A 115343-nucleotide genomic window follows, 5' to 3' on the forward strand; every position below is an offset into this window, starting at 1 on the left:
GACCTCAGTTGAGGTGGTTAATCAGATATTACTTCAAGCGTCGATGCAGGGTGCTTTAAAAGGACTATTGGGCTATACCGAAGAGCCCCATGCATCGGTAGACTTCAATCGTGATGCTCGATCTGCTGTTGTGGATGGTACTCAAACTAAAGTATCTGAAGGGCATTTAGTTAAAGTGGTTTGTTGGTTTGATAATGAATGGGGCTTTGCCAATCGAATGCTAGATGTAGCTAAACATTGGTTACAATTGGCTTGATTGTAGAAAGTAAAATTTCAATTGAGCCTGATAGATAAGATCTACAGGTTCGAGTAGCGACAATTTTTCAATCTTAATTTTTAAATATAATTAGGGCACGTCATGAGCGTACTAAAAATGAGTGAACTGGATCTAAACGGCAAGCGCGTTTTGATCCGTGAAGACCTAAATGTTCCAGTAAAAAATGGTGAAGTAACATCAGATGCACGTATTCGTGCAGCGCTTCCTACAATTGAGCTGGCGCTAGAAGCAGGTGCTAAGGTGATGATCATGTCTCACCTAGGTCGTCCAACGGAAGGCGAATATAACGAAGCGTTCTCTCTGCAACCCGTTGCTAACCATTTAGCTAAATTATTGGGGCGTGATGTTCCATTAATTAAAGATTGGTTAGATGGTGGTTTTGACGTTAAAGAGGGTGGCTTAGCCCTTCTTGAAAATGTGCGTTTTAATGTTGGCGAAAAGAAAGACGATGAGTTGCTAGCTAAAAAGATGGCAGCCTTGTGCGATGTATATGTGATGGATGCATTTGGTACGGCTCATCGTGCACAGGCTTCTACTCATGGTGTGGCTCAGTTTGCACAAGTTGCGTGTGCTGGACCTTTACTGGCAGGAGAGCTTGAGGCTTTAGGTAAAGCGCTAGACAAACCGACGCCTCCGCTTGCAGCAATAGTTGGTGGTTCTAAAGTTTCAACCAAATTAGAAGTCTTAAATGCGCTGTCGGCTAATGTAGATCAGCTGATTGTCGGTGGGGGTATTGCGAATACTTTCCTTGCCGCTGCAGGTAAGCCCGTAGGTAAATCTTTGTGTGAGCATGATTTAATTCCGGTTGCGCAAGCACTCATGGAAAAGACAAATATTCCTCTGCCGGTCGATGTCGTGGTTGCTAAAGATTTTTCTGAAACAGCTGAAGCAACGGTTAAGCTGGTTGATGATGTGGCCGAAGATGACATGATCTTAGATATAGGTCCACAATCGGCTAAGCAGTTAGCTGAGCTATTAAAAACTGCAGGTACGATTATTTGGAATGGCCCTGTGGGCGTTTTTGAGTTTGATCAGTTTGGTGAAGGTACCAAAGCTTTATCTTTAGCAATTGCTGAAAACCAAGGTTTTTCCATTGCGGGTGGTGGTGACACCCTTGCGGCTGTTGATAAGTATGATATCGCTGATAAAGTATCTTATATCTCTACAGGTGGTGGTGCGTTCCTTGAGTTCGTAGAAGGGAAAATATTGCCTGCTGTGGCAGCCTTAGAAACGAAGAATTCATAATTTTAATAAGTGATGGGTGTTACACTGCGCCTATCTTATTGCCTGACGGCAATATTAACGGACATAAAAGGGTGACAAAATGGCTTTAATTTCCATGCGTCAGCTGCTGGATCATGCTGCTGAGTACAACTATGGCATTCCAGCATTTAACGTGAACAACCTGGAACAGATGCGCGCGATTATGGAAGCCGCAAATAAAACAAATTCTCCAGTGATTGTTCAGGCATCAGCCGGTGCGCGTAAATATGCAGGCTCCAATTTCTTGCGTCATATGATTGAAGCAGCTATCGCTGAGTTTCCTCATATCCCTGTATGTATGCACCAAGATCACGGTACGTCGCCTGCTATCTGCCAACGTTCAATAGCAATGGGTTTCTCATCCGTAATGATGGATGGTTCTCTTATGTCTGATGGTAAAACGCCATCAAGCTATGAGTATAATGTTGATGTTACTCGCCGTACGGTTGAGATGGCACATGCGTGTGGTGTTTCTGTCGAGGGGGAACTAGGTTGCCTAGGGTCACTAGAGACAGGACAAGCGGGTGAAGAAGATGGTGTTGGTGCTGAAGGTACGCTTTCGCAAGAGCAGATGTTGACTGATCCTGATGAAGCTGCTGATTTTGTGAATAAAACAGGCGTAGATGCATTGGCAATTGCTTGCGGCACTTCCCATGGCGCTTATAAATTCACTCGCCCACCTACTGGCGATATTTTAGCTATTGACCGCATTAAAGCGATTCACGATCGTATCCCTGGTACTCATCTTGTTATGCATGGTTCATCTTCTGTTCCTCAAGAATGGTTGGCTGTCATTAATGAGTTCGGTGGAGAGATTCCTGAAACCTATGGTGTGCCCGTTGAGCAGATTGTTGAGGGTATCAAATATGGCGTGCGTAAAGTCAATATAGATACTGATTTGCGCTTGGCATCTACTGGCGCAATCCGTAAATTTATGGCGGAAAATCCAACTGAGTTTGATCCGCGTAAATATTTGAAGAAGACAATGGATGCGATGACTGATATTTGTATTGCGCGTTATGAAGCGTTTGGTACGGCGGGTAATGCATCTAAAATGACTGCGATCTCTCTAGAAGATATGGCTGAGCAATATGAGGCTGGCGTGTTAAATCCAAAGATCGTTTAGTTGTCGTTATTGGTTGATAAAAAACCGCTAATAATAGCGGTTTTTTTGTTTGTGTATAGTATGTAGCTGGGAGGCTAGTCTAACCAGTCTCTTGCTGAGGTGGTGATCTTCTCGACGGCGGTATGAGATATTTTTCGTTCGATCGAAATGGCATAAAAGTTATTCACAATTTCATCTGTCTCTCCTAGGCTGATTAATCCCAGTTGAGCAGTGACCTCGTCTTTGATCGGTGTAGGTACGACCATAATACCCTTGCCAGCATTTGCGAATGCTTTAATGAGAGCGCTATCGTCAAATTCGCCGATGACTCTCGGGTGGATTCGGTTTTTGCTGAACCATTGTAAAAGCTGACTGCGTACAATAGTGGTTTCTCCTGGAAGCAGCATAGGACTACCATTCAGGTTGTTTGGAAAGTCATCGCTAAGTTGAGCTGCTACGTCTGGATGTGCCATAAAACTGCTACCGCATCGCCCCAAACTGTGGCTAAAGCCGTTAATACTAACGTCGGTAGGGATCGGAGATTCGGAAATAACAAGATCGAGGCGATGGAGTGCGAGTTGTGCGAGCAGTTCGTTAGCATCGCCTTCGTGGCAGATCATGCGTATATTTTTTATATCATCTATAGCTGGAGAAAGCAGAAGGTAGGCAATAGACTTCGGAACGACATCAACGACACCAACTTTAAAGACCAGTGGGCGATTTTTATCTAAATTGCGTACGCGCTCTTCTAGTTCACCACCTAATGAAAATATATCAGTGGCATAACTTAGTACCATATGACCTGTTTCTGTGAGCTCTAATTGTCGGCCAACTTTGGTAAATAGGGAGCAGCCTAAATAATCATCTAATAAGCCTAGTTGCGCGCTAATGGTATGTGGTGTGACGTTCAGGCGCTCAGCTGCTGCAACTATGCTTCCCTCTTTAGCCACCATCCAAAAATAGTGAAGATGTTTGTAATTAATCATAAGTACTCGTAAAAAACGATTATTTATTTAAGAATAATCGACTTTAGTTGAATTTGGAAGCCGTTTAGTTTGTTAAGGTTGGTGCCGGAAGGCCTTTATAGGCTTTTGGTTAATTTTTTTTAGGAGGGGTGTTATGAAAACATCTATGAGTTCTTCCGCGACTTATTCGCAATCATCTGCGATTGAGACGAATAAGGTACTGCGCAATACATATGCATTGTTGTCCCTTACGCTGCTATTTAGTGCGATTATGGCGGGTGGTTCTTTATTGCTGCAACTTCCCCACCCCGGCATCATTATCTCTTTAGTAGGCTTTTTAGGGTTGTTTTTCTTAACCGCTAAATTAAGCAATAGTATTTGGGGGCTTCCCTCCGTTTTTGCGCTGACGGGGTTCATGGGATATACCTTAGGGCCTATCGTTGGGCACTATCTTTCTATGCCTGGTGGCGGCGCTATAGTTATGAATGCTATGGGGATGACGGGGATTATATTTTTGGCTTTGTCGGCTTATGTCTTAACTACCAAGAAGAATTTTAGCTTCATGGGTGGTTTCTTGATGGTCGGGATGATTTTAGGTGTCGTTGCGAGCTTAGCGGCCTTCTTTTTCCAGATGCCTGCTTTATCTTTAGCAGTTTCCGCCATGTTCGTGTTGTTAATGTCCGGTTTTATTCTCTATGAAACAAGTAATATCCTTCATGGCGGTGAGACAAACTACATTATGGCGACCGTTTCTTTGTACCTTTCAATATACAATTTGTTCACTAGTTTGTTACACCTTTTAGGTTTTTTGGGTGGAGATGAGTAAATTAGCTATGTAATAAACCCTGTTAGGGATTTTATAGGCGGCTCTTCCAAAGAGCCGCCTTTTTTCTTTTAGGGCCTGCCAACCTGTCAGTCACGACTTAATATAGGTCGCTGAGTGTTCTGATATCTAAATAACTAATGCCTATTTTGGGAAAGCTAAGGTATAGAAACCTGCTACTTCAACTGTTTTTTTGTTCTTGTTTATGTAACCTAAGCAATTCATGGGCAAGTGTTTTCCCTTCGTTTTCCCCAGCCGATAGCTGAAGTCAAAATCTAGTATGGTTATATGGGTTGTTAGGTTTACATTGAGTTCATTAAATTACGCTGGCGGAATAATGATATTACTTGCATGGTCGCTGCCTGTAGCTTGGCGGCAACGGGAGTAATAGCAATATTGGAAGGTTGAGTAAGGTGGTGTTATCTCATAGTGAACCTGACCACATAGGTAACTTCACTTATAGTGCTCGGTAGGTATACATATCCTCTTTACTGTTTAGGCGCAGAGATTGTGGCGTTAAATGGTTGGCTCTCTTTGTGGGTTACCATCGTTTAATTATTTAATTTCAACGACAATTTTTTTGTAGTATTGGAAGTACATGGCAACTTGTTGTTGCTTGTAGTGTCTAAGCCGAGCGCGTTAACTATCGTTGTATAACCTTATTTAAAACTATGCATTAATCCTAAGTCCTTAGTCGTTTTATTCAAGAGTGTGGCTTGTGCTTTATGGGTTTTGCGTATTGTTTAGTATCTTGGTTATTTTTTGTGAAAAAATATAAAAGGAGAATTCATGTCATTTTGCTTAGCGTTTAAAGTTCGAGATTATGAGTGTGATCTGCAAGGTATTGTAAATAATGGTGTTTATTTTAATTATTTAGAACATGCTCGACATGAATTTTTACTTGCTAAAGGGATTAACTTTGCAGCGTTAACGGCCCAAAAAATACACTTGGTTGTTGTTCGTTCTGAAATGGATTACAAACGCTCGCTGACCAGTGGTGATTGTTTTGAGGTGCGTGTGAATGTGGAGCGCATTAGTAAAGTAAAGTTTGGGTTTCGTCAGCAGGTTATTTGTTCGGATGGAGCCATCGTGCTTGAGGCTCTTGTTATCGGCGTTGCGTTAAATCAACGTGGTAGGCCTTGTGTATTGCCAGAAATAGAAGCTTTAATCGAGCTGGCGGAGTGATGGAAAGCTGGTTGTTAACTAATGAACTGTATCTGCGTCTAGGCGCCTTTTTTGGGGTGTTTTTGATTATGGCTCTGTGGGAGAGAGTTAGGCCTTGTCGTCCACTTAATTTTACTCGATGGTATAGGTGGAGCAATAACCTTGCATTGGTTTTTCTGAATAGTTTGATACTTAGGATATTGTTTCCAGTTGCTGCCGTTGGGGTTGCGCTTCTAGTTGAGCAGAAGGGATACGGGTTACTGAATTTACTGGGGGTACCGCTATTTTTAAGTACGTTTATAGCGGTTGTGACTTTAGATATGCTGATCTACTGGCAGCATGTTTTATTTCATAAAATACCGATGTTATGGGCTTTACATAAAGTGCATCATGCTGATCTTGACTATGATGTCACTACCGGTGCGAGGTTCCATCCACTAGAGATTTTGTTATCAATGTTAGTCAAAATGGCGGCTATTGTTTTGTTGGGAGCACCTGCTGTTGCGGTACTTGTTTTTGAAATCCTTTTGAATGCATCGGCCATGTTCAATCATAGTAATATTCAACTTCCTCGTACTGTGGATAAGTTCGTAAGGATGTTTTTGGTAACGCCGGATATGCATCGAGTGCATCACTCGCAGATTCAACAAGAAACGGATAGTAATTATGGATTCTCTCTTTCTTGCTGGGATCGCTTGTTTTCAACTTACACGGCGCAGCCACAAAAAGGTCATTTAGGTATGGATATAGGTTTATCTGAACTTAAAGAACCGAGCTTGGTATGCTCTCTTAAAGGAATGATTTCGCTTCCGTTTCGCCGTTAATGAGCTCTTTAGAGGCTAGATTTTAGTTGCGCCCAGAATGCGCTAACTAAAGGATTTTTGAGCTTTTTTTCTAAAGTGATGATCCCTACTTCGTAAGCTTTCAGTTTTGGGGAGATGTCTAGAATATCGACAGTATTAGCTAGAGGGCTATTGTCTAGCACTATTTGCGGAACAACCCCAACGCCAAAGCCTAGGCTTACCATGCTGACAATCGCTTCATTACCCGCAACTTGGGCATAAATAAGTGGTTTTATTGTTTGTTCTTTTAGCCAGCGATCTATGCGCTTTCGGGCAATGCCTTCCTCAGACAGTATCATAGGTACTGTTTCATCGAGTTTATTAATTGATCTAGGTTTGCCTTCAATCCCTTGTTTGGGGGCAATGAATAATAAGGGAGATAGCGCAATCGGTTTAAATGCTAGACCGGTCGGTAGAGAGTCAGGCTTGGCTGTGATAGCAAAATCTTCATTACCTGAAAGAACTTGATTGATGGCATGTTCAGGATCGCCGGTGTGTAGTTTTATTTCAATTTTAGGGTAGTTACTTCTAAATTCGCTGAGGATGGCAAATAAAAAACTATAGCTAGCGGTAACGGAGCAGTACATACTGATTTGGCCCTGTAATTCTCCTGTACGTTCCATTAGTTGAGTTTTTAGGGTATTCCACTGGGTTAGGGACTCCCGAGCATAGCTAAGAAATATATTTCCTTCTGCGGTTAAAGCAACACTTCTATTATCCCGATCAAAAAGGGACACACCGACTTCGTCTTCGAGTTGTTTTATGCTTCTACTCAAGGCAGAAGGGCTAATGTGAGATGCTTCACTCGCGCGGCCAAAATGTAGGCTGTCTGCTAAGTGAATAAATTGTCGTAGCTGTTTTATATCCATATGTACTTTGTTGCAAATATTGAAATATTTGCCATTAGTTTATGCTATTTAGTGGGATTTGGAACTAGTGATCTTAGTTTTTAGGCTTATTTGCTTTCGGTAGTGTTTAATATTTATGCTACTATTGTGCGGTGCACAATAAAACCGGAGGCTCATTATGACAAAGATATTGAATCTGGCCTTACAGGGTGGCGGAGCGCATGGTGCTTTTGCTTGGGGGGTTCTTGATCGCTTGTTAGAGGAGGATTTTAAGCCAAAGGCTGTAACGGGTACGAGTGCGGGGGCTATGAATGCCATATTGCTTGCGCATGGTTGGCAGGAAGGTAAAGCTCAAGGTGCAAGAGCCTTATTAGATAAGTTTTGGACACAGGTTTCGTTGAATTCTCCAGGGGAGCTTTTAGGTTCTCAATTACATGATACGCAAATGACGTCCATGGCGGGTTGGGTGATGGATCTGTTGCGTTATATTTCCCCATACGATCTTAATCCGCTAGATATTAATCCTTTGCGATATTTACTAGAGGATCTTGTTGATTTTGAAAAATTGAAAGAAGCGTCGCCAATTAAGCTGTTTATTGCTGCTACGGACGTCAGTAGCGGGAAGATCAAGCTGTTTAGAGAAAATGAGTTGACGGTAGAGCATGCTCTAGCATCGGCTTGTTTGCCAACATTGCATAAAGCAATCGAAATTGATGGGAGCTACTATTGGGACGGAGGCTTCTCAGGTAACCCTGCGGTATATCCATTGATATTTGATTGTAAAGAAGATGACATATTGCTGGTTTTGTTACAGCCCCTTCAGGGCGGGGAGGTGCCCACTACGTCGCAAGCAATTAATCAAAGAGTAACAGAGCTTGGTTTTCAGAGCACTTTTTTACGAGAGATGCGTGCGATCAGTTATACCTTGCAGCAAGCAAAAGGTTGCTATTTTAGTCTTAATGGATTGGAGCGTCGTTTTAGGAATCTACGCTTTCATTTAATTGAATCAGGAGAGGTTTTCTCATCTTTAGAGCAAGCGAGTAAGTACGATACTCGGCAGACATTTCTACAGGAGTTAAAAGAAAAAGGGCGTTTAACCGCAGATCGATGGATTGTAGAAAACTGGGACAAGATTGGTAATAAACCTAGCTGTGATCTAGAACCTCTATTTTTATAATAAGAGTTTTTGATAGAGGTTGGTTGTCAGCAATTAGCGTGAACTTACCAGCAGGTCTGAGAGTAGAGTGATTTGTAGAAGGTTTTTTTGTCGATCAACAACAATGGAAAAATTGATTTATTTGATAACATGGCTTCCTAACCTCTAGCGCAGTAGAATGTGTTTTTGCATGCTTAATTAGGTGATTTGAAGAGCAATGACAGACTTTCAGAATGAAGATAAACCGGAATCAGTTAAGCCGCGTAGTCGAGGTATTTACCTTTTACCAAATCTCTTTACAACGGGTGCGCTTTTTTCGGGGTTTTATGCCGTAGTTGCTAGTATGAACGGGCATTTTGAAAATGCTGCAGTTGCTATCTTTGTTGCTATGGTACTTGATGGTTTGGATGGGCGGGTTGCTCGTATGACCAATACCTCCAGTGCATTTGGTGCAGAATATGATTCATTGGCAGATATGGTTTCTTTTGGGGTTGCGCCATCTTTAGTGGTATTTAATTGGGTCTTGGATGATATAGGTAAGTTGGGCTGGTTTGCTGCGTTTGTGTATGTGGCTGGTGCGGCATTAAGACTTGCACGTTTTAATACCCAGATAGGTTCTACAGATAAACGCTATTTTATCGGTTTGCCTAGCCCAGCCGCCGCCGCGGCCGTAGCAGGTCTTGTCTGGGCTGCGACTGAATATGATATAGACGGTGGTCCTTATGTTTATCTTATCGCTGCTTATGTTGCTATCGTAGGTGTTTTGATGGTGAGTAATGTTCTTTATTACAGCTTTAAAGATGTAAACCTAAAAGAGAAGGTGCCCTTTCTTATCCTTGCAGGCATTGTGTTGGCTGTAGGTGTAATATCTATTAGTCCTGCAATATTTCTGTGGATACTCTTTTTGGCGTATGCGATCTCTGGGCCATTGCTCTGGGCTTGGCGAAAGAGTAAACACAAATCTAGTATGTAAGTTTAAGCGGCCTTCTATTATGAAGGCCGCTTTTGTATCCGTTCGTTACTTTCTATTTACAAATAATAACCTAATGAGTACTAGTCTTATTTTAGTTAATAAAACATATATGTGTATTACTAGGGGTTTATCTCTGTTTAATAAGGGAGAGGGTTTGGTTTGATCGTAAAACAACCAGTTTCGCCCCGATTTCCGCTTAATCTCACTTTTTTGCCTTTATTTCACAGTTTTTTAGTTTTGCCTGTTGACGTTGTTTGGGAAGTGTCTATAATTCGCCGTCCTTGCTAAGGGAGGCCTGCAAAGCAGCGCTGAATGACCTAAGTAAAGGTTAAATTAACTCCTTGAAAACCTTTGGTTTTGTTGGGTTTGGTTTGAAAGTTTCAAGGTTGGTTGTTGTGTTGGAATTGATTGAGAATTAATTCAGAAAAACACAAAATAACGGTTGACTTTAAGGCGGCGCAAGGTAGAATATGCGCCTCGCTTGAGACGAAACGCTTCGCAGCGTTAGGTTGGTTCCAAGCAACGCTCTTTAACAATTTGATCAGATAATTCGTGTGGGCGCTTGTTGAGATGAAGCAAATAGCTTTATTTTCTAGACAAGCAACCAAGTGAATTCATTTAAAACGATTTACAATAGGTTTTGCATTTTCGAATGCAATCCGGTTGTTTAGTGCTAGAGCCGTCACCACATTCCTGGTGACACTATATGATTTAAACTGAAGAGTTTGATCATGGCTCAGATTGAACGCTGGCGGCAGGCCTAACACATGCAAGTCGAGCGGTAACAGATCTAGCTTGCTAGATGCTGACGAGCGGCGGACGGGTGAGTAACGCGTAGGAATCTACCCAGTAGCGGGGGATAAGCCAGAGAAATTTGGTCTAATACCGCATACGCCCTTCGGGGGAAAGCAGGGGCTCTTCGGACCTTGCACTATTGGATGAGCCTGCGTGAGATTAGCTAGTTGGTGAGGTAAGAGCTCACCAAGGCGACGATCTCTAGCTGGTCTGAGAGGATGATCAGCCACACTGGAACTGAGACACGGTCCAGACTCCTACGGGAGGCAGCAGTGGGGAATATTGCACAATGGGGGAAACCCTGATGCAGCCATGCCGCGTGTGTGAAGAAGGCCCTAGGGTTGTAAAGCACTTTCAGTCGTGAGGAAAGGTGTGTACTTAATACGTGCATACTGTGACGTTAGCGACAGAAGAAGGACCGGCTAACTCCGTGCCAGCAGCCGCGGTAATACGGAGGGTCCGAGCGTTAATCGGAATTACTGGGCGTAAAGCGCGCGTAGGTGGATTGGTCAGTCAGATGTGAAAGCCCAGGGCTCAACCTTGGAACTGCACCTGATACTGCCAGTCTAGAATACGGTAGAGGGTAGTGGAATTTCCTGTGTAGCGGTGAAATGCGTAGATATAGGAAGGAACACCAGTGGCGAAGGCGACTACCTGGACCGATATTGACACTGAGGTGCGAAAGCGTGGGGAGCAAACAGGATTAGATACCCTGGTAGTCCACGCCGTAAACGATGTCTACTAGCCGTTGGAAGACTTGATCTTTTAGTGGCGAAGCTAACGCGATAAGTAGACCGCCTGGGGAGTACGGCCGCAAGGTTAAAACTCAAATGAATTGACGGGGGCCCGCACAAGCGGTGGAGCATGTGGTTTAATTCGACGCAACGCGAAGAACCTTACCAACTCTTGACATCCAGAGAAGTTACTAGAGATAGTTTCGTGCCTTCGGGAACTCTGAGACAGGTGCTGCATGGCTGTCGTCAGCTCGTGTTGTGAAATGTTGGGTTAAGTCCCGTAACGAGCGCAACCCTTGTCCTTATTTGCCAGCACATAATGGTGGGAACTCTAAGGAGACTGCCGGTGACAAACCGGAGGAAGGTGGGGACGACGTCAAGTCATCATGGCCCTTACGAGTTGGGCTACACACGTGCTACAATGGCCGGTACAGAGGGCTGCGAACCTGCGAAGGTAAGCTAATCTCATAAAACCGGTCGTAGTCCGGATTGGAGTCTGCAACTCGACTCCATGAAGTCGGAATCGCTAGTAATCGTGGATCAGAATGCCACGGTGAATACGTTCCCGGGCCTTGTACACACCGCCCGTCACACCATGGGAGTGGATTGCACCAGAAGTAGCTAGCTTAACCTTCGGGAGGGCGGTTACCACGGTGTGGTTCATGACTGGGGTGAAGTCGTAACAAGGTAGCCCTAGGGGAACCTGGGGCTGGATCACCTCCTTAAACGAAAGCCGAATCTTGGCAAGCGTTCACACGAATTATCTGATCAGAAAGTGAAGAGAGCGAATTAGTTCTAACCGATTGAAGGCTTGTAGCTCAGCTGGTTAGAGCGCACCCCTGATAAGGGTGAGGTCGGTGGTTCAAGTCCACTCAGGCCTACCACTTTTACTGGCAAAATCTTAAGTAAGTGGTCAGTTAGAACTGAGAGTAAAGACGCTCAGCTGGTTAGAGCGCACCCCACTCTTTATAAAAGAAAGGGGGGTGAGGTCAGTGATTCAAGTCCACTCAGGCCGATCCATATTGCATCACTCTACAACCTGCTAGGCAGAATACTTACGCAGTCATTTTTGCTTTAGACAAGGCGCACGCTGGAGCGAGCGAAGACGTTACCCTCAATGGGTAATAACTGAGCGAGCGACGAGTGCAACGCCGTATAAAGTGAAAAGGACAAGTAAGGGGCTATAGCTCAGCTGGGAGAGCGCCTGCTTTGCACGCAGGAGGTCTGCGGTTCGATCCCGCATAGCTCCACCATAACTCTTCAGTCTAAGGATTAAGAGTTTTAAAACATAGCTCAATTAGTGAAGATTGTTTACTAAGTGACTTATCTTTTAAAGCTTTTTTGCTTTAAACGCTCTTTAACAATTTGGATTTAGATTCATTGATTTAGATTGACTTGTATTTTTCATACAAGCGCCAATTCGGCGAAATCTATCGTTACTGTACTAATCAGTTACTATGATTCCAGACGCCTTCGGGTTATATGGTCAAGTGACTAAGCGTGCACGGTGGATGCCTTGGCAGTCAGAGGCGATGAAGGACGTTGTAACCTGCGATAAGGTTCGGGGAGCTGGTAAACAAGCTTTGATCCGGACATTTCCGAATGGGGAAACCCACCTATTTATAGGTATCTTTTACGCGAATACATAGCGTATTAGAGGCGAACCCGGGGAACTGAAACATCTAAGTACCCGGAGGAAAAGAAATCAACCGAGATTCCCTAAGTAGCGGCGAGCGAACGGGGATTAGCCCTTAAGCAATAATGTAGTTAGAAGAAGGCGCTGGAAAGCGCCGCCATAGTGGGTGATAGCCCCGTATTCAAAAACTTATTTATTGTGAAATCGAGTAGGACGGGACACGTGATATCCTGTCTGAACATGGGGGGACCATCCTCCAAGGCTAAATACTCCTGACTGACCGATAGTGAACCAGTACCGTGAGGGAAAGGCGAAAAGAACCCCTGTGAGGGGAGTGAAATAGATCCTGAAACCGTGTACGTACAAGCAGTGGGAGCCGTTTTAGGACGGTGACTGCGTACCTTTTGTATAATGGGTCAGCGACTTACTTTTAGTGGCAAGGTTAAGCAATTGCGGAGCCGTAGGGAAACCGAGTCTTAATAGGGCGTCCAGTCGCTAGGAGTAGACCCGAAACCGAGTGATCTATCCATGGGCAGGTTGAAGATGCAGTAACATGCATTGGAGGACCGAACCGACTGTCGTTGAAAAGCCAGCGGATGACTTGTGGATAGGAGTGAAAGGCTAATCAAACTCGGAGATAGCTGGTTCTCCTCGAAAACTATTTAGGTAGTGCCTCGTGTCTAACCATGGGGGGTAGAGCACTGTTTCGGCTAGGGGGTCATCCCGACTTACCAACCCGATGCAAACTCCGAATACCCATGAGTTCAATCACGGGAGACACACGGCGGGTGCTAACGTCCGTCGTGGAAAGGGAAACAACCCAGACCGTCAGCTAAGGTCCCAAAGTTTATGCTAAGTGGGAAACGATGTGGGAAGGCTTAGACAGCTAGGAGGTTGGCTTAGAAGCAGCCACCCTTTAAAGAAAGCGTAATAGCTCACTAGTCGAGTCGGCCCGCGCGGAAGATATAACGGGGCTAAGCATAACACCGAAGCTACGGATGCACTTAGTGCATGGTAGAGGAGCGTTCTGTAAGTGGTTGAAGCGGAAGCCGTAAGGCACCGTGGACATATCAGAAGTGCGAATGCTGACATGAGTAACGATAAGGGAGGTGAAAACCCTCCCCGCCGGAAGACCAAGGGTTCCTGTCCAACGCTTTTCGTGGCAGGGTGAGTCGGCCCCTAAGGAGAGGCTGAAGAGCGTATCCGATGGGAAACAGGTTAATATTCCTGTACTGATTATAACTGCGATGGGGTGACGGAGTAGGCTAGGCTAGCGCGGCGTTGGTTGTCCGCGTTTAAGGTAGTAGGCTAAGGACTTAGGTAAATCCGGGTCCTTGTTAGGCTGAGAACCGATGACGAGTTCCTATATGGAACGAAGTAGTTGATGCCATGCTTCCAGGAAAAACCTCTAAGCTTCAGGTTATAACTAACCGTACCCCAAACCGACACAGGTGGTCAGGTAGAGAATACTAAGGCGTATGAGAAAACTCGGGTGAAGGAACTAGGCAAAATGGCACCGTAACTTCGGGAGAAGGTGCGCCGGTTTTAGTGATGGGACTTGCTCCCTAAGCTGAGGCCGGTCGAAGATACCAGGTGGCTGCGACTGTTTATTAAAAACATAGCACTCTGCAAACTCGAAAGAGGACGTATAGGGTGTGACGCCTGCCCGGTGCCGGAAGGTTAATTGATGGGGTTAGGATTCGTCCGAAGCTCTTGATCGAAGCCCCGGTAAACGGCGGCCGTAACTATAACGGTCCTAAGGTAGCGAAATTCCTTGTCGGGTAAGTTCCGACCTGCACGAATGGCGTAACGATGGCCACACTGTCTCCACCCGAGACTCAGTGAAATTGAAATAGCGGTTAAGATGCCGTTTACCCGCGGCTAGACGGAAAGACCCCGTGAACCTTTACTACAGCTTCACAGTGGACTTTGATATTACTTGTGTAGGATAGCTGGGAGGCTTTGAAACTTTATCGCCAGATAGAGTGGAGCCAATCTTGAAATACCAGCCTGGTAATATTGAGGTTCTAACCTAGGTCCCTAAGCGGGATCAGGGACATTGTGTGGTGGGTAGTTTGACTGGGGCGGTCTCCTCCCAAAGAGTAACGGAGGAGCACGAAGGTACCCTCAGCATGGTCGGAAATCATGCAATGAGCGCAAGAGTAGAAGGGTGCTTGACTGCGAGATAGACACATCGAGCAGGTACGAAAGTAGGTTCTAGTGATCCGGTGGTTCTGTATGGAAGGGCCATCGCTCAACGGATAAAAGGTACTCCGGGGATAACAGGCTGATACCGCCCAAGAGTTCACATCGACGGCGGTGTTTGGCACCTCGATGTCGGCTCATCACATCCTGGGGCTGAAGCCGGTCCCAAGGGTATGGCTGTTCGCCATTTAAAGTGGTACGCGAGCTGGGTTTAGAACGTCGTGAGACAGTTCGGTCCCTATCTGCCGTGGGCGTTTGAGATTTGAGAAGAGTTGCTCCTAGTACGAGAGGACCGGAGTGAACGAACCTCTGGTGTACCGGTTGTGATGCCAATTGCATTGCCGGGTAGCTACGTTCGGACGGGATAACCGCTGAAAGCATCTAAGCGGGAAGCCTCCTTCAAGATGAGATCTCACTGGGAACTTGATTCCCCTAAAGGGCCGTTGAAGACTACGACGTTGATAGGTTGGGTGTGGAAGCGCTGTGAGGCGTTGAGCTAACCAATACTAATTGCCCGTGAGGCTTGACCATATAACGCCTAAGGCGTTTGGCAAGTGATTGATTAAGTAGAGAATAAACACGATAGAGAGTAACGAATTAGCGTGTGTAGAAAGTACAAGGTTGAGACAACAGACTCCCTTCTAAATCAAAATGAATTTGAATCTTAATTGTGACAGTTTTGCTTGGCGACCATAGAGTTGTGGAACCACCTGAATCCATCCCGAACTCAGACGTGAAACGCAATATCGCCGATGGTAGTGTGGGGTTTCCTCATGTGAGAGTAGGTCATCGCCAAGCATTTATTTAGAGAAACCCCGGTTACTATGTAGCCGGGGTTTTTTGCGTCTGGGGCTTGGGACGACTTTGTGGGGCTTTGGTTAGGGCTTAGGAAGTACTGCTACCTTTTAGTAGTTGTGAGTGTTTGCTGTTGCTGCTTATACTCAATTATAAATTGCTTAGTTTTGAGGTTATCAGTTTGAGTCGCTGTTTTGTGCTTTTATCTCTTTGTCTTTTATTGTTGCCTTTGTCTGCTCTAAGGGCGAATGAATGCACTGTTTTAACCGCAGCAGGTAATGTGGAGTATTCTCCTTATTTATGGCGCCAACACGAACCTAGCGAAGAAGTTGTTGGCGCTAATCGTCTGGTGATGGATGAAATAGCTAGACGCTTAGATATTACTATTCAGGTATTAGATGTTGGGTCTTGGGCGCGTGCGCAGGAGATGCTGAAGCGCGGGAGGGTGGATCTGATGGCGGGTATTTTCTATACAGAGTCTCGGGCTATATATATGAATTATATTTCTCCTGCTTTCTTTAAGACAGCCAGTGTGGTTTGGCGGAAATCGAATACACAAGGCTCCTATGATTCTCGTGATGATTTGATTGGTTTGCATGGTGTGACTGTCATCAACAATAGTTTTGGCCAGGATTTTGATGAATATGCTAAAGAGAAGCTTGACCTAACTTATGTCCCCTCTTTAGCGCAGGCATTTTTAATGCTTGATCGAGGTCGCGCTGATTATGTTCTTTATGAGAAGAACCCCGGTCTAGCTTATGCCGAGTTGCTCGGTTATAAGGGGCGCTTTGATATTCTGGATCCGTCACTTAGTACCGAGGGTCTTTATTTAGCCGTATCCAAAAAATCAAAATGTAATACGCTTGCCCTGAGAAATCGCTTGGCTGTGGTGATAGCCGATATGCAAGCTGAGGGTTTTATGGATCAGGCGTTATCTGAAGGTTTTGAAAGTTGGCGTATCTTTTTGGATTAATTTTGTTTAATTATAGTCTTTTCGCAATTGCGGAATAGACAGAAAGCGCCTTTATAGCATAAAATACAGCCGGTTTGCCTGTAGCAAACCTTTTGTACAAGTTTCTTAACAAGGAAGCGAGGCTGAATTTCGGTTTGCCTCGCTTTTTTGCACGTATCGTTTCTGATTTTGTTGTGCACATTTTGCGAGGAGGTTCAATTGGCGAGACCAGCCATTCTTGCTCTTGAAGACGGAAGTATATTCAAGGGCGTAGCCATTGGCGCAGACGGGCAGTCTAGCGGCGAGGTTGTATTTAATACCTCTATGACGGGTTATCAGGAAATTCTGACAGACCCTTCTTATTGTCGTCAGATAGTAACCCTTACTTATCCTCACATAGGTAACACTGGTACCAATACTGAGGATGAAGAGTCGTCTCGTACTTGGGCTGCGGGTTTAGTTATCCGCGATATCCCTTTGGTTGCGAGTAACTTTCGTAACGAAAAAAACCTAGATGATTATCTGAAAGATAACAATATTGTAGGTATTGCAGACATTGATACGCGTCGCTTAACTCGAATACTTCGTGAGAAAGGTTCGTTAAGTGGTTGTATTATGGCAGGTGATATTGATGAAGCTAAGGCGCTTTCTGATGCTAAATCTTTTCCTGGCTTAAAGGGGATGGATCTTGCTCAGGCTGTTACGACTGAAAAAGCTTATGAGTGGAACTCGTCAACTTGGAAGCTAGGTTCTGGTCATGCTGATCTTGATCCAAAGTCTCAGCCTTTTCATGTTGTTGCTTATGATTACGGGGTCAAACGTAATATTTTGCGTATGTTGGTCGAGCGTGGTTGTCGTTTAACCGTAGTGCCAGCAAAAACTCCAGCTGCTGATGTCTTAGCGATGAAACCTGATGGTGTTTTTTTGTCAAATGGTCCGGGCGATCCAGAGCCATGTGACTACGCTATTGCTGCAATTTCCGAGATCTGCAAAACAGACCTACCTGTTTTTGGGATCTGCTTAGGTCATCAGCTGCTAGCGTTGGCATCTGGCGCTAAAACGGTGAAAATGAAATTTGGTCATCATGGCGCTAACCATCCAGTCCAAGATTTGGATGGTAAGCAGGTAATGATCACTTCTCAGAATCATGGTTTTGCGGTTGATGAGGATGCTCTACCTGCGACGTTACGTGCAACGCATAAGTCACTGTTTGATGGCTCATTGCAAGGTATTGAACGTACTGACCGTGCAGCTTTTAGTTTTCAGGGGCACCCTGAGGCGAGCCCAGGTCCGCATGATGTAGCACCTCTGTTTGATCGCTTCATTGCTGATATGAAAGCAGCTAAAGCGTAAGTCATCTATAACCTAAAAATTAGGTTGTTTGAAACGATACAGGGAGGGTGTGAATTGTCCACCTTCCTCAGCTTCTAACTGATACGACTGGTTTAATACCGATGCCAAAACGTACTGATATAAAAAGTATTTTGATTCTTGGTGCAGGTCCGATTGTAATTGGGCAAGCATGTGAATTTGATTATTCTGGCGCGCAAGCGTGTAAAGCGCTACGTGAAGAGGGTTATCGAGTTATTCTTGTTAACTCTAATCCCGCTACTATTATGACTGACCCTGCGATGGCTGATTCTACTTATATCGAGCCTATCAATTGGAAAACAGTTGAAAAAATCATAGCGAAAGAACGCCCTGAAGCACTGTTGCCTACAATGGGTGGGCAGACGGCTCTGAACTGTGCGCTTGATCTTGAGCGTGAAGGGGTATTGGAAAAATATGGCGTTGAGATGATCGGCGCTAATGCAGATACTATCGATAAAGCTGAAGACCGCAACCGCTTTGATAAAGCGATGAAAGCTATAGGTCTTGAGTGTCCTCGTGCAGCTATTGCTCATAGCATGGAAGAAGCGCTTCAGGTTCAGGCCCAGCTTGGTTTTCCATGTATTATTCGACCTTCTTTACGATGGGGGGTACCGGTGGCGGTATCGCTTATAATAAAGAAGAGTTTATTGAAATCTGTGAGCGAGGCTTAGATCTATCTCCAACAACAGAGCTATTGATCGATGAGTCTCTGATTGGTTGGAAAGAATATGAGATGGAAGTTGTTCGTGATAAAAACGACAACTGCATTATTGTTTGTGCAATTGAAAACTTCGATGCAATGGGTGTACATACAGGTGACTCTATCACCGTTGCGCCAGCACAAACATTGACGGATAAAGAATACCAAATCATGCGTAACGCTTCTTTGGCGGTATTGCGTGAAATTGGTGTTGAGACGGGTGGTTCTAACGTTCAGTTCGGGGTAAACCCAGTTGATGGCCGTATGGTCGTTATAGAGATGAATCCGCGTGTTTCTCGTTCATCAGCTTTAGCGTCTAAAGCAACCGGCTTCCCAATTGCAAAAGTGGCCGCGAAGCTGGCTATTGGTTACACATTGGATGAACTACAGAATGATATTACCGGTGGTCGTACACCTGCATCTTTCGAACCTTCGATTGATTATGTTGTTACTAAGATACCGCGTTTTACCTTTGAAAAATTCCCACAAGCTAATGATCGCCTAACGACTCAAATGAAGTCGGTAGGTGAAGTTATGGCGATTGGCCGTACACTGCAGGAATCACTGCAGAAAGCGTTGCGTGGCTTAGAGGTTGGTGCGACTGGTTTCGACTCTATTATTGATATTGAAGGCGATGATGCTCGCGCTGCAATTGTGCGTGAGATGAAAGAGCCCGGCGCTGAGCGTATTTGGTATCTAGGCGATGCTTTCCGCTCAGGGATGACCGTCGAAGAATTGTATGAAATTAGCGGTATTGATCCGTGGTTCCTAGTTCAAGTCGAAGATATTATCAAAGATGAGCTACGTGTATCTGAAATCGCGATGACTGATCTAGATAAAGATGCGGTCTTTAAACTGAAGCGTAAAGGTTTCTCTGATGAGCGTTTGGCTAAGCTGCTTGGCGTATCAGAAAAGCAGTTCCGTAAACATCGTCATAATCTAGATGTGCGTCCTGTTTATAAACGTGTAGATACTTGTGCTGCTGAGTTTGCATCCGATACTGCCTATATGTATTCCTCATATGAGGAAGAGTGCGAAGCTAACCCGACAGATCGTGAGAAAATCATGGTTATCGGTGGCGGCCCTAACCGTATAGGTCAAGGTATCGAGTTCGATTACTGCTGTGTTCACGCTGCGCTTGCTGCTCGTGATGATGGCTTTGAAACAATTATGGTTAATTGTAACCCTGAGACTGTTTCAACGGATTATGATACATCTGATCGCCTGTTCTTTGAGCCAATCACACTTGAAGATGTTTTGGAAATTGTGCACGTTGAGAAACCTAAAGGTGTAATTGTTCAGTATGGCGGTCAAACACCATTGAAACTCGCTGTTGCTCTTGAGCAGGCTGGTGTGCCAGTTATTGGTACGTCACCAGAAGCGATTGACCGTGCAGAAGACCGTGAACAGTTCCAACAGATGCTTAAGCGTTTGGGGCTTAAACAGCCTGAAAACGCGACAGTTCGCTCTTTAGAAGAAGCCATTATCGAAGCGGGTAAACTAGGTTATCCTCTGGTTGTTCGTCCATCTTATGTTTTAGGTGGTCGTGCAATGGAAATAGTATACAAAGAGGAAGAGCTGCGCCGTTATATGACAACTGCGGTTCAGGTTTCTAATGACGCGCCTGTACTATTGGATCATTTCCTTAATGCGGCTATCGAAATTGATATTGATGCTGTATGTGATGGTGAAACTGTCGTTATTGGCGCTATCATGCAGCATATAGAGCAAGCGGGTGTTCACTCAGGGGATTCTGCATGTTCTTTCCCTCCATACAGTCTTCCGGCTGATGTGCAGGATGAGATGCGTGAGATGATGCGCAAGATGGCATTAGAACTGGGTGTTGTTGGCTTGATGAATGCGCAGTTAGCTTACCAAGATGGCGAAATTTATGTGATTGAGGTTAACCCTCGTGCATCGCGGACTGTGCCATTTGTGTCTAAATGTATTGGTGTATCGTTAGCTAAAATTGGCGCACAAGTGATGACCGGTAAACCGCTGAAAGAGCTTGGTTTTACTGAAGAGATCGTGCCTAAACTATTTAATGTCAAGGAAGCTGTTTTTCCCTTCAATAAATTCCAGGGCGTTGACCCCATTTTATCTCCAGAGATGAAGTCTACGGGTGAAGTGATGGGTGTAGGTGGTACCTTTGGTGAGGCTTTCATGAAGGCTCAGATTGGTGCCGGTGAAACTATGCCGCAAGCGGGTCAGGCATTTATCTCTGTACGTGAAGTCGATAAAGAAGCATCTATGCAGGTTGCCAAAGACCTTGTTGAGCTTGGCTTTTCGCTTGTAGCTACACGAGGTACTGCAGCATTAATAGAAAAACATGGTTTAGAGGCGAAAATTGTCAATAAAGTCATGGAAGGTCGTCCAAATATAGTGGATATGATCAAAAATGACGAAATTGCTTATATTATAAATACGACAGAAGGTCGTAAGGCAATTGAAGACTCTGCTGATATTCGTCGTAGTGCACTTCAGCATAAAGTTCCTTATACAACGACCTTGGCGGGTGCTGAAGCGATTACCATGGCATTGCAATATGGCGAAGAGAAAGAAGTTCGTCGTGTCCAAGACATAGGAGCCTAATATGATTAGAGTACCGATGACGGCCGCTGGCGAGAAAGCGCTTCGTGCTGAGCTTGAGCAGCTAAAAACAGTTGATCGCCCACGTGTTATTGCTGATATTGCAGAAGCGCGGGAGCACGGAGATCTAAAAGAAAATGCTGAATATCACGCTGCGCGTGAACAACAGGGTTTTATTGAGGGGCGGATTCAGGAATTAGAATCTAAATTATCAAACTGCCAAGTCATCGATATTGCCACAATACCGCCGAGCGGAAAGGTTATTTTTGGTACAACAGTGACGATCATTAATCTCGATACTGACGAGTCTAAAACTTATCAGATTGTTGGGGATGATGAAGCTGATATCAAGGCGGGTAAAATCTCTGTAAATTCCCCGATAGCACGAGGTTTAGTTGGTAAGGAAGAGGGTGATGTCGTTAATATTCAGACGCCAGGTGGTGCGAATGAATTTGAAATTGACGAAGTTGCTCACATCTAAAGCAATAAATAAAAAGGGGTGCCAGTTGGCGCCCCTTTTTTGTATATAGATAATTCTTAACGAAGAAGATTAGATAGTTTAGGATTAGGTTCTAACGCTTTTCTGTAGATGAGCGCTATATGTCCAATTTCTTGTATTAGTTCTGCTTCAACGATTGAGCAAAGTTCGCGTATAATGAGTTTCTTTGTATCTCGATCACCAACAGCAAACTTTACTTTAATTAATTCGTGATCTTCTAGAGCGCGATCGACCTCAAGTTGAACTGCTTCAGTTAATCCTTTACCTGCTACAGTAACAACAGGGTTTAGTTTGTGACCAAGAGTGCGATAATGCTTCTTTTGCTCAGGATTCAAGCTCATATTAAAATACGCTGCCTTAAAGTGTTTTGATGAGCTTAGAGCTCAGAAAAGATAATATAACAATTTTACAACAGTTGTTCGCAGCTTAGTAGCGTACAACGCTTAAATCAGAGAGCAAGTGGTTAGTGGCGAAATCAGCAAGCAGTGAACGTTGGCTAAAAGAGCATTTTGATGATCACTATGTGAAACAAGCGAAAGAGCATGGTTATCGCTCCCGTGCGAGTTTCAAGCTTATTGAGCTTGATACAAAAGACAAATTATTCAAACCCGGTATGACTGTCGTGGATTTAGGTGCAGCCCCAGGTGGTTGGTCTCAAGTGGCGGCAGAGCGTGTTGGTGATCGGGGGCGAGTGGTTGCATCTGATATATTGCCTATGGATGGAATGTCGGGGGTTGAGTTTGTTCAGGGTGATTTTACAGAGGAAGCTGTTTTGCGACAGATACTCTCTGCCCTAGGAGATGAACCTGCAGACCTTGTAATTTCAGATATGGCCCCCAATATGAGTGGTATGTCAGCAGTTGATCAGCCTGCGGCTATGTATTTGGTGGAGTTAGCCTTAGATATGGCGCGAGAGGTACTTAAGCCCGGCGGAAATTTTGTCGCTAAAGTATTTCAAGGCGAAGGTTTTGATCAGTATTTGCAAGATATGCGTACAAGTTTTAATAAAGTGGTCACCCGTAAACCTGATTCTTCTCGTGCTCGGTCACGAGAAGTGTATTTGTTAGGTAAAGGTTTTAAAGGGTAGGCTGTGTTTTAGTGGTCAAGTGTGGCCGCATAGTATAGTGTTTAGCGTCTCCAAGTAGAGCGCCAAGCTTAATCAGCAAATTGAGGGTATTCCATTGAATGATATGGCGAAAAATCTGGTTTTGTGGCTAGTGATCGCAGCGGTATTGCTGACAGTATTTAATAACTTTAATGAAAGTGCAGAATCTAAACGCCTTAGCTATTCTGAATTTGTTTCAGAAGTAAAAGATGGCAGTGTAGATAAAGTCATTATTGACGGTTATACAATCCAAGGCCACCGTCGTAATGGTGAGACTTTTGAAACAACGCGTCCTGCGTTGCAGGATCCTAAACTTGTTGATGACCTGTTTGCGAATAATGTAATTATTGAAGGTAAGCAGCCTGAACAGCAGAGTATTTGGACTCAACTGCTAGTTGCCTCTTTTCCTATATTAGTCATTATCGCTGTATTTATGTTCTTCATGCGCCAGATGCAAGGTGGAGGAGGCAAAGGCGGCCCAATGTCCTTTGGTAAATCCAAAGCACGCATGATGGGGGAAGATCAGATTCAGACTACATTTGATGATGTGGCGGGTGTTGAAGAAGCGAAAGAAGATGTCCGAGAATTGGTGGATTTTCTTCGTGATCCTGGTAAATTTCAGCGCCTTGGTGGGCATATCCCTCGCGGCGTATTGATGTCGGGTAGTCCTGGTACAGGTAAGACGTTATTGGCGAAAGCAATTGCCGGTGAAGCGAAAGTACCTTTCTTTACCATCTCAGGTTCTGATTTTGTTGAGATGTTTGTAGGTGTAGGTGCATCCCGTGTTCGTGATATGTTTGAACAAGCTAAAAAGAACGCGCCTTGTATTATCTTTATCGATGAGATCGATGCGGTAGGCCGTCATCGTGGTGTCGGCATGGGTGGTGGTAATGATGAGCGAGAGCAAACATTAAACCAGTTGTTGGTTGAAATGGATGGCTTTGAAGGTAATGAGGGCATTATTGTTATCGCGGCAACTAACCGACCTGATGTGTTGGATCCAGCATTACTACGTCCAGGGCGTTTTGATAGACAGGTACATGTTGGCCTTCCAGATATACGTGGTAGAGAGAAAATTCTTAAAGTGCATATGAGAAAAGTGCCTTTAGGAGATGATGTAAAGCCGGAGTTGATTGCGCGTGGTACGCCTGGTTTCTCTGGTGCTGATTTGGCTAATTTGGTCAACGAAGCTGCTCTTTTTGCCGCACGAAGTGGTAAACGTACCGTTAGAATGGAACAGTTTGAAAAAGCAAAAGACAAAATCATGATGGGCGCTGAGCGTAAGTCGATGGTGATGTCCGAGAAGGAACGCTTGAATACAGCGTATCATGAAGCAGGGCACGCGATTGTTGGTCGTTTAATGCCTGAGCATGACCCTGTATATAAAGTTTCCATTATTCCTCGTGGTCGCGCGTTAGGTGTGACCATGTTTCTCCCTTTGGAAGATCGCTATAGTCATAGCCGCCAGTCGATTCTGTCCAACATCTGTTCGTTATACGGTGGTCGAATCGCTGAAGAGATGACTTTAGGTAAAGATGGTGTGACTACAGGCGCATCTAACGATATACAGAGAGCGACCTCTTTTGCTCGGAGTATGGTTGCGAAGTGGGGTTTAACTGATGAGATGGGGCCTCTGCTATATGATGAGGAGGAATCTGATCCGTTTAACCGTGGCTATGGTCAAGGCGCTAAACCGCTTGCTGAGGAAACTCAACGTAAAATCGATATGGAAACCCGTAAAATTATCGATGAATGCTACAAGCGTGCTGAAACTATCCTCGTAGATAATCGAGATATTCTTGAGTCTATGTGTGCTGCACTTATGAAGTATGAGACTATTGATAGCAGTCAGATCGATGAGTTGATGGAACGTAAGCCTGTTTCTTCGCCTGAAGGTTGGGGTGATGATAGTGAAGATGATACGCCTTCTGCATCGGTCGATGAATCGACTAACACGTCCAACGATGAAGTGGATATGAATGAAGGTGATGAGGGCGTTGATCCAGATGTGCCTGATTCTTCAGATAAAAATATCCACTAATTATCAGGTGGATTGAAAGATAAAAGGCTAGCTTTGTAACGAAGCTGGCCTTTTTTAATATGTTAAACAATCAGAATAAGGCAGATACTATGCGTGAATTTCAGTTTGGCACGCGTACCTTAGATTTATCATACACGCATGTGATGGGTATTCTTAATGTCACACCTGATTCGTTTTCCGATGGTGGTATGTTACATAACGGCGGCTCAGCTCAGTTAGATAAAATTCTAATTCAAGCTGAGAAAATGATTGGTGATGGCGCCACTATTTTAGATATTGGTGGTGAATCAACAAGGCCTGGTGCTGTACCTGTATCGCTTCAGGAGGAAAAGGAGCGTGTATTACCGGTCATCGAGAAGATAGCTCAGGAGTTTGATGTGGTTATCTCCATTGATACTAGCGCTCCTGAGCTCATTACAGAGGCGGCCAAATTAGGTGTAGGGCTGCTTAACGATGTTCGTGCTTTAGGTCGAGAGGGTGCGTTAGAGGCGGCCTCTAGTACAGGGCTGCCTGTTTGCTTAATGCATATGTTGGGAAGTCCTGCAACTATGCAGGATCGTCCAGAGTATGATGATGTTTTGGATGATGTCAGCGATTTCTTTGCCAAGCGTGTTTTGGCCTGTGAAGCTTCAGGTATAGCTAAAGAACGTCTTATTCTTGATCCAGGCTTTGGTTTTGGTAAAACCGTGGAGCATAATCTAAGGCTGATGAATAATATATCTCAATTGCATGCATTTGGGTTGCCTTTGTTGATCGGTACTTCGCGCAAATCAATGCTGGGTGCAGTGTTAAATCGAGAAGTAGATCAACGTTTGGCCGGTGGTTTGGCGACTGTAGTTATGTCGGTGATGCAAGGTGCCGCCATTGTTCGAGTGCATGATGTTAAAGAAACTGCGGATGCAGTAAAAATGACCCGCGCCGTTATGGCTGAAGCGGTTATTAAATAGAGGGAAGAAGATGACAAAGCGCTATTTTGGGACTGACGGTATTCGCGGTAGGGTTGGGCAGTTTCCAGTGACGCCAGACTTTGTTCTGAAGTTGGGTTGGGCGGCAGGTAAGGTCTTTGCTCGAGAGGGTTATAGTAAAATTTTGATCGGTAAAGATACGCGTATTTCCGGTTATATGTTTGAATCTGCTTTAGAGGCAGGTTTGTCTGCGGCGGGTGTGGATGTGCTGCTAACAGGCCCAATGCCGACACCGGCCGTCGCTTACTTAGCTAGAACCTTTCGTGCGGATGCGGGGATTGTGATTAGTGCGTCTCATAATCCTTTTTATGATAACGGCATTAAATTCTTCTCCTCTGAAGGGACAAAGCTACCCGATGATGTTGAGCAAGCGATAGAAGCGCAAATGGATATAGCGATGACGACAGTGGATTCGTCTGAGTTGGGTAAAGCGAAAAGGATTGTTGATGCCGCTGGACGCTATATTGAATTTTGTAAAGCTACAGCGGGAGGTATCTCGCTAAAAGGATTGAAAATCATTTTAGACTGTGCAAATGGCGCAACTTATCATGTGGCCCCTTCAGTATTTACTGAATTAGGTGCAAAGGTTATTGAGATCGCATCCTCTCCCGATGGCTTGAATATAAATGAAAACTGCGGTGCTACAGAAACGGAACGTTTGCGTACCGTTGTATTAGCTGAAAAAGCAGATTTAGGCATAGCATTGGATGGCGATGGTGATCGCGTCATCATGGTGGATCAGAATGGGCAGGAGGTTGATGGCGATGAACTGTTATTTATTATCGCTGCCCAGATGCGTCGCGAAGGTGTATTCACCGGTGGCGTTGTCGGGACATTGATGAGTAATTTTGGGCTCGAGCAGGCGTTCGCGCGTGAGAATATTCCATTTATCAGAGCAAGTGTAGGCGATCGTTATGTCATGGAGCAGTTGTACCTGAATGACTGGATTTTAGGTGGGGAAAGCTCTGGACATATTGTGTGCCGTCACCTGACAACGACTGGAGATGGAACGGTTGCTGCGCTACAAGTATTAAAAGCAATTGTTGAAACCGGTAATACTCTGGCTGAGCTGCGTCATGGTATGACTAAAATGCCGCAAGTGATGATTAACGTGCGTGTAGCTCAGAAAGTGAATATTAATGAGATTGACAGTATTCAACAGGCTGTTGTCAATACAGAGAAACAGCTCGGCAAACGGGGGCGTGTTTTATTGCGGCCTTCTGGGACGGAGCCTTTGGTTCGAGTTATGGTTGAGGGCGAAGATGCCGATGAAGTGGCTAATCTTTGTCAGCAGCTTGCAACCGATGTTGAAAAAGCCTTGATGGAGCTTGAAACTTAAGTGTAAGCCAGTTAATATTTGCGCCTCTTGAAATAGGGGGTATTAATGCGCAGAGCTTTAGTTGCCGGAAATTGGAAGATGAATGGTCGAACTGACTTCATTAATGAATTAATGAATGAGTTAGTTTCTGGTATTCAAGCTTCAGCCGTTGATGTGCTAGTGTGTCCGCCTGCGATATACCTATCCCAAGTGAAGTCGATGTCAGGTTCGTTCATTGCTGTGGGTGCACAGAATGTAAGCGAAAACCCAGACGGGGCATTCACGGGCGAGATTTCACTGCCGATGTTGAGAGATTTAGGATGTGAGTATGTAATCCTAGGACATTCAGAACGTCGCAGTCTTTATGCAGAAACTGATTTAGTGGTTGCTGATAAGTTTATCGCAACAGTGGCTGCAGGGTTAAAACCTATTCTTTGTGTAGGTGAAACTCTTGAAGAACGAGAGCAAGGTAAGACACTTGATGTTGTTGGACGTCAGTTAAAGGCAGTAATTGATGCTGCTGGAATTGATAAGTTTGCGGATGCTGTTATTGCCTATGAGCCTGTATGGGCAATAGGTACAGGTAAAACCGCGACATCTGAACAAGCGCAAGATGTACATGCTGCAATTCGCGCAATGATCGCAGAGTATGATGCAAAAACTGCATTAGCTACTCGTATACTATACGGTGGTAGTGTCAATGCGAGAAATGCTGCAGAGTTGTTCGCAAACGATGACGTTGATGGAGGGCTAGTAGGTGGAGCCTCTCTTAAAGCAAATGATTTTATTGCCATCTGCCACGCGGCAGATGCATAAATAGACGGTTAAACAATGGAAACAGTAGTTCTGATTATTCATGTGTTGTTAGCAGCGGCTGTAATTGGTCTGATTTTGCTGCAACAGGGCAAAGGCGCTGAAGCAGGTGCCTCTTTCGGTGCAGGTGCTTCCCAGACTGTTTTCGGTAGTACAGGGAGTGGTAACTTTCTGTCCCGCATGACAGGCATTGTCGCTGCCGGTATTTTTGTAACGAGCTTCATCTTAGCTGTTTATGCTAAAGAGAAGGCAGAATCTATTGGTGACGCGGGAATCCCAGCAGCTACTGCTGTTGAGAGTCAAGCCCCTGCGTTACCTGTTGAGCCTCAGCTTCCTGCTTTGGAAGAGGAAGGAAAGGTTGTCGCGCCTGTTGAGTCAGATATTCCAAAAGCTGACTAAAGGGTAGTAAAGGTTTGATGCCCAAGTGGTGGAATTGGTAGACACGCTATCTTGAGGGGGTAGTGGCCGTCAGGCCGTGCCGGTTCAAGTCCGGCCTTGGGCACCATTAATCTTGATTAAGGTCGCTGGTACATATACAATTTGCACCAGTTTTGATGCGGGGTGGAGCAGCTTGGTAGCTCGTCGGGCTCATAACCCGAAGGTCGTTGGTTCAAATCCAGCCCCCGCTACCAACCTTATTTAACGTAAGGCCCCTTTTTAGGGGCTTTTTCGTCAGTGAATTACAGTATATGAATATCTATACTGTAGGTCGGGAATGGGTCATTAGACCCATTTTTTGTTTGTGAAATTTGTAAATGCTTTAGCTAACTTATTGAAATATAAGAAATAGGCGTTTAAGTGCTAGTACAGGTGGGTTATTCGTGTCAGCGAAAATGAAACTGTTGCAAGAGTTAATTGAACCGTCAGTAATTGCATTGGGGGTTGAACTCTGGGGTATTGAGTTTCTCTCACAGGGAAAACACAGCACCTTAAGGGTGTACATTGATTCTGAAAATGGCATTAGCGTAGATGATTGCGCAAAGGTAAGTCATCAGATCAGTGGAATTATGGATGTTGAAGATCCGATAGCAGGGAATTATACCTTAGAGGTATCGTCTCCTGGTGTGGATCGTCCGTTATTTACTTTAGAACAATTTGCGGCCTATGCCGGTTCTCATATCCAATTGCGCTTGCGCATAGCATATGAAGGGCGTCGTAAGTTCAAAGGTATTTTAAATGGTATTGAAGGCGATGACATACTTGTCGTTGTTGATGATGAAGAATATATGCTGCCGATTGAGTATATCGATCGGGCAAACATTATCCCTCAGTTCTAAATATAGAATTGGGGTCTTGGGTGAGGCAGAGGCATGAATAAAGAGATTCTGTTGGTAGCAGAAGCAGTTTCTAACGAAAAAGAAGTTCCGAAAGAAGTTATTTTCGAAGCTATCGAAGTTGCATTGGCAACGGCGACAAAAAAACGTTATGACGAAGAAGCTGATATTCGCGTAGTAATTGATCGCGCAACAGGCGATTACGAAACATTCCGTCGTTGGTTAGTGGTAACCAACGAGGTTGTACCTGCACTAGGTACAGAGTTAACAATGCAGGAAGCTGAAGAGATTGATACAGCGCTGCAGCCAGATGATATCCACGAAGAACAGGTTGAATCGGTTAAGTTTGGTCGTATTGCGGCACAGACAGCTAAACAAGTTATCGTACAGAAAGTACGTGAAGCTGAAAGAGCAAAAGTGGTTGAACTCTATCGTGATCGCCAAGGTGAATTAATCTCGGGCAGTGTCAAAAAAGTTACACGCGATAATATTATAGTGGACTTAGGTAACAACGCTGAAGCGTTGCTGCCTCGTGACCAATTGATTCAGCGTGAAACGTTCCGTATGGGCGATCGTGTTCGTGCTGTTCTGCTTGAAGTTCGTTCTGAAGGTCGCGGACCTCAGCTAATTATGAGCCGTGCTTGTAATGAAATGCTGATCGAGCTGTTCCGTATAGAAGTACCTGAAATTTCGGAAGAGGTTATCGAGATTCGAGCTGCGTCCCGTGATTTAGGTTCCCGCGCGAAAATCGCGGTAAAAACGAATGATGGTCGTATCGACCCCGTTGGTGCTTGTGTAGGTATGCGAGGTTCTCGTGTACAGGCTGTATCAAATGAGTTGAACGGTGAGCGTGTTGATATTGTATTGTGGGATGACAACCCAGCACAGCTTGTTATTAATGCAATGGCACCGGCTGAAGTTGCATCGATCGTTTTAGATGAGGAAACTCACTCGATGGATGTTGCGGTTGCTAGTGAAAATCTTGCAATGGCGATCGGTCGTAATGGACAAAATGTGCGTTTAGCCTCCGAGCTGACAGGCTGGGAACTTAACGTGATGACTGAAGAAGATGCACAGAATAAGCATCAAACTGAAGTTGGTTCAGTTATCGGTCAGTTTGTTGATCATCTTGATGTGGACGAAGACGTTGCAGAAGTATTAGTTGGCGAAGGGTTCACTACACTGGAAGAAGTTGCTTATGTTCCAGTTGATGAGATGCTTGAAATTGATGGATTCGATGAAGATATCGTCAATGAGCTGCGCAAACGAGCTAAAGACGCGCTGCTTAACTTGGCGATAGCCAATGAAGAGCAACTGGATAAAGCAGAACCCGCTGCAGATCTCCTTGAGATGGAGGGGATGGATAAGCATTTGGCTTTCATTCTTGCTGCTCAAGGCATCATTACGATGGAAGATTTGGCGGAACAATCTATTGATGATTTGATAGATATAGAAGACCTGGACGAAGAACGAGCCGCATCGTTAATCATGACTGCTCGTGCTCCATGGTTTGCAGAAGAAGAGTAAGGTTAACGGAAGAGGAGCCCCTTGATAATGGCCGAAGTAACAGTAAAACAACTCGCCGAAATGGTTGGTGTTTCCGTTGATCGTTTGCTCGAGCAAATGAAGGAAGCAGGTATATCTGGTAAGAATGATGGCGCTGAAGTCTCTGAATCAGAGCGCCAAACATTGCTGAATCATCTTAAGCGTAGTCACGGTGAAGATGCAGCAGATGGTGAACCAAAGAAAATTACTTTAAAGCGTAAAACTACATCTCAGCTTAAAGTGTCAGGTTCATCGGGTAAGAAGAAAACCGTTAATGTAGAAGTGCGTAAAAAGCGTACCTATGTTAAACGTTCAGAAGTTGAAGGTGGTGATGAACCAACTGAAACAGTTGACGAAGCGGCATTAGAAGCTCAGAAAGCTGAAGAGTTGCGTTTAGAAGAAGAGCGTAAGCAGCAGGAAGCGAAAGAGCAAGCTGCTCGCGAAGCGGCTGAAGCAGAAGCAGCTAAAGAACGTGAAGCTAAGCAAGAACAGAGCCGAGAGCAAGAAGAAGTTGATGTTCAGCGCAAGCAGAAAGAAGCTGAAGAAGCGGCTCGTTTGAAACGTGAAGAGGAAGAAGAAGCTCGTCGCCGTAAGGCTGAAGCGGAATCTGAAGCACGTTTTAAAGCGCAAGAACAAGCTAAGAAAAAAGAGCCAGCGTCAAAAGATAATAATCGTCGAGGTAAAGGTAAAAATAACCGCGGTGATAATCGTAATGATAACCGTCGTGGTGGCAAGATTAGCCGTAATCGCGGCAAAAATGGTCGTCCTCTTTCTAATAAGCCAAACGAACATGGCTTTAAAGAGCCAACAACCCAGCAAGTAATTGATGTAACTATTCCTGAAAGTATTACTGTTGCAGAATTAGCGAAGAAAATGAACGTTAAAGCAGCAGAAGTGATCAAGGTTATGTTTGGTATGGGCGCTATGGCGACTATTAACCAAGTGATTGATCAAGAAACAGGCATGCTTGTTGTAGAAGAGATGGGTCATACGCCAATCGCACTTCAAGAGAATGCGGTTGAAGAAGCGTTGATGGAAAGTATTCAAGCAATGCAGGGTGAGCAGGAAAGTCGCGCACCGGTTGTTACTGTTATGGGTCATGTTGACCATGGTAAAACATCATTGTTGGACTATATACGTTCATCACGCGTAGCTTCCGGTGAGTCCGGTGGTATTACGCAGCACATTGGTGCTTATCACGTAGAAACAGATAATGGCATGGTTACTTTCTTGGATACACCTGGGCATGCTGCTTTTACAGCGATGCGTGCGCGCGGTGCTTCTGTAACTGATATCGTTATACTTGTTGTTGCCGCTGATGATGGTGTAATGCCTCAGACTGAAGAAGCGGTACAGCATGCTAAAGCTGCGGGTGTACCTCTCGTTGTTGCGGTCAACAAGATTGATAAAGAGCAAGCTGATCCTGATCGTGTTAAAAATGAACTTGCAGCACTAGATGTTATCCCTGAAGAGTGGGGTGGTGAAAATCAGTTTGTAAGTGTATCGGCTAAAACAGGCCAAGGCATTGATGAATTATTAGATGCAGTATTGCTGCAATCTGAAATTCTTGAGCTAACTGCAGTGCCTAAGGCACCAGCACAAGGTGTAGTTGTTGAATCTCGTCTTGATAAAGGCCGTGGCCCTGTTGCAACTGTACTGATTCAAAACGGAACCTTGGAAAAAGGTGATATCGTTCTTGCCGGTCTACATTATGGTCGTATTCGTGCGATGCTGGATGAAAATGGTAAGCCTATTCAGGGTGCAGGTCCTGCTATCCCGGTTGAGATTCAAGGCCTAGATGGTACGCCTAATGCCGGTGATGAATTCACTGTTGTTAGTAGCGAGAAAAAAGCACGAGAAATTGCTTTGTTCCGTCAAGGTAAATACCGTGATGTGAAATTGGCCCGTCAGCAGAAATCTAAACTAGAAAACTTGTTTGCTAACATGCAAGCCGGTGATGTTAAAACCTTCAATATTGTCCTTAAAACAGACGTACGTGGTTCATTGGAAGCACTAACTCACGCATTGGAAGATCTATCTACCGATGAAGTAAAAGTGAATATTGTTTCTGGCGGTGTTGGTGGTATTGCTGAGACTGATGCTAACCTTGCGGTTACAGCATCTGCATTGATGGTTGGTTTCAACGTCCGTGCTGATCAGCAGGCTCGTCAGGTAATGGAACGTGAAGGCATCGAACTTCGTTACTACAGCGTAATCTACGATATTATCGATGACGTTAAGCAGGCGATGGGTGGTCTTCTTTCTCCTGAATACCGTGAAGAGATCGTTGGTATTGCTGAAGTACGTGATGTATTTAAAGCACCTAAGATTGGTCTTGTGGCTGGTTGTATGGTTACTGAAGGTACAGTTTTCCGTAACAAGCGTATCCGTGTACTGCGTGACAACGTGGTTATCTATGAGGGCGAATTAGAATCTCTACGTCGCTTTAAAGATAACGTAAACGAAGTTCGTCAGGGTATGGAATGTGGTATCGGCGTTAAGAACTATAACGACGTTAAAGTAGGAGACCAGATTGAGGTCTTCGACACAGTCGAAGTTCAACGTACACTTTAAGGTAATAGATAACCTTTATGGCACGCGATTATAGTCGTACATCAAGGATTGCGGACCAGCTCCAACGTGAGCTGGCCCAGCTTATCCAGTTAGAAATTAAAGATCCTCGTCTTGGTATGGTGACAGTAAGCTATGCCAAAGTGAGTAAAGATCTTGGCTACGCTGATGTTTACATCACTGTTTTACCGCTTAATGGTAAAGATGAAGATGAAGCAATAGTTGATTCACTAAAAGTGCTTAATAATGCAGCCGGTTTCCTAAGAGGGGCGCTGGCTAAACAAGTTAAGTTACGAGTGATGCCGCAGTTGCGTTTCCATTTCGATGAAACTATCGAGCGTGGTCGTCACCTGCATCATCTGATTGAGGCCGCAGTGCGCCAAGAAAATCAGAATTCAAATAACGACACCGACGGAGAGTAATGCGTGGGTCGTCGTAGAAACCGAGGCCGGGCGGTCGATGGTGTATTTCTGTTAAATAAACCGCCAGGTATCTCTTCTAATTTTGCTCTTCAACAAGTGCGTCGTCTTTATGGTGCAGCTAAAGGCGGACATACAGGCGCTCTAGATCCTTTGGCAACCGGCATGTTGCCTATCTGCTTAGGTGAAGCGACAAAGTTTTCACAGCATCTGTTAGATTCTGATAAACGCTACATAACCACCGCAAAGCTAGGTGTTAGAACGGACTCTAGTGACGCTGATGGTGTGGTTGTTGAAGAAAAGCCAGTACCAGAAAATCTAACCGAAGCACAGATTGAACAGTTTCTCGTTGAGAATTTTAGCGGCGAGATTGAACAAGTGCCGTCCATGTTTTCTGCGCTAAAGCATCAAGGTCAGCCTTTATATAAACTGGCACGTCAAGGGATCAAGGTAGAGGTTAAACCACGAAAAGTCATTATCCACGAGATAAAAATGACGGCTTTTCGCGGTGATGAAATTGATCTTGAGGTTTACTGCTCAAAAGGGACTTACATCCGTTCAATTGTCGAAGATCTAGGCCACCTTATAGGCTGTGGAGCCCATGTGAAAATGCTGCATCGAAAAGATGTCGGCGCATTTACAGCGGACCAGATGATGACATTGGATGAGCTGCGTCAAAATGTACCGGAAAATGCAGATGAAGAGGCCCTAAAGGGCATACAATTTGAGCTAGATAAGCTATTATTGCCAGCGTGGGCAGCAGTGGCTGATTTACCAGCTGTTCAGCTAGATCAAACGCAGACGAAACTTGTTCTTCATGGACATAATGTGTCATTTAATGACGCACAGGAATATGAAGTAGGCTGCTTGGTTAGATTGTTTGCAGCGGTAAGTGACGCAACTCCCGAACGATTTTTAGGTGTTGCAGAAGTGAATGAAGAAGGGGCCTTTAAGCCTAAGCGGCTTATCTGCACTGCAAACGATCAATAGTACTGATTAAATAGAATTTTTTAGGTGTCTAAAGAGGCCTAAATAATGTGGCGTTGTACTGAAAATATGCTCGGTGCATCGTTTCTTTCAAATCCAGCGACTAATAATAGTCGTGTGCATATTTTTTTAGGAGAATGAAAATGGCATTAACTGCTGAAAATAAAGCGGCAATCGTTGCAGATTTCGCTCGCGCTGAAGGCGATACTGGTTCCCCAGAAGTTCAGGTAGCTTTGCTAACTGCTAATATCGAAGGTTTACAGGGTCACTTCAAAGTGAACAAACATGACCATCACTCACGTCGTGGTCTAATCCGCATGGTAAACCAGCGTCGTAAATTGCTGGATTACTTAAAAGGTAAAGATGCAGATCGTTACCTAGACTTGATCAAACGTCTTGGTCTACGTCGCTAAGTTAGTGTGAATTCCTCAGGGCCATACAATGTATGGCCCTGATTTTATCTGAGGCAGTAAAATAGTTAACAATTTCATCCCGCCTGTACTTCAATAAATTTTTGTTGTGAACATGAAGAGTTTATTGAAGTACTGGCACTACTTAGGTATGGATGTTAACTCGTTGCGGCCTCATCCAATTTTAAGGAAATTATTGTGTTTCAAGTAACTACTAAAACATTTCAGTTTGGTGGTCAGGAAGTAACTATCGAAACTGGTCGCGTTGCGCGCCAGGCGACAGGTGCTGTTCTGGTCAAAATGGGCGGTAACGAAGTACTTTGTACGGTTGTTGGTGCAAAAGAGGAAAAACCAGGTCAAGGTTTCTTCCCGCTATCGGTTCATTACCAAGAGAAATATTACTCTGTTGGTCGTATCCCAGGTGGCTTCTTTAAGCGTGAAGCGCGCCCATCTGAGAAAGAGACTCTGACATCGCGTCTAATCGACCGTCCAATTCGTCCATTGTTTCCGAAAGGCTACATGAACGAAGTACAGGTTGTTTGTACGGTTATGTCTGCGGATAAAAAGAATGATCCGGATATCGCTGCAATGATCGGTACATCCGCTGCGCTTGCGATCTCTGGTATTCCATTCCAAGGTCCAATCGGTGCTGCACGTGTAGGTTTCACTGAACAGGATGGCTATATTCTTAACCCAAGCTACGAGCAGTTAGCAACGTCTGAGCTAGACATGGTTGTTGCTGGTACTGCTGATGCGGTATTGATGGTTGAGTCTGAAGCACAAGAACTATCTGAAGATGAAATGCTAGGTGCTGTTCTTTTCGCGCACCAAGAGATGCAAGTTATTATTACTGCAGTGAACGCGTTAGCGGCAGAAGCAGGTAAAGAAGCTTGGGTTTGGACGCCTAAAGCAAAAGATGAAGATCTTATTGCTAAAGTTCGTGCTGAAGTCGCTGAAGGTATTGCTGCAGCTTACCAAGTTGCTGACAAATTACAGCGTCAAAACGCATTGGCTGAACTGCGTGCTAAAGCAGTGGAAGCGCTTTGTGGTGAAGAAGAAGGCCTGCCTTCTGCTAGCGACGTGTCTGGTATCGTCAGTTCACTAGAGAAAGAGATTGTACGTGGTCGTATCGTAAGTGGTGAACCACGTATCGATGGCCGTGATAATAAAACAGTTCGTGGTATTGATGTGCAAGTGGATGTGCTACAAGGTACTCACGGTTCTGCACTGTTTACACGTGGTGAAACGCAGGCGATCGCTACTTGTACATTAGGTACTGCGCGTGATCAGCAGATCATTGATGCTATCGAAGGCGAACGTAAAGACCCGTTCATGTTGCACTACAATTTCCCTCCATACTCTGTAGGTGAATGTGGTCGTATGATGGGTGCTGGTCGTCGTGAAATCGGTCATGGTCGTCTAGCCCGTCGTGGTGTTGCTGCGGTTCTACCAACACAAGAAGAGTTCCCATACACAATCCGTATCGTATCTGAGATCACTGAATCAAACGGTTCAAGCTCTATGGCATCGGTATGTGGTGCATCTCTATCTATGATGGATGCGGGTGTTCCTCTTAAGGCACCAGTTGCGGGTATCGCAATGGGTCTTGTTAAAGAAGAGAACGGCTTTGCTGTCCTAACTGATATTCTAGGTGATGAAGATCATTTAGGTGACATGGACTTTAAAGTGGCAGGTACTGAAACCGGTATTACTGCACTTCAGATGGATATCAAAATTACAGGTATCACTGAAGAGATCATGGATATAGCGCTTGAACAGGCATATGAAGCACGTGTTCATATCCTTAAAGAGATGGCTAAAGTTATCGGTTACGCTCGTCCAGAGCTTCCAGATAATGCACCAGCGTTGACTCAGCTTAAGATCAACCCTGAGAAGATCCGTGATGTTATCGGTAAAGGTGGTGCAACTATCCGTGCACTGACTGAAGAGACTGGCGCATCTATTGATATCGAAGATGACGGTACGGTCCGTGTTTATGCCGCTGATAAAGCAGCAGCAAAAGCCGCTACTGATAAGATCCTAGAGATCACTGCAGAAGCTGAGATCGGCAAAGTTTACGAAGGTAAAGTTGTTCGTATTGAAGACTTCGGTGCTTTCGTTAATATCTTACCAGGCAAAGATGGTCTAGTTCATATTTCTCAGATCGATAACAAACGTGTTGAGAAAGTAACTGATTACATCCAGATGGATCAGATGGTTAAGGTTAAAGTTCTGGACGTAGACCAGCGCGGCCGTATTAAACTATCTATGAAAGATCTAATTGCTGACAATGAAGTAAGCTAAGCATTGCTGCATAACACTTAGCTTCGGCTAAGATGGATTAAAAAACCGCCTTTGGTAACAATGGCGGTTTTTTTGTGCTGTTTTTTTACAAACAGAGGATAAGTCAAAGCAGGTTTGTTTATTATAGGTTTTAGGGGTTGATAACTTATCCCATAAATCTGTGGATAACTTCGTTAGTAGTCTGAGTGCTGATCGCTGGGAGCCACTAATAGTAAAGGGTGCGGAGAATTGGTTGTATTTTTATCAGCGGTGGAAAACGCTTAAAATCTATCCATCATTTCGCCTAATGTTGCGATTGCTGTGATCTGTTCATTACTTTGCGTGTAATGGGCATAGCAGAGTCGGATATGGTGATTGAAGCGGTTATCTGCACAAAAAAGATTGCCTGGGGATATACCGATTCCTGCGGTTAACGCTTGTTGAAATAACTGATCACTGGCGACTCGCTCAGGTAGATTAAACCACTGTAAAATACCCCCTTGCGGTTTTATAAACATGGTTTCTTTGGGCCAAAAGCGCCTTACATCTTCTGTTAGCATATCAACACGTTCACTATAGATTCGGCTCACTTGCGCTAGGTGGCGACGGTAACGACGGCCAATGAGTAGTTCGCTAACAGCTTGCTGTGTAATGGCCGGACACGCGATATTTGTGACAAATTTATAGTAATTAATTTTGTCATAATAGCGTCCAGGAAGCACCCAGCCGAGTCGTATGTCTACATCCATGGTTTTTGAAAAAGAGCCGCAGTGGAGCACTCTTTGCTCCGTATCTAAAGCTTTTAATGGGGTTGGGCGTTGCTGGTTATAGCTGAGTTCTGCAAAAACATCATCTTCAATTAAGGCTATATCCCAGCGATTAGCTAGACCTATAAGCCGTTTTCTGGTCGATAGATCTAAGTTGAAACCGAGTGGATTATTAAAACTTGGATTAGTGAGCACGGCTTTAATCGGCCAGCGTTCTAGTGCACTTTCTAAAGCATCTAAGTTAGTTCCTAGTATTGGGTCGGAGGGAAGTTCAATCACCTTTAAGCCTAACGCCTCTATGCATTGCAGTGTCCCGTAGTAGCAAGGAGACTCGACGGCAATGGTATCCCCTACTTCGGCAACAGCACGTAGGCAGAGTGAGACCGCTTCCTGTCCCCCTTGGGTGATGACAATATCTTCACTATTGCAGGCGATAGAAGTGGAGTTAAGGTGGCCAGCTAGAGTTTTTCGGAGCCTTGGGTCACCGGGGGGTGTGCTGTAATGACTTCTGCGTCGGCTGCTCTCTAGTGCCCATCGACGAGCGGTTTTAGCAAGTTGTTGATAATACCAGCTAACTGTTGGCCAGCGTGAATCAGGATAAGCAGAACCAAGGGCTAGGTTTCCAGGTTGGTTGGCTGAGCCTAATACACTAAAGGCGGTTGCACCCATAGTGACTTTTCTTGGTTTCAGGGGAGGGCTGTTTTTTAGTTGTGCCGAAACAAAAAAGCCCTGTCTATCTTTTACTTGGAGTTGTTTTAGATTTTCCAGCTCAGTTAGTGCTCGAATGATGGTGTTTTTACTTAGTTGATATTGCTGGCTGAGTGCTCTTATTGAGGGTAGGCGGGAGCCTGGTGGAAGATCACCTTGTTCTATACGTAATTGAAGTTTCTGCACTAAGTGTTCATATTTTTTCATGGGTACAGCTTACTTTAATTTATTGATAAATTCATATATAGCTTCTCTGTATCCCAAAAGTTCGATGTTTTGTGTCCCTTTTCTGCTTGGACTCTAGCCTCTACAGTGTGCTTTTTTGTAATAGATATGTGGGGATTAAGCTAATGCTGAGTCGGCAGCAAAAATTAACATTAGTACCTTGGGCTTTTGTCGGTATTTGGAGCACAGGTTTTATTGGTGCTAAGTATGCTGTGCCTTATATGGAGCCGTTTAGTGTTTTATTTTTGCGTATGTTTCTCACCTTGATCGTCTTTGCTGCTCTTATGTTTTGGCGCAAGCCTCAATGGTGTTCTCCTAAGCAAGCGGGTCACCAGATGGTGGTTGGGTTGTTGGTACATGCCTGTTATTTAGGTGGCGTTTTTGTTGCTATTGATTGGGCGCTACCGGCGGGTATTACTTCATTAATTATGGGGGTTCAGCCTCTATTGACTGCGTTAATCGGTTGGTTGTGGATAAGTGAGCGCTTACACAAAGCTCAGTGGTTAGGTCTGGTGCTTGGCTTTTTGGGTGTATTGCTCGTGGTGAGTCAGAACGGTGCTCAAAATTCTGATGCTGCCGGTTGGGATGCATGGACCGCGGCGATTGTTGCTTTGTTGGCGATCTCTATTGGTACGCTCTATCAGAAACGTTTTGGCGGCGGTGTAGACTTGATGGTTGGCGCTTTCTATCAATATTTAGTGACAGCTATTGTGATGGCATTGCTGGCTTGGCAGTTTGATTCGGGTGAGGTGACTTGGAGTTGGCCCTTATTAGGTGCTGTTTTATGGATGGTGTTAGCTTTATCTGTGACAGCTATTTTACTGTTTCTTGTCATGATCCGTGAGGGGGAAGCGAGTAAGGTTGTTAGTTACTTTTATTTAGTGCCGCCATTGACTGCACTGGAAGCTTGGCTTCTTTTTGATGAAACACTGAATATTTATGCGCTATGCGGTATAGGCGTTACTGTAGCGGGTGTCTATCTGACGGTTAAGCGTAGGGTATAGATTAAAACAGGCTAGTGTTTGCTAGCCTGTGGATAGCTTACATCTTGTGAGTTAGACGGATCAGCTTGAAGTTACCATTAGACATAATACATTCAGCTTGATGGAAGTATTTGAGGGCTTTGCGTTCTAATGGGATATGCATGTTTGTAACAAAACAAGCAATCCCTTGTTCATTGAGGTGATCATGGGCAGCTTTAAGGAAGCGATCGGTCAAGTCGCCATCTACAGCAAAGCCTGCATGGAAGGGCGGATTGCAGACAATTAGATCAAACTTTTCACTAATGCCTTGTGCACAGTTAGCGGCGATGACCTTCGCATTGATGGGGTAGCGGGCAAAGTTACATTCACAAGCAATAATAGCTGCAGCGTTGTTGTCTGTGGCCGTTACGGGGATGTCTAAGTGTGTAAGATTGAGGGATAAGTAACCATAACCGCAGCCGAGATCTAGCGCACTTTTAGGAGGTTCAGGTAGGGTCATCAAAAAGCTATCTAAATGTTCTATTAGGTAAGCGCTGCCTTTATCTATTTTATCCCAGCCAAAGATCCCCGGTTTGCTCTGGTACTCAAATTTATCATCGGTACAACCTGTGCGCAGTTGGTGATAGTTTTTATCATCTAGGATGTCGTCGCTGTGTTCGTTGGTTTTTATGAGTTGGGCGAGCCATGTGTCTTTGTCTTTTTTACTGCTTTCCCCCATACCAAAAAGCTTTTTAGCTTTTGTGAAATAGGTTTTTATGCCTTCGTTTTTATTACCGGCAAGAATTAGTTCGCCACCAACTTTTAGGCAGCGATAGGCTTCATTAATCAGATGGTGGGCAACTAGTTTCTCTTTAGATACTCTATAAATGACACGCTCCAAGCTATTATCTTCAATAATGGAGAGGTCATAGTCGGAGAAAAATGTTGTCCACCCTTGTCGTTGTAATTGAGCTTGAAGGTCTAAACGATTAGTAATGCAGGTGACAGCATCGTTAGGCTGAAGGTTGGCGGCAAGTAAATTTTCATCCGCTAGCCACAGACTTTTTGTTTTTGCGCTCTTAATATAGGGAGCGAGTAGAGGAAAAGCTGAATCACTCATCGGATGCTGTTGATCTCTTCGTCAGTTAAAAAGCGATATTCACCAAGCTCTAGTTCTTCATCAAGTTCAATTTGGCCTATTTTAGCTCTATGTAGCTCTTCTACTTTGTTACCAATAGCAGCAAACATGCGCTTAACTTGATGATAGCGCCCCTCAGTTAAAATGACTTCGGCTTCGTGGCTACTAACAATGGTTAATTCTGCTGGTTTAGTGCGAACTTTGTCATTGATAAGAGTCAGCCCTTTCGCAAACTTTTCTATCGCATCTTCAGGGATAGGGTCAGCAGTGATGACTTGATAGAGCTTGCCGGTTTTATGTTTTGGTGAGGTGATTCTATGTGCCCATTGGCCATCGGTTGTAATAAGCACAAGCCCCGTGGTGTCTACATCTAATCGGCCGCATATCGTAAGCTCGTTAGCTCTAGGTAGATCGATAAAACTTAAAACACTAGGGTGTGTTCCGTCATCATTGGAGCAGACGCAGCCTATAGGTTTATTCAACATCAGGTATTTTTCCCCTGGGGCTTCTAGTGGATAGCCACTGAGGTAGACCTCATCTTCAATCTCATCTATATGTAAGGCTGGATTGGATACCTCTTCGCCATTGAGTGTGACTTCGCCTATTTTAAGAAAACGGCGAACCTCTTTACGAGAAAAACCAGAAGACTGGGAAAGGTATTTATCTAGGCGCATGTAAGTACTTTTTAGTAACTCGGTGAGTGAAGTATGGAATAAAGCAGCTATTATATCTGAAGGAGCTTATCCCCTACAGCCTGCGGCGTTTTTTAGCTGCGCATTTTAGGCTAATATACGCGCCTTAACCGTGGAGCCCGCTTGTGAAATTGTTTGTAGATAACCTTACCAATGTAGATTTTTCCTATTTGCACCCTCAAAGAGGGTTATTGGGAGAGTCGTGGCTTGTCCAGCTGGAGCTTGATGGCAGCTTGAATGATCAAGGGATGATTTGTGATTTTGGTATTGTTAAAAAAGAAGTTAAAAAGTGGTTTGATCTTTGGATTGATCATGCGTTGGTTGTGCCAACGGGGTTGCCAGAGTTGGCGTATAGGGTTGATGCCGGTTATACAGCGGTTGAGTGGGCTTATCCTAATGGCGAACGCTTTTCTTGTTGCTCGCCTGAAGCGGCTATCTGTTTAGTGGATATGGCTGAGATTAACGAAGCTACACTGGCTGATTGGTGTCAGGGAAAATTGCTTGAGTTGTTTCCCGGCGAAGTTAAGGGTTTAACCATTCGCTTTGTACCGGAAAAAATTGATGGGGCTTTTTATCATTACAGTCATGGCTTGCAGAAGCATGATGGTAATTGTCAGCGCATCGCTCATGGCCATCGTTCTAAAATTGAGTTGTTCATCAATGGACAGCGGGATAGATCTTTAGAAGCGGAATGGGCGGAGCGGTTTAAGGATATATACATAGGCTCAGAGTCCCATGTAACATCCCAGAGTGATGATGAGCATAACTATGCTTACCAAGCCCCGCAGGGCCGGTTTGAAATTAGTTTGCCTGCTCGGGTTTGTTACATAATCGATACGGATTCTACGGTGGAATTGATTGCCTCCCATTTGGCGAAGCAGATCAAGTTAAGTTACCCCAATGACCGGGTGATGGTTAAAGCGTATGAAGGGGTTGGTAAGGGAGCAATCGCAGAGGCGTAGCTATTGCCTATCAGTGTGAATTAAATAAAAAACCGCAGAGAACTGCGGTTTTTTTATGTAAGGGAGGGGCGTTAATTAACCCCTCTTATCGCTATTAGCTACGTTCAACGGCTAATGCTGTACCCATACCGCCACCAATACAGAGTGTCGCTAGGCCTTTCTTAGCATCGCGTCGAGCCATCTCATGTAGAAGACTTACAAAGATGCGACAGCCTGAAGCACCAATTGGGTGGCCAAGAGCAATGGCGCCGCCGTTAACGTTGACCTTGTCAGTATCCCAGCCTAGATCTTTGTTGACTGACATTGCTTGAGCAGCAAAGGCTTCGTTAGCCTCGATTAGATCAAGGTCATCAACATTCCATCCTGCCTTTTCTAGTGCTTTTTGAGTTGCGCAGATAGGGCCTGTACCCATGATGGCTGGATCAATCCCTGCAGAAGCGTAAGCTTTGATTGTCACAAGAACTGGAAGGCCCAATTCAGCTGCTTTCTCAGCAGAACAAACGATCACGGCCGCAGCGCCGTCATTGATAGTTGATGAGTTACCAGCAGTTACCGAGCCATCTTTTTTGAAGGCAGGGCGTAGTTTAGCCAGTGCTTCGGGTGTGCAGCCAAAACGTGGTTGTTCATCCGTATCAAATACGATAGGGTCGCCTTTACGTTGTGGGATCGTTACAGGGATGATCTCATCCTTAAAACGACCAGCTGTTACTGCAGCTTCTGCTTTGTTTTGAGATGCTGATGCGAAGGCATCTTGCTCTTCGCGAGTAAAGCCATATTTATCTACGATGTTTTCAGTCGTGATACCCATATGGTAATCGTTGAAAGCATCCCATAGGCCATCCTTAATCATGGAGTCGACCATTTTCCAGTCGCCCATGCGTGCACCATTACGTGAATTAGGTACAACGTGTGGTGACGCACTCATGTTTTCTTGACCGCCCGCAATGATAATGTCTGCATCACCACAGCGAATCGCTTGTGTTGCCATTTGAATGGCTTTTAGACCTGAGCCGCATACTTTATTGATCGTTAGCGCGGATACTGAGTTAGGTAGCCCCGCATTTAGAGTTGCTTGGCGTGCTGGATTTTGACCGCAACCTGCTGTTAAAACTTGACCTAAAATAACTTCGTCTACTTGATTAGGGTTTAAGTTAACCTTCTCGATTAAGCCTTTGATTACTGTCGCACCTAGATCAGATGCAGCGATTTTAGAAAGGGAACCACCAAACGTACCAACTGCGGTACGGCCCGCAGCAACAATTACAACGTCACGCATTCGAAATGCCTCTTAGCTTAGCTATGTACAAAATTCATTCACGATGATCATAAGCCATATAGATGACTTGATTGTTTCAGGTGAAAAGCGGCATTTATACAAAAACCTTTATATGTCATTCCATCTTGCATGACTGGTTTAAAAACCGTTTTTCTGTGCAGCAATATTATTCATATAGTTTTTATTGCATTGCAGGAACTCATCGTTCTTGCAGTCTGCGCGACCAGAGCCCTGCTTGTCAAGCCACGAAAGCAGGGGGCTTATAAGACTTACGTTGATGATTAGATATTTTGCGCTGCAAAATAAAAGCGAGGAGGGTAGAGTTAAGAAATATGAAAACTAAGCTAATTCAGCAGGTCCCGAGCGAGGCTTCCTCGCTCGGGATGTGATTTATAGATCGATTTGAAGGTTATCAATAAGACGAGCTGCCCCTATATAAGCTGCAGCTAAAATAATAATTTGATGATCTGTGTCGGTTGCTGGTTGTAAATCACTTCGGCGGCAGATCTTATAATAATCTCTTTTAAAACCAGCAGCTTCTAGAGTAGCTTGAGATTGCTCTTCTATTTCGTTAAAGGCTTTATTGCCACTCACAATCGCTGTCTTAGCTGTTTGCAGTGTTTGGTTAAGTAGAGGGGCAATCTCAAGTTCTGATGGTGTTAGATAGCCGTTACGGGAACTTAAAGCGAGTCCCTTATCATTACGAGCAATGGGGGCACCTTGGATCTCAACAGGCAGACTAAGATCTTCGGTCATTCGACGAATGACCATCAATTGCTGAAAATCTTTTTCGCCAAAGATAGCAACATCAGGTTGTACCATACCGAAAAGCTTACAAACAACGGTAGCGACTCCACGGAAATGCCCTGGGCGTGTTGTACCACAGTACATATCTGAGATAACGGGCACTTCAACTTGTGTCTGGGCTTCTCGACCGTGGGGGTAGACCTCTGCATCTGTAGGCGCAAATAGGTAATCACAACCTCGGGAGGATAGCTTTTCCTGATCCTGCTTAAGTGTCCTAGGATAGCTGTCTAAATCTTCACCTGCGCCAAATTGTAGCGGATTAACGAAAATAGAGGAGACAACAATATCGCTAGTGGACTTTGCTTGGTCTATTAGTTGTAGATGACCTTCATGTAGGTTGCCCATAGTAGGAACAAAACCTATGCGCCGACCTTGCAAACGCTCCTGTTTGAGAGCAGCTCGTAATTCGGCAATCGAGTGTATAGTTTGCATGCTTATTCGAATCCGTGTTCCTGTGCGGGGAAAGTGCCATCTTTAACCTCTTTAATATAGAGGGATATAGCAGCTTCAATACTGTCGGCATTTTGCATAAAGTTTTTAACAAACTTAGGGCTTCGGCCGGGTGTGAGGCCTAGCATATCGTGCATAACCAATACCTGTGCATCGGTATCTGACCCAGCACCGATACCAATAACAGGAATATCGAGCGCTAAAGTGATCTCTTCTGCTAAAAGTGAAGGTACGCACTCTAATAAGATAATGCTTGCGCCTGCATCTTGTAATAAGACGGCATCATTCAGCATCTGCTTGGCGCTTTCTGTATCGCGCCCTTGAACGCGATAGCCGCCGAGCTTGTTTACGGTTTGTGGTGTTAGGCCTAAATGAGCGCAGACGGGAATACCGCGTTCTGCCAGCATAGATACTGTATCAGAAAGCCATGCGCCACCTTCTAGCTTCACCATGTTTGCACCGGCTTGCATAAGTGCCGCGGAACTGTCCATCGCCTGTTCAGGTGTTGAATAGCTCATAAACGGGAGGTCAGCCATGATTAAACTACCCTGATTGCCTCGGGCAACCGACTGGGTGTGATAAGCCATCTCTTCAACGGTCACAGGGAGTGTGCTGTCGTTTCCCTGAAGTACCATACCTAAAGAGTCGCCTACCAGAATAACTTCGGTACCAGCAGAACTGATCAGGTGAGAGAAACAAGCATCGTAGGCAGTTAGAACTGCGAACTTCTCGCCTGCTTTTTTCATTGATGACAACGTGTGCAGAGTTATTTTGCTCATGGAATTAGCTTCCTAATATTACGCGTTGGCGCGATTATACCTATATCTTTAGCAGGCTGCCCATAGGACATGCTGTTAATAGTTCAGATAAAGGTAAGCCTTTTGGCATAGAAAGGTTCGGATTAATTTCCGCTAAGGGGTATAGAACAAAGCTACGTTCATACATATAGGGATGGGGAATAATAAGGCGCTCGGTTTCTATGATCTGATGACCGTAGAGCAAGATATCAAGATCGAGTGTTCTTGGGCCCCAATGCCTTTCCCTGATGCGTTGGTGCTTTTGCTCTAAAAGCTGTAGCTGATCTAGTAAAGCTTCAGGGGAGAGCTCTGTTTCTATCTCTGCTACTGCATTAATAAAGTCTGGCTGGTCTTGTGGGCCGACGGGTGCTGAGGCGTATAAAGACGATGCGTTAATTAGTTCGCACTTGTCTAGTAATGCTAGCTCGTTTAACGCACTTGATACTTGCTGTATTGGATCGTCTAAATTACTACCTAAACCAATAAAACAACGGAACTTAGCTTTCATTGCCTGAGCGTTCTTTTTTTGGTTTATATGTTTTTTTTCGGCGTGTACGGCGAGGCTTATCTATTTTATCTAAGCCATTCAGCATTTCGGCTTGTGCTTCGCTATTCACATTTTGGAAATCTGTCCACCATTGACTTAACCCATCAAGTTGTTCCCCACTATTTTCCCGCAGGAGAAGTAGGTCGTAAGCGGCTCTGAATCTTGGCATTTCCATTAGACGATGAGCGCGATGACCTTGACGGCGAGGCAAGCGCAACTGCATCTCCCAGATCTCTCGGATTGGAGTCGAAAAGCGGCGAGGAATGGCTGTAGAACGCACCTGTTCCGCAATGACCTGATTTGCTGCTTCATGCAAAGCGGGCAGTGGAGGCATTTTTTTCTCACGCATTAACTTTTGCATACGTTTCTGTGTGGGATACCAGAGGATTGCTGCGAACAGAAAAGCAGGGGTTACACTTTTTCTTTGTGCTAAGCGTCGGTCTGTATTTTTTAATGCATTCTCAATAAGCCTTTCCATAGGGACATCTAATTGAGGATCGTCCAGTAAGACTTGGACTTGAGAGAAAAGAGGTTCAAATAGCTCAAGACGTCGAAGTTGCTGGTAGGATTTAAGTGCATGCCCAGACTGAAATAACTTTAATGTCTCATCAAATAAACGAGCCGGAGCTATATGCTTTAGCATGGGCGCTAAAGGTCGAATAGGGCTTTCCGATGCGGGATCAATCGTGAAATCAAGTTTAGCAGCAAAGCGAGCAGCCCTTAGCATGCGAACAGGGTCTTCTTTATAGCGATCTTCTGGATCGCCGATCATGCGCAGCACGCCTTTTTGTAAATCTTCGAAGCCGTTGGTGAAATCGTATACGCAATGGTCTTTCGGACAGTAATATAACGCGTTAACTGTAAAATCTCTGCGTAGGGCATCATCTTCTATAGTGCCATAAACATTATCACGCAGGATCATTCCGCTATCGCATTGTTCACCGGAGCCATCTTCTGGCTGGCTATCATGGCTCGCTCTAAAGGTTGCAACTTCTATTAAGTCACGACCAAAACGGACATGAACAAGTTTAAAACGACGGCCAATTAGGCGACCGCGGCGGAATAGCTCAGCCGCTTCTTCTGGGTGAGCGTTAGTTGTAACGTCGAAGTCTTTAGGTTTTTTATTCAGTAATAAATCACGAATACAGCCCCCGACTAGTAAACCGTCATAGCCTGCATCCTGCAGGCGATAGGCTACTTTAAGAGCGTTGTCATCTAAAAGTCGACGGGGAATTTTATGCTCTTCTTCTGTTATCCGGTGCTTTTTAGCTTCGGTTATTATTGCAGAAGTCGGCATTGAGCCATCATCATTTTTTGTTTTTGGGTTGCCGCGGAATACTTTACCCAGCGCTTTGCTAATGGTTTTAAGCAATTTAGTGCCTATTTAATACAAATTTAATATCTAGTATGAGGGTTTGTAGGCTAGGTGTCTTAGAAGGATTTTAAGTGGTAATGATCCTTTTAGCCGTTCCCTTATAAAAAATCGGGTGCGCAATCATACCATTGATAGAGGGTGTAATGGGAGTGCTAGCTGGTTTCAATTATTATTCGGAAAGAGGGGGATGGAATAGCTGACCGCATCTCAGGTAACAACTGCTATATATGTTTCTTAGCTTGTTGTTATTTTTTCTAAGAGCCTTCTAGATCGTTACAACTTCGCTACGATCAGCTTTACTAAACCTCATTATTATTTTTATTCGAGGCGGGTGCTTTTAAATTCTAATTCCAGTTTTTATTTTTATTGGTGGTCTAGATTTTAAAGCGTGCTTCTTTTTGTTTTCGAACTAATAGAATGCATGACATATGCCAGCTTTTAAAAGTCCTTTTAAAACATGGTGTTATTATTTTGTTGTTATTGCGTCATCTACTTTGGTACTTATTTTGTTACTAGTTGTTACGCTAAGTTGTGCTGCGTGGGTAGTAAGGTAACACCTGCTTTGTTACCGTTGCGGGTGAGGTGTCATACCTTTATCTAATTGAATTATAATGTATTTGTTTATTTTCGTGCTTTACGAGGAATACCTAATTTTTGGCGGCGTTCCCATAAACACTTTCGACTCACCCCTAGTTTTTTTGCTAGCTCTGTTTCACTCAATTTATCTTGGTTTTCTATAACAAAACGTTGGAAGTAATCATCAAGGGATAAGTTGGATTGTTCTTTAGTACTTAAGGAAAGGTCGGGTTGTGTTCTTGCTGAAAACTGAGTTTCTAGCTCATCCAAAGAGGTTTTAGGTATGTCCAGACCTAAGTCTTCTAAACTAATTACAGTGCCTTCTGCAAGAATTACAGCACGTTCAATTGCATTTTCTAGTTCTCGGACATTACCTGGCCAACGATAGGTGCGCATAGCTTGTCTTGCTTCATGAGAAAAATGTGACTCAGCTGAGTTCATTCGTTGGCAAGCATTGGTAAGCATTTTATCTGCAATTTCAAGGATATCTGAACCGCGTTCTCTTAACGGTGGGATACGTAACTCCATTACATAAAGCCGGTAATAGAGATCTTCGCGGAAATTATTTTGCTTGGCGAGCTCTTTTAAATTTCGATGAGTTGCTGCTATAAGTCGCACATCTACTTTCTTTGAGTGGACTGAGCCGACGCGGCGAATTTCACCCTCTTGTAAAAAGCGCAGGAGCCTTGCTTGAGCTTCGAGGGGGAGTTCTCCAATCTCATCTAGGAATAATGTGCCGCCATCAGCCGCTTCTAAAAGTCCACTGCGACCTGTATTTGCACCGGTAAACGCGCCTTTTTCATGACCAAAAAGTTCTGATTCTATTAAGCTTTCAGGTATAGCGGCACAGTTAACCGATACCATTGGTATATGGGCACGTGTGCTTTGTTCATGAATAGAGCGAGCGGCTAGCTCTTTACCTGTTCCCGATTCCCCTTGAATAAGGACCGTTGCATTGGTGCGAGCCACTTTTGTGATGCGTTTTGCAAGTTCTTGCATAGGTGGGCAAGAACCAAAAATCTGAGTTTGATCTGTAGAACCATAATCGCTTTCTACTAAAGGGGCTTGAGATTCGTTAGCTATATTGTTTTCAATTATTTTTCTTACAGAGTGCAGCATTTCATCATGATCAAATGGCTTTGCAATGTAATCTACTGCGCCGAGTTTCATAGCATCAACTGCTGAGCGAAGGCTAGCGTAGCTGGTCATAATGAGTACGGGAACGGACTTAGCTAAAGAGATAAGGTCTGTGCCGGGAGCGCCTGGCAGGCGCAGGTCGCTGATGATTAGATTGAAATCGTCTAATTTGAAACGACTGGTTGCTTCATCAACTGATGCGGCATCATCAACATTAAAATCGTTCTTTTCGAGTAACCTGCGTAACGCAGCTCGAATAATTGTTTCATCTTCTACAATCAGAATACGGCTCATAGGCTCTCTACCTTACATCCCACTATCTCGCGCGGTCAGGATCTTCTGTCCATCTCAGACGCGGGAGCGTTATTGCCACTTGAGTGCCTTTCTTCTGTTTTTTGTTGGCCGGGCTTAGTATCTCAATACTACCATAATGCTCTTCGATTATGTTATAGACTAATGATAGTCCTAAGCCGGTACCTTGACCTGGATCTTTTGTTGTAAAGAAGGGTTCAAAGAGCCGGTCTTGAGATTCTGCTGTTATACCGCTGCCTTCATCGGTTACACGCAAAATTACAACTTCGTTTGTTTCTTCTGCTTCGAGCCATATAGTGTCTTGGTTTTTTGAGGCATCGCTGGCGTTTTGTAATAAGTTCACAAACACCTGATGCATCTGTTGTGGATCACCCATGACCCTTAAATTATTCGGGATATGATTAATATATTTTAAATGTTTGCCGTGGCTATCTAATGATAGGAGATGTATTGCTTCTTCTGCGCATTGAGCGAGAGAGACGGGCAATTGTTCACGATCAGCTTCCGGTCTTCCGGCATGAGCAAATCGGACTAATGATTGTACTATCCGACTAATACGTTTGGTTTGATCAACGATTTGATCGCCGGTTTCAAGGATGTAAGGGTTTTCTGTTTCAAGTTTAAGGTTTTGTGCTAAACAGGCGATGCCAGTCACTGGATTACCTATTTCGTGAGCAACCCCTGCTGCAAAGCGACCAATGGAGGCTAAACGCTCATTGTGTGCCAGTTTGTCCTGCATGGTTTTTGTATCTGTATCATTTTCTAATAGGATAACCATGCCGATATCTCTACGTTCCTTAAGAATCGACTTATGCAGGCTAAACCAGTGTGTGTGTCCGTCAATAATAAGTTTTTGCCCTAGCTGGTGGGCAATGGGCGCATCTACGAACTGTTCTAGCACTTGGCTCCAAGGATTGCTGTTACTGCTTAGGGCGCTGCCGATCACCTCTTCGTTGCGTATATGAGTTAAACGCTCCATCTCATGATTCCAAAACAGTACCTGACCTTCTGTATCTAAAGTGCATACGCCTATAGGTAGTTTTTGTAGGGTTAGACGGTGGTAGCGTCGCATTTCGTCAAGTTCAGCGGCAAGGCCGGTTAGTTGTAATTGATAGTCTTCTAATTGGTTTTCAATTAAGTGCACATTACTGGCTTTGAAACCGATTCCCATGGGGTCAGCTGGACGGTCAATAGGTTCGAGTAAAGCGGCGGCTTCTACTGGGCCTAATAATCCAGAAAGGTTGTTTTCTAGCATGGCCCGTAGTCGAAGTAGATCAACCGGACGAATACTGTCTGGGTGGATATTCATACTCTCTAAGGCTTGCTGAACTTCTCTTTCCGCTGCTTTTCGCCCCAGCCTAGAGGCTAGCATCTCCGTAAAATCGCTGATACGGGAGGCTCGTAAGTTGGTTGTGTTTGTTTTTTGGAGTGCATTCATTAAACACGCTTGAGCGGCTTGGGATTCCTCCGTCGATTGATGAGTAAAAAGCGAAACAATACTCATAACCGCTGTGTTCACCAACAGTGAAAGGATCGCAATATGATCCCAATTACTATCGTTAATATTGAAGGGTAGTGTTTCTGTAGGTGATGCACTCAATACGGGGATAAGCATGCTGAATAGCCAGATTCCCATACCTGATAGCAAGCCTAGTAGTAATCCCCAGCGATTAGCGTGTTGCCAAAAAAGGGTAACAAGTAACCCCGGTAGAAATTGCAGAAAGGCAACTATAGCGACAATTCCCATTTGATGGAGGTCGAAGTGGTTACCTATTAAACGGTAGAACAGATAACTACCTAATATCATCGCCATGATTAGTATACGTCTAAGCCAAAGTAGACGTGCGTAAAAACGAGATGTTTTAGGTTTTGGTATAAGGGGTAAGATCACATGGTTTTGTAGCATGGAGGCAAGTGCTACCGTGGCAACGATCATAATACCACTGGCTGCTGATAGCCCACCGATAAAAGCTAAAACGGTTAACCATGAAGAATCTAATAGTAGTCCTATATTTAGGATAATAAATTGTGGATCACCTCCGACGTTTAAGGATTGTCCGGCCCAAATGATAGGGGGAACTGAACAAGCGAGTAAAAGTAGGAAAAGGGGCATGGCCCAAGTGGCTTTGTAGAGTGTTTCATCCGAGGCGTTTTCGGTAAACAGCATGTGAAAAGTGTGGGGCATTACAATCGTGGCGGTGAAAAAGGCTAATATAAGCGTACGCCAAGATTCGCTGTTAACGGGGGTTTTTAATTGTTCTAGTACCTCAGGGTGGTTTGTGATGAAACTCTCGGTACCACCTATACCGCCTAATATGCCAAAAATGGCGAAGCCTGCTATGACCAATAACGCACTTAACTTAATGACGGATTCCACTGCCATCGCGACCATCAAACCGTGGTGATTGGTTCTTAATGAGGCGTGTCTCGCCCCAAATAGAATCGAAAATAGCGCAATAATAAAACAGAACCCTATACTGATCTGATTCGCGCTAAATTGATCGTTCAGTATATAAAGCGTATCGGAAACTGCCTGTATCTGAATCGATAGCATGGGCAGCGTGGCGAATACGGATATGAGTGCAGTTAAAGTACCTATTGCCCCGCTTCTAAACCTAAAAGCAAATAGGTCGGGTAGGGAGCTTAGTTGATAAGTACGGGTTATGCGTAAGATCGGGATAAGTAATGCTGGAGCTAATAGGAATGTGAGTACTGGGCCAAAATAGGATCCAAAAAAGTTATAGCCAGATTCCTTGGCTAGGCTGAAGGCACCATAGAAGGTCCAAACACTGGCATAAACACCAATAGAAAGCACATGGGTTAAAGGGTGGCGGACGATCTGTTTGGGTAGAGCTCCTCGTTCAGTTAGGTAAGCGGTCCCAAAGAGGAATAATAGGTAGGCAACGCCAATTAATATTAGGGAGGGCAAACTAAACATCGGAGCGTTTCCTATCAATTAGGAAGGCGATGGCAATAACCGCCAGCCAAATGATATAAGGTAAAAACCAAGGTGTATCCATGCTTTGCCAGCTATCAATAACAAGAGGAACCACTAAATAAAGCATAATTACTAACAGGATAAGTAAGCGATGAAAATACATAAATTATTCGCTCCTATCGACCGGTTTGGCTAGCGTTTGGCTAATCTTTTCTAGATCCCAGTTTTCAATTCCCCAACGAATAATTTCATCTCTACTTGCATCGAGTAATTCGCTCGGTGGTTGTTGGTCTAGAAATACAAGCACGTTGAATAGGGAGGGAACGAGATTATCTAACTTCAGCGCGGGTGCAAATGTTTGTTTACTGAGCTTTTGGCCCTGTGTGTTACTCGCGACAGGGATATGGGCATAGGCTGGTGTTGGATAATCGAGTAGTTGTTGTAGGTGGATCTGTCGCGGAGTTTCATTGAGTAGATCTGAGCCTCTAACCACGTGAGTCACTCCTTGTAGATAGTCATCAACAACGACTGCGAGTAGATAAGCGTATAGATTATCACGCCGATAAACAACGAAATCACCGCTCTGACTTAGGGAGCTAAGGTATGGGCCTTGGATTTGGTCATTGAAACTGATCGAGATGTTTTTACATTTAATACGAATGGCACATTGTGCGTCGCTGTTAGGGGGATTTAACAAGCAGTGACGGTCATAAACTGTGCTGTTACTGCGCGCTAAAATCTCTTTTCGTGAACAATCGCAGCGGTAGGCATAGTGTTCTGATAATAGGGTATCTAGAACATCTTGGTAGTAGTTGTGGCGCTGACTTTGAAAGCTTATTTCTTCATCCCAATAGAGGCCAAAAGCATCGAGAATTTTTGGGAATTGCTCTTTTGCACCCGTTTGTTCGCGGGGCGGGTCAAGATCTTCAATACGAAGCAGCCATTTGCCGTCGTTAGCTCGAGCGTCAAGGAAGCTGGCAAACGCGGCGATTAGCGAGCCAAAATGAAGAGGCCCTGTTGGGGATGGGGCAAATCGACCGATATAGGTCACAAGGTTTATCCTATAGAGCCAGCCTTGGGCTGGCTCTATATCGGATTAGCGACCGAGTTGTTTTTCTTTAATCTCAGCCAACGTTTTGCAATCGATGCAAAGTGACGCTGTTGGACGAGCTTCAAGACGGCGGACACCTATTTCAATGCCACAAGCATCGCAGTACCCATATTCATCCTCATCGATAAGATCCAATGATTCATTGATTTTTTTAATCAACTTGCGTTCACGGTCACGAGTTCGAAGTTCGAGGCTAAATTCCTCTTCCTGACTGGCTCGGTCACTTGGGTCTGCAAAGTTGGATGGCTCTTCCCGTAAATGGTGAATAGTGCTGTCCACCTCTTCCATTAGTTCTTGTTTCCAAGCCCCAAGAATATTGCGGAAGTGCTCTTTGTGCTTTTCATTCATGTACTCCTCACCTTCAGTAATCTGGTAAGGATCAAAATGTGTGAAAGATTCGCTCTTGTTTGGCATAAGCGCTGCCTCACTCTTTTGCGTAAGCCATCATTAGGATGACTTCACTTGCCCGTGTTATTAATGCAAGAAATGCATTTAGCATGAAAGGCAGGCAAATTACCAGATGCGCTGCCGTTGTGCTAGCCCTAAATTTGTTCAATAGACACCTAAGAGTAATAAATCAGGCTTGATTTTTGCTTTAGCCCTTGAAAGTAGAGGCTTGCGGCGTTGTTTTGATTATTACTGTGTTGAATCTAGGTATACTTAACTTATTTGTTGTGGAATCAGGAATCAATATGAGTTTTCAGCCTTCTAAGCGTGTTGCTGAGATCGAAACCTTTAAAGTAATGGACCTCTTAAAGAGAGCTAAGCAATTAGATGCGGCTGGATTTGATGTAGTGCATATGGAGGCCGGCGAACCTGATTTCGCTGCCGCTCCTGCGATAGCTGAAGCCGCAAAAGCAGCGATCGATAAAGGCTTTACCCAATATACACCTGCGGCGGGTATTCCTGAGTTACGTGAAGCGATCAGTCAGTGGTATCAGCATAAATATAATCTAGATATGTCAGCGGAGCGAATTATTGTTACAACGGGTGCGTCTAGCGCATTGTTAATGATTTTTTCATTGCTTACCGATGCGGGCGATAGTTTTATCATGGCTGATCCAGGTTATCCCTGTAATCGTCAACTTTTACGCTTCTTAGAAGCTAAGTCTCAGCTTGTACCTGTAGATGCGGAACAGAATTTCCAACTGAATGCCGAATTAGTTAAACAGTATTGGCGAACAGAAACCGCAGGTGTGTTACTCGCCTCTCCTGCGAACCCAACGGGGGCTGTTGTACCTTATGACGAGCTAGTTGCTATTGCTGCCGAGGTTAAGCGGCAACATGGTTCGCTTGTAGTGGATGAGCTTTATCACGGTTTGACCTACGAGGCGGATACGCCTTCGGTATTAGCAATTGATCCCGATGCTTTTGTTATTAATAGTTTCTCTAAATATTTTGGTATGACCGGCTGGCGGTTAGGTTGGCTGGTAGCTCCTGCTGAGGTAGCGCCAGAATTAGAAAAACTCGCACAAAACTTAATGATCTCTCCTCATACGATCTCCCAATATGCGGCATTAGCTGCATTTGAACCTGACACTATTGCTCTTTTTGAAGAACGTAAAGATCAGTTTAGGTTACGTCGAAATCTGCTTGTTAAAGGGTTGAGGGAATTAGGTTTTTCTATACCTGTTATGCCAGAAGGAGCCTTTTATGTTTATGCGGGGGCGCAACATCTAACCGATAATACCTTTGATTACTGTTGGTCGTTATTAGAAGAGAATCATATTGCTGCCACCCCTGGATTAGATTTTGGCCGCCATCGCTGTAATGAATATATACGTTTTTCGTACACTACGGGCTTGGACCGAATAGAGCTGGCACTTGAGCGTTTAGAGAAAAGGATTAAAGGTTTATGAAGCTAGATAATTTAATTCAAGGCCGACTGGTTAAACGTTATAAGCGGTTTCTTGCAGATATAATCCTTGATAATGGGGCTGAGGTTACCGCTCACTGCCCTAACACAGGTTCAATGAAAAATTGCGCGGATGAAGGTAGTCAGGTTTGGGTGCTTGATAGCCAAAATGAAAAGCGAAAGTATCCCCTTGGTTGGGAGCTTGTTGAGGTTGAAGGTCAATACCTTGCCTGTATCAATACCGGACGGGCGAATAAGCTGGTTAAAGAGGCGATAGAGAACGGTACGATTAAAACCTTGCAAGGCTATGAGTCCATACGACAAGAGGTTAAGTATGGGGAAAATAGTCGTATCGATCTATTGCTAGAAGATCAGGAAAAAGGACGAGTCTGGGTTGAAGTTAAGAATGTCACGCTGCTCGAAGAGGATAATCTAGGTAGTTTTCCTGATGCTGTTACGGTGCGGGGTGCGAAACATCTACGTGAGCTGATGGCGATGGTCGGGCAGGGGGACCGTGCAGTTATGTTATTTTGTGTGCCCCATACAGGTATTGAGCGTGTCAGACCTGCAGATCATATAGACCCTGAATATGGGCGTTTGCTCCGAGAAGCTAAAGCGGCGGGAGTTGAGGTGATTGCCTATGGTGCTGATATCAGTGAAACACAGATTAGTCTTGTACGTGAATTACCGGTCGTGCTTTAAATATCCTTTTAAAGATCAATCAGTATGTCATCGCCTTGGCGGATAAATGCAATTTTATTAAGTTGATCTTCCACGCAAGGCCCTGCGATACATTCGCCTGTATCGATTTTAAATAAGGCCCCGTGCGTTGCACATTGAATAAAGGTTTTTTCATAATCTAAAAACTGATCGGGCTGCCATTCCAGTGGAATGCTGCGGTGGGGGCAGCTGTTTTCGTATATGTAGATCTCATTTCGATAATTTAAAGCGACTAGCTTTTTGCCTTGGATCTCAAATCCTTTAGCATCCCCTTCGGGAATATCTGAATAGGAGCATAATTTGATCATTAAAAAATAACTTCCTGGATTCTAAGTTGCTCTAATAATCGGTTGATTGCATCATCATCATCGGTTTCAACGATAACGGTGATCTTCTCTTCTTCAGGTGTTAATGGCTGCTCATGCTGTTTTTGCTCTTGCATTACCGAAATGTCAGCGTCTGAGGCATCACTTCCTTCACTTTCTCGGCGTTTTAGGCGAGCTTCTATTAGTTTTTGTTCGCATTGACAGCTAATGATTCTGATCGGGATGCCGCGTTTTTTAGCGAGATCAATATAGCTCTGTCGGGTGCGCTGGCGAATAAAGGTGGCATCAACAATAACGGAATAGCCGTTATGCAGTAGATTGGAGCTTGTATCAAACAGTAAATTGAAAGTATGAGCGTTCATCTTAGGGCTATAAAGCTCAAGTTTTTCGCCTTTTAGACTCAGTTCCCTAAAGAGACGTTTACGCTCAACATCGGATCGAATCCTAATAGTGTCTGTAGTATCAACAAGCTGCTGACTTAAATGACTTTTTCCGCTACCTGATACACCATGCATTAAAAACAGGGTGGGTTTAGGTTTATGTACATAATAATCGGTGAGGCGGAGGTATCGCCGCAGGCTGTTCATATCATGCATATCACCTAATACGGAAACCTTAGCGCGCACCATTGAACGGTAGGCTTTGTAGAAATTCAAAAGCGGTAGGGCTTGGTAGTCACCACTAATCTCTAAATATCTATTGAGGCAACGGTTAGCCCAGCGGAATTCTCCATTTGCTTCTAAGTCCATCAGTAGAAAAGCAATATCACTGATTGTATCTATCCAACGGAACTGTAAATTAAACTCTATGCAGTCAAATAGACGCAGCTCGTTGTTATAAAGCGTGATGTTGGAAAGGTGAAGATCGCCATGACACTCTCGTACATGACCTTCAAGTTTTCGCTGTTGCATGAGAGGCGTTAATTTGCGAAAACGCTGAGCAATGTACATTGATAGCTGTTGAACTTTATCGCAATCATCTAAGTTTGTTGTGTGCTCTAAAGTGTCGAGTATATGTGTGAAGTTGTCTGCTACAACGTCCCAAATAGTATCGGGCTCCCCCCAGGGACTGTCTTGAGCAACAATAGGGACTACACTATGGAATTCGGCAACTTGTTCAGCCAGTGTGTCAATCCAGCTGGCTTCAAAGCGTTGGTTTGCTAAAAGTAGGTCAAGGCGTTGTTCTGTATCGAATTGATGCATCTGTACTGCGTATTCGATAGCTGAGTCGTTGTCTTCAATATCAAAGATCGGCTGCTCTTCAGTGCCGCCAATAGCGATGACCCGTTGATAGATGTCAGGTGCTAGGCGCTGGTTAAGACGTAGTTCTTCTTCACAAAAGTGCTGTCGCTTAAGGAGCGTGGTAAAATCCAGAAAACCAAAGTTTACTGGCTTTTTAATCTTATAGGCATACTTACCCGTTAAGATTAGCCAGGAGATATGGGTTTCTATCAACTCGATCTTATCAACCGGATGAGGATAGAAGTCTGCTTTTTGTAGAGAATCTAACAGCGTCATAAAGGTTCTAATTAATTTATTAGGTCGGGTTAGCTGCTTTTTCGCTAGCCCCAAGGACAGGCATTATACTTAGCGAATGGCAAAAAAGAGAGCACCAAAATCATCAAGTCGAGGTAGAGCATCAAAAAAACCTCGCAGTTTCTTAAAAAAGACACTGTTTTTATTGTTAAAACTTTCGCTGCTAGGCTTTGTTCTAGGCGGTATTGGATTGATTTATCTGGACGTCCAGGTAAAAAATAAATTTGAAGGAAAGCGTTGGGCGTTACCGGCAAAAGTCTATGCGCGACCGTTAGAACTGTACGCAGGACAAGTATTGGATCGTGCAGCGTTAAAACAGGAACTAAAAGGTCTGGGCTATCGTTTTGTGAACCGAGCAGACCGTCCGGGCATGGTTGAGTGGGCGTCCAGTCGGGCACGGGTTTATACGCGAGGTTTTAGTTTTCCTGATAGTGATGAACCTGCTAGAAGGATGATGCTTAACTTCAGCGGGAAGCAGTTAAATTCGATTAGAGATGACCGAGGTAAAAACATTTCCCTAAGCCGGTTAGAACCGATTCTTATTGGCGGTATTTATCCAAAAGATAACGAAGATCGTGATCTGATTCGGTTAGATCAAGCGCCTGAGGCCTTGCTCTCTGCTCTTATTCAAATAGAGGATAGGGATTATTACAACCATTTTGGTATCTCACTCAAAGGCATAGCTAGGGCTATGGTGGTGAATGTCAAAGCAGGTCGATTTATTCAAGGTGGCAGTACCTTAACCCAGCAGTTGATTAAAAATTTCTATCTAACCTCTGATCGTACGCTGGCAAGGAAGTTGATGGAGCTTCCTATGGCTGTGTTACTGGATCTGCACTACAGCAAAGATGAGATTCTTGAGGCATATCTTAATGAGGTCTATTTAGGTCAGGCGGGTTCTCGTGCGGTTCATGGCTTTGGATTAGCGAGCCAGTACTATTTTGCGCAGCCTATTGATGAACTTAAACTTCATCAAGTTGCTCTATTGGCCGGTCTTGTCAAAGGGCCTTCTTATTATGATCCGAGACGACATCCAGAAAGAGCTAAAGCACGTCGGGATCTCGTGTTAAAGGTCTTGCAAGAGCAGGACGTTATTAGCATGAAAGAACGCTTGGATGCAGAGAAACGTCCATTAGGTATAGTCAAACAGCGCAGCTTACATAAAGGGGCATACCCTGCATATTTAGATCTGGTTAAACGTCAGTTGAGAGAAGAATACCCTGAAGAGGTTCTCAACTCAGAAGGATTGAGAGTTTTCACAAGTCTTAACCCAACTGTACAAGCACATAGTGAATCTGCATTAGCAACAACCGTGACAGCGTTGCAGAAACGTTACGGTAAGCCGGTTAAAGAGCTTCAAGGTGGCATGGTTGTGACTGATCCTCAAACTGGGGAAGTACTCGCGCTGGTGGGAGGGCGTAATGCTCGCTATCAGGGATTTAATCGGGCGCTTGATGCGCAGCGTTCAATCGGGTCATTAGTTAAGCCTGCGGTTTATTTGGCGGGGCTAGAGGAGGGCTATACGCTTGCAACCTTACTTGATGATCAACCGGTTAGTGTGCCGTTGCCCAATGGTAAAAGTTGGGTGCCCCAGAACTTTGACCATGTGAGTCATGGCAAGGTCCCTTATTTTCGCGCATTAGCAAAGTCCTACAATCAAAGTACAGCACAATTAGGGATGGCGATAGGTTTAGACCGTGTTATCGATATGTTGCAGCGTTTAGGCATTAGTCGCAAACCGAAACCTTACCCTTCGCTGCTGTTAGGTGCAGAATCAATGAGTCCATTTGAAATTGCAACGGTCTACCAAACCATTGCAGCTAATGGCTTTAGAGCGCCAATGAGAGCGATACGTTTAGTGACGGATTCAGAAGGCGTGGAGTTGTCACGTTATCCCTTTGATGTAAAACAAGTGGTTTCAGCAGAGAATATGCACTTGATCCAATATGCCTTGCAAGCCGTAACGAGGGAAGGGACCGGACGGGCTGTGTACAACCGCCTACCTGCGGCTTTAAATGTGGCCGGTAAAACTGGGACGAGTAATGATCAACGTGATAGTTGGTTTGCTGGTTTTGCCGGTGATCGCATGGCAGTGGTGTGGTTGGGATTAGATAATAACGGTAAGTTACCTTTTACGGGCTCCGGTGGTGCTTTAAAAGTATGGACCGAATTAATGGTTAAAGAGCAACCGCATTCTTTTATGTCAGTACAACCTGAAGGTATTGAGTATCATTGGATTGAAGAAAGTACAGGGTTATTGTCTGCCGAACAGTGTGAAGGTGTGAGACAATTACCGTTCATAAAAGGTACAGCTCCGCAAGAGTATGCTGTGTGTGCTGATAATCAAAAGAATGAATCTTTGGATTGGTTTAAAAGATGGTTCAGGTAGCAATGTTGCAGACAGCAGTTAAGACAAAAAAATCACGTATGAGTACGGCTGTTAAAGCGGGGTGTGTCAGCTTCGCTATATTAGGGTTGGCTGGATGTGTAAGTGGAACAGGAGGCTATCGCCCGCCGGTTGAGGATAGAACTGAGCAAGGCGGTGTTATTCAGCCAGTAGAGTCAGGGTCAACAGGTGTTATTGTAAAACCTGCGGTTGTTAGTGAGAGTCGAACAGAGCAGCAAGTATCTGTGCCTGTACCGACTCAAATGACATCAAGGCCGCAGAACCCTGCTGTGATTGCTTTATTGAAAAGTGCAGATCAGCAGAAACGAAGCGGCTCGATGCAAGCAGCGGAAAGTAGTCTAGAGCGGGCTCAACGGATCGCGCCAAGAGATCCAGAGATTTATTATCAGTGGGCCGATATTCGACGGCTTGAAGGGCAGTGGTCCCAAGCAGAACAATTAGCGCTTAAAGGCACGAATATGGCGATAGGGGATGTAATTATGTTACGTCGGTTATGGTTATTGATTGCGGACATTCGATCGGCTGTGGGTGATAGTGCAGGCGCGAAACAAGCGAAAAATAAAGCGTACAGTTACTAAGTCATAAAGCTGGATCTCATATAAAAAGGGACGTATTAGCGTCCCTTTTTTATGGTTGTTATAGCGGAGGTTATCTACTATTAAATTCTACTTTTGCGCAGTGTTGCGGAGAGCATAAATAAAGAGATGCCTAAGAAAAAATGACTACCGATACTGTTTTGTAGAGAAGGTATCAGAGAGCCTTGGCTGAACACTAATAAGCTCACAGCAAAAAAAATAGCGGCAGTTATACCGGGTATGCGGGCTAATGGAGATGGGGTTTTTAACAGACTAACAACGAGGGCTATTACTGTTAACACCGCCATTATTTGACTATATTGAGCTCCGAAATCAGCCCGTCGAGTGACTTCGAATAGGGCGAATAATGCTAGAAGCCAGCGTCCCCACGCAGGTTTTGACCACTTTAAATTCCACGCCAGGTCGACAAATGCGCTGGCAATGAAGGGAATGCCGGCGAAAAAAGCAAGATTGTCTAGCATCAGTTTTAGTGTCTGTACCTCTTGTGCTGGCAGATATATGAGCAGTGAACCAGCAGCAGAACAAGCAATAAACACCGATGCTAGGCTAATAACCATGCAAGCGCGCTGATCTTTTTGTTCACTAAGATTATAGCTGCGCCGTGCCAAAAGCAGGGCGCCTACAAATAAAAATAGGTCAATAAGTAAGAAGAAAATAGTCATTAGAGCGTCGCAAATACTTTATCTGCGGCAGCAATAGTTGCCTCAATATCTTCTTGGGTATGAGCCGCTGAAATAAAGCCTGCTTCAAATGCCGATGGAGCTAAGTAAATCCCTTGTTCCAACATACCATGGAAAAATGCAGAGAACTTATCAGCATCACAAAGCATTGTTTCTGAGAAGCTTGTCACTTGCTTTTGATCGGTAAAGAATAGACCAAACATCCCACCTACGCGACTCGTTGTGAATGGAACACCATTGGCCATCGCTACGGCTTCTAATCCTTCGGTTAAAAGTTCCACCTTTGCGCTTAACTGTTCGTAAAAGCCAGGCTCTGAAATAGCATTCAACATAGTGAGGCCTGCAGCCATGGCGAGCGGGTTACCTGAAAGTGTACCCGCTTGGTAAACGGGGCCTAAAGGTGCGATATGGGACATGATCTCTTTTTTGCCACCAAAGGCACCGACCGGTAAACCACCGCCAATGACTTTGCCTAAAGTCGTTAGATCAGGTTTGATGCTATAAACCGCTTGAGCACCGCCCAAGGCAACACGGAAACCGGTCATGACTTCATCAAAAATAAGTACAGTGCCATATTCATCACAAACTTCACGCAACCCTTCTAAAAATCCAGGAGAAGGAGGGATGCAGTTCATGTTACCGGCAACAGGTTCAACGATAATGCAAGCGATCTGATCACCGCAGTCGGCAAAGGCTTTGCGTACATTGTCGACGTCGTTATAAGTTAGGGTGATTGTGTGCTCGGCTAGTGAGGCTGGTACACCGGGAGAGCTTGGTTCGCCTAAGGTCAGCATGCCTGAGCCTGCTTTTACCAATAGCGAATCTGAATGGCCATGGTAGCAGCCTTCGAATTTGACGATTTTATCGCGTTTGGTGAATCCTCGCGCTAGTCTAATCGCACTCATCGTTGCTTCTGTTCCGGAGCTGACCATGCGAACCATATCCATAGAAGGCATGATGTCGCAAACTTTATCAGCCATCTCGATTTCGATCTGTGTTGGTGCGCCGAAACCAAGGCCGTTATCTAAAGAGTTTTTGACTGCGTCGATCACGGCTGTATTGCAGTGGCCTAAGATCATAGGGCCCCATGAACCGACATAATCTATATATTTATTGTCATCTTCGTCAAACAGGTAGGCACCTTTACCGCGGTTGAAGAAAATAGGTGTGCCGCCGACGCCTTTAAATGCGCGTACAGGAGAGTTTACTCCGCCAGGGATATGGATTTGTGCGGCTTGAAAGAGTTCTTCGGAACGGGACATCTGTCTATACTCTCTAAAATTCAGTTATTAAATTGCTGGTGGAATTGTTGGGCGGCTGCTTTTATGTCGTTTTGGGCATAAAGCGCGTGAATCACAGCAACCATATCCGCACCGGCAGCGATAATTTTGCTTGCATTATCCACGCTAATGCCTCCAATCGCCACTACTGGTAAGTTAAGTTTTTCTTTGGCTAAGTGGATTAGCTCAAAGGGAGCCGGTTTTGCGTGGGGTTTTGTCTTGGACTGAAAAAAAGCGCCGAAGGCTACATAATCAGCGCCTTGCTGTTCTGCTTTTTCTGCAAGAGTGAGTGAGTCGTGACAGGTTATACCTATAATTGCGTCATTACCTAGCTTGTCTCTGGCCTCTTTTAGCTCGCCATCACTTTGTCCTAAATGAACCCCCGCTGCGCCAGTGCTTAATGCCAGCTCAATATCATCATTAATGATAAGTGCGACGTTATAGCTTTGGCATAGGTTATTCAGAGCGCTTGCTTCATTCTGTCTTTTTACAGAGTCAGAGGATTTGTCTCTATACTGAATGAGGCGGGCGCCACCTAAAATACTAAGTTCAACTTGGATCAACATTTGATCAAGTGTAGGCATAAGTACAGAGTCTGTAATGCCGTATAATCCGGATAAGGTTGTTCGCATATGTAATATTGCCGGTAAAATTAGTTTTCGCGGTAAAACGCTTCAATTTGATCGCGAGTAAGAAGGCCAAGAATCTCGTTGCGATCTGTCACAATGCATAAAGCTTCGACCCCATCTCTAGCCATCTGCTCTAGTGCTTGCTGTAGTGTTGCTTTGCTGTCAATCATACTCGTATCAAGTCTGAGGGCAGGAATTCTAAGTAAATCAATCTGCTCTTCTGGTGATAGTGCTTGTTGTACTGCCGTATGTAAATCGCCAGGAGAGAGTAGTATGTACTTACTCTCTTCTATTATTAGCAGCCAGCTTGGAGAGCTTTCGAGTATTTTACTCGCGCCTTGAGTGGAGATGGTTGGATCGCTATTAATAAAATTACGATTCATCAAGCTTTGTGCTGATGAAGAATTCAGCATTTGGGTGAGAGGCCGGTAGCGATAATCCATTCCTTGGAGATGCATACTGATGACAAAAATGGAGGGCATCCTGAATACATATCTAGCAATAAGGTTGGAGACAACAATTGATATCATCGCTGGAAAGATAATGTTTGGATTGCCGGTTAATTCTAAAATAGCGACTAATGCGGCCATAGGCGCGTTAGCGACGGCTCCCATCATGCTCCCCATGCCTAGAAGGGCATAAAAACCAGGATGCGCAACGGTTTGATTAACTGCACTGCTGCCTAAAATGCCTAATAAACCACCGGCTATAGCTCCAATAAAAAAGGTGGGGCCGATTAAGCCTGCCGGCATGCCAAGTCCCAAGACGATAGGAGTTAATAAACACTTAGCTATAAGTATACCAAAGAGTAAACCCAGTCCTATCTCCCCCTGTAGTGCGGAGGTTACAGTGTCATACCCCATCCCCATAACTTGAGGATAGAAAACAGCTACGCTACCTGTGAGTACGCCTGCCAGCAGAAGTCTAGATTTATAACCAAACGAAGAATGATTAGACCATTGCATTGCTGCTTTCATTAGCGCAATAAAAATTACAGCAAGTAAACCAATGATACCGCCAAGAAACGCCACATAAGGTATCTCCTGCAACGATTCTATCTGCATAGTAGGTACGGTAAGTGCCCAAGCATTGCCAAACATAAACTGCACGACTAATGCACCGGTCGCTGCGGAGACCATAACCGGCATAAAGCCGATTACCGTATACTCGAGAAGTACCACCTCCATAGCAAAAACAACCCCTGCGAGGGGGGTGTTAAATGTCGCGGAAATCCCCGCGGCTGCACCGCAACCCACTAAAATCCTTAAGGTGTTATTGGGTAAGTTCAAGCGTTGGCCAAGCTGGCTTCCGCAGGCCGCACCTAAATGTATAGCTGGCCCCTCTTTACCAACTGAGTGCCCAAATAGTAAAGCGAGGGCTGCCACAAAAAACTGTATTATTGCGTTAGTTATAGGTAGATAGCCCTGATGGTAAGCCATGCGTTCAAGGAGGTGAGTAATACCAACCTTTCGATTGAGGGGGGTGACCCTCGATAGAATAGCGATCAGTACTAGGCTGCCGATAATGGGCAGAAGAAAATGAAGCCAAGTGGGTAGGCCTTCAAAGTTTTCACTGTCTTGATTAGGTAATAGGTGCTCTAACGGTGTTTCAAGTAGTGTTCGGAATGAGCCTAACACTAAGCCGCAAATGAGACCGCATAGGATACCTAATATTACCATTTGTGGGAGCGCTTCACCGTATGCTAGACGATGGCGAAACTGCTTCATGGAAAATGTGTTTCGAAACATTATATTTATTACTTAATTGAGAGGCCTTGGCTTGGCGGCTAGATCTTAGTATACGTTAACAGTACATCAACGCTAAGTGCTTGTGATGTGGTTTTTTTGATGTGGAACTATTATAGCCATCAAAATAGTATGTCTATGTTAAATAAGGAGGGGGTTGAGGTGTAAAAATCGCCTGTAATTAGGGCAGCTTATTCTAAGATTTTTGTATACCTCAACTGATAGATAAAAAATATAAGGTATTTTTTATTGTAGTGCCTACCTTATGGATTTAACTCAATACATGGGAAATATAGATTTTTGCTGTTATACCGAAAAGTGTTAGGCCCGTTATTAAGCCTAAAAAAATAACGCGTCCTTCTCTATTCGCTCCTGCCTTAAGTGATACGTGCCATACGCTCCAAAGTTTAAAAACAATCATTCCTATTACTGCAAAAAAGACAAAAATTTCCCCTGTAGACCAGATGACCATAGTGTACTTCCTAATAATATTCATTTGACATGAATATTATATCCAAATAACATGTATTTCAAATGAATGTTATGGTTTTTGTGTTTTTGGGTGGAGCTAGGTTGTGAAAAGATCAGAAATTCTTAAGCCTTTAAGTCGAGAGCATCATATGGCATTGGTTCATGCAAAACGGCTGTTAGCGTTTTCTGATCAAGAGGCTAAAGCGATGCTGGATTATTGGTGCGAAGTGAAAACAGTCGTGCTTGCTGATCTTAATCGTCACTTCGAAGAGGAAGAGTGCTTAGTTCAGGATGTTAATGAGCCATTGTTGGCCCGTTTTTATAATGAACATCGACAATTACGAACACTGATGCACGCCGATAATGTTAAGCAGCTGAGGATCTTTGCGATGCTGCTGACTGATCATATACGTTTTGAAGAACGGGAACTGTTTCCGTGTTTGGAAAGCGTTCATTACGCCAGACTATGTCGAAATAGAGAGGGTTAACATTTAATTTTAGTGCTCCTCTATTTCTATCTAAATGAAATAAAACCTCAAATTTTATAGATCAGTAAGGGTGATTATGCAAACTGAAACAATGACCATTGTAAAATCGACTGTGCCTGTTATTCAGGCATCAGGTGAAGCTATCACAAAGCATTTTTATGAGCTGCTATTTGCAGAAAATCCAGAACTGCAGCATGTTTTTAATATGGCCAGTCAGGCTAGTGGGCGTCAGCAATCAACCTTAGCGGCGGCTATATTAGGCTATGCTGCGAATATTGATAATCTTGGGGCATTAGGCGGGACGGTCGAAAAAATTGCGACTAAACATTTTAGTCTTGATATTTCCCCTGCTCAATATGAGATCGTCGGACGAAATTTGCTTAAAGCGATTCGAGATGTGCTTGGTAAAGAAGTGGCTACTGAGAGTGTATTAAAGGCTTGGGAGGAGGCTTATCAGCAGTTAGCGAAGATTTTGATCGGGCGGGAGCAGCAACTTTATGCAAATGCTGAAGCTGAAGGCTGGATTGGGTTTAAGGCATTTAGTGTGAGTAATATAGTTGAGGAAAGTGACGAGATTCGTTCAATCTACCTGAAACCGGTAGATGGTGAACCGCCTCCTTCTTATCGTGCTGGGCAATTTCTCAGCGTTAAGATAGTTAACTCAGAGTGGGAGCATGAAGAGATTCGTCAATATAGTCTTTCTGACAGCTACTCCCCTGATGAATATCGTATATCCGTTAAGCGGGAACCAGCGCCGACGGCTGAGATACCAGAAGGGCGGGTGTCTAACTACCTGCATACGCAGCTTGAGATAGGTAGCCATTTAGCTATTCATATGCCAGGGGGTGATCTGTTTTTGAAAGACAATAGCCGGCCTGTTGTATTGATTAGTGGTGGTGTTGGTATTACGCCGATGCTGAGTATGTTAAATGAGCTGGTGAAGAGTCAGGATACGCGCGACATTGTCTGGCTTCATGGAACCCGTAATCGTCATACCCATGCGTTTGGGCAGCATATAGCGAAATTGAAACGGGACGTTCCTGGATTAACGGCACTCACTTTTTATGAGGATGTTGCGGGGGCCCAAGAGGGGGTTGATTACGATAGTCAGGGTTATATTACGTCCGATTGGCTTGAGCGTTGTTGTCCGATTGATGCTGAGTATTACTTTTGTGGGCCTCTGCCCTTTATGAAAGTAATTTATCGTCAATTAAAGGCGCAGAAAATCGATGATAATCGACTTCATTATGAGGTGTTCGGGCCAAGTGAAAGTCTTAACTAATTTCATAGATAAAGATTGAGAGGCGTTAAAACCTACAGCGATTTTTTGATATGGATATTATGAGCACTTCTGCTATTGCGTGACAATTAAACGGGGTATAGTTGCCTATATCCCGTTTTATTTATTAGAGATATTAATCGTTTCAGGAGTGTCTATGAGATTAAGCGCTTTTACCGACTTTGGTTTGCGAACCTTGATTTATCTTGCCAGCCTAGAGGAGAAGCGATTAAGCAGTGTGGCGGAAGTATCCGCTGTTTATCAGGTATCTCAGAGTCATATGGTTAAAGTGATCGGGCAGTTGGCAAAGCTAGGTTATGTGCAAACTATTCGTGGTAAAAATGGTGGAATCCGATTAGGGGCTTCTCCAGAGATGATTAATATTGGCGAGGTTATAGAGCAGCTGGAAAACCACCTAGATGGTGTGGACTGCCTGTCAACTGACTGTCAGCTGCTTCCCTGTTGCGAGTTGAAAAAAGCGTTAGTTGAAGGAATGAAGGCTTTTACGGATACCATGCGGAAATATACGTTGGAGGATTTAACGGCAAATAAAAATGAGCTGATTCCGTTGCTGCTTGTGAGCTGAGCGGGCTGAAAGCTCCTTGATTGTAAGGTGTATAGCTGTTGAATTTTTCTCTCCTGTGTTTGTTAGACGATACTCGTTCCCCATCTTTTTCCCTTAAGTTATTCTCTGTAAAGATAATTTTTTAGATTCTGGTTAGATTCAATTTGGCATATATAAAAAATAATGTTGCTTCATTTGATTTGGTGCGTATTTCATCGGTAATCTTTGTTTATGTAAGTATTTCTGCGGGAATCTATTTCAAATTATCGATTTAGTAGTTATTGAATTATAGCTTTGTAGTAATATATATAATCGTTTTTTAAACTCGATGAGAGGTTATTGTGATTAAGGTAGGTATTGTCGGTGGCACAGGGTATACAGGCGTAGAATTACTACGGTTGTTGGCAAATCATCCCGAAGCTGTGGTTGAGGTAATCACTTCTCGATCTGAAGAGGGAATTAGCATAGCTGACATGTATCCTAATCTCCGAGGTATTTATGACCTTAAGTTTTCAGTGCCTGATGTTAAAACGCTAAGTGCATGTGATGTCGTGTTTTTTGCTACTCCTCACGGGGTTGCCATGAAGATGGCAGCAGAGCTTATAGATAATGGTGTCAAAGTTATCGATTTAGGTGCAGATTTCCGTATTAAAGATCTTGATGTTTGGTCTCAATGGTATGGTATGGAGCATACGTCTCCAGATATGGCTGAGCTGGCTGTTTATGGTTTACCTGAAGTGAATCGGGAGCAAATCAAAGAGGCTAAATTAATAGCCTGTCCAGGCTGTTATCCGACAGCAACGCAGCTTGCTTTTCTGCCGCTACTGGAGAATAAGCTTATTGATCATCGTCGTCTTATTGCTGATTGTAAATCCGGTGTGAGCGGTGGCGGGCGCGGAGCCAAAGTCGGCATGCTTATGTGTGAAGCTAGTGAAAGTATGATGGCCTATGGTGTTCATGGGCACCGTCATCTACCTGAAATTAAGCAAGGCTTGGCGCTGGTGGCTGAAAGACCGGTGAATCTGACCTTTGTCCCCCATTTAACACCGATGATTCGGGGTATTCACTCTACGTGCTACGGAGTTTTAAAAGATCCGGTTGAGCATGATCTACAGCGTTTGTTTGAAGAGCGTTACGCCGATGAGCCGTTTGTTGATGTGATGCCTGCTGGTAGTCATCCCCAAACGCGGAGTGTTAAAGGCGGCAATATGTGTCGTATTAGTATTCATCGCCCACAGAATGACGATACTGTGGTCGTGCTTTCGGTTATCGATAACTTAGTAAAAGGTGCTGCAGGTCAGGCGATTCAGAATATGAATATTATGTTCGGTATTAATGAGGCTTCAGGACTAAATGTTGTCGGCTTAATGCCTTAATACTTGACTAAATTGGTTGGTTAAGGTGATAATTACACTCTACCTGTGGGTAGGGTGTATATTAAAAGATCGGTATATGTGCTGAATCAAATACCGAAATAGTCCCTGTGCTCATATACTAAGTACCTAAAAGTACCTAAAAAGTACCTAGAAGAAGTATCTATGATAGAAACTGTCGATCCAAGCCTAGAGTCTCCTATGTTGTTTACTGAGGCTGCGGCTGCAAAAGTACAATCTCTAATTGATGAAGAGGAAAACGATAACTTGAAACTACGTGTGTTTATCACAGGTGGTGGTTGTGCTGGTTTTTCTTACGGTTTTACCTTTGATGAGCAGGCTGCGGAAGATGACACGGTGATTGAGCGTAATGGTGTTACCATGGTTGTCGATCCTATGAGTTTTCAATACTTAGCGGGCTCCGAAGTCGATTTTAAAGAGGGTTTGCAGGGATCACAGTTCGTTATTAATAACCCAAATGCAACAACAACTTGTGGTTGCGGTTCTTCCTTCTCTATTTGATCCTGATCATTAGGGCTATGGATGATTGATTCATAGCCTATTCATATCTTCTCTGCTCTGATATAAAAGATAAGTATCTCTTTAAGGAGCGCGTATGCGTCTTTTATTTGCGAGTTTTGTTTTTCTGTTCTCTAGTTTTTGTTCGGCTGATACTCTGCCGCAATCTCCTGTGGCTCCTGAGGTTGCGAATCCACATTATCTAGCGCTAATAAAAACAAACTCCCCAAGTGAAGTTGAGATGCTTTTTCAGCGGGCAAGTATGCTTGCGGATGATGTCGATAATTTGAATGCATATGAGCCTATTGTTTTTGTCTTGCATGGTGATGAGGCTCACGCGTTCCGAAATCGTAATATGGAGCAATATAAAGAGTTACTAGATTTAGCTGAGCGGCTTGAGAAGAAGCATGTTATTGATATTCGTGTTTGCGAAAGTTGGATGCGAATGAATAATGTGGATCGTTCGGAGCTTCCAGATTTTGTTGATACCGTGCCATTAGGTCCTGCAGAAAAAGAGCGGCTTCGTCGCGAAGGATACATCTATTTTTAGTTGGTCGAGCTAAGTTTGATAGATTGCACCTAAAATTCGCTCTCCTTTTGCGCCGGTTACGCTGGGCTTATTTCCTGGACTGCTTTCTATACATTGCTTGGCAAGCCAAGCAAAAGCTGCCGCTTCCATCCAATCAGCATCGATTCCTGCATCATCCGTCGTGCAGACTTTGTTGTGGGGGAGTAATTCTTGTAAGCGATTCATAAGGGCTTTGTTTCTGCTTCCGCCGCCACAGACTAATAATTCAAATGTTTTGCTGGGAATATACTTGTTGATCGAATCCGTTACTGTTCTTGCCGTCAGATCTAAGAGAGTGGCTTGTACATCTGCGGCTGCTGTTGAGTAAGGTTTCAATTTGCGACTTAGCCAGCTTAGATGAAACTGCTCTCGTCCTGTGCTTTTGGGTGGCTTTTCGTGAAAATAAGGTAGCTGTAACAGGTCGTTGAGCAATTTTTCATCACAGTTTCCAGTCTGCGCCCATGCGCCATTCTTATCGTAAGGGCAGTCCTTAGCTTGTGTGATCCAAGCATCCATTAGTACATTGCCAGGGCCTGTATCAAAGCCGAGTACATCTTCTGTGGCTATTGCTGGTAGATAAGTTAAATTTGCCATTCCGCCAATGTTAAGCAGGATTCGGTCGCGATTAGTTGTTCGGAAAATCTGGTCATGAAAAGCTGGAACTAAGGGAGCACCTTGGCCGCCAGCGGCTAAATCTCTGCGCCTGAAATCACTGACGGTGGTTATGCCTGTATTTTCAGCGATGATATTTGCATCACCTATCTGTAGTGTGTAGCTAAATTCAGGACGGTGTCTGATAGTTTGGCCGTGACTACCTATTGCGCGGATCTGCTTTTTTTCTAAGCCTTGGTTGCGGATAAGTGAGTTGGCAGCTTTGGCGAATAGTTGGCCCAATTCAATATCAACTAGGCCCATAAGATCGATTTCATTATCGCCGGGTTGGGTTAGCTGTAAGATATTTTGTTTAAGTTGCTCAGGGATTGCTTCTGAATGAGTCGCAATAAATTTTAATCTAGGATCGAAGCTAACCGCAGCAACATCAATGCCGTCTAGGCTCGTTCCTGACATAAGGCCAATATAGATATCAGGAGTACCCATAACCGTTACTGTTTTTGCATATCAAGGGCTGCCAATGTTGTTGCCTGATAAGTTTCAAGCTGGGCAAGCAAGGCGCTAGCTGTTGATTTAAAGGTCGTGCGTTCGTTCTCGGCTATTGGGAGTGCTTGCGGTAGCTTAACGGTTAATGGGTTCTTATGGACACCATTAACGCGGAATTCGTAGTGAAGGTGGGGGCCACTTGCTAATCCAGTTTTGCCAACGAAACCGATAACCTGTCCTTGTTTGATGCGAGTTCCTGTTTTTTGTCCACCCTTAAATTTACTCATATGTGCATAAAGTGTGGTTATATTGCTGCCATGTTGAACGATAACAACATTACCGAAACCGCCTTTTTTCCCTCGGAATATTATTTTTCCATCGCCTGCAGCTTTTATAGGTGTTCCTGTGCGTGCAGCATAATCAACACCTTTGTGGGCTCTTATGCGATTAAGTACAGGGTGTTTTCTGTTTAAGCTGAATTTAGAGCTAATGCGAGCAAAGCCGACGGGGGCTCTAAGAAATGCTTTGCGCATGCTGTAGCCTTCTGGCGTAAAATAACTACTGTCGCCTTCTGAATTGGTATAGCGTAGCGCAGTGAACTTGCTGCCTCTGTTTATAAATTGAGCGGCAATAATGGGGCCTTCGCCTATTTTCTTTCCGTCTAAAAACTTCTCTTCGTAAATTAAGCTAAAGCTATCACCTTTTCGGATATCAAGTACAAAATCTACATCCCAGCCGAAGATGCTGGCAAGCTCCATAATCTTTTTGCCGGAAAGCCCTGCTTCCTCGCCTGCTAGAAATAAAGAGTCCTGAATAGTACCGGCAGTATATTTGTGCTCAATATCGGGTTTACGTTCAATAATATCAATATTGAACCCTGTAGGTGTTTTCGTGACAAGTGTGTGCTTAAGCTCTGATTCCCGGTGGCGAAGTTTATGTAGTTCACCTTCCTTTATAACAAAAGATAAGGTTTGACCAGGGAATAAGCGAGTGAATGATTTAGAGCCTTTTGCTGCAGAGGCGACGTTATATACGTCACGAGCAGTTAAGCCTGCCTTTTTGAACATCGAAGTAAGATTGTCACCACTGCCAATCGTGTAATCAACCCAGTTTTCCTCAATGGGGAGGGGCATCACTGGCGATTCGATTGTTTCTGCATCGTTTGGGGCGTTATTTGTATTAGCAAGTTGAGTTGCACTAGGTGCTACTGTTTCAATGCTTTGTGGTGTTGCCGGAATACTGCCACGCGTAGCTTCAACATTTTCCGAAGGAAGTAACATTAATGTCAGGCCTAGAATAAAAACACAGGCACTAACCGCAACTAGGTGAACCGTAGGAAGTTGTTTTTGTAACTGTTTCAAACGATATGGCACCCTAGTCCCCTTTAGTTGGTGTCTGATTAGATAAACGCTGTATTATGCCATTCTCATTACAGAATGTCGGCTTTTTCGGTCAAAACTTAAGCCTAGCTGAATTAAACCAGTAAAAATAATTGTCTATAGCTATTTGTTTGCTTGCTCGCTGCCGTTAAAATAGCCTCCTTATTTTCTAATATCCACCTTTAAGGTTAAGCAAAAACAATGAGTGAAACACTATTACAAGATCTAAAGGCGCGCGGTTTGGTTGCGCAGATGACCAGCGAAGATGAGCTGGAAAAACATCTATCTGAGGGTAGTGTGACGCTTTATTGTGGTTTTGATCCGACTGCTGATAGCTTGCATATAGGTAGTTTGGTACCTCTATTAACGCTCAAGCGTTTTCAAGAGTATGGACATAAACCGTTAGCGCTTGTGGGTGGGGCGACAGGCCTTATTGGTGATCCAAGCTTTAAGGCACAAGAGCGGAAGTTAAATGATGATTCAACCGTGGCGAACTGGGTTGAAAAGATCAGAGCGCAAGTGAGTGCGTTTATCGATTTTGATTCAGGTAGTAATAGTGCTGAGGTTGTTAACAACTTAGATTGGACGCAAAACATCGATATCCTTACCTTTCTGCGTGATATAGGTAAGCATTTTTCTGTCAATCAGATGATTGCAAAAGAATCAGTTAAGCAGCGTATTGATCGTGAAGGTGAGGGTATCTCGTTTACCGAGTTTACTTATATGATTCTTCAGTCCTATGATTTCCAGCAGCTTAACCAGTCCCGTGGTTGTAGCTTGCAGATTGGTGGGTCGGATCAGTGGGGTAATATCACCGGCGGTACTGAATTGACACGTCGCATGAACGGTAATCAAGTTTTTGGTTTAACATTACCTTTAATTACCAAATCAGATGGCACGAAGTTTGGTAAGACAGAGTCTGGTACGATCTGGTTGGATTCTTCTAAAACATCACCTTATGCGTTTTACCAATTTTGGTTGCAAACGGCAGACGCTGATGTATACCGTTTCCTCCGCTATTTTACTTTTTTGTCTGTCGGTCAAATTGAACAGATAGAAAAAGAGGACGAAGCGCGCGAGGGTCGCCCAGATGGGCAGAGAGTCTTAGCTGAAGAAGTAACACGTCTAGTTCATAGCGAAGAGGGGCTTGTCGCAGCTAAACGTATAACTGAAGCTCTGTTTTCAGGCGATACATCTACTTTAAGTGAGCAGGATTATGCCCAGTTGGCTCAAGACGGTCTTCCTTCATCTGCCTTGGATGTGGCAGCAGTTTCCGATCAGCCAGTAACGGCTATTTTGGCCGATGCGGGAATGGCGCCTTCAGGTAAGCAGGTAAAAGATGCTTTGCAGCGAAATGCGGTTGTTGTTAATGGAATAGCTCATGGCATGGAAGATAATATGAATGCTGCAGGTATGTTTGCTGCTGAAAAGGCGCTTTTTGGTAAATACTTTTTGGTGAAGTTAGGTAAGAAAAAGCATCATCTATTCGAATTGGTGTAAGCGTTAAGCCCTGATTGTTAAGATTATAAGGAAAAGCCGCTCAATATAGAGCGGCTTTTTTGTGTCTGGGGATGAGTAGCGCTCTATTTTGATCGCTAAATAATCAATTTCGCCCCGATTTCTGCTTAATCCCACTTTTTTGCCTTTATTTTACAGTTTTTTAGTTTTGCCTGTTGACGTTGTTTGGGAAGAGTCTATAATTCGCCGTCCTTGCTAAGGGAGGCCTGCAAAACAGCGCTGAATGACCTAAGTAAAGGTTGAATTAACTCCTTGAAAACCTTTGGTTTTGTTGGTTTTGATTTGAAAGTTTTAGAGTTGATTGTTGTGTTGGAATTGATTGAGAATTAATTCAGAAAAACACAAAATAACGGTTGACTTTAAGGCGGCGCAAAGTAGAATATGCGCCTCGCTTGAGACGAAACGCTTCGCAGCGTTAGGTTGGTTCCAAGCAACGCTCTTTAACAATTTGATCAGATAATTCGTGTGGGCGCTTGTTGAGATGAAGCAAATAGCTTTATTTTCTAGACAAGCAACCAAGTGAATTCATTTAAAACGATTTACAATAGGTTTTGTATTTTCGAATGCAATCCGGTTGTTTAGTACTAGAGCCGTCACCACATTCCTGGTGACACTATATGATTTAAACTGAAGAGTTTGATCATGGCTCAGATTGAACGCTGGCGGCAGGCCTAACACATGCAAGTCGAGCGGTAACAGATCTAGCTTGCTAGATGCTGACGAGCGGCGGACGGGTGAGTAACGCGTAGGAATCTACCCAGTAGCGGGGGATAAGCCAGAGAAATTTGGTCTAATACCGCATACGCCCTTAGGGGGAAAGCAGGGGCTCTTCGGACCTTGCACTATTGGATGAGCCTGCGTGAGATTAGCTAGTTGGTGAGGTAAGAGCTCACCAAGGCGACGATCTCTAGCTGGTCTGAGAGGATGATCAGCCACACTGGAACTGAGACACGGTCCAGACTCCTACGGGAGGCAGCAGTGGGGAATATTGCACAATGGGGGAAACCCTGATGCAGCCATGCCGCGTGTGTGAAGAAGGCCCTAGGGTTGTAAAGCACTTTCAGTCGTGAGGAAAGGTGTGTACTTAATACGTGCATACTGTGACGTTAGCGACAGAAGAAGGACCGGCTAACTCCGTGCCAGCAGCCGCGGTAATACGGAGGGTCCGAGCGTTAATCGGAATTACTGGGCGTAAAGCGCGCGTAGGTGGATTGGTCAGTCAGATGTGAAAGCCCAGGGCTCAACCTTGGAACTGCACCTGATACTGCCAGTCTAGAATACGGTAGAGGGTAGTGGAATTTCCTGTGTAGCGGTGAAATGCGTAGATATAGGAAGGAACACCAGTGGCGAAGGCGACTACCTGGACCGATATTGACACTGAGGTGCGAAAGCGTGGGGAGCAAACAGGATTAGATACCCTGGTAGTCCACGCCGTAAACGATGTCTACTAGCCGTTGGAAGACTTGATCTTTTAGTGGCGAAGCTAACGCGATAAGTAGACCGCCTGGGGAGTACGGCCGCAAGGTTAAAACTCAAATGAATTGACGGGGGCCCGCACAAGCGGTGGAGCATGTGGTTTAATTCGACGCAACGCGAAGAACCTTACCAACTCTTGACATCCAGAGAAGTTACTAGAGATAGTTTCGTGCCTTCGGGAACTCTGAGACAGGTGCTGCATGGCTGTCGTCAGCTCGTGTTGTGAAATGTTGGGTTAAGTCCCGTAACGAGCGCAACCCTTGTCCTTATTTGCCAGCACATAATGGTGGGAACTCTAAGGAGACTGCCGGTGACAAACCGGAGGAAGGTGGGGACGACGTCAAGTCATCATGGCCCTTACGAGTTGGGCTACACACGTGCTACAATGGCCGGTACAGAGGGCTGCGAACCTGCGAAGGTAAGCTAATCTCATAAAACCGGTCGTAGTCCGGATTGGAGTCTGCAACTCGACTCCATGAAGTCGGAATCGCTAGTAATCGTGGATCAGAATGCCACGGTGAATACGTTCCCGGGCCTTGTACACACCGCCCGTCACACCATGGGAGTGGATTGCACCAGAAGTAGCTAGCTTAACCTTCGGGAGGGCGGTTACCACGGTGTGGTTCATGACTGGGGTGAAGTCGTAACAAGGTAGCCCTAGGGGAACCTGGGGCTGGATCACCTCCTTAAACGAAAGCCGAATCTTGGCAAGCGTTCACACGAATTATCTGATCAGAAAGTGAAGAGAGCGAATTAGTTCTAACCGATTGAAGGCTTGTAGCTCAGCTGGTTAGAGCGCACCCCTGATAAGGGTGAGGTCGGTGGTTCAAGTCCACTCAGGCCTACCACTTTTACTGGCAAAATCTTAAGTAAGTGGTCAGTTAGAACTGAGAGTAAAGACGCTCAGCTGGTTAGAGCGCACCCCACTCTTTATAAAAGAAAGGGGGGTGAGGTCAGTGATTCAAGTCCACTCAGGCCGATCCATATTGCATCACTCTACAACCTGCTAGGCAGAATACTTACGCAGTCATTTTTGCTTTAGACAAGGCGCACGCTGGAGCGAGCGAAGACGTTACCCTCAATGGGTAATAACTGAGCGAGCGACGAGTGCAACGCCGTATAAAGTGAAAAGGACAAGTAAGGGGCTATAGCTCAGCTGGGAGAGCGCCTGCTTTGCACGCAGGAGGTCTGCGGTTCGATCCCGCATAGCTCCACCATAACTCTTCAGTCTAAGGATTAAGAGTTTTAAAACATAGCTCAATTAGTGAAGATTGTTTACTAAGTGACTTATCTTTTAAAGCTTTTTTGCTTTAAACGCTCTTTAACAATTTGGATTTAGATTCATTGATTTAGATTGACTTGTATTTTTCATACAAGCGCCAATTCGGCGAAATCTATCGTTACTGTACTAATCAGTTACTATGATTCCAGACGCCTTCGGGTTATATGGTCAAGTGACTAAGCGTGCACGGTGGATGCCTTGGCAGTCAGAGGCGATGAAGGACGTTGTAACCTGCGATAAGGTTCGGGGAGCTGGTAAACAAGCTTTGATCCGGACATTTCCGAATGGGGAAACCCACCTATTTATAGGTATCTTTTACGCGAATACATAGCGTATTAGAGGCGAACCCGGGGAACTGAAACATCTAAGTACCCGGAGGAAAAGAAATCAACCGAGATTCCCTAAGTAGCGGCGAGCGAACGGGGATTAGCCCTTAAGCAATAATGTAGTTAGAAGAAGGCGCTGGAAAGCGCCGCCATAGTGGGTGATAGCCCCGTATTCAAAAACTTATTTATTGTGAAATCGAGTAGGACGGGACACGTGATATCCTGTCTGAACATGGGGGGACCATCCTCCAAGGCTAAATACTCCTGACTGACCGATAGTGAACCAGTACCGTGAGGGAAAGGCGAAAAGAACCCCTGTGAGGGGAGTGAAATAGATCCTGAAACCGTGTACGTACAAGCAGTGGGAGCCGTTTTAGGACGGTGACTGCGTACCTTTTGTATAATGGGTCAGCGACTTACTTTTAGTGGCAAGGTTAAGCAATTGCGGAGCCGTAGGGAAACCGAGTCTTAATAGGGCGTCCAGTCGCTAGGAGTAGACCCGAAACCGAGTGATCTATCCATGGGCAGGTTGAAGATGCAGTAACATGCATTGGAGGACCGAACCGACTGTCGTTGAAAAGCCAGCGGATGACTTGTGGATAGGAGTGAAAGGCTAATCAAACTCGGAGATAGCTGGTTCTCCTCGAAAACTATTTAGGTAGTGCCTCGTGTCTAACCATGGGGGGTAGAGCACTGTTTCGGCTAGGGGGTCATCCCGACTTACCAACCCGATGCAAACTCCGAATACCCATGAGTTCAATCACGGGAGACACACGGCGGGTGCTAACGTCCGTCGTGGAAAGGGAAACAACCCAGACCGTCAGCTAAGGTCCCAAAGTTTATGCTAAGTGGGAAACGATGTGGGAAGGCTTAGACAGCTAGGAGGTTGGCTTAGAAGCAGCCACCCTTTAAAGAAAGCGTAATAGCTCACTAGTCGAGTCGGCCCGCGCGGAAGATATAACGGGGCTAAGCATAACACCGAAGCTACGGATGCACTTAGTGCATGGTAGAGGAGCGTTCTGTAAGTGGTTGAAGCGGAAGCCGTAAGGCACCGTGGACATATCAGAAGTGCGAATGCTGACATGAGTAACGATAAGGGAGGTGAAAACCCTCCCCGCCGGAAGACCAAGGGTTCCTGTCCAACGCTTTTCGTGGCAGGGTGAGTCGGCCCCTAAGGAGAGGCTGAAGAGCGTATCCGATGGGAAACAGGTTAATATTCCTGTACTGATTATAACTGCGATGGGGTGACGGAGTAGGCTAGGCTAGCGCGGCGTTGGTTGTCCGCGTTTAAGGTAGTAGGCTAAGGACTTAGGTAAATCCGGGTCCTTGTTAGGCTGAGAACCGATGACGAGTTCCTATATGGAACGAAGTAGTTGATGCCATGCTTCCAGGAAAAACCTCTAAGCTTCAGGTTATAACTAACCGTACCCCAAACCGACACAGGTGGTCAGGTAGAGAATACTAAGGCGTATGAGAAAACTCGGGTGAAGGAACTAGGCAAAATGGCACCGTAACTTCGGGAGAAGGTGCGCCGGTTTTAGTGATGGGACTTGCTCCCTAAGCTGAGGCCGGTCGAAGATACCAGGTGGCTGCGACTGTTTATTAAAAACATAGCACTCTGCAAACTCGAAAGAGGACGTATAGGGTGTGACGCCTGCCCGGTGCCGGAAGGTTAATTGATGGGGTTAGGATTCGTCCGAAGCTCTTGATCGAAGCCCCGGTAAACGGCGGCCGTAACTATAACGGTCCTAAGGTAGCGAAATTCCTTGTCGGGTAAGTTCCGACCTGCACGAATGGCGTAACGATGGCCACACTGTCTCCACCCGAGACTCAGTGAAATTGAAATAGCGGTTAAGATGCCGTTTACCCGCGGCTAGACGGAAAGACCCCGTGAACCTTTACTACAGCTTCACAGTGGACTTTGATATTACTTGTGTAGGATAGCTGGGAGGCTTTGAAACTTTATCGCCAGATAGAGTGGAGCCAATCTTGAAATACCAGCCTGGTAATATTGAGGTTCTAACCTAGGTCCCTAAGCGGGATCAGGGACATTGTGTGGTGGGTAGTTTGACTGGGGCGGTCTCCTCCCAAAGAGTAACGGAGGAGCACGAAGGTACCCTCAGCATGGTCGGAAATCATGCAATGAGCGCAAGAGTAGAAGGGTGCTTGACTGCGAGATAGACACATCGAGCAGGTACGAAAGTAGGTTCTAGTGATCCGGTGGTTCTGTATGGAAGGGCCATCGCTCAACGGATAAAAGGTACTCCGGGGATAACAGGCTGATACCGCCCAAGAGTTCACATCGACGGCGGTGTTTGGCACCTCGATGTCGGCTCATCACATCCTGGGGCTGAAGCCGGTCCCAAGGGTATGGCTGTTCGCCATTTAAAGTGGTACGCGAGCTGGGTTTAGAACGTCGTGAGACAGTTCGGTCCCTATCTGCCGTGGGCGTTTGAGATTTGAGAAGAGTTGCTCCTAGTACGAGAGGACCGGAGTGAACGAACCTCTGGTGTACCGGTTGTGATGCCAATTGCATTGCCGGGTAGCTACGTTCGGACGGGATAACCGCTGAAAGCATCTAAGCGGGAAGCCTCCTTCAAGATGAGATCTCACTGGGAACTTGATTCCCCTAAAGGGCCGTTGAAGACTACGACGTTGATAGGTTGGGTGTGGAAGCGCTGTGAGGCGTTGAGCTAACCAATACTAATTGCCCGTGAGGCTTGACCATATAACGCCCAAGGCGTTTGGCAAGTGATTGATTAAGTAGAGAATAAACACGATAGAGAGTAACGAATTAGCGTGTGTTAGAAAGTACAAGGTTGAGACTGACTTAAGTGCAGACTCCCTTCTAAATCAAAATGAATTTGAATCTTAATTGTGACAGTTTTGCTTGGCGACCATAGAGTTGTGGAACCACCTGAATCCATCCCGAACTCAGACGTGAAACGCAATATCGCCGATGGTAGTGTGGGGTTTCCTCATGTGAGAGTAGGTCATCGCCAAGCATTTATTTAGAGAAACCCCGGTTACTACGTAGCCGGGGTTTTTTGCGTCTGGGATTTTAGATCTAGGGCTTTGGCGTTAGGGCTTAGGAAGTACTGCTACCTTTTAGTAGTTGTGTTATTAATGGCTAATAGGAGTGTTATCTTGGTTTCTGTTATTCTTGTTGTACGTGAGTTTATTTATAATGTGACTGATAAATAATGGTGCTGAAGCATTCCTGTTTTTGTTTAAGTCTGGTCATTGTATTTACCTATCTTAGGTGGTTTCTGTTTTATGTCTGAAGAATATATCTACCTTTTAATTATTTTATTATCAGTTATCTGCTTGTTTTTAGTTGTGTTTATTAGACATAAATATCAGCAGATTAAGGCAGCTCAATCTGCGGTAGAAAAACAGGAGAAAAAGGTTGCTGAGCGATATGAGGAGCAGCGTGCTTATCTTATTGAGAGCATAAAGATACTTGCTAGGGCGTATGGGAATGATGAGCGGTTAACCTGCACAGAGGCATGTATGCGGCTATGTGCTCTGTTATCTTCATTATCACCTCCTCTTTTGGAGAAACCTGAGTTAGTAGTGATTAGGGAGGTTCACCGTAAAACGGAACATATACCGATTAAAGACAAATGGAAAGCACTGTCAAAACAAGAGCGTTGGGGTTTTAGTAAAGAGATGGCTAAGGTGGAAGCGGAGCATGAGAGTGATCTCTTACTGGCTGTTCAGTATCTTGTAGATTATGACTTTAATTTAATCGTTAACTGATTGTGATAGAGTTTATTCTTGTTTTTTTTATTAGTCTGTTGGTCTTATTAGGTGTAGCACTGGCGCTTGCATTTGGTAAAGCGCCGACATACAGGCCCAGTCGGCAAGAAATTTTAAGCCTGCTTGTGGACGTAATGGAGAAAAGTGCTTCTACTGAACGTTGGGAAATGTTCCTCTCTCTACCTATTAATCATGACCCTGAGCTAGAAAATATAAGAAAAGAGTGTTTGCTACTTGTTTTTAATGGAGAGGGTGAGCTAACAGAAGGCATCAATGGAGCATTATTGAATAAAGCCACAATGGCTGAGCTTAGGGCTATTGCAGCCCGTTTGAACGGTATGGTGAAAGCTGAGCCTATATCTAAACTGTTTTAATGACTTGGCTCCTCATGTTTAATAATGCGCTTAATTTGCCATAACGCTTTCCATATATCTCTATATTTAATCTTATGCAAAGCATCATGTAATCTATGGCCTGCTGCGTCCAATTCTGGAATTTCATATAGCCCTGCAAGGCCTAAAAGTTGATGACAGTGGCTCTTCATTAATTTCAAATTACTGCTTTGGAATCCAGACACTAGTCTTTCTAGTTGTTTGTTGAGTTCCTCTGTTAGAAGCTCATTATCTATATTGTATTTCTCTAATTCTAAGGGCTCTACCGCAGGTTTTGTAGGCTGGAGCGGTATAGTATTAGAGGAAAGGAATTTTTCGATGGTGTGGCAGAGTTCATGATCATTAATAGGTTTGAGTAGTACATGGTTAACACCTGCATTCATTAATTTCTGGTGTTCGCTAGTAATGACGTTTGCTGTCAGCGCGACAATAGGGACGGTGTTATTGACTAAACGTATCTGTCTTGTCGCTTCTATGCCATCCATAACAGGCATGTGTACATCCATTAATATGAGGTCAGGATTGTATTTTGTTGCTTGCTGAATAGCTTGTTCACCGGTTATTGCTTCAATTACATTGACCTTTGATTGCTCCAATATTTTACGTACGAGTAAACGGTTAAAATCATTATCTTCAGCAACTAATATAGTGCACTCATCTTGGATGCATGGTGCTTGGTTTTTATCTTGTTCCAGTAATTTATTTGATTCTGGGAAGAGCGCATTAAATAGTAACTGGGTTCTTGGTGGCTTTCTAAGCTGTATGACTTTGTGTGAGAGTGACAGAGGGAGTGGATGACCACAGAGTAGTATTAGCCTGCCATTAAAAGACTGTAGAAATGTTTGGATATTATCCAGACTCGCTTTTGATATTTCTTTTGTCTTTAGTCCCCAAATAATCGTATCTTTGTCCGATAGGCTGCGTAGTTTAAGAAGCTCCTCCTCACTTGTAACTTCTGTTATATCGGCACTTAATGGAGCGAGTTGTTGGTTAATTCCACGTCTTACTAATGGCATTTTGTCGAAAAGTATAATTCTACCTAGTTGATAGGTAGGTGCCTCTTCTTGATGGGGGCTGACCGTGAATGGGATATTCAACCGGATGCTTGTACCTTTGCCTTCTTGGCTGGATAGCGTGATGTTGCCTTTCATTAACTCTGTGAGTCGTTTTGAAATGACTAACCCAAGACCAGACCCACCAAAACGTCTTGTGATAGATGTATCCGCTTGGCTAAAAGCGTGAAATAAACCGTCAATGCAATCGTTAGGTATGCCTAGCCCTGTATCTTCAACTGTAATTTTAAGCTCTGTTTTTTTTGTGTTGCTCTTGTGTTGTTCGACATGAATACATATATAACCGCTTTCCGTGAATTTGACCGCGTTACTGACAAGGTTGGATATTATTTGTTTGAGCCTTACGGGGTCGCCGATAAGGAGCTTGGGGGTTTCTGGAGCTATATTAATGACGAGCTCAAGCCCTTTTTCATGAGCTGCTGCTGTTTGCATCTCTAATACATCGAGTACGCACGCTTCGAAGTCAAAGGCTATTTTCTCTAGTTCTACCGCATTGGATTCCAGTTTCGAGTAATCCAAGATATCGTCAATTATTGATAATAATAAACTGGATGTTAAGTTGATAATTCGAGTGTATTCTTTTTGCTCTAGGTTTAATTCAGTCTGATCTAGCAAACGTGCAAAGCCTGATACTGAAGTGAGGGGTGTCCGTAGCTCGTGGCTCATACGAGCTAAAAATTCATCTTTAGCAATGTTTGCGCTATCTGCATTTTTTCGTGCTTTATCGAGTGCTTGGTTTTGTTTTTCAAGATGTACTAAGGTCGAGCGTAGCCTTTTTGTTGCTTTATCAACACGGCTTTCTAAGGTTTGATTGGATTCTTGTACTCTTTGTGCAAGCCTGTTTATACCTTTTGCTAGGGAGCGTAGTTCCCCAGTGCTGGATAAACTTGCTCGTGTTTCAAGGTGGCCGTGTTGTAACATTTCTATAACATGAGTAAGGCCGAGAATTGGATTGGTTATACGCTGCCCAAATCGAGAAGCTATAAATACAGTGACTAATAAACCGATAAATGCCAGAATAATTCCTTTAATTAGAATTTCTAACTGCCTTGCTTGTGTCGGCTTTTCGGAAAGAATAATCACAACCCAGCCGATAAATTCCGGTTCTTGCTCTTCAATAAGAAAATCAGGTGTATCAATTATATCAACCCCTGTCGCCACAACGGGGTGGAGGAAATAGACTTGATTGTCTTTACGTAAAGGGTAGCCGGCGTTTTTATTTAACTGTGTCCCTTGCTGATTTCCTCTAACTAATGTTTCAAACGTAGGGGTAAGAAAAACGATATCATCCACTTCGTTTGTTTTAGTCGCAGATCTAATTAACCCTTGTAATATTTCAGTATTACCAACTAATAATCCAAATTCAGCAGATGTTGCCATCATCTGAGCCATTGTTTGGCCTTTGTCAATCAAAGCACTTTGCGCGTCATCTAAACGGGTATTAATGAAGTAACCGCCTAGTAAAAGGGTGATCATGGTTAAAGGTAGAAGTGTGATAATTAAGACACGTTGCCTTATACCAAATGAATACCTTTTCATTTCTCAAGCGCTCTTAGTTGCTCGGTGAGTTCTTCTCCTGATGGAATCGTTAAGTGCAATGACTTCGCAGCTGTTGGATTGGTGGATACATGGAAATAGTGAGGATACGCGGGTTTTGGCAAGGTGCTTTTGTTGGCATGATTATTAACTAACTCAGCGGTTTGTTTACCTAAATTTGTAGGTGATGAATAAACAGCCGCTAAGGCTCCAGCTTCGACATATTTTTTGGAAAAGCCAATTAGGGGTACGCGTTGCTTAAAGGATATATATAAAATCCATTTAGCCGTTGTTCTATTAAAAACCGATTTATCAGGGAGTGATAAAAAGATATCAGCGCTTTTTATTAAGGGTTGTAATTTGTGTATGGGATTATCGGTTTCTTGCAGCGTTTCATATTTTAGTTCTAACTTGTGCAAGTTAGTGGCTGCTTTTAGTAGATTCAAGTCATTAGCTGAGTGAGGGCCTAAAGCGGTTGCAATAGATTTAGCATCAGGGGTTATGAGTTTCACTAAGGCTAATTGCCGCGAATAGGGTTGGTCTAAATATACGGCTGTCACCTTCCCCTTTTTTATCCGTGGGTGGTTTTTATATTTGAGTAGTAATGATTTATAGGTTTGTCTTGGGATAAAGCTAATAATGAGGTTCTTGTTATCAGGAACCAGTTGAAAGAGCTTATCACCGGCGTTTGCGCCTAATGCGATTACTTGTTGATAGTTTTTATGATCATAATTATTCAGTGAAAGCTCGCTCACTGTAATTACTTTAGATGGGCTTTTTAGCTCAGATACTAGAGCATCCGCCACATCTTGATAGCTGGGAAGTTGCCGGCTTAGAACAATTAAATTATCGGCATTTGAGCAAGGGACAAAAAAAAGACAAGACAGAATAAAGCCTATCAGTGGCGTGAACCATTGATGGAATACGGGCCTTTGAGTATGTCTATGGTTCATCTACAGTCCATTGTAGTCATTAAAAGTCTAATTGAAGTTGGATATAGGCTCTGCGGTCAAAAATATTAAATTCGTAAAAATCCTCATAAGGATCATCAAAAAGATTCTGAATAATAATGCGTGTGCTTAATACGGTATTTTTTAACCTAAATGAATCACTAAGTATTAAATCAGTTCGGCGATACTGCTCTCTGTGACTACCTTCAAGCCAATTTACTTTAGACATGTAGTATTGAGCTGCGCTAATGGATAAGGTGTTCGTTGCTTTCCATTCTGCAAGAAGTGCTGCAGTATGCATCGGGGTTCTATCATCTAAAGAATCTATGTCCCTACCATCACCACGATCACGTTCTCCTTTTGTATTAATATAACTATAGTTTGTTAGTACTGAGAAGTTTGGGTGAGGCTGAAGTTTGAATTGAAACTCTGCACCTAAGTTTTTCCAATTCATGGTATTTTTTACGGTCCGGTACCCGTCGTCAACATCATCAGCCACTGATGCATTTAGGTAATAGCTAGTTAATGCATTATCAATCTTCTCAGTGAATACTCGTATATCTAAAAAGCTGCCCGTTTCTTTCCATTGATGAAAGTAGCCTAGTTCATAGGAGGTTAATTTTTCCGGTTCTAAATCTGGGTTAGGCATGCTAACTATGTCGTAATACCCTCCACTATTATTAAGAAAGGCCGACTGGCCATTTTTTTCTAGTAATGAAGGGGTTCTATAGGCTTTAGTAATGGATGTACGCAGGGTTGAGCTTGGAGTAAGGGAATAGTTAACGGCCATACGAGGTGAAAAAACTGAGCTAGTTATACTCGTTGTTTCGAACATACCGCCAAGATTAATTGCTAACCTTTCAGCTGGTTTCCATTGTAGGTTACCAAATAAACGCCATTTATCTTCAGTAACGGTACCTTGATTGACTAAGAGTGTGTCACTTTTTGCAGATTCACTTCTGTAGCCTAAGCCCCAAATAGTGGAAATATTAGAATTTGGATTGTAGCGATGCTCAAGCTCCAAGTCATAAAGGTGCATTGTGCCATGTTCTGAGCCTAGAGGTTGCTGTGTCCCTGCAATACTTCCCAAATTATTAAAGTTTAAATTAATTAATTGTTGCGCACTTTGGATATCAATTTTTTCTATATGGGAAATAGCAGATGCTGCGCTGGTAAATTCTTCTTCTAAGTCTAAATAGTTATGAGTAAAGCGGATTCCTAACTCATTTTCATCATCTAATATTCGATTCCAGCGAATATGTTGAAAGTTTGAGTTATGTTTGCGGGGTGAGAAGTTATTATCAATATTGTCGCCTTGGCCTAAATAGATAAAGCCATTACTAAATCCAAGGTTGAATTCAACGGTATCTGAAAAGGATGGGGTATAAGTGCCCGAAATATTCACTACACGATTAAGGTAGTCGTCATCATAAATATTGTAGCCATCGTTCTCTTCAAAATGGGTTGATAACCTATAGGCGACAGAATCGGATGTTTCACTGTGTGAAAAATGATATTTCTGAGTATTCATCGCCCCTTGAGTTGTACTAATTTGATTGTTTTGGTCAGCAATAGGGCTTTTAGTTACTATGTTGATAGCCCCTAAAAAGGCATTAGAACCATAAGTTGGGGCATTAGAGCCGCGAACGACTTCAATATAATCTATATCTTGAACGGTTATACCGATGGTTTCCCAAGCAACAGTAGATAGTAGCGGTAGGTAGACAGAATGCCCATTGATCATCACTTCCATACGGCCTGGATGATCATCAGACATGCCGTGATAGGTTGCAGCAGAGCGGTTAGCGCTGACATTGTAGCTTTGCATACCTGGGACCATGCGCAGCACATCGGTAATTTTCAGCGCACCCATCGCACGTATATCTTTTTGCGACAATAGAGTAATGGATGCCGGGGCTTCCGTTAATTTTTGAGTTTGCCTTGTTGCAGAAAAAACTTGTGGGATATCAATGAAGATATCCTCTTCAGTAAATTCAGGAAGTGGAGTGCTTTCTTGGGCTTCAGCTACCAAAATCAAAGAAGGTAGTAGAATGCTAAATAAAGCTGTTTTTACTGCCCGTATTAGATTCATTGTTATTTTCTTTTGTCCCATAGACGCTGCTCTCAGGCGCTCGATGTTTCATGGCACCTTAAGTATTTTTTGTTTTTATATTTTTCGGCCGATATAAATAATAATTATACCCATGATGATTGCTTCAAGGATAAAACCATTGTTTTCTAGTATCCAAGCCATATACCTAGTGTCTTTTTGAAGCCTGTAGTAAGGACATATTACCGTATAATGTATCTGAGAGTAACTTCTTGAAAGTATAAGGTAGATAGGGTGTCATTTTCACCGTATCGTGTGTTTGGATGAACCATAAAGCGCCTTTTCTTTGTATGTCATTACAATATAGTTGAGCTATTTCGTTAAGGCGTGCGCCGCTGTATGCAAGCATCTTACAGACCAGTCTATTGTGATTTTTAAAGTGTGTGTTTTCAGGGTTAAATGAAGCGGTATTTCTGTATGCTTCTTTTTGAGCTTCTGTCAGTAATCCTTCTTTGTCTATTCCTTCTTTATGCCCGGTGAAGGTTTCACGGAATAGGGAGGTGAGTCGCTGGCGCACTTCTGATTTCTATAGGTAACAAGCACCGCTAAAACACCGGTTTCGTATGGGCATCGACTATACATGGACAAGCGAACACTGCGATAGGCGCCATTACCTGTGATGTTAAAGCGGTAATGATATACGTCGTCAGGTTAGCGGTAGAGGTGTGTCGATTGTTCTATAGAGTTTTTTGAAATGAAGGCATGAATAGTTGTCCTCGTGACAATAAGGAGAGACAGCAAAGCTAACAAGAGAAAAATGATTTCTTTATGAGGTACGTAGCGCAAGGGCTCTAAGAGCTCCTGTACGCATTGTTCTTGTAAGATGGTACCAGCGGCCGGACTCGAACCGGCACGTCCTTGCGGACAAGGGATTTTGAATCCCTCATGTCTACCAATTTCATCACGCTGGCACAAAAGAGAGGCGTATTATAGAAATCTGAGCGCTTTCGTCAATCAATACTGATGAAAAACTGAAAAAAAGTCTTCTTTCCGTTACAATCCGCGCCCTCTGACTACATTTTCAACTCTAATGTGAAGAATTCTCTGCATGCAGGTAAAAGATTTTTATTTTGAGCTTCCTGAAGAGCTTATTGCAAGCTTTCCGCTAAAGGAACGCAGCGCTAGCCGGTTATTATCTTTAAATGGTGATAGTGGCGAGCTGAAGCACGGTGAGTTTCGAGACGTGCTGCAATTTATACAACCTGGGGATCTGATGGTCTTTAATGATACTCGTGTTATCCCCGCGCGCTTATTTGGCCAGAAAGCTTCAGGTGGACGTGTTGAGGTGCTTGTTGAACGGGTTTTAGATAGTAAGCGTGCACTTACTCATATTCGATCTAGCCGTTCGCCTAAGCCCGGCTCTCATTTGATGCTTGATGGTGGTATTGAAGCCGAGATGGTTGCACGACATGAAAACCTGTTTGAACTTCGGTTTTTGGTTGATGGCAGCCTCATTGATCTGTTGGAAGAGCATGGACATATGCCTTTGCCTCCCTATATGAAACGGGAAGATCAACTATCAGATAGGGAACGTTACCAAACGGTTTATAACCGGAAGCCCGGAGCGGTTGCAGCACCTACCGCCGGTTTGCATTTTGATGATCAGCTATTGGCTGATCTGGAGGCTAAAGGTGTTAAGCAGGCTTTCGTGACGTTGCACGTTGGTGCGGGAACTTTTCAGCCGGTCAAAGTAGATAACATTGATGAGCATGTTATGCACTCTGAATATATTGAAGTGAGTGCAGAGGTTTGTGAATTAGTGCGAGAAACAAGGGCTAATGGTGGGCGTGTTATCGCAGTGGGTACAACCAGTGTACGTAGTTTAGAAAGTGCTAGCCAAAAGGGGGAGGTTGAACCTTTTTTTGGAGACAGTGATATTTTTATCTTTCCGGGGTACGAGTTCAAATCAGTTGATGCAATGATCACCAACTTCCATCTTTCTGAATCGACCTTATTGATGTTAGTGAGCGCTTTCTCTGGTTATGAACATATTAAAAAGGCTTACCAAGAGGCGGTTGAACAGCGCTACCGTTTCTTTAGTTATGGGGACGCTATGTATTTAACACGACAATCAGATTCGCAATCGGAACTGCAAAGTTAAGAGGTAATGATGACTAGACAATGTTTTATGCAGTTTGAAAAGATTGCTGAAGATGGAAAAGCGCGACGCGCCCGTTTGCAGTTTCCTAGAGGAACGATTGAAACTCCTGCATTTATGCCTGTGGGTACTTATGGCACAGTAAAAGGGATGACACCTAGAGATATAGAGGCAACAGGTGCTCAGATTATTCTAGGTAATACTTTCCATCTGATGCTTCGTCCAGGCACCGAGATTATTAAACAGCACGGCGACCTGCATGACTTTATGCAGTGGAAAGGGCCTATCTTGACTGACTCCGGCGGTTTTCAGGTTTTTAGTTTAGGTAAAATGCGAAAAATTACTGAAGAGGGGGTTACTTTTCAGTCTCCTGTAAACGGCTCAAAAGTGTTTATGGGGCCGGAAGAATCCATGCAGGTACAGCGTGATTTGGGTTCCGATATCGTTATGATATTTGACGAGTGTACGCCTTATCCTGCCACGGAATTGGAAGCCGCAGAATCAATGCGCCTTTCTATGCGTTGGGCTAAACGTTCAAAAGATGCTCATGGTGATAGTCCTTCCGCGTTGTTTGGTATTGTGCAAGGCGGAATGTATCCGAATTTACGTGACGAGTCCCTGAAGGGGTTGGAAGAGATCGATTTCGATGGTTACGCTATTGGTGGTCTTTCTGTAGGTGAGCCTAAAGGCGAGATGGTTAAAGTACTTGATCATCTTGCGCATAAAATGCCGGCTAACAAGCCCCGTTATTTGATGGGGGTAGGCAAGCCCGAAGATATAGTTGAAGCAGTGCGTCGCGGTGTAGATATGTTTGATTGTGTGATGCCTACACGTAATGCGCGTAATGGCTTTCTATTCACTGATACAGGCGTAGTTAAAATAAGAAACTCAGTTCACAAAACAGATACAGGCCCCTTAGATCCTACTTGTGATTGCTATACCTGCCAAAATTTTAGTCGAGCTTATCTGCATCATTTAGATAAGTGTAAAGAAATATTAGGTGCTCAACTCAATACTATCCACAACCTGCATTATTATCAGGTACTTATGGCTGGATTGCGTCAAGCCATTGAACAGGGTAAATTGAGCGACTTTGTGGATGAATTTTATAGTAAGCGAGGCCTTGAAACTCCTCAGCTTGACTCCATATAGATTTAATAGTTTATAACGATAATATTTATATTTTACTTTTTAGGAGTAACGAATGAGCTTCTTTATCTCTCCAGCTTTTGCTGAAGGTGCTGCCGGTGCCCCAATGGAATCTGGTATGTTCAATATTTTGTTTTTAGTGGGCTTTGGTCTTATTTTTTACTTCTTTATGTGGCGCCCACAGGCTAAGCGTGCAAAAGAGCATAAAGAGCTATTGAACGGCATTAGCAAAGGCGATGAAGTGATCACTGCTGGTGGCGTCTTGGGCAAAGTAGTTAATTTAAATGATGACTATGTTGTTCTTGAAGTATGTGAAGGCACGGAATTAACGTTCCAGAAATCACATGTATCAGCGGCTCTGCCAAAAGGCACTCTTAAGAGCATTTAAGCTAATTCACAGACACCGTTACCTAAATAGGTCACGGTGTTTCTGTTTCTAATTGGGAAAGGGCACCCATGCTCAATCGATACCCCCTCTGGAAAAATCTTCTTATTCTATTTGTTTTGGTTTTTGGCGGTTTATATGCAGCGCCTAACCTGTACCCGGATGACTATGCAGTACAGTTGACCGGTAGTAGAGATGTTTTCCAAGTTGATCAGGTTTTATTAGATAAAGTTACCGCTTCGCTTGAAAGTGAAGGTGTTGCTTTTAAATCTTCAGAACTTAGCAAAAATGCTGGTCTGATTCGTTTTGCAACGGGCGATGATCAGTTAAAGGCTAAAGACGTTATTAGTAAAACAGTTGGCGATGATTATATTGTCGCTTTGAATTTGGCACCTACAACACCCGATTGGCTCACATCTATGGGAGCAGGCCCAATGAAGCTGGGCTTGGATCTTCGTGGCGGTGTGCACTTTTTACTTGAAGTTGATTTACCTAAAGCTGTCGCTCAAAAGCTTGAGAATTATGCGTCTGAGATTAAAGGCCGTTTGCGTGAAGAGAAACTGCGTTATCGGAAGATGGATAGCTTAGATGATGGTGGATTAGCTGTTAAATTTACCTCTGCTGAGTATCGCGATAGCTCAATCGATTTATTGCGTAAGGAATATTCTGAATTTGTTGTTTCAAGTGAAGACCGTGATGGTGATTTTTACACAGTCATTAATCTGACAGAACAAGCTGTACGTGATATTGAAACGTATGCAATTAAACAGAACTTAACAACACTGCGTAATCGTGTGAATGAGCTGGGCGTAGCGGAACCATTGGTTCAGCGTCAAGGCCGGAACCGTATTGTTGTTCAACTTCCAGGTATTCAGGATACCGCAGCGGCGAAACGAATTATTGGTAAAACAGCAACGCTGGAATTCCGTTTAGAGGCGAAAGGCGGGGCAAGTTCTGCGCGTACAGAAGTGTATGAGTTTAGAAGTGACCTTGGCCGTAAAGCAACACTTGAAAAAGATATCATCATTAAAGGTGATAATGTTGCTAATGCGCAGTCGTCATTTGATGAAAATGGTCAGCCTCAAGTTAACATTACGCTGGATTCTAAAGGTGGTGAGCTTATGGCTCGCACCACTAAAAATGCAGTTCAACGTCGTATGGCTGTTTTATTCGTAGAGGATAAAGAGCGTACGGTTTATAAAAGTATTGAGGGTGAGCAGGTTGCTGAAACTGTTCGCTATCAAGAGAAAGGGATTATCTCTTTAGCGACGATTCAATCTGTACTGGGTAATCAGTTCAGAATCACGGGGCTTGATGGCGCTGGAGAGTCTTCTGAATTAGCTTTATTACTTCGAGCGGGTGCGCTTGCTGCGCCTATCTACTTTGTAGAGGAACGTACAGTCGGGCCTAGCTTGGGTGCGCAGAATATCGAGATGGGTGTGATGTCGGTTCAGATCGGTTTAGCACTTGTGCTTATCTTTATGCTTATCTATTACCGAGTGTTTGGTTTGCTGGCTAATATCGCTTTGACGTTTAACTTAGTCTTATTGGTTGCCATTATGTCTATGTTATCGGCAACACTAACGCTACCAGGTATAGCCGGTATCGTGCTTACAGTCGGTATGGCGGTGGATGCCAACGTGTTGATTTTTGCACGTATTAAAGAGGAGCTAGCGAACGGTTTACCACCTCAATCCGCAATTAGCTCTGGGTTTGGTCGAGCGTTTACGACTATTTTGGATGCCAATATCACCACACTACTTGCTGCGGTTATCTTATTTGCGATGGGTACAGGGCCAGTTAAAGGTTTTGCGATCACTCTGTCTGTGGGTATTTTAACCTCTATGTTTACAGCCATTTTTGTTACCCGTGCGTTGGTTAACCTTACTTATGGCAATCGTCAGCTCACTAAGCTGTCTATTTGAGGGTCTGATGATGTCTACATATAAAATATATAACTTCATGGGGCTGCGTAAAGTAGCCGCGTTTTTCTCCATTGCTATGCTGGTTGTGTCTATTGGCGCTTTAGCCGTAAATGGCCTTAAGTTTGGCTTGGACTTTACCGGCGGTAGTTTGGTTGAAATTGGTTATGAGCAGCCAGCGGATCTGAACAAAATACGTGATCAGTTAAAAGTAGTTGGTTACAACGATGCGGTTGTACAAACCTTTGGTTCACCTACCGATATACTAATTCGTTTGGGGCAGGATCATGATCCTAAGCTGGGCGATAAAGTACTTGCGGCACTGCAAGATGGCGAAACACAAACGCTAACATTACGTCGTAATGAATTTGTTGGCGCTCAGGTAGGTGAAGAGCTGCGTGAACAAGGTGGTTTAGGCATGTTGCTGGCCTTGTTTATGATCATGGTTTATGTGGCTTTTCGTTTCCAGCTTAAGTTTTCTATCGGTGCTGTTGCTGCATTAGCGCATGACGTATTGATTGTTCTGGGTTTCTTTGCCCTGTTTAAACTTGATTTTGACTTAACCGTACTGGCTGCGATCCTAGCGGTTATCGGTTATTCGCTTAACGATACTATTGTTGTCTCTGACCGCATTCGTGAAAACTTCCGCAAGATGCGTAAGGAAAGTGCAGTTGAGATAATGAATGTATCGTTGAGTCAGACGCTTGGACGTACAGTGGTGACCTCAATGACCACTTTGCTGGTGCTTGTTGCATTAGCTGTGTTTGGTGGTGAGATGATACATGGGTTTGCTGTTGCCTTACTGGTTGGTGTATTTGTGGGTACTTATTCATCTATTTATGTCGCAGCTAATGTGCTGATGGCTATGAATGTATGTAAAGAAGATCTCATGCCGCCAGAGGAGAAAGAGCAGGAGATTGATGATCGTCCTTAATCCTTTCAAAAAGCCGGCAAAAACGCCGGCTTTTTTATCTTTTCTGCTATCTTATATCCATGTTTTTGGCTTTTTATAAGGCATGGTATGCTTTTACTGATTAAGGCCTTTTTGATTATATTTGCTTTGAGAACTCTATGAGTAACGATTGGACTAAAAATGACCCTCAGGCCGCATTAGAAGCGGAGAAATATAATAATCCCGTACCTAGTCGGGATTTTATGTTGCAGTTTATGCAGGAGAGGGGCGCGCCCGTAGGACACGCTCAACTGTGTGATGAGATGGGGGTTAAGGATGAGGAAAGTCGTGATGCAGTATTCTTTCGTTTAAAGGCAATGTGTCGAGATGGGCAGTTGATGACCAATCGACGCAATGAATTTGCCTTGATGGATAAAATGTCTTTTATCAAAGGGCGCGTGATTGGTCATAGAGATGGTTTTGGCTTTGTGAAACCTGAAGATGGCAGTGATGATCTGAAGTTGAGCCCTCGACAGATGCGCCAAGTCTTTGATGGGGATCAGGTCCTAGTTCAAGAAATAAACGTTGACTTTAAAGGGCGAAGAGAAGGCAAAATTATTGAGGTGCTGGCGCGTAATACGCGTAAGCTTGTTGGGCGCTTTAGTGGGCAAGAGGGTTTTGGTTATCTGCGCCCAGAAAATCAACGTATTACCCAAGAGATTATGATTGTTCCTGACCCAGAAAACCCAGCTCTTTATAAAGATGGCCAGCTGGTGGTTGCTGAGTTGATCAGTCAGCCGGGTAAAAGAGATCTTCCTAAAGCGCGAGTTGTTGAGGTGTTGGGTGATCATTTAGCACCAGGTATGGAGATAACAGTTGCTATCCATAACTATGAAATTCCTCATGAGTGGCCTGATCAGGTTCGTCAAGAAATTGGTGAGCTCTCAGCCGAAGTGGAAGAAAATGCCAAGTTAAATCGAGTTGATTTGCGAGATCTTCCTTTAGTGACGATCGATGGCGAAGATGCTAAAGATTTTGATGACGCGGTTTATGCTGAGAAGAAAGCGTCAGGAGGGTGGCGTTTATGGGTCGCCATCGCTGATGTCTCTTGGTACGTGCGACCAGGAACAGAGTTAGATAAAGAGGCTTTTCAACGAGCAAATTCTACCTATTTTCCAGAATTTGTTGTGCCTATGTTACCTGAACTGCTTTCCAACGGCCTTTGCTCATTAAACCCTGCGGTAGACCGCTTGGCTATGGTGTGTGAGATGACCATTAGTGAGAAAGGTGTTCTGTCGGGTTATAAATTTTATGAAGCGGTTATCTGCTCTCATGCACGGCTGACTTATACAAAAGTAGGCAAAATGTTGATGGAACCCGATGAGGGTGAGTCCAAACAACTACGTGCAGAGTATGCCAACGTTGTACCGCACCTTGAAGATCTTTATAGCCTTTATTTTTCCTTGCGTAGGGCACGTGATATTCGGGGGGCGATTGACTTTGAAACAACCGAAACCCGAATGATCTTTGGTGAGAATCGTAAGATAGAGGAGATTATCCCTGTTCATCGTAATGATGCTCATAAGTTAATTGAAGAGTGTATGTTGTGTGCAAACGTAGCAACAGCTCGCTTCTTCAATAAATTAGATATCCCAGCTATCTATCGTGTACATGAAGGTCCTAAAGAGAAGAAACTAGAAAATCTTAGAGCATATTTAGGCGAGTTAGGGCTTAACTTAGCAGGTGGGGATAAGCCTGAACCTAAACATTACCAAGAACTGGCAGAATGGATTGAAGAGCGGCCAGACCGCCATTTGATTCAAACTATGATGCTGCGATCTATGCGCCAAGCGGTTTATAGTCCAGATAATCAAGGTCATTTCGGTTTGGCATATCCTGCTTATACTCATTTTACCTCGCCTATTCGTCGTTACCCTGATCTACTTGTTCATCGATTGATTCGATCAGCGATACACTCGAATAGAGAAAACACCTCTATTCGTCGACCTGAAGGGTTTGTTCCAAATCCTGAGCTTGTTTGTTCCTATAATATGGAACAGCTGTTGGAGTTAGGGGAACACTGTTCTATGACTGAACGCCGTTCGGATGATGCGACCAGAGATGTTGTTGCATGGCTGAAGTGTGAATATATGCAGGAGCATGTAGGGGATGAATATGAAGGTGTTATCGCCGCGGTTACTGGTTTCGGTGTATTTGTAGAGTTAGATGATTTATTTGTTGAAGGGCTTGTACATATAACAGCTCTTCCGGGTGATTATTATGTGTTTGATCAAGCGAAGCAGCGTTTAGTTGGCGAGCGGACACGTAAAACCTTTAAATTGGGTGATCGTTTAAACGTTAAAGTTGTACGTGTTGACCTCGATGAACGTAAGATCGATTTTGAGCTTGCTGATCAGCAACGAGAAAAGAAAAAGACCACCCGTGAACTATTGGCTGAAGGGAAGATAGGGGATCAGACCAGTGAAGGGAAGTTGCCTGGACAGCGCAATGAATGGGGTAATCGTCCGATGAAAAGTGGCGATGATAAGTCCCATCCTCGTAAAGGATCTCAGCGGGCAGCGCTTGCGAAGTCACGTAGAAAAAATACGTCTTCTGATGACAGTGGGCCTAAAAGGCGAATTGCTACTAATAAAAGCAAGCCTTCAGCTAAAAATGCATTGTCGCCCGCCGAGCAAGAGCTAATGGCTTTTAATGGTGGTGAGAAAGGGAAAAGTAAGAAAGCCAAAAAAAGAAAAGTAGCCGCTAAGCCGAAGCTCAAAGGTAAGCAAAAAGGCCTTAAGGTTAAGCAAGAAAAAAGATAACGACGTTGCAATGATGTAATAGGCCCTGCATAAGGGCTTTGTTATAATCAGCGCCAATATGAGATTCCACTGGAACCGCTTTTGATGAAAGAGATTATTCTGCTTAATATCTCGGGTGAGGATAAGCCTGGGGTTACCTCTGCTATTACTTCTATACTTGCTCAATTTCAGATCAATATCTTAGACATAGGTCAGGCGGTTATTCATGACACTTTGTCGCTAGGTATTTTGATTGAAGTACCCAAAGCCGCTGAATCCTCGCCTTTGCTAAGAGATATTCTGTTTAAGGCTCATGAGCTAAATATGAATATCCGATTTCAACCGGTAGAAGAGAGTCATTATGAAACTTGGGTTGAGGGGCAGGGGAAATCACGTCATATTATTACCTTGCTGTCGCGTAAGCTGAGTTCGGTTCAAATAGCGCGGGTGACAGATATCGCGGCCCAGCATAGCCTTAATATTGATAATATAAGCCGCCTTTCTGGACGTATCAGTTTAAGTGATAGTTGTGAGCAAACAAAAGCTTGTGTTGAGTTTTCTGTTCGAGGTGCGCCAGCTGATGCGGCAAAGTTAAGATCAGAGTTCTTAACCGCTGCGAGTGATCTTGATGTAGATATCGCCTTCCAGGAGGATAATATCTATCGTCGTAACCGCCGTTTAGTTGTGTTTGATATGGATTCAACGTTGATCGAAGCAGAAGTGATCGATGAGTTAGCCAAAGAAGCGGGTGTCGGTACTCAAGTTGCTGAGATTACTGAAGCAGCAATGCGTGGAGAGATTGACTTTAACGAAAGCTTCCGCCGCCGTATGGCGTTGTTGAAGGGGCTTGATGTATCTGTGTTAGAAGCTATAGCTGAACGTTTACCTATGACTGAAGGTGCTGAAGAGTTAGTTTCGAACTTAAAAGTGCTAGGTTTTAAAACGGCGATCCTATCGGGCGGTTTTACCTATTTTGCATCTCGTTTACAGGATAAGCTGGGCTTTGACTATGTTTATGCGAATGAGCTTGATATTGATGAGACGGGTAAAGTAACTGGCGAAGTTAAAGGCGCCATTGTTAATGGCGAGCGCAAAGCTGAGCTACTTCGTGAAATTGCGCAGAAAGAAGGTATTCGTTTAGAGCAGACTATTGCCGTTGGTGATGGAGCGAATGACCTGCCTATGCTCTCTATCGCGGGTTTAGGTATAGCTTTTCGTGCTAAGCCTCTAGTTCGAGAGAGCGCAAAGCAAGCCATTTCTACCTTAGGCTTAGATGGTATTTTGTATCTTATTGGTTTCCGTGACCGAGATACGCTGCAAGAGTAAGACGTATACCTATCAAAAAACAGCCCTCACTGGGCTGTTTTTGTATATAGAGTCTTCCGTTTCAGAGCTACTGTTCGGCGAAAAAATCATAATCCATTTTTTCTTTCGGTGGTTGTAAATAATTACCCTGTACGTAATCGACACCGGCTTTCCATAATGATGCCATGACTTTTGTATCTTCTACTTGTGGCGCAATAGATATTTTACCGAGGCTTCCTAACTGCTGGATTAGGCTATAGAACTGTTCATCGAGTTCCGGTGTATTGTTGAGGTCTTGTGTATAAGATGCATCAAGTTTGACGAAATCAGAGTGCACCATAGAGAGTATGTCGTTGGCATTGAGTGCGTTGCCAAAATGCTTAATACAGACCCTGCAATGAATTTTTTGTAGCTTCTCCGTAAAAGCTTGCGCTTGGCGAGGTGAAATAGCTATATCGGATTCACTAATTTGGAAAACCAATCGCTCTGCTGGAATATTATTTTTTCTAAGTACACCGGATAGCCAAGTAAGTAATTTTGTATCACTTAATACGTGTGCGGATATATTGATAAAGAGTGTGTTTTTGACTTTTTGATTAAGTGATCTCTTAAGCTGAATGAGGCTATGTTCAATTACCCAACGATCAACCTTTATTGATGCTTCGGAATCTTCAACAGTGGTCATAAAATCACCAGGCGTCAGTATATTTTGCTCATCATCCAGTAAGCGCAGCAAGACTTCATAGTACTGCTCATTGTGATCATCAGAGGTGAGATTCACTATAGGTTGGTAGAGTAACCTGAATTTCTGTTGGTCGATTAAAGAGCGAATTTTTTCGTACTCATCATCTTTCTCTTCAATAATGGCTGCTTGAGGGATATGTAGTTTAACGCCATTCCCATTGCCTTTTTCTTTTCTAAGGTCAGCAATTGCCATTTTCGCACGATTTAATAATTCATCTTGAGGGGGAGTGCTGTCGTTAATGACAGTGATGCCTATAGAGCAGGTTGATTGTACCTCCATGCCCGATATAGTCGCACAGGTTTTTGCTATGCACTGGCATAGCTTTTTAGCAAAGGCTTCGGCTTTCTCTACATGCGGGTCTTTGAAGATGATTACAAAGGCGCTTTCTTCTGGATGTGTTAGTAAATGAGCTTTGTTAACTTTTTTGTGTAGAAGCGCTGAGATATCGCGTATTAGCTGATCGCTTCCTTCATGGCCGCGCTTTTCTTTAATTTGTTGGAGCTGATCAAGCTCTATGTAGAGTAAAGAGCAATCATTGCCACCACGTTGCGCTCTTTGGGTTATCTGCTCGAGTTGTTTGTTGAGATGGCTCTTATTGAATAACCCGGAGATGTAGTCGAGATCTTCGTTTAGCAGACCACCTACATGGTGGTCATCAACTCGGAATAAGACGCGAAGAAGAGGTTTCTCGTGACGCTCTATCATGGATAGCTCTATATTTGCTATGAATTCTGTCCGGTCGCTTCTCTGAACATTGAGCTGTAACTCTGTTTCGTTCAGATGTTGGGTTTTCATATTATTTAACTGCTCGGTAAATTTTTTCTGATCCTCAAAGTTCAGGAAATCAGTCAAAGGCTTGCCTTCTACTTGCTCGTTGCTTTCAAAGCCAAAGAGATCAAGAAAGCTTTCATTGATGCAAACTAGTGTGCCTTGATCGCAGCATGCAATTGCGTTTTTCGAGCTGAGCATTAGTTTTTCTGCTCGTTTTTCTGCTTCTGCCAATGAGGCTTCGGCAGCTCGTAATCGACGGCGGTTATCAAGATTATCCAGTTCACGTCTAATGTTGATTAGTACCAATTCTTTTTCATCTAAAGGTACAACTGCTTGTATATGATTTTTTAAGCCTTGCAGGAGTAACTGACTGTCGGAGCTAGGAATTATCTGTATAACAGGAATATCTTTATCTAGGCGTTTCAAATGGCTGATAGCTTGTTTTGAAGTGAATTCGCCACGATCTATAGTACATAGAATTAGATCCCAAGATCGCTCGCTGAGAGCGCTGAGAAATTCTGTTTCATTATTTACCTGTTTACCACGGGGAGATATTCTCGATGTACGTAGCAGCGTTATAAGTGGTGCTGTTTCTTCGGCAGATAAGCCTAAGAAAAGGAGTTGTACATTACGTCTCAAGCGTTGTTTACGGGGCGGATTCGTACCATATTGTTCCAGCGTTGTGCTGTCATCGACTTCAATAACCTGAGACATGTGTGCTTAAGCTCCAGAATTTAATTCCTTTAAAATCTTCAGCCCATCAATATGAGCATCGTTAAATATATCCGGTTTATTTGTTGTTGTCAGGTTTCTAAAGCAGATAGGGAAGGAAATTATAGATGGCTTTGATTGAAGTCTAATAAATGGCTGGGGTAGGAGGATTCGAACCTCCGCATGACGAGATCAAAACCCGTTGCCTTACCGCTTGGCTATACCCCAAAAAGGATAGAATTCACAGCTTATCTTTAGGGGGCAATCTATAAAGATTAACAACTAAAGCGATTTTTATGCTGAAAAAGTCTACATGTAGAAGATGGTAGTTTTAAACTGACCGAAGGTTTAAGCAGAACTAAAATTACATAGTTTAACTAATATTCGTTAATGCCATTTTTGATTAACGTGAACAGTTAGTGCCTAAATAGTGGCTGGGGTAGGAGGATTCGAACCTCCGCATGACGAGATCAAAACCCGTTGCCTTACCGCTTGGCTATACCCCAGCATTATCTGAAACATGGTGGCAATAGCGGGACTCGAACCTGCGACCCTCGCATTATGAATGCGATGCTCTAACCAACTGAGCTATATTGCCAACGCTTCAGAGGCGCGCATTATTCGCTTTTTAGGTTTATCTGTCAATAGGTTATCTAGGAAAAAAACAGAAAAAAATGAATAAAAAAAGCCGACAATGAGTGTCGGCTTTTTTTGGTGATTTTTTGTTCAGACGTTAAAACGGAAATGGACAACATCACCATCTTGAACAATATAGTCTTTACCTTCTAAGCGCCATTTCCCAGCATCTTTTGCGCCGTTTTCGCCATTGAACTCAATAAAGTGCTCATAGCTAACAACCTCGGCGCGGATAAAGCCTTTTTCAAAGTCGGTATGGATAACCCCCGCGGCTTGAGGTGCTGTTGCGCCGACTTTAACCGTCCAAGCGCGAACCTCTTTTACGCCTGCGGTAAAGTAGGTTTGCAGACCTAGTAGGTTGTAGCCTTCTCGGATAACACGGTCTAATCCAGGCTCTTCCATACCAAGGTCTTCAAGAAACTCGTTACGTTCTTCGTCATCTAATTCTGAAATTTCAGCTTCGAGTTTGTTGCAGACAACCACAACACCCGCTTGTTCTGTCGCGGCTAACTCACGAACTTTATCTAGATGAGGGTTGTCTTCAAAGCCATCTTCATCAACATTGGCAATATACATTGTTGGTTTGACGGTTAGCATATGGAAAGTCTTTGCGATGGCCATCTCATCATCGTTTAGACCTAAAGATCGAACAGGTAACCCCTCTTCTAGATGCGGGATCAAGCGTTCTAGAATAGTTTTTTGTGCGACAGCCTCCTTATCGCCACCTTTAGCTGCTTTTTGTATACGTTGTAATTGTTTCTCTGCAGAGTCTAAATCAGCTAAAGCGAGTTCAAGGTTGATAATTTCTATGTCAGCGAGGGGATCGATGCGGTTAGCGACATGGATAACATTATCGTCTTCAAAGCAGCGCACTACATGTGCAATGGCATCGGTTTCACGGATGTTAGCTAAAAACTTATTACCTAGCCCTTCGCCTTTTGATGCACCTGCTACGAGCCCTGCAATATCTACAAATTCCATAGTTGTTGGTAGAACACGCTCAGGGTTAACGATTGTCGCTAATTTGTCTAAACGAGGATCGGGCATTGCTACGGTACCGGCATTTGGCTCGATAGTGCAAAATGGGAAATTCTCGGCGGCAATACCGTTTTTGGTTAGCGCATTAAAAAGTGTAGATTTGCCTACGTTAGGCAGGCCAACAATACCGCATTTAAAACCCATGATTGATTCCTGTTAGTTGAAACTAGCTGGCTGAAAAGCTATGTAACTGGTTCATTGCTTTGGCCCAGTCGCCGGTAATGGCTAACTCCAAATGACGTTCTGCTTCATCTATTGCTGTTAGAGTTGCATCGCGTTCTTTTGCTGGAGCTTTATTTAATACAAACCCACTTACTTGGCTGCTATGGCCGGGATGGCCTATTCCAATACGTAAGCGGTAGAAATTCTTATTATTGCCAAGTTTACTAATAATATCTCGTAAACCGTTATGTCCACCATGTCCGCCGCCTAATTTAAAGCGAGCAATGCCTGGGGGCAGGTCAAGTTCGTCATGGGCGACTAAAATTGATTCAGGTGGGATTTTAAAAAAGTTTGCTAATGCTGAAACGGATTGGCCGCTCAAATTCATAAAGGTTGTAGGTACGAGTAAATGTACAATTGAACCATTAATATTAGCTTTAGCGTAAAGCCCATGATATTTCTTTTCGGGCTTTAGGGGAGTGAGATGTCGAGCAGCAAGCTGCTCGACAAACTCTGCACCAGCATTGTGACGAGTTTGTGCATATTTATCGCCAGGATTACCGAGGCCAACAATTAGCTGAATCTTGTCTTTCATGCTAGTGCATTGTTACCGGTAAATTACTTGTTGCCGCGAGGCGCGTAAATGTAACCGATACCTTGATCATGATCACCGCCACGACGAAGAGATACGATCTCAACACCTGCAGGCAAAGTGATGTCTGATAAGTGAAGTACTTTGTCTGTTTCGCAATCAGATAGGTCAACTACCAAACTTTCTGGTAGATCTGTTGCTAGGCAAATAATTTCAACTGTGTTTTTCTCAGATGCAAATTTGCAAGCTGCTTTAGATGCAGGTGATTTTTCAAAGTTGATAAATTCAACAGGAACAGTGATTTTGATCGCGCTGGATTTAGTTACACGCTGAAAGTCAGCATGTAGTACAACAGGTTTAGCAGGGTGACGCTGTAGATCTTTTAGGATCACTTGCTCATCTTTGCCATCTAGTTTTAGTGTAACAATGGATGAGTAGAAAGCATCGTCTGCTAGTAGCTTAATTAGCTCGTTATTTGGCATTGCGATGGCTGTTGGCTTTTTACGCTTATCACCACCGTAAACAATACCAGGAACAAGACCTGTGCGACGTAGGCGGCGGCTCGCACCTTTCCCTTCATCTTCACGTGCTACTGCATTTACTTCAAAGTTAGACATTTTAATACCTTTAAATAAACAAACTGCAAAACCTTGCGACCAAGTTTTGCAGTATTTGGCCCTTATGGGCAATATGCTCGCCGCTTCGTGGCGAGCGCTGTATCAGCGATTGTTGTAAGTGTTACCTTAGCGGAACATTGCGCTGATAGATTCTTCGTTACAAACACGGCGAACGGCTTCTGCAAGCAGTGGCGCGAGTGTTAGCTGGCGAATTTTACTGCAGCCAGCGGCTGCTTCAGAAAGAGGGATTGTGTCAGTGACAACAAATTCATCTAAATCTGAGTTGGTGATATTGCTAACAGCAGGACCGGAAAGAACTGCGTGAGTCGCGTAAGCAACTACGCGTGCTGCACCGTTTGCTTTCAGCGCTTTAGCTGCTTTACACAGCGTGCCTGCGGTATCGCACATGTCATCGACAAGTACGCAGGTACGGCCTTCAACATCACCTATAATATTCATAACTTGTGATTCATTTGCACGCTCACGACGTTTGTCGATAATGGCAAGATCACAATCAAGTTGTTTAGCAACCGCTCTGGCGCGTACTACACCGCCTACGTCTGGCGAAACAACCATTATATTGTCGTATTCTTGGTCAACGATATCATCCAGTAGTACAGGTGAACCGTAAACGTTATCCACAGGAACACTAAAGAATCCCTGAATCTGGTCTGCATGGAGATCAACCGTAAGAACGCGGTCGATACCAATAGCATCCATCATGTCTGCAACCACTTTTGCTGTGATAGGTACACGAGCAGAGCGGGGGCGACGATCTTGGCGGGCGTAACCAAAGTAAGGTACAACCGCTGTAATACGTGAAGCTGATGCCCGGCGAAGAGCATCCGCAAGTACAATCAGTTCCATTAGATTGTCGTTCGTTGGCGCGCAGGTAGATTGTATAATAAAAACATCTTTACCTCGGACGTTTTCTTGAATCTCAACGCTTACTTCGCCATCACTAAAACGACCAACATTTGCTTTACCCATAGGGATATCAAGGCGATCAACTACTTTTCGCGCAAGTTCCGGGTTAGCATTGCCGGTGAAGACCATCATCTTGGACACGGCGTGCACCTTTTCGATTGTAATTTGTTCGGAATCTATAGATTGGGAACCGTTCATAGGCTTTTTTGGCTGGGGTAGGAGGATTCGAACCTCCGCATACTGGTATCAGAAACCAGTGCCTTACCGCTTGGCGATACCCCAACATTTTCCTCTTGGAGGACCGGCCTCCCATTGAAAGAGGCGCAGATTATCTAGGATTGGCTTTTTAATGTCAAACCTTAGAGGCGCTTAGAGGTTAATATTCCTTATCGTTTTACTTTGGATCTTATTGTTTGATCCAGCTATTAATGATGACCGTTATTTTTAGATCATTTCTGGATAGGCTTAGCTTGTTTGGCAGCGCGGGATTTAGGTTGTTATAGCGTAGATACTGAATCTCCCATCCGTCCTGCTGTAGTGCTTTAAGGCGGTTGTCTTCAAGATGATGAGTATAAGGTTTTTCTGGTGAAGGTAAGCCCCGTATCCACCAGTAAATATCGCTGATGGGCAGATCCCAGCCTAGTTTCTCATATAATATTTGTTCTGGATTGGCTCCCCTGTATTGTTTGTCACCAGATACGTCAACGGTAACAGCCCCAGGTTTACCTTCGATTGAGGCCCCTCCTTGTCCCCAAGGGCCATGTATATCAATTTGGTAAGTTTGCGCTATCTGTAGCCATTTGAGGCTGGCTGTTTGGTTGTCGTTAGCTGTGCGAATGCCAACTTTGCCGCTTAGTTCCCAGTTTAAATATTGTTTCAAAAGGGTTTGATGCTCACCCCAAGATAGGTTGGGAGAGAGTGGTTGAGTTTTTTGTAAACTACAACCGGCTAAATATAAGCAGCAGAAGGCAAAGAATAAGTTTTTATACATATAGGTTTTGATATCTGTCAGTTAAGCAGTGCAAATTATTGAGTATCAATAGCTTGCATTGCTTCATCTAAAAAGGGGTTGCCTGGGTTTTCTTTATGAGCGGATTCGAGCAGTGTTTTTGCTTTATCTTTTTGATCGGTTGCCCAGTAAACTTGAATGAGATGGCTAGATACTTCAGGGTCTGAATATAACGCGTGAGCTTTTTCCAGATAAGGTAGTGCTTCTTGTGAACGCCCCATCTTATGTAACACCCAACCCATAGAATCTAAAATAGCTGGGTCTTCGGGTTCTATGTTAAGGGCGGCTTGGATTAATTGATGTGCTTCTGTAAATCGATCGGTATGTAAAAGTAGAGTATAGCCAAGCGCATTGAGTGCGGTCGCATTATCGGGGTCTAGGGTGAGTACTTGACGTAAATCTTTCTCAGCTTGTGGAAAGTTGGTTGATTCAATCATCATCGCACGTGTGTAGAGTAGTGTGGTGTTGTCTGGCGTTATGCTTAAGGCATCTTCAATTAAGGTAAATGCTTCATCGCTATAGTTGTGGAGGTTTAGCCATTCAGCTTCTATGGTAAATATTTGAGTTGCCTGGCTAGGTAGTGAAGCACGTGCATCCTTTAGAATTTGTTGGACTTGTGCCTTATTTTGGTCGCTTTCTAGTAGCGCGACTGCTCGTGTTAATGCTTGTAAAATATTTGGGCCTTCTTTTACCGAAATATAGTGCTCAATTGCCTGTTTGTTATTCTTTTGAGCTTGTGCAATATGGCCTAGATAGAAGTGGGGTGAGCTATCGTTCTCTTCGATAATTAAAAGGTGTTTAAACGCTTTTTGTGCAGTTGTTAATTGCTCATTTTCAAGTAAAAGTAGCGCTAAATAATAGGTAAGCTGTTTATCTCTAATATTTTTATCTAAAAGTGATTCTGCTTGCTGAGTGGCTTCTTGGATATGGTTTGTCTGGAATAATAGCTGCGTATAGAGAATGTTAAGTTGTTTGTTTTCGGGTTGCTGCTTGAAAGCCGACTTAATCATTGTGAGTGCACCGTCTAAATCTTTTTCTAAGCGCAGTAGTTCAGCTTTTTGTATTAATGCTTCAGGATTTTCCGGATTAATATCGAGTGCTTGATTAAACGAAGCAAGGGCCTGTCCTGTTTGGTTTGATGCTTTGTAAAGTAAAGCTAAAGTAAGTGCTAAATCAGAGCGAGGTTTGTGGCTCTTTTTATATGCTTCGAGCATTGAGATGTAGCCGCTGCTCGTTTGGCTGTTTATGTTTTCACTTTGGTTACGAATGAGCGCTAAAGTGCGAAGGGCGTCGTAGTCTAATGCTTTTTGAATTAATGGGAGCGCATCTTCGTATTTGCCTTTATGTAACAGCATAGAGGCTTCTATTTGGTATGGCTCTGGGTTTTCGGGTGAAATCTCACGCCATAGCCGCGCACTGCTGAGAATTTCATCGCTATCTCTTAGGTACTGAGCAATGCGTGTTGCTCGCTCTGCCACCGCTGGGTCACGCGTTTTTTGGGCTTGTACTGAATAGTTATCTAACGCGAGTGGGAATAATCGTCGTTGCCCTGCGATTTCGGCCAGTAAAAGATCGTAAAGTGATTCCCGGTTAAATTCCCCCGGAACGTAGATTGCGGGTTCTGATGCTAATGTTTGCTTCGGTGCTGGATTGCTCTGGCAGCCTTGCAGAATAAGCAATGAGACAGTAATAAATATAAAAGATCTATTCATTGAAAAATGCACTTAATGTTTAGGCCATCACTATGATTGTTTGATCACTATAGTTGAATCAGTAACAGCTTGTCAGCTACTTGAAGCGGTTTTCCTTAGTATTAATACGCTATTTCTGACAATAACTTCCTATAAATGTTCAGTGGTGTTTTAACCTTTGGGGCAAAGCGTTGTATCATAGCGCGCTTATTGGGGTTAGTTACCATTAGCCTGTTGTAACTTTGTATATATGGCTGTGGGTAGTAGTGGCGGAAAAAATGGCTTTATTAGCATTAGGCATCAATCATAAAACAGCACCGGTTGAGGTGCGTGAACGCGTTGCGTTTGCGCCTGAACTATTATCGGATGCGATGCTGGCTGCTCGGGATTTTGCATGTCTTAAAGAGATTGCTATTCTTTCAACTTGTAATCGCACTGAGTTGTATTGCTCTGCTGGTATAGAGGGAAGTCGTGCTTTATTAGAATGGCTAGGTGAATATCACAACCTTGATTCTAATGAATTGCAGAAGTGTTCTTATGCATTCTGGGATGAAGAGGCTGCGCGGCATATGATGAGAGTCGCCAGTGGGTTAGATTCTTTAGTGCTAGGTGAACCTCAAATATTAGGCCAACTGAAATCAGCTTATAGTCTTTCTCAAGAGCATGGCCATGTAGGTGCGGAACTTGGACGTTTGTTCCAGCAAACATTCTCTATTGCTAAACAAGTACGTACCGATACAGCGATAGGTGAAAACCCAGTTTCAGTTGCTTATGCTGCTGTGAGCTTAGCGCAACATATATTTGCAAACCTAAATAATAGCAAGGCTTTATTGATCGGTGCTGGAGAAACGATTGAGCTGGTGGCTCGTCACCTTTCTCAGGCGGGCGTTAAAAATATTACTGTTGCTAACCGTACCTTAAGTCGGGCGTTATCTTTAGCTGAAGAGTTTGAAGGTCAGGCAATTTTGCTTGGTGATATACCTGATGCCTTGGCTGAAGCGGATATAGTTATCTCTTCAACCGCAAGTCAGTTGCCTATTTTAGGGAAAGGCGCGGTTGAGGCTGCCCTTAAACGGCGTAAACATCGCCCTATTTTTATGGTAGATATTGCGGTTCCACGAGATATAGAAACTCAAGTTTCGGAATTGGACGATGTCTATTTATATACAGTCGATGATTTAAAAGAGGTTATTGAAGAAAACCAGCGTAGCCGTGAGAATGCGGCTCGCCAAGCTGAAGAGATTGTTGAAAGTGGTGCTCATGAGTTTATGAGCCAACTTCGCTCTTTGGAGGCTGTTGATCTATTAACTGCTTTTCGGGGTCAAGCGGAAGCAGTGCGTGATCAGGAATTAGAAAAAGCGCTTAAGCAACTAGCGAGCGGGAAGCCGGCTGACGAAGTATTGCAGATGTTGGCGCGCGGATTAACAAATAAGTTGCTCCATCATCCGACGATTCAGATGCGTAAAGCAAGTGCTGAAGGTCGTACTGATCTATTGGATCTTGTGCAGGAGCTGCATCAGATCGGTGATCCATTTAAAAACGAGAAATAATGAAAGAATCAATCGTAAGTAAGCTCGAAAAACTCAGCGATCGTTATGAAGAGCTTGCGGCTTTGCTGTCAGATGCTGAAGTTATTACTGATCAAAATAAATTTCGTGATTACTCTAAAGAGTATTCGGAGCTTGAGCCTGTAGTTCAGGGGTTTGCTGCTTATAATCAAGCCGTTGAAGATATGGTCGAAGCGGAAGCTATGATGAATGATAGCGACCCAGATATGCGTGAGATGGGGAAGGAAGAGTACCCAGAGGTTAAAGCGCGCATTGAAAAGTTAGAGTCTGAGTTAGAAGTACTGTTGCTGCCAAAAGATCCAAACGATTCGCGTAACGTGTTTTTAGAAGTGCGAGCGGGAACCGGTGGTGACGAGGCAGCTATCTTTGCGGGTGACCTTTTTCGTATGTACTCCCGTTTTGCTGAAGTGCAAGGTTGGCGCGCTGAAGTTGTCAGTGTTAATGAAGGCGATCATGGCGGTTATAAAGAGGTTATATCGCGGATTGTTGGCACCGATGTTTATTCTAAATTGAAATTTGAATCAGGTGCGCATCGTGTGCAAAGGGTTCCTGAAACTGAATCTCAAGGCCGTGTGCACACCTCCGCTTGTACTGTTGCAGTAATGCCTGAAATGGATGAGTCTGCAGAGATAGAGATCAATAAAGGTGACCTCCGTGTAGATACGTTCCGCGCATCAGGTTCGGGAGGCCAGCACGTCAATAAAACGGATTCTGCTATTCGTTTAACACATATACCGACGGGTGTAGTTGTTGAATGTCAGGAGGAGCGTTCGCAGCATAAGAACCGTGCAAAAGCTATGTCACTGCTTGCGTCTCGTTTACAGGCGGCGGAAGATGAACGTAATGCGGCAGAGATGGCGAGTACGCGTAAAGGTCTAGTGGGGAGTGGAGATCGTTCGGAACGTATCCGTACCTATAATTATCCACAAGGTCGAGTAACGGATCATCGCATTAATCTCACACTTTATAAGCTGCAAGAAATTATCGGTGGTGAGTTACAACATGTAGTTGAACCTTTGCTGCAAGAGTACCAAGCCGAGCAGCTCGGGGCTCTGTCAGAAGAAAGTTAAATGTTAAGGGCCGTTACGGCCCTTTTCTTTATCTTAGTTTTTTAAAAAATGTGGTTTTATGCAGATCCAACAAGCGCTTGCGCTGTATTCACAACTAGAAGGTAAGTCAGAATCCGCGGCGTTGGATGTTGAATTGATGCTCTGTTCTTTGTTGGGCAAGCCCCGTAGTTATTTTTTCACCTGGCCAGAAAAAGAGCTTCCTCAAACGATCGCTGCTCAACTAGAAGTAATGATTCAGCGCCGCAGTAATGGCGAGCCGGTTGCTCATATCTTGGGCACGCGAGGTTTTTGGGAGTTTGATCTTGAGGTTTCTCCCTACACATTAATTCCGCGTCCTGACACTGAGGTACTAGTTGAGCAGGTATTGGCGCTTGATCTTCCTTCTTCTGCCCGTGTCGCTGATTTAGGCACAGGAACGGGGGCTATTGCATTGGCTTTAGCTTGGGAGCGGCCTGAGTGGGAAATCGTAGCATCGGACTATGTGGCGGAAGCTGTGGCGCTTGCTAAACGAAATAGGGATAAGCTTAAGCTGCATAATGTGAGCTTACTGCAAGGTAGTTGGTTTGAGCCTCATTCAGGGAGGTATGATCTAATTGTTAGTAATCCTCCTTATATAGATCCGAATGACCCTCATTTACTGCAGGGTGATGTGCGTTTTGAGCCTTTATCAGCACTGATTGCTGATAAAAAGGGGATGGCTGATATTGAGTTGATTGGCGATCAGGCGCGTGACTTTCTTTGTGAAGGTGGTTTTTTGTTGTTTGAGCATGGTTATGATCAAGGGGAAAACTGCCGAGCGCTTCTGAATGGTTTAGGTTATGAAAAAGTGGAAACTCTTCGTGACTATGGCAATAATGAACGCGTAACTTTAGGGCAGTGGATAAAGTGCTGATACCTATAAATAAAAGCATTGTTGGAGAGCTCTAATGCTGAGTGATGAGCAGCTATTACGTTACAGTCGTCAAATAATGTTGCCTGATGTGGATATTAATGGTCAGGAAACATGGTTGAATTCAACGGTTTTGATTGTCGGCCTAGGTGGGTTGGGTAGTCCTGTTGCTATGTATCTTGCTGCCGCGGGTGTAGGGGAGCTGGTTCTGCTTGATGATGATGAGGTTGAGCTTTCTAATTTGCAGCGCCAAGTTATTCATAACAGTAAACGGATTGGTCAGCCTAAAGTGGATTCCGCTCGTAATACGATCGCCTCGTTGAATCCTGATGTTCGGGTGAAGAGCATCTATGAGCGTCTTGATGAAAGCGCGCTCCAGCGTTTAATCGCTACGGTTGATCTAGTGGTCGACTGCACGGATAATTTTACGACGCGTTTTGCTATTAATCGTGCATGCTTTCGGCATAAAAAGCCGCTTGTTTCTGGAGCGGCTATTCGTCTGGAGGGGCAGGTTGCTGTCTATGATCCTCTCAAGTTGGAATCTCCCTGTTATCAATGTCTTTATACAGAAGGAAGTGATGAGGCGTTAACTTGTTCAGAGTCTGGAGTGCTATCACCATTAGTAGGGATTATTGGTTCTATTCAGGCAATGGAGGCTTTGAAAGTGCTTGCCTCTGTAGGTGAGAGTTTAGCTGGCCGTTTGATGTTGCTGGATGCGAAATCAATGGAGTGGCGAACGCTAAAGTTGCGGAAAGATCCGCATTGTTCTGTGTGCTCTCCGGCAGCGATGGCAACTCATGAGAATGATCACCGTGGACAATGATTGGTCTGCATTTAAATTTTATTAGAGAAACATCTTCCTAATCTGTAGATCTTCTGCGCACTTATTAGCGTATGCCAGTGTCTCCTCGTCAATCTCACCCGTACCCACCTGTTTAGGCAGTTCTGCTCCTGAATTAATTAAAAAGTGTATTAAGGGGCGCTCACCTATTTTTAAGGCTTTTACAGCGATGGGCTCTGTAATTTCTGCACCGTACTGAATTAAGAGGCTTATATGTAGCATGAGTTGTGTAGGTTGGCCATACTCAAAACAAGCAGCTAGTAGCTGATCTCTATCTTCGTCATTTCCTGCGCTTAACAGTGCGGTAAGGAGGCGAAGGCTAGCTTCTTGCTTAATGGATAATATACCGAAACTGTGACCGTTGACGGTTTTTCCTGTTGCTGATGCGCCCTGCTCAAGTACTAATGTCAAAAGGTGGGGGCGTTGTTGAATAATGCAGGCTTCAACTAAACCGGGTGTTGTATCTGATGATGGTTTATCAATCTCGCTCGGTTTTATCTTCCTTAAATGCTTGAGCAGTTTTTCTCTATCATCAGCCAAAATAGCTTTGTAAGCGCTAGCAAGTGGATCTGTTTTAAATAGATGGCGCATGTAGATACCCTGTCTATTCTGGTTGAGTCGCTTTAAATAATAGCGGTTACTCTTAGGAGGTAGATCCCCGCACTAAGAGTAAGTACGGACCCTAAGGTGGTCATTAAAATAATATTAGCGGCGAGTTCAGCATTACCACCCATACTTTTCGCCATAACGAAACTGGCAGCTGCTGTAGGGCACCCGAACAGTACCATCATCATTGCTAAATCTTGGCCTCTAAAACCATAAATCCATGCGGCGATTGTTAGTACTAAGGGGATAAGGACTAACTTGCTGAGTGTGGCCCAAGTTGCTTGTGATGATGTGTTTCTTAAACTAGCCAGATTAAGTGACCCGCCTATAGCTAATAATGCCAGTGGTAGCGTTAAATTAGCGAAATACCGCCCCGTGTTTTGGGCAATTTCAGGTAGTTTGAAACCAAAATAAGAGAAGGGTAAAGCAAGCAGCACAGCGATAATTAATGGATTCTTTATGATTTCATAAAGCGTGCTTCCTATATTAGAGGCACCGCTTCTTTGGACAGGAATCGTCAACGCTACAATGGATAACACGTTATACATAGGGATGACTAAGGCCAATAGCAAAGAGGCTTGTGCTAGCCCCGAGTCAGAAAAAAGGTTGTAACTTACAGCAAGGCCGATAATTCCATAGTTGCTACGGAATGCGCCTTGAATAAATACCCCTAAGTCCTCTGGTCGCTTAATCCAATATTTCCCTATCGCCCAGAGAGCGATAAAAGATATAAATGTGCTAATTAGCACAAAGCCAAGCTGTTGAGGATTGAAAACGGCTTGAAAGTCAGTCCGAGAGATAGACATAAATACGAGAGTTGGTAGGGTGATTACAAATACCAGTTTTGAGGCTGTATGGATAAAACCCTCATCAATCACCTTCAAGCGTTTGAGTAAATAACCAAGAAAAACGATAAAGAAAATTGGCGCCACTATATTGGCAGTAAAGCTCAGTGAGTGAAGATAAAGTTCCACTTTGGGTAGCCCTGTGAGTAAAAAGTGCTGCTATTTTAGCATAGGTGTTTAATGCTAAGGGATAGATGATGCTTATTTATCTGAGAGTCGTAGCATTGCCTCTATTCATTGCTTGTTATGTGTTTTTTCGGGTAATCAAACAGGGATAAGCTTGCGCAACCTTCTGCTAGCTCATGCCAGTTCTTGATACTTAAGTGTAGATGCATAACAGCTGCGGTGGGGAATTTAGTGACGCGCTCTTGGCGTAAGATCGATGCTAAGTGTTCGAGTCCAGGGTTATGGCCTACAAGCATAATGTGCTTATATGATTCGGGCATGTTTTGTAATACAAGCAAGAGTGTTTCTGCGGATGATTCGTAAAGCTCTGGAATCTCAAGTATTTGGTTTTGTGGTATAGCGAGTCGGCTGCAGATCGCTTTTGCCGTTGAGAGGGTTCGTGTAGCGCCGCTACTAAGAAGCGTATCCGGTGTTAATTGGTAATCGGCTAAGCGTTCAACCATTGCAGGGAGGTCTCGCTTTCCTCTTTTATTAAGTGGACGCTCAAAATCAGTTAATTCAGGATGCTTCCAGCTGGATTTTGCATGGCGCACCAACGTGAGCTTTTTCATTTGAGGTACCCAACGATTAAATAGGAATTGGCTGTATAAAGATTAATTGATATTTGTGTAAATGCGAGCCATCAAATATTTATTTTGCGGTCTAGTGCAATAAGAGTTGTGTTAGTACCATCCTAAAAACAGGGGGATATAGCGTTTGCTCGTCTAAAGGTAGAACATAGCGTATGTATTTGTCTAGGTTCTATTAGGTTTGTCACAATGCTTTATCATCCCCTGTTTTCAGGTTGTAGGTGTGTATGGCTTGTTTACCTTCTGCACAATAGCGCTGCACACGCGTTATATAGATAAACTTAACCATTCACACCTAAGTGGATGGACTGTAGATCGCGCTCAACTTGTGGTTTTTGTTGCCTGTTCAGGTTGTGGATATTCTGATCGGCTTAAAACATTTTTCATTAAAGAGCGCATCTGTGTCATCGAGCGACTACCGGGGTGTTCAAGATGCATTGGTTTGTCTTGAAAAAGCCTAGCATCCATTAAGCTTAGGTTGTCATCGATAAGCGGGATAAATTCCATTTGATCTAAAATATCAGTTTGGAGATCGGCCCCTGGTGCTATTTCGGTCAATAGTAGGCCGTTTTTTGTGAGTTTGAATACTGCTCTCTCTGTGATGAATGTTACTTGTTGTTGGCATTCTATAGCGTAGTTACCATTGAATGTGATCTGCTGTACGTTCTTCTTGAATTTTTTTAGGGTGCCGTTAGTAATAATTTTTAACGTGCCATTGATCACTTCTAGTTGTTGCTTGCCTGAGGTGAATGTACCTAAAAAATAAACATCCTGTGTATTTTGCGTTATGTTTATAAACCCGCCAGCGCCCGCTAGTTTTGTGCCAAAGCGGCTGACGTTTACATGTCCTTCTGGGCAGGTCTCAGCGAGGCCTAAGAAAGCCTGATCCAATCCGCCGCCATCGTAAAAATCAAATTGCGCCGGCTGATCAATAATGGCTTGGGCGTTGCTGACCGCACCAAAGCTTAATCCACTTGCGGGTTGGCCACCAATGCCGCCAGGCTCTACTGTTAAAGTGAAATCATCACCCTTATTTTCTTCAGCGGCAACAGTGGCGATCATCTCAGGCATGCCTATACCTAGGTTTACAATCGAATTCTTTTTTAATTCCATTAAGGCACGGCGTGCTATGATTTTGCGGGCATCGAGAGCGGTTTTTCCTGATTGTTGGGCTGTG

At 44.1% G+C, this 115343-nt stretch carries 89 protein-coding genes, 11 tRNA genes, 6 rRNA genes and 1 pseudogene (2 of these 107 cut by a window edge); 63 read left to right on the forward strand and 44 right to left on the reverse strand.

Translation table 11 applies throughout. The features are described from left to right. From ACOQOE_RS02450 to fba, 3 genes are all read left to right on the forward strand, one after another. Positions 1–256, forward strand: partial view of a type I glyceraldehyde-3-phosphate dehydrogenase gene (locus ACOQOE_RS02450; RefSeq protein WP_067866640.1) — the end only. The gene continues 764 nt to the left of window position 1, outside the view; only the last 256 of its 1020 coding nucleotides appear in the window; the start codon falls outside the window, past its left edge; its stop codon occupies positions 254–256. Positions 257–358: 102 nt separating this feature from the next. Then, positions 359–1522, forward strand: coding sequence for a phosphoglycerate kinase (locus ACOQOE_RS02455; RefSeq protein ID WP_067866638.1), 1164 nt, complete (start codon positions 359–361; stop codon positions 1520–1522). A 79-nt stretch (positions 1523–1601) separates the two neighbouring features. Next, the gene (gene fba, locus ACOQOE_RS02460) at positions 1602–2666 is read left to right on the forward strand and encodes a class II fructose-bisphosphate aldolase (protein WP_420554828.1); all 1065 of its coding nucleotides are present in this window, start codon (positions 1602–1604) and stop codon (positions 2664–2666) included. 74 nt (positions 2667–2740) lie between these two features. Here fba and nhaR read toward each other — a convergent pair whose 3' ends face one another. Further along, positions 2741–3631, reverse strand: coding sequence for a transcriptional activator NhaR (gene nhaR, locus ACOQOE_RS02465; RefSeq protein WP_067866634.1), 891 nt, complete (start codon positions 3629–3631; stop codon positions 2741–2743). Between the two features lie 133 nt (positions 3632–3764). Between nhaR and ACOQOE_RS02470 the strand changes: the two genes are divergently transcribed. The 3 genes from ACOQOE_RS02470 (at position 3765) to ACOQOE_RS02480 (ending at position 6421) form a co-directional block, all read left to right on the forward strand. Further along, positions 3765–4436, forward strand: coding sequence for a Bax inhibitor-1/YccA family protein (locus tag ACOQOE_RS02470; RefSeq protein ID WP_067866632.1), 672 nt, complete (start codon positions 3765–3767; stop codon positions 4434–4436). Positions 4437–5222: 786 nt separating this feature from the next. Then, positions 5223–5618 carry an acyl-CoA thioesterase gene (locus ACOQOE_RS02475; protein ID WP_067866629.1) on the forward strand — a complete coding sequence of 132 codons (396 nt, stop codon included), beginning with the start codon at positions 5223–5225 and terminating at the stop codon, positions 5616–5618. Positions 5619–5686: 68 nt separating this feature from the next. Further along, entirely contained in the window at positions 5687–6421 is a 735-nt protein-coding gene (locus ACOQOE_RS02480; protein ID WP_420554829.1) for a sterol desaturase family protein, read from the forward strand. 8 nt (positions 6422–6429) lie between these two features. Here the strand turns inward: ACOQOE_RS02480 and ilvY are convergent, their stop codons facing one another. Further along, entirely contained in the window at positions 6430–7308 is an 879-nt protein-coding gene (gene ilvY / locus ACOQOE_RS02485; protein ID WP_067866624.1) for an HTH-type transcriptional activator IlvY, read from the reverse strand. Between the two features lie 157 nt (positions 7309–7465). On the opposite strand from ilvY, the gene ACOQOE_RS02490 reads away from it, so the two are divergent. From ACOQOE_RS02490 to greA, 11 genes and pseudogenes are all read left to right on the forward strand, one after another. Beyond that, positions 7466–8464, forward strand: a complete 999-nt coding sequence (locus ACOQOE_RS02490; RefSeq protein ID WP_067866622.1) for a patatin-like phospholipase family protein — start codon at positions 7466–7468, stop codon at positions 8462–8464. A gap of 196 nt (positions 8465–8660) precedes the next feature. Continuing rightward, a complete protein-coding gene (gene pssA / locus ACOQOE_RS02495) occupies positions 8661–9416 on the forward strand; it encodes a CDP-diacylglycerol--serine O-phosphatidyltransferase (RefSeq protein ID WP_420554830.1) in 756 nt (251 codons plus the stop codon). A 713-nt stretch (positions 9417–10129) separates the two neighbouring features. Further along, positions 10130–11670, forward strand: a 16S ribosomal RNA gene (locus ACOQOE_RS02500). Positions 11671–11752: 82 nt separating this feature from the next. Beyond that, positions 11753–11829, forward strand: a tRNA-Ile gene (locus tag ACOQOE_RS02505). Positions 11830–12122: 293 nt separating this feature from the next. Beyond that, a tRNA-Ala gene (locus tag ACOQOE_RS02510) sits at positions 12123–12198 on the forward strand. Positions 12199–12429: 231 nt separating this feature from the next. Further along, positions 12430–15317 (forward strand): 23S ribosomal RNA (locus ACOQOE_RS02515). A 151-nt stretch (positions 15318–15468) separates the two neighbouring features. After that, positions 15469–15584, forward strand: a 5S ribosomal RNA gene (gene rrf, locus ACOQOE_RS02520). Together the 16S, 23S and 5S rRNA genes with 2 tRNA genes alongside form the textbook arrangement of a ribosomal RNA operon. 178 nt (positions 15585–15762) lie before the next feature. Further along, positions 15763–16554 (forward strand): substrate-binding periplasmic protein, encoded by a 792-nt coding sequence (locus ACOQOE_RS02525; RefSeq protein WP_420554831.1) that lies wholly within the window; start codon positions 15763–15765, stop codon positions 16552–16554. 198 nt (positions 16555–16752) lie between these two features. Then, positions 16753–17886, forward strand: coding sequence for a glutamine-hydrolyzing carbamoyl-phosphate synthase small subunit (carA, locus tag ACOQOE_RS02530; RefSeq protein ID WP_420554832.1), 1134 nt, complete (start codon positions 16753–16755; stop codon positions 17884–17886). Between the two features lie 101 nt (positions 17887–17987). Next, positions 17988–21196, forward strand: a pseudogene (carB, locus tag ACOQOE_RS02535) (carbamoyl-phosphate synthase large subunit). Between the two features lies 1 nt (position 21197). After that, positions 21198–21674, forward strand: a complete 477-nt coding sequence (gene greA / locus ACOQOE_RS02540) for a transcription elongation factor GreA (RefSeq protein WP_420554833.1) — start codon at positions 21198–21200, stop codon at positions 21672–21674. A gap of 56 nt (positions 21675–21730) precedes the next feature. Here greA and ACOQOE_RS02545 read toward each other — a convergent pair whose 3' ends face one another. After that, positions 21731–22033 (reverse strand): YhbY family RNA-binding protein, encoded by a 303-nt coding sequence (locus ACOQOE_RS02545; RefSeq protein WP_067868174.1) that lies wholly within the window; start codon positions 22031–22033, stop codon positions 21731–21733. Between the two features lie 125 nt (positions 22034–22158). Between ACOQOE_RS02545 and rlmE the strand changes: the two genes are divergently transcribed. The 15 genes from rlmE (at position 22159) to pnp (ending at position 37444) form a co-directional block, all read left to right on the forward strand. Next, positions 22159–22779 carry a 23S rRNA (uridine(2552)-2'-O)-methyltransferase RlmE gene (gene rlmE / locus ACOQOE_RS02550; protein ID WP_067868171.1) on the forward strand — a complete coding sequence of 207 codons (621 nt, stop codon included), beginning with the start codon at positions 22159–22161 and terminating at the stop codon, positions 22777–22779. 103 nt (positions 22780–22882) lie between these two features. After that, entirely contained in the window at positions 22883–24838 is a 1956-nt protein-coding gene (ftsH, locus tag ACOQOE_RS02555) for an ATP-dependent zinc metalloprotease FtsH (protein ID WP_067868196.1), read from the forward strand. 89 nt (positions 24839–24927) lie between these two features. After that, positions 24928–25785, forward strand: coding sequence for a dihydropteroate synthase (gene folP / locus ACOQOE_RS02560; protein WP_420554834.1), 858 nt, complete (start codon positions 24928–24930; stop codon positions 25783–25785). A gap of 10 nt (positions 25786–25795) precedes the next feature. Continuing rightward, positions 25796–27142, forward strand: coding sequence for a phosphoglucosamine mutase (gene glmM / locus ACOQOE_RS02565; RefSeq protein WP_067868168.1), 1347 nt, complete (start codon positions 25796–25798; stop codon positions 27140–27142). Between the two features lie 45 nt (positions 27143–27187). Beyond that, positions 27188–27937 (forward strand): triose-phosphate isomerase, encoded by a 750-nt coding sequence (tpiA, locus tag ACOQOE_RS02570; RefSeq protein ID WP_067868165.1) that lies wholly within the window; start codon positions 27188–27190, stop codon positions 27935–27937. Positions 27938–27952: 15 nt separating this feature from the next. After that, on the forward strand, positions 27953–28333 hold the full coding sequence (gene secG, locus ACOQOE_RS02575) for a preprotein translocase subunit SecG (protein WP_067868163.1): 381 nt from the start codon (positions 27953–27955) through the stop codon (positions 28331–28333). 19 nt (positions 28334–28352) lie between these two features. Next, positions 28353–28439, forward strand: a tRNA-Leu gene (locus ACOQOE_RS02580). A 50-nt stretch (positions 28440–28489) separates the two neighbouring features. Further along, positions 28490–28566, forward strand: a tRNA-Met gene (locus ACOQOE_RS02585). Between the two features lie 201 nt (positions 28567–28767). Next, the gene (rimP, locus tag ACOQOE_RS02590; RefSeq protein WP_407937494.1) at positions 28768–29211 is read left to right on the forward strand and encodes a ribosome maturation factor RimP; all 444 of its coding nucleotides are present in this window, start codon (positions 28768–28770) and stop codon (positions 29209–29211) included. Between the two features lie 33 nt (positions 29212–29244). Further along, positions 29245–30735, forward strand: coding sequence for a transcription termination factor NusA (nusA, locus tag ACOQOE_RS02595; RefSeq protein WP_067868157.1), 1491 nt, complete (start codon positions 29245–29247; stop codon positions 30733–30735). Positions 30736–30762: 27 nt separating this feature from the next. Then, positions 30763–33327: a translation initiation factor IF-2 gene (infB, locus tag ACOQOE_RS02600; protein WP_420554835.1), complete on the forward strand. Its 2565-nt coding sequence runs from the start codon at positions 30763–30765 to the stop codon at positions 33325–33327. 17 nt (positions 33328–33344) lie between these two features. Further along, positions 33345–33746: a 30S ribosome-binding factor RbfA gene (gene rbfA / locus ACOQOE_RS02605; protein WP_067868151.1), complete on the forward strand. Its 402-nt coding sequence runs from the start codon at positions 33345–33347 to the stop codon at positions 33744–33746. A gap of 3 nt (positions 33747–33749) precedes the next feature. After that, positions 33750–34733 carry a tRNA pseudouridine(55) synthase TruB gene (gene truB, locus ACOQOE_RS02610; RefSeq protein WP_420554836.1) on the forward strand — a complete coding sequence of 328 codons (984 nt, stop codon included), beginning with the start codon at positions 33750–33752 and terminating at the stop codon, positions 34731–34733. Between the two features lie 140 nt (positions 34734–34873). After that, a complete protein-coding gene (rpsO, locus tag ACOQOE_RS02615; RefSeq protein WP_067868145.1) occupies positions 34874–35143 on the forward strand; it encodes a 30S ribosomal protein S15 in 270 nt (89 codons plus the stop codon). 195 nt (positions 35144–35338) lie between these two features. Then, complete coding sequence (gene pnp / locus ACOQOE_RS02620) at positions 35339–37444, forward strand: polyribonucleotide nucleotidyltransferase (RefSeq protein WP_067868142.1); 2106 nt, start codon at positions 35339–35341, stop codon at positions 37442–37444. Positions 37445–37704: 260 nt separating this feature from the next. On the opposite strand, the gene ACOQOE_RS02625 is transcribed toward pnp, so the two are convergent. Beyond that, a complete protein-coding gene (locus ACOQOE_RS02625; protein ID WP_067868139.1) occupies positions 37705–39105 on the reverse strand; it encodes a PLP-dependent aminotransferase family protein in 1401 nt (466 codons plus the stop codon). Between the two features lie 143 nt (positions 39106–39248). Between ACOQOE_RS02625 and ACOQOE_RS02630 the strand changes: the two genes are divergently transcribed. Further along, positions 39249–40127 carry a DMT family transporter gene (locus ACOQOE_RS02630; protein WP_067868136.1) on the forward strand — a complete coding sequence of 293 codons (879 nt, stop codon included), beginning with the start codon at positions 39249–39251 and terminating at the stop codon, positions 40125–40127. A gap of 37 nt (positions 40128–40164) precedes the next feature. Here ACOQOE_RS02630 and ACOQOE_RS02635 read toward each other — a convergent pair whose 3' ends face one another. Together ACOQOE_RS02635 and rsuA are read right to left on the reverse strand one after the other, a co-directional pair. Further along, positions 40165–41205 (reverse strand): methyltransferase, encoded by a 1041-nt coding sequence (locus tag ACOQOE_RS02635; protein ID WP_067868133.1) that lies wholly within the window; start codon positions 41203–41205, stop codon positions 40165–40167. Then, positions 41202–41897 (reverse strand): 16S rRNA pseudouridine(516) synthase RsuA, encoded by a 696-nt coding sequence (rsuA, locus tag ACOQOE_RS02640; RefSeq protein ID WP_067868130.1) that lies wholly within the window; start codon positions 41895–41897, stop codon positions 41202–41204. Before rsuA ends, ACOQOE_RS02635 begins: the two co-directional genes overlap by 4 nt. A gap of 143 nt (positions 41898–42040) precedes the next feature. Here rsuA and ACOQOE_RS02645 point away from each other — a divergent pair, with 143 nt between their 5' ends. Beyond that, positions 42041–42877 (forward strand): 6-carboxytetrahydropterin synthase, encoded by an 837-nt coding sequence (locus ACOQOE_RS02645; protein ID WP_067868126.1) that lies wholly within the window; start codon positions 42041–42043, stop codon positions 42875–42877. Positions 42878–42971: 94 nt separating this feature from the next. Here the strand turns inward: ACOQOE_RS02645 and ACOQOE_RS02650 are convergent, their stop codons facing one another. The 10 genes from ACOQOE_RS02650 to dksA form a co-directional block, all read right to left on the reverse strand. Then, positions 42972–44153 carry an acetyl-CoA C-acetyltransferase gene (locus tag ACOQOE_RS02650; protein ID WP_420554837.1) on the reverse strand — a complete coding sequence of 394 codons (1182 nt, stop codon included), beginning with the start codon at positions 44151–44153 and terminating at the stop codon, positions 42972–42974. Between the two features lie 390 nt (positions 44154–44543). Next, positions 44544–45392: a pantoate--beta-alanine ligase gene (panC, locus tag ACOQOE_RS02655; RefSeq protein ID WP_420554838.1), complete on the reverse strand. Its 849-nt coding sequence runs from the start codon at positions 45390–45392 to the stop codon at positions 44544–44546. 2 nt (positions 45393–45394) lie between these two features. After that, positions 45395–46189, reverse strand: coding sequence for a 3-methyl-2-oxobutanoate hydroxymethyltransferase (panB, locus tag ACOQOE_RS02660; protein ID WP_067868117.1), 795 nt, complete (start codon positions 46187–46189; stop codon positions 45395–45397). 40 nt (positions 46190–46229) lie between these two features. Next, on the reverse strand, positions 46230–46715 hold the full coding sequence (gene folK, locus ACOQOE_RS02665) for a 2-amino-4-hydroxy-6-hydroxymethyldihydropteridine diphosphokinase (protein WP_420554839.1): 486 nt from the start codon (positions 46713–46715) through the stop codon (positions 46230–46232). Continuing rightward, complete coding sequence (gene pcnB, locus ACOQOE_RS02670) at positions 46705–48126, reverse strand: polynucleotide adenylyltransferase PcnB (protein WP_420554840.1); 1422 nt, start codon at positions 48124–48126, stop codon at positions 46705–46707. The genes folK and pcnB overlap by 11 nt, the downstream gene beginning before the upstream one ends. A 624-nt stretch (positions 48127–48750) precedes the next feature. Then, positions 48751–50136, reverse strand: coding sequence for a sigma-54-dependent transcriptional regulator (locus tag ACOQOE_RS02675; protein WP_420554841.1), 1386 nt, complete (start codon positions 50134–50136; stop codon positions 48751–48753). A 22-nt stretch (positions 50137–50158) separates the two neighbouring features. Further along, complete coding sequence (locus ACOQOE_RS02680; protein WP_067868103.1) at positions 50159–53092, reverse strand: ATP-binding protein; 2934 nt, start codon at positions 53090–53092, stop codon at positions 50159–50161. After that, positions 53085–53255 (reverse strand): hypothetical protein, encoded by a 171-nt coding sequence (locus tag ACOQOE_RS02685; protein WP_156473713.1) that lies wholly within the window; start codon positions 53253–53255, stop codon positions 53085–53087. Before ACOQOE_RS02685 ends, ACOQOE_RS02680 begins: the two co-directional genes overlap by 8 nt. Before the next feature lie 3 nt (positions 53256–53258). Continuing rightward, complete coding sequence (gene gluQRS / locus ACOQOE_RS02690) at positions 53259–54143, reverse strand: tRNA glutamyl-Q(34) synthetase GluQRS (RefSeq protein ID WP_067868101.1); 885 nt, start codon at positions 54141–54143, stop codon at positions 53259–53261. 45 nt (positions 54144–54188) lie between these two features. Continuing rightward, entirely contained in the window at positions 54189–54617 is a 429-nt protein-coding gene (dksA, locus tag ACOQOE_RS02695; protein WP_067868099.1) for an RNA polymerase-binding protein DksA, read from the reverse strand. Between the two features lie 278 nt (positions 54618–54895). Here dksA and ACOQOE_RS02700 point away from each other — a divergent pair, with 278 nt between their 5' ends. Further along, positions 54896–56062: a pyridoxal phosphate-dependent aminotransferase gene (locus ACOQOE_RS02700; protein WP_420554842.1), complete on the forward strand. Its 1167-nt coding sequence runs from the start codon at positions 54896–54898 to the stop codon at positions 56060–56062. Next, positions 56059–56760 carry a DNA/RNA nuclease SfsA gene (sfsA, locus tag ACOQOE_RS02705; protein ID WP_420554843.1) on the forward strand — a complete coding sequence of 234 codons (702 nt, stop codon included), beginning with the start codon at positions 56059–56061 and terminating at the stop codon, positions 56758–56760. Before ACOQOE_RS02700 ends, sfsA begins: the two co-directional genes overlap by 4 nt. An 8-nt stretch (positions 56761–56768) precedes the next feature. On the opposite strand, the gene ACOQOE_RS02710 is transcribed toward sfsA, so the two are convergent. Next, complete coding sequence (locus tag ACOQOE_RS02710) at positions 56769–57086, reverse strand: Rieske (2Fe-2S) protein (RefSeq protein ID WP_067868094.1); 318 nt, start codon at positions 57084–57086, stop codon at positions 56769–56771. Continuing rightward, the gene (locus ACOQOE_RS02715) at positions 57086–58621 is read right to left on the reverse strand and encodes an AAA family ATPase (RefSeq protein ID WP_067868091.1); all 1536 of its coding nucleotides are present in this window, start codon (positions 58619–58621) and stop codon (positions 57086–57088) included. Before ACOQOE_RS02715 ends, ACOQOE_RS02710 begins: the two co-directional genes overlap by 1 nt. Before the next feature lie 163 nt (positions 58622–58784). On the opposite strand from ACOQOE_RS02715, the gene mrcB reads away from it, so the two are divergent. Further along, complete coding sequence (mrcB, locus tag ACOQOE_RS02720; protein WP_331709320.1) at positions 58785–61028, forward strand: penicillin-binding protein 1B; 2244 nt, start codon at positions 58785–58787, stop codon at positions 61026–61028. Beyond that, entirely contained in the window at positions 61016–61624 is a 609-nt protein-coding gene (locus ACOQOE_RS02725) for a tetratricopeptide repeat protein (RefSeq protein WP_067868085.1), read from the forward strand. Before mrcB ends, ACOQOE_RS02725 begins: the two co-directional genes overlap by 13 nt. Before the next feature lie 80 nt (positions 61625–61704). Here ACOQOE_RS02725 and ACOQOE_RS02730 read toward each other — a convergent pair whose 3' ends face one another. From ACOQOE_RS02730 to ACOQOE_RS02745, 4 genes are read right to left on the reverse strand one after another with little or no spacing between them, the layout of a single operon-like run. Further along, a complete protein-coding gene (locus ACOQOE_RS02730; protein ID WP_067868082.1) occupies positions 61705–62304 on the reverse strand; it encodes a hypothetical protein in 600 nt (199 codons plus the stop codon). Continuing rightward, positions 62304–63584: a glutamate-1-semialdehyde 2,1-aminomutase gene (gene hemL / locus ACOQOE_RS02735; RefSeq protein WP_067868079.1), complete on the reverse strand. Its 1281-nt coding sequence runs from the start codon at positions 63582–63584 to the stop codon at positions 62304–62306. Before hemL ends, ACOQOE_RS02730 begins: the two co-directional genes overlap by 1 nt. A gap of 20 nt (positions 63585–63604) precedes the next feature. Further along, a complete protein-coding gene (thiE, locus tag ACOQOE_RS02740; protein WP_067868076.1) occupies positions 63605–64234 on the reverse strand; it encodes a thiamine phosphate synthase in 630 nt (209 codons plus the stop codon). Between the two features lie 20 nt (positions 64235–64254). Continuing rightward, entirely contained in the window at positions 64255–65979 is a 1725-nt protein-coding gene (locus ACOQOE_RS02745; RefSeq protein ID WP_067868073.1) for a chloride channel protein, read from the reverse strand. 572 nt (positions 65980–66551) lie between these two features. Between ACOQOE_RS02745 and ACOQOE_RS02750 the strand changes: the two genes are divergently transcribed. From ACOQOE_RS02750 to ACOQOE_RS02775, 6 genes are all read left to right on the forward strand, one after another. Next, positions 66552–66935 (forward strand): hypothetical protein, encoded by a 384-nt coding sequence (locus tag ACOQOE_RS02750; protein ID WP_420554844.1) that lies wholly within the window; start codon positions 66552–66554, stop codon positions 66933–66935. Positions 66936–67011: 76 nt separating this feature from the next. Continuing rightward, entirely contained in the window at positions 67012–68217 is a 1206-nt protein-coding gene (hmpA, locus tag ACOQOE_RS02755; protein ID WP_420554845.1) for an NO-inducible flavohemoprotein, read from the forward strand. 154 nt (positions 68218–68371) lie between these two features. After that, positions 68372–68800 (forward strand): Rrf2 family transcriptional regulator, encoded by a 429-nt coding sequence (locus ACOQOE_RS02760; protein WP_067868064.1) that lies wholly within the window; start codon positions 68372–68374, stop codon positions 68798–68800. Positions 68801–69120: 320 nt separating this feature from the next. Then, positions 69121–70155 (forward strand): N-acetyl-gamma-glutamyl-phosphate reductase, encoded by a 1035-nt coding sequence (argC, locus tag ACOQOE_RS02765; RefSeq protein WP_067868060.1) that lies wholly within the window; start codon positions 69121–69123, stop codon positions 70153–70155. Positions 70156–70317: 162 nt separating this feature from the next. Further along, positions 70318–70674 (forward strand): iron-sulfur cluster insertion protein ErpA, encoded by a 357-nt coding sequence (gene erpA, locus ACOQOE_RS02770; protein WP_067868057.1) that lies wholly within the window; start codon positions 70318–70320, stop codon positions 70672–70674. 94 nt (positions 70675–70768) lie between these two features. Then, positions 70769–71221, forward strand: coding sequence for a DsrE family protein (locus ACOQOE_RS02775; RefSeq protein WP_067868054.1), 453 nt, complete (start codon positions 70769–70771; stop codon positions 71219–71221). A gap of 9 nt (positions 71222–71230) precedes the next feature. Here ACOQOE_RS02775 and ACOQOE_RS02780 read toward each other — a convergent pair whose 3' ends face one another. After that, positions 71231–72337 carry an anhydro-N-acetylmuramic acid kinase gene (locus ACOQOE_RS02780; protein ID WP_420554846.1) on the reverse strand — a complete coding sequence of 369 codons (1107 nt, stop codon included), beginning with the start codon at positions 72335–72337 and terminating at the stop codon, positions 71231–71233. 5 nt (positions 72338–72342) lie between these two features. Beyond that, on the reverse strand, positions 72343–73710 hold the full coding sequence (locus ACOQOE_RS02785; RefSeq protein ID WP_067868048.1) for an OapA family protein: 1368 nt from the start codon (positions 73708–73710) through the stop codon (positions 72343–72345). A gap of 207 nt (positions 73711–73917) precedes the next feature. Here ACOQOE_RS02785 and tyrS point away from each other — a divergent pair, with 207 nt between their 5' ends. The 8 genes from tyrS to ACOQOE_RS02825 all read left to right on the forward strand — a co-directional run bounded on the left by tyrS (position 73918) and on the right by ACOQOE_RS02825 (position 82454). Beyond that, positions 73918–75216, forward strand: a complete 1299-nt coding sequence (gene tyrS, locus ACOQOE_RS02790; RefSeq protein WP_067868044.1) for a tyrosine--tRNA ligase — start codon at positions 73918–73920, stop codon at positions 75214–75216. Positions 75217–75858: 642 nt separating this feature from the next. After that, a 16S ribosomal RNA gene (locus ACOQOE_RS02795) occupies positions 75859–77399 on the forward strand. A gap of 82 nt (positions 77400–77481) precedes the next feature. Continuing rightward, positions 77482–77558 (forward strand) — tRNA-Ile (locus ACOQOE_RS02800). 293 nt (positions 77559–77851) lie between these two features. Continuing rightward, a tRNA-Ala gene (locus tag ACOQOE_RS02805) sits at positions 77852–77927 on the forward strand. A gap of 231 nt (positions 77928–78158) precedes the next feature. Then, a 23S ribosomal RNA gene (locus ACOQOE_RS02810) occupies positions 78159–81046 on the forward strand. A 161-nt stretch (positions 81047–81207) separates the two neighbouring features. Next, positions 81208–81323, forward strand: a 5S ribosomal RNA gene (gene rrf, locus ACOQOE_RS02815). Positions 81324–81594: 271 nt separating this feature from the next. Further along, positions 81595–82080 carry a DUF2489 domain-containing protein gene (locus tag ACOQOE_RS02820; protein WP_067866615.1) on the forward strand — a complete coding sequence of 162 codons (486 nt, stop codon included), beginning with the start codon at positions 81595–81597 and terminating at the stop codon, positions 82078–82080. A gap of 2 nt (positions 82081–82082) precedes the next feature. Continuing rightward, positions 82083–82454: a hypothetical protein gene (locus ACOQOE_RS02825; protein ID WP_067866613.1), complete on the forward strand. Its 372-nt coding sequence runs from the start codon at positions 82083–82085 to the stop codon at positions 82452–82454. Here ACOQOE_RS02825 and ACOQOE_RS02830 read toward each other — a convergent pair. The 5 genes from ACOQOE_RS02830 to ACOQOE_RS02850 form a co-directional block, all read right to left on the reverse strand. Continuing rightward, complete coding sequence (locus ACOQOE_RS02830) at positions 82451–85084, reverse strand: ATP-binding protein (protein WP_067866610.1); 2634 nt, start codon at positions 85082–85084, stop codon at positions 82451–82453. The genes ACOQOE_RS02825 and ACOQOE_RS02830 overlap by 4 nt on opposite strands. Then, a complete protein-coding gene (locus ACOQOE_RS02835) occupies positions 85081–86034 on the reverse strand; it encodes an ABC transporter substrate-binding protein (protein ID WP_067866605.1) in 954 nt (317 codons plus the stop codon). The genes ACOQOE_RS02830 and ACOQOE_RS02835 overlap by 4 nt, the downstream gene beginning before the upstream one ends. 19 nt (positions 86035–86053) lie before the next feature. Continuing rightward, a complete protein-coding gene (locus tag ACOQOE_RS02840; protein WP_067866603.1) occupies positions 86054–88123 on the reverse strand; it encodes a TonB-dependent receptor plug domain-containing protein in 2070 nt (689 codons plus the stop codon). Positions 88124–88289: 166 nt separating this feature from the next. Further along, entirely contained in the window at positions 88290–88658 is a 369-nt protein-coding gene (locus ACOQOE_RS02845) for a hypothetical protein (protein ID WP_067866601.1), read from the reverse strand. 307 nt (positions 88659–88965) lie between these two features. Further along, a tRNA-Leu gene (locus ACOQOE_RS02850) sits at positions 88966–89052 on the reverse strand. A gap of 137 nt (positions 89053–89189) precedes the next feature. Here ACOQOE_RS02850 and queA point away from each other — a divergent pair. The 7 genes from queA to serB all read left to right on the forward strand — a co-directional run bounded on the left by queA (position 89190) and on the right by serB (position 98714). Beyond that, positions 89190–90242 (forward strand): tRNA preQ1(34) S-adenosylmethionine ribosyltransferase-isomerase QueA, encoded by a 1053-nt coding sequence (gene queA / locus ACOQOE_RS02855; protein ID WP_067866599.1) that lies wholly within the window; start codon positions 89190–89192, stop codon positions 90240–90242. Positions 90243–90251: 9 nt separating this feature from the next. Next, positions 90252–91391 carry a tRNA guanosine(34) transglycosylase Tgt gene (gene tgt / locus ACOQOE_RS02860; protein ID WP_075107949.1) on the forward strand — a complete coding sequence of 380 codons (1140 nt, stop codon included), beginning with the start codon at positions 90252–90254 and terminating at the stop codon, positions 91389–91391. Between the two features lie 52 nt (positions 91392–91443). Beyond that, the gene (gene yajC, locus ACOQOE_RS02865; RefSeq protein ID WP_067866595.1) at positions 91444–91776 is read left to right on the forward strand and encodes a preprotein translocase subunit YajC; all 333 of its coding nucleotides are present in this window, start codon (positions 91444–91446) and stop codon (positions 91774–91776) included. A 68-nt stretch (positions 91777–91844) separates the two neighbouring features. Beyond that, positions 91845–93698: a protein translocase subunit SecD gene (gene secD / locus ACOQOE_RS02870; protein WP_067866593.1), complete on the forward strand. Its 1854-nt coding sequence runs from the start codon at positions 91845–91847 to the stop codon at positions 93696–93698. Positions 93699–93708: 10 nt separating this feature from the next. Further along, positions 93709–94629 carry a protein translocase subunit SecF gene (gene secF, locus ACOQOE_RS02875; protein WP_067866591.1) on the forward strand — a complete coding sequence of 307 codons (921 nt, stop codon included), beginning with the start codon at positions 93709–93711 and terminating at the stop codon, positions 94627–94629. Between the two features lie 137 nt (positions 94630–94766). Further along, positions 94767–97409 carry a ribonuclease R gene (rnr, locus tag ACOQOE_RS02880; protein ID WP_067866589.1) on the forward strand — a complete coding sequence of 881 codons (2643 nt, stop codon included), beginning with the start codon at positions 94767–94769 and terminating at the stop codon, positions 97407–97409. Positions 97410–97493: 84 nt separating this feature from the next. Continuing rightward, positions 97494–98714: a phosphoserine phosphatase SerB gene (gene serB / locus ACOQOE_RS02885; protein WP_067866587.1), complete on the forward strand. Its 1221-nt coding sequence runs from the start codon at positions 97494–97496 to the stop codon at positions 98712–98714. 67 nt (positions 98715–98781) lie between these two features. On the opposite strand, the gene ACOQOE_RS02890 is transcribed toward serB, so the two are convergent. From ACOQOE_RS02890 to ACOQOE_RS02940, 11 genes are all read right to left on the reverse strand, one after another. Then, entirely contained in the window at positions 98782–100923 is a 2142-nt protein-coding gene (locus tag ACOQOE_RS02890) for an EAL domain-containing protein (protein ID WP_067866585.1), read from the reverse strand. Between the two features lie 150 nt (positions 100924–101073). Next, positions 101074–101148 (reverse strand) — tRNA-Gln (locus ACOQOE_RS02895). A 203-nt stretch (positions 101149–101351) separates the two neighbouring features. Beyond that, positions 101352–101426: transfer RNA gene (locus ACOQOE_RS02900), tRNA-Gln, on the reverse strand. A 15-nt stretch (positions 101427–101441) separates the two neighbouring features. Then, positions 101442–101518: transfer RNA gene (locus ACOQOE_RS02905), tRNA-Met, on the reverse strand. Positions 101519–101646: 128 nt separating this feature from the next. Next, on the reverse strand, positions 101647–102738 hold the full coding sequence (gene ychF / locus ACOQOE_RS02910; RefSeq protein ID WP_067866583.1) for a redox-regulated ATPase YchF: 1092 nt from the start codon (positions 102736–102738) through the stop codon (positions 101647–101649). 22 nt (positions 102739–102760) lie between these two features. Further along, positions 102761–103351 carry an aminoacyl-tRNA hydrolase gene (gene pth, locus ACOQOE_RS02915; RefSeq protein ID WP_067866581.1) on the reverse strand — a complete coding sequence of 197 codons (591 nt, stop codon included), beginning with the start codon at positions 103349–103351 and terminating at the stop codon, positions 102761–102763. Positions 103352–103374: 23 nt separating this feature from the next. After that, positions 103375–103965, reverse strand: coding sequence for a 50S ribosomal protein L25/general stress protein Ctc (locus ACOQOE_RS02920; protein WP_067866578.1), 591 nt, complete (start codon positions 103963–103965; stop codon positions 103375–103377). A gap of 126 nt (positions 103966–104091) precedes the next feature. Further along, positions 104092–105033: a ribose-phosphate pyrophosphokinase gene (locus tag ACOQOE_RS02925; RefSeq protein ID WP_067866576.1), complete on the reverse strand. Its 942-nt coding sequence runs from the start codon at positions 105031–105033 to the stop codon at positions 104092–104094. Between the two features lie 66 nt (positions 105034–105099). Beyond that, positions 105100–105174: transfer RNA gene (locus ACOQOE_RS02930), tRNA-Gln, on the reverse strand. Positions 105175–105298: 124 nt separating this feature from the next. Continuing rightward, positions 105299–105883, reverse strand: a complete 585-nt coding sequence (gene lolB, locus ACOQOE_RS02935) for a lipoprotein insertase outer membrane protein LolB (RefSeq protein ID WP_067866573.1) — start codon at positions 105881–105883, stop codon at positions 105299–105301. Between the two features lie 35 nt (positions 105884–105918). Next, a complete protein-coding gene (locus ACOQOE_RS02940; protein WP_067866571.1) occupies positions 105919–107613 on the reverse strand; it encodes a tetratricopeptide repeat protein in 1695 nt (564 codons plus the stop codon). A gap of 257 nt (positions 107614–107870) precedes the next feature. On the opposite strand from ACOQOE_RS02940, the gene hemA reads away from it, so the two are divergent. The 4 genes from hemA to ACOQOE_RS02960 are packed head-to-tail and all read left to right on the forward strand — an operon-like array spanning position 107871 to position 111942. After that, positions 107871–109142: a glutamyl-tRNA reductase gene (gene hemA / locus ACOQOE_RS02945; protein WP_067866569.1), complete on the forward strand. Its 1272-nt coding sequence runs from the start codon at positions 107871–107873 to the stop codon at positions 109140–109142. Beyond that, positions 109142–110230 carry a peptide chain release factor 1 gene (prfA, locus tag ACOQOE_RS02950; protein ID WP_420554847.1) on the forward strand — a complete coding sequence of 363 codons (1089 nt, stop codon included), beginning with the start codon at positions 109142–109144 and terminating at the stop codon, positions 110228–110230. Before hemA ends, prfA begins: the two co-directional genes overlap by 1 nt. Before the next feature lie 58 nt (positions 110231–110288). Continuing rightward, a complete protein-coding gene (gene prmC, locus ACOQOE_RS02955) occupies positions 110289–111122 on the forward strand; it encodes a peptide chain release factor N(5)-glutamine methyltransferase (protein WP_067866565.1) in 834 nt (277 codons plus the stop codon). 34 nt (positions 111123–111156) lie between these two features. Continuing rightward, positions 111157–111942 (forward strand): molybdopterin-synthase adenylyltransferase MoeB, encoded by a 786-nt coding sequence (locus tag ACOQOE_RS02960; RefSeq protein ID WP_420554848.1) that lies wholly within the window; start codon positions 111157–111159, stop codon positions 111940–111942. Positions 111943–111963: 21 nt separating this feature from the next. Here the strand turns inward: ACOQOE_RS02960 and ACOQOE_RS02965 are convergent, their stop codons facing one another. The 4 genes from ACOQOE_RS02965 to ACOQOE_RS02980 form a co-directional block, all read right to left on the reverse strand. Continuing rightward, entirely contained in the window at positions 111964–112551 is a 588-nt protein-coding gene (locus tag ACOQOE_RS02965; protein WP_067866561.1) for a hypothetical protein, read from the reverse strand. A gap of 32 nt (positions 112552–112583) precedes the next feature. Next, positions 112584–113540: an AEC family transporter gene (locus ACOQOE_RS02970; protein ID WP_067866559.1), complete on the reverse strand. Its 957-nt coding sequence runs from the start codon at positions 113538–113540 to the stop codon at positions 112584–112586. Positions 113541–113641: 101 nt separating this feature from the next. Continuing rightward, entirely contained in the window at positions 113642–114148 is a 507-nt protein-coding gene (locus ACOQOE_RS02975) for a SixA phosphatase family protein (protein WP_067866557.1), read from the reverse strand. A gap of 339 nt (positions 114149–114487) precedes the next feature. Then, positions 114488–115343: the 3' portion of an acyl CoA:acetate/3-ketoacid CoA transferase gene (locus ACOQOE_RS02980; protein ID WP_067866555.1), read on the reverse strand. It continues 803 nt past the right edge of the window; 856 of the gene's 1659 nt are visible here — the last part of the coding sequence; the start codon falls outside the window, past its right edge; its stop codon occupies positions 114488–114490.

Source organism: Neptuniibacter marinus (genome assembly GCF_965223595.1).
Classification (GTDB): Bacteria; Pseudomonadota; Gammaproteobacteria; order Pseudomonadales; family Balneatricaceae; genus Neptuniibacter; species Neptuniibacter marinus.

Bases quoted from the DNA above. Each gene is read 5' to 3' on its own strand.
- ACOQOE_RS02820 (WP_067866615.1), top strand. From the start codon at position 81,595: ATGTCTGAAGAATATATCTACCTTTTAATTATTTTATTATCAGTTATC.
- ACOQOE_RS02780 (WP_420554846.1), bottom strand. From the start codon at position 72,337: ATGGGTACTCCTGATATCTATATTGGCCTTATGTCAGGAACGAGCCTA.
- panB (WP_067868117.1), bottom strand. From the start codon at position 46,189: ATGAGCAAAATAACTCTGCACACGTTGTCATCAATGAAAAAAGCAGGC.
- ACOQOE_RS02635 (WP_067868133.1), bottom strand. From the start codon at position 41,205: ATGAGTGATTCAGCTTTTCCTCTACTCGCTCCCTATATTAAGAGCGCA.
- prfA (WP_420554847.1), top strand. From the start codon at position 109,142: ATGAAAGAATCAATCGTAAGTAAGCTCGAAAAACTCAGCGATCGTTAT.
- ACOQOE_RS02975 (WP_067866557.1), bottom strand. From the start codon at position 114,148: ATGAAAAAGCTCACGTTGGTGCGCCATGCAAAATCCAGCTGGAAGCAT.
- ACOQOE_RS02680 (WP_067868103.1), bottom strand. From the start codon at position 53,092: ATGTTTAGTTTGCCCTCCCTAATATTAATTGGCGTTGCCTACCTATTA.
- ACOQOE_RS02455 (WP_067866638.1), top strand. From the start codon at position 359: ATGAGCGTACTAAAAATGAGTGAACTGGATCTAAACGGCAAGCGCGTT.
- secD (WP_067866593.1), top strand. From the start codon at position 91,845: ATGCTCAATCGATACCCCCTCTGGAAAAATCTTCTTATTCTATTTGTT.
- yajC (WP_067866595.1), top strand. From the start codon at position 91,444: ATGAGCTTCTTTATCTCTCCAGCTTTTGCTGAAGGTGCTGCCGGTGCC.
- ACOQOE_RS02775 (WP_067868054.1), top strand. From the start codon at position 70,769: ATGCGTCTTTTATTTGCGAGTTTTGTTTTTCTGTTCTCTAGTTTTTGT.
- ACOQOE_RS02960 (WP_420554848.1), top strand. From the start codon at position 111,157: ATGCTGAGTGATGAGCAGCTATTACGTTACAGTCGTCAAATAATGTTG.
- tpiA (WP_067868165.1), top strand. From the start codon at position 27,188: ATGCGCAGAGCTTTAGTTGCCGGAAATTGGAAGATGAATGGTCGAACT.
- fba (WP_420554828.1), top strand. From the start codon at position 1,602: ATGGCTTTAATTTCCATGCGTCAGCTGCTGGATCATGCTGCTGAGTAC.
- pssA (WP_420554830.1), top strand. From the start codon at position 8,661: ATGACAGACTTTCAGAATGAAGATAAACCGGAATCAGTTAAGCCGCGT.
- ACOQOE_RS02675 (WP_420554841.1), bottom strand. From the start codon at position 50,136: ATGAGCCGTATTCTGATTGTAGAAGATGAAACAATTATTCGAGCTGCG.
- ACOQOE_RS02685 (WP_156473713.1), bottom strand. From the start codon at position 53,255: ATGTATTTTCATCGCTTACTTATCCTGTTAGTAATTATGCTTTATTTA.
- rsuA (WP_067868130.1), bottom strand. From the start codon at position 41,897: ATGCGCCTAGATAAATACCTTTCCCAGTCTTCTGGTTTTTCTCGTAAA.
- rnr (WP_067866589.1), top strand. From the start codon at position 94,767: ATGAGTAACGATTGGACTAAAAATGACCCTCAGGCCGCATTAGAAGCG.
- ACOQOE_RS02630 (WP_067868136.1), top strand. From the start codon at position 39,249: ATGCTGAGTCGGCAGCAAAAATTAACATTAGTACCTTGGGCTTTTGTC.
- ACOQOE_RS02725 (WP_067868085.1), top strand. From the start codon at position 61,016: ATGGTTCAGGTAGCAATGTTGCAGACAGCAGTTAAGACAAAAAAATCA.
- ACOQOE_RS02940 (WP_067866571.1), bottom strand. From the start codon at position 107,613: ATGAATAGATCTTTTATATTTATTACTGTCTCATTGCTTATTCTGCAA.
- thiE (WP_067868076.1), bottom strand. From the start codon at position 64,234: ATGCGAACAACCTTATCCGGATTATACGGCATTACAGACTCTGTACTT.
- lolB (WP_067866573.1), bottom strand. From the start codon at position 105,883: ATGTATAAAAACTTATTCTTTGCCTTCTGCTGCTTATATTTAGCCGGT.
- glmM (WP_067868168.1), top strand. From the start codon at position 25,796: ATGACAAAGCGCTATTTTGGGACTGACGGTATTCGCGGTAGGGTTGGG.
- ACOQOE_RS02920 (WP_067866578.1), bottom strand. From the start codon at position 103,965: ATGTCTAACTTTGAAGTAAATGCAGTAGCACGTGAAGATGAAGGGAAA.
- hmpA (WP_420554845.1), top strand. From the start codon at position 67,012: ATGCAAACTGAAACAATGACCATTGTAAAATCGACTGTGCCTGTTATT.
- ACOQOE_RS02835 (WP_067866605.1), bottom strand. From the start codon at position 86,034: ATGAACCATAGACATACTCAAAGGCCCGTATTCCATCAATGGTTCACG.
- folK (WP_420554839.1), bottom strand. From the start codon at position 46,715: ATGAAAGCTAAGTTCCGTTGTTTTATTGGTTTAGGTAGTAATTTAGAC.
- tyrS (WP_067868044.1), top strand. From the start codon at position 73,918: ATGAGTGAAACACTATTACAAGATCTAAAGGCGCGCGGTTTGGTTGCG.
- hemL (WP_067868079.1), bottom strand. From the start codon at position 63,584: ATGTCCCGTTCCGAAGAACTCTTTCAAGCCGCACAAATCCATATCCCT.
- ilvY (WP_067866624.1), bottom strand. From the start codon at position 7,308: ATGGATATAAAACAGCTACGACAATTTATTCACTTAGCAGACAGCCTA.
- rimP (WP_407937494.1), top strand. From the start codon at position 28,768: ATGAAACTGTTGCAAGAGTTAATTGAACCGTCAGTAATTGCATTGGGG.
- ACOQOE_RS02710 (WP_067868094.1), bottom strand. From the start codon at position 57,086: ATGATCAAATTATGCTCCTATTCAGATATTCCCGAAGGGGATGCTAAA.
- ACOQOE_RS02470 (WP_067866632.1), top strand. From the start codon at position 3,765: ATGAAAACATCTATGAGTTCTTCCGCGACTTATTCGCAATCATCTGCG.
- ACOQOE_RS02650 (WP_420554837.1), bottom strand. From the start codon at position 44,153: ATGCGTGACGTTGTAATTGTTGCTGCGGGCCGTACCGCAGTTGGTACG.
- prmC (WP_067866565.1), top strand. From the start codon at position 110,289: ATGCAGATCCAACAAGCGCTTGCGCTGTATTCACAACTAGAAGGTAAG.
- queA (WP_067866599.1), top strand. From the start codon at position 89,190: ATGCAGGTAAAAGATTTTTATTTTGAGCTTCCTGAAGAGCTTATTGCA.
- dksA (WP_067868099.1), bottom strand. From the start codon at position 54,617: ATGCCAAACAAGAGCGAATCTTTCACACATTTTGATCCTTACCAGATT.
- folP (WP_420554834.1), top strand. From the start codon at position 24,928: ATGCGTGAATTTCAGTTTGGCACGCGTACCTTAGATTTATCATACACG.
- ACOQOE_RS02700 (WP_420554842.1), top strand. From the start codon at position 54,896: ATGAGTTTTCAGCCTTCTAAGCGTGTTGCTGAGATCGAAACCTTTAAA.
- serB (WP_067866587.1), top strand. From the start codon at position 97,494: ATGAAAGAGATTATTCTGCTTAATATCTCGGGTGAGGATAAGCCTGGG.
- rpsO (WP_067868145.1), top strand. From the start codon at position 34,874: ATGGCATTAACTGCTGAAAATAAAGCGGCAATCGTTGCAGATTTCGCT.
- secF (WP_067866591.1), top strand. From the start codon at position 93,709: ATGTCTACATATAAAATATATAACTTCATGGGGCTGCGTAAAGTAGCC.
- ychF (WP_067866583.1), bottom strand. From the start codon at position 102,738: ATGGGTTTTAAATGCGGTATTGTTGGCCTGCCTAACGTAGGCAAATCT.
- sfsA (WP_420554843.1), top strand. From the start codon at position 56,059: ATGAAGCTAGATAATTTAATTCAAGGCCGACTGGTTAAACGTTATAAG.
- greA (WP_420554833.1), top strand. From the start codon at position 21,198: ATGATTAGAGTACCGATGACGGCCGCTGGCGAGAAAGCGCTTCGTGCT.
- ACOQOE_RS02490 (WP_067866622.1), top strand. From the start codon at position 7,466: ATGACAAAGATATTGAATCTGGCCTTACAGGGTGGCGGAGCGCATGGT.
- ACOQOE_RS02715 (WP_067868091.1), bottom strand. From the start codon at position 58,621: ATGACGCTGTTAGATTCTCTACAAAAAGCAGACTTCTATCCTCATCCG.
- ACOQOE_RS02760 (WP_067868064.1), top strand. From the start codon at position 68,372: ATGAGATTAAGCGCTTTTACCGACTTTGGTTTGCGAACCTTGATTTAT.
- ACOQOE_RS02475 (WP_067866629.1), top strand. From the start codon at position 5,223: ATGTCATTTTGCTTAGCGTTTAAAGTTCGAGATTATGAGTGTGATCTG.
- ACOQOE_RS02830 (WP_067866610.1), bottom strand. From the start codon at position 85,084: ATGAAAAGGTATTCATTTGGTATAAGGCAACGTGTCTTAATTATCACA.
- ACOQOE_RS02890 (WP_067866585.1), bottom strand. From the start codon at position 100,923: ATGTCTCAGGTTATTGAAGTCGATGACAGCACAACGCTGGAACAATAT.
- tgt (WP_075107949.1), top strand. From the start codon at position 90,252: ATGACTAGACAATGTTTTATGCAGTTTGAAAAGATTGCTGAAGATGGA.
- ACOQOE_RS02480 (WP_420554829.1), top strand. From the start codon at position 5,687: ATGGCTCTGTGGGAGAGAGTTAGGCCTTGTCGTCCACTTAATTTTACT.
- nhaR (WP_067866634.1), bottom strand. From the start codon at position 3,631: ATGATTAATTACAAACATCTTCACTATTTTTGGATGGTGGCTAAAGAG.
- hemA (WP_067866569.1), top strand. From the start codon at position 107,871: ATGGCTTTATTAGCATTAGGCATCAATCATAAAACAGCACCGGTTGAG.
- infB (WP_420554835.1), top strand. From the start codon at position 30,763: ATGGCCGAAGTAACAGTAAAACAACTCGCCGAAATGGTTGGTGTTTCC.
- rbfA (WP_067868151.1), top strand. From the start codon at position 33,345: ATGGCACGCGATTATAGTCGTACATCAAGGATTGCGGACCAGCTCCAA.
- ACOQOE_RS02840 (WP_067866603.1), bottom strand. From the start codon at position 88,123: ATGAATCTAATACGGGCAGTAAAAACAGCTTTATTTAGCATTCTACTA.
- erpA (WP_067868057.1), top strand. From the start codon at position 70,318: ATGATAGAAACTGTCGATCCAAGCCTAGAGTCTCCTATGTTGTTTACT.
- ftsH (WP_067868196.1), top strand. From the start codon at position 22,883: ATGGCGAAAAATCTGGTTTTGTGGCTAGTGATCGCAGCGGTATTGCTG.
- ACOQOE_RS02625 (WP_067868139.1), bottom strand. From the start codon at position 39,105: ATGAAAAAATATGAACACTTAGTGCAGAAACTTCAATTACGTATAGAA.
- nusA (WP_067868157.1), top strand. From the start codon at position 29,245: ATGAATAAAGAGATTCTGTTGGTAGCAGAAGCAGTTTCTAACGAAAAA.
- ACOQOE_RS02965 (WP_067866561.1), bottom strand. From the start codon at position 112,551: ATGCGCCATCTATTTAAAACAGATCCACTTGCTAGCGCTTACAAAGCT.
- secG (WP_067868163.1), top strand. From the start codon at position 27,953: ATGGAAACAGTAGTTCTGATTATTCATGTGTTGTTAGCAGCGGCTGTA.
- ACOQOE_RS02745 (WP_067868073.1), bottom strand. From the start codon at position 65,979: ATGTTTCGAAACACATTTTCCATGAAGCAGTTTCGCCATCGTCTAGCA.
- ACOQOE_RS02545 (WP_067868174.1), bottom strand. From the start codon at position 22,033: ATGAGCTTGAATCCTGAGCAAAAGAAGCATTATCGCACTCTTGGTCAC.
- ACOQOE_RS02730 (WP_067868082.1), bottom strand. From the start codon at position 62,304: ATGACTATTTTCTTCTTACTTATTGACCTATTTTTATTTGTAGGCGCC.
- pth (WP_067866581.1), bottom strand. From the start codon at position 103,351: ATGAAAGACAAGATTCAGCTAATTGTTGGCCTCGGTAATCCTGGCGAT.
- panC (WP_420554838.1), bottom strand. From the start codon at position 45,392: ATGCAAACTATACACTCGATTGCCGAATTACGAGCTGCTCTCAAACAG.